We start from the raw sequence: 115,343 nt of genomic DNA, 5'->3' as shown, positions 1-115,343 counted from the left end.
TTCAATGCCGGAAACATGAACGATCAGAACTGGCGCGCGGACAGCAACTACGCGGTCTATGACATCTACAAGGAGCATCCGGAATATTTCGTGCCGGACACCGTCGGCAACTTGAAACGAAAGCTCGATAACAACAAGCGCATTTGGGAAGACATCAATGCCGCTTACGTCGAGGCCGAGACGCGCGTCGGCGATGCCCGATTCGACCTGGGCCTGCGCTATGAGCAGACCAAGACGGCGGCGCAGATCGCGAACGTTCGCCCGGTGAGCGAAGTGACTGCGGCTGGTCTCAGCACCTCCACTGTCGATGGCTTGCTCTACCAGTACAACAACGGCGTGTATTCCAAGCGTCATGGCGAATATGACGACTGGTTCCTGAGCGGCGGCGTGAAGTACGACTTCACCCAGAAGCTGCTCGGTCAGATCGCCTTCAGTCAGGCCATCCTGCGCCCGGACTATGGCAACCTCGGTGGCGTGGTCTCCGTGAACGACGACACGCAGATCGTCACCGTGCCGAATCCGGAGCTGAAGCCGGAACATGCCACGAAGTATTTCGCGGCCCTCCAGTACTTCCTCGAGCCGTCGGGTGTCGTCGGCGTGTCCTACTACAAGCTCGACATGAAGGACATGCAGGTGACCGGTCTCACGGTCAATCCTGAAGATGTGGGCTTCAGCCGCGACGAATACGCGGGCTATACCTTCCGTAGCGCGCAGAACGTGCCGGGCACCAGCACGAACGAAGGCTACACGTTCGAGTACAGCCAGCAGCTCACGTTCCTGCCGAACGCGTTCCGGGGCTTGAGCGTGTTCGGTTCGATCACCAAGATCGACCCGGACGGCGAGCGTGTGAACACGCCCGAGCGTGCGGCCAACTTCGGCGTCGGTTACAGCTACGGTCCGTTCGATTTCAAGATCAACGGCAACTATCAGGGCAAGTACCGTGTCAGCGCGTTGAGCAACACGCCGACGACCGCCAACAACGGCATCCTGTATCACACCTCGCGCGAGCTGTGGAACGTCAGCGCGAGCTACAAGCCGACGAAGAATATCGAGCTGCAACTCGCGGGTCGTAACATCTTCAACGAGCCCGACATCATCTATTCCAACATCGAGAGTCGCCGTCAGCAGTACACCGTGTACGGCTCGATGTGGAATCTCGGCGCCAAGGTCACTTTCTGATCCGCGCCGTGATGTTCGATCTACGTCTCGCCGCAGCGATCGTCTGCGGCCTGCTGGTGACGGCTCCGGCCGTCGCCATGGAACAATCCACCCGCCCGCCGCTTTCGCAGAATGGCGGCACCTGGGATTCAGGTCACGTGCAAGGCATCGCCGTGGACGTGAAGGGCGGCTACATCTATTACTCGTTCACCACGATGCTCGCGAAGTACGATTTCAGCGGCAAGCTGATCGGTACGCTGGAGGGCTGGACGGGTCACCTCGGCGATCTGGATTTCAATCCGGCCGACGGCAAGCTCTATGGCTCGCTCGAATACGGCAAGGAGCAGGCGTTTTATATCGCCGTGATCGATGTCAGCCGGCTCGACCGCGTCGGCGTCGAGGCGAGCAAGACGGAAATCTTTCGCACGGTCTATCTGCCGGAAGTGACCAAAGACTTCGCCGCCGACATGGATGGCGATGGCAAGGTGGATCATCGTTACGGCTGCTCGGGCATCGACGGCGTTGGCTTCGGTCCCGCGTTCGGTCGTGTCGATGGGGAGCGATATCTCACCGTTGCCTACGGTGTCTACGGCGACAACAGTCGCGACGACAACGACCATCAAGTGCTGCTTCAGTACGACGTGAGTGGCTGGAGCAAATTCGCGAGACCGCTCAACGAAGCGGAGCCGCATCACAGCGGCCCGAAGACGTTGCATGGAAAGCATTTCGTCCGCACCGGCAACACGACCTGGGGCGTGCAAAATCTTTCCTACGACGACTCGCTGCAGCGTTGGTTCATGGGCGTCTATCAAGGAAAAAAGCCGTCATTCCCCAACTATTTGTTGTTCGCCGTCGATGCGCAGGCGCAGCCGAAGAAGGGCGATCTGGTCGGCGTGCGGAGTGCGGACGGGAAGGGTTGGGAGCAGGCTCAGTTGCTCGCGCTGGCCGATGATGGCTTGAAAGATGCCGCCACGGGTGTGCGCGGTTGGAATCAGAAGGGCGATGTCGGATTCCAGCCTGTCGGCCGCGGATTGTTCTATCTCTCCGTGAACTCCGGCGGCAAAGGCGCGCAGACGTCCGATCTCACTTTGATGCGATGGACAGGGGATGCGAATCGGCCCTTCGTTCCCGCGACTTTGGAAGATCTTCGATGACCGTGAATCTCGAGCGCCGGCGCCTCGTCGTTGGAGGCGCGCTTGGTTTAGGCGCGTTAATGCTTCCCATCGGTCGCAGTCTCGCGGCCGAAGTGTTGAGCGCCAAAGGGTTTACTCACAACGTTGCGAGTGGTGAGCCGGGGCCGGATTCCATGCTGTTGTGGACGCGTTACGTGCCGTCCGCGGGCGTCGACGAAGTTCGCCTGGATGTGGAACTTGCGCTCGATCCGGATTTCACCCGCGTTGTTTCAGGCGGCAGCGTGCGCGCCGCCGCGCATCGTGATTGGACGGCCAAGGTGACCGTCGATGGTTTGCAGCCGCGCACGATCTATTGGTATCGCTTCATTGCGCCCGATGGTGCTAAGTCGCCGGTGGGGCGCACGAGGACTTTGCCGGTCGGCGACGTCGATCGTTTCGGGCTGGGCGTGTTTTCTTGTTCCAACATGCCGCTCGGCTGGTTCAATGCCTACGCCCACGCGGCCGCTCGCGACGATCTCGACTTGTGGCTGCACGTTGGCGATTACCTTTACGAATACGGCCTGACTGCCTACAAAGAAAAGGATCGCGTGTCGGATCGCGACGTCATGCCCGCGCACGATCACGAGATGATCAGCCTGGCGGACTATCGCTTGTGTCATGCCTGCTATCGCGCCGATCCTGATCTGCAGAAGCTGCATCAGATGGCGCCGATGGTCGCGCTTTGGGACGACCACGACAGCACCAACGATAGTTGGGAGGGCGGCGCGCAGAATCATCAGCCGAAGACCGAAGGCGATTGGAGCATTCGCCGCGCGGCTTCGATGCAGGCTTATCGCGAGTGGTTGCCTGTTTCCGAGGAACCTTGGAAGTCATATCGCATTGGTTCGCTCGCGACGTTGTATCGGACCGAGTCACGCCTCCTCGCGCGCACTCGACCGATCTACGCGGAGCTTGCCGAAGCTCACCAAGCGAGCAATCCCGATGCAGCCTTACGCGCACTTCGTGACGGCGTGTGGCGCGATCCAACGGCGACGATGCTCGGCTCAACGCAGGAATCCTGGCTGGCGCAGGAATTCAAACGCAACGCGTCCGCTTCGACTTGGCAGCTGCTCGGCATGGCGACCATCATCGGTCGCACTTTGATGCCGGAAGCAACGCAGGGCATGCTTCGCTCCGATGCGGGCGAGGGCGTCGTCGGCAAGTTCAAGAAGGACATCCGCGGTTCCAAACTCGGTGTGCCGATGTGGATGGATCGCTGGGACGGCTATCCGGCGGCTCGCTCGCGTTTGCTGAAGAGCGCTCAACAAGCGGATGCAGATCTGGTGATGCTCTCGGGCGATAGTCACAACGCCTGGGCCTATTCATTGGTGGAAGACGGCCAGCCAGCGGGCATCGAGTTCGCCGGCCACGCCGTGACCTCTCCCGGTATCGAAGGCTCGATGGGCGTCGATCCCAAAGAGGTCGCCCGTGCTTTTGTGACTACGAACCCCGAGCTGGTCTGGGCCGACACCAGCCAACGCGGCTACATGATGATCGATGTCACACCCCAGCGCGTGATCGGCGAATGGTTGTTCCTGCGAACGATCAAGTCGCGCTGCACGGCTGTCGCCGGCACTCATCGCATGTCGGCCGAGCGGGGGCGGCGCAAGTTCTCGGCTTAGTCGATCGCGTTCCGGATCGCCTGTTCGACCGGCGAATACCGGCCATCCTCGCGGTGCAGACAGATGGGCTCACGTGGGAGCAGTGGCGGTTGCGCCATGAACCGCGGGTTCTTGCCACGATGCGGTTGAGCTGCGTGCACAAGGAACGGGTGGCAGAGGTAAACGGTGCCGGCTTCGCCGACGGCCAGCACTTCCTGTCGGTGTGACGAGCCGGCGAAGCCATCTGCTGCCAGCTCACGCAGCGTGAGCCCAGCTTCTCCCGCCGGTGCAAGTTGTTTCGCGATGTCGATGTGAGATCCGGCGCGGATGCGGGTCGGCGCATCGTCCTGCTCCACGTCTGAAAATAGAAACAACATCAACAACGCACGCCCGCGGCTGCTCACATTCGCGCGCCACTCCATGAAGTCCGGCGTCTCGTGACCGAAGCTCATGTCGATGTGCCAGCCGTCGTCACCGGGCATGACCGGCGAAGGAAAGCGAACCGGAAATGTTCCGACACTATGGAGCGGAAGCCAGCGTCCTGCGCCGACGAGCTGATCGAACGCCCGATGCAACACCGGTGTGTTCGCGGCTTCGCGAAACGGAGGCTGACCGAATTGATTGAGGCGGATCACCGGCTGAGTCCAGGTCGAAGGATCGTCGGGCTCGCAGCCGGTCGCCCGCCAGAGAATGGCACGGGCCTGCTCGGCGGTTTGACTGGAAAAGGCGTTGTCCAGACGAACAAAGCCGTCGCGGACGAAGGCGGCGATGTCGGCGGCGTTCAGTGCCGGCTCGGGTCCGAAGTCCATCACTCTTACATACGCGATTTGCTTCGTACCGGCAACCCGCGCCATTTTCCAACACCGGCCATGCCTTCGGCGAAGACGCGGAATTGCGCAAAGCCACCCAAACCATTCACCATTCGGAACAGTACCCCTCGCACATCACCTTGCCGCTCATCCCATGAAGACAGTCCTCAGCCTGTTGCTGGTCATTTTCGTTACCCAGACCAGTGTTGCCTCGACGCCGGCCGATAACGCGCGGTGGGAGGAGCATGCCAAGCGAACCACAATCGTTCGCGACAATTGGGGCATCGCTCACGTGCGCGGCAAGACGGACGCGGACGCCGTGTTCGGCATGATCTACGCCCAGGCTGAAGATGACTTCAATCGCGTCGAGACCAACTATCTCAACTCGATGGGGCGGCTGGCGGAGGCGGAAGGCGAGGGCGCGATCTACAAAGATCTGCGCATGAAGCTGTTCATCGATCCGGCCGATATGCAAGCTCGCTACGCAGCCAGCCCGAAGTGGCTGCAGGTGTTGATGACCGCATGGGCCGACGGCCTGAACTACTACCTGCACACTCACAAAGACGTGAAGCCGCGGGTCATCTCCCACTTCGAGCCCTGGATGGCGCTCTCGTTCAGCGAAGGCAGTATCGGCGGCGATATCGAGCGCGTCTCGTTGAGTCAGCTCGAAACGTTCTACGGCAAGCGTCGGGTCGCAATGCTTGCTGACGAAAACCCGGCAGTATTCCGGGAGCCGAGTGGCTCGAACGGCTTTGCCATTGCGCCGGCAATCACCGCCGACCGGCACGCGATGCTGCTGATCAATCCGCACACGTCGTTCTTCTTCCGCTCCGAGCTGCAGATGACCAGCGACGAAGGGCTCAATGCTTACGGCGCGGCGACCTGGGGCCAGTTCTTCATCTATCAGGGATTCAACGATCGCTTGGGCTGGATGCACACGTCGAGCGGCGTAGATGTGGTCGATGAGTTCCTTGAGACCGTCGACGGCCAGGGCGGCTCGATGCGCTACAAATACGGCACCGAGTGGCGTCCGCTGAAGGCCGTGAAGATCGATGTGCCGTATCGGACTGGCGAGGGCAAGCTCGCGACCCGATCGTTCACGGTCTACAAGACTCATCGCGGCCCGATCGTGCGCGAGCTCGACGGCAAGTGGGTGAGCATCGCGCTGATGCATCGGCCGTCCGAAGCGCTCCAACAATCTTTCCTGCGCACCAAGGCGCGCGACTACCAGTCGTATCTGAAGGTCACCGAGCTGCAGGCCAACTCATCGAACAACACCATCTACGCGGACGTCGACGGCAACATCGCTTACCTGCATCCGCAGTTCGTGCCGAAGCGCGATGATCGCTTCGATTACACCAAGCCGGTCGATGGCAGCGATCCCGCCACCGATTGGAAAGGGTTGCACAAGCTCAATGAACTGCCGTACGTGTTCAATCCAGGCAATGGCTGGATCATGAATACCAACAACTGGCCCTATTCGGCGGCGGCCGAGTTCAGTCCAAAGCGCGAGAAGTTTCCGCGCTACATGGACAGCGTTGGAGAGAATCCGCGCGGTTTGCACGCGATCCGTGTGCTCGAGAACAAGAAGGACTTCACTTTATCGTCGCTGCTGTCGGCCGCGTACGATCCTTATCTCACCGCCTTCTCTCGGTTGATCCCGACGCTGGTGCAGGCTTACGACGGCTTGCCCGTCGATCAGGCCCTGCGCGGTCAGCTGAAAGAACAAATAGACCTCCTGCGTCAGTGGGACTATCGCTGGTCGGCGGATTCCGCGGCGACCTCGCTCGCGGTGTTCTGGGGCGAGACGTTGTGGAAAGACGTCTGGGACAAATCGCGTGAAGCCGGTGTTTCCATTTACGACTACATGGCCGAGCGCGCCACGCCCGAACAAAAGTTGCAGGCGCTGCTGACTGCCTCGAATCGGCTGGCCGGGGACTTCGGCAACTGGCGCACGCCGTGGGGCCAGATCAATCGCTTCCAACGGCTCACCGGCGACATCGTGCAACCGTTCAACGATGCAGCGCCGAGCATTGCCGTGCCTTTCACCTCGGCGCAGTGGGGCTCGCTCGCTTCATTTGGCGCAAAACCGTATCCCGGCACCAAGCGCTATTACGGAACCAGCGGCAACAGCTTCGTCGCCGTCGTCGAGTTCGGAGAGAAAGTGCGTGCCCGGGCCATTTCCGCGGGCGGTGAGAACGGCGATCCCAAGTCTCCGCACTTCTACGATCAGGCGGACCGCTACAGCCGCGGCGACTTGCGCGACGTTTATTTCTATCCGTCGGATCTCGAGCCGCACGCGAAGCGCACCTATCATCCTGGCAAGTAGAGCCATTTAATACCGGCCGGCCTGCGCGCCGGTCATTGCCCATCAAGATACTCACACACGAGTGAGTGAGTATTGACGACAGGCGCCGGCCGGGCGCATGATCCTCGGCACGCGCTGGCACCAAGACCGGCGTCCATTGCAGGGGGGATCTATGACGTCTGGTCTGCTGGCGTCCGCCTCGGCGGTCGCGTTGTTCGTGTTGCCAACTCTGGCTTCGGCACAGGCTTCGGGAGAGGGAGCCAATCAGCTCGAGGAGATCATCGTCACGGCCACGCGCCGTAGCGAACGATTGCAGGATGTTCCTCTCAGCATCACCGCGTTTTCACAGGACGATCTGACCAGCAAGGGCATCGTCGGTTACGAAGGTCTGGCGCGCGAAACGCCGGGCGTCGTGCTCAACAAGCCGACCGCCAACTTCAACAATTTCACCGCGCGCGGTATCGCCACTAACGGCTACGGCGCGAATCTGCAGAACACGGTGGCGATTTATATCGACGAGCTGCCGATCTCGACGATCGGCAACACCACCGTGCTCGATCCGAATCTGTTCGACGTGGAGCGCATCGAGTTCCTGCGCGGTCCGCAGGGCACGTTGTTCGGCTCGGGCTCGCTGTCGGGCGCGCTGCGCATTCTCACCAACAGCCCGGATCTGAATTCCTTCGACGCCGCTGGCATGGTCGATACCGGCGTGACCGACGGCGGCTCGCTACGACAACGCTACAACGCGATGCTCAACGTGCCGCTGGTCGACAAGCTCGGCTTGCGCGTGGTCGGCTTTTATCGGGATGAAGAGGGCTATGTCGACAACATCGGCACCGGCGTCAAGGACTCCAATACGCTGGTCGACTGGGGCGGTCGCGCCATCCTGTTATGGAAGCCCACCGATGCATTGTCGGTGCGCGTGCTTGCCTCGTATGAAGACAGCAATCCGAAGGACTCGGCGCTCATCAATCCGGCGCTGGGTAAGCGCAAGCGCAACTCGGATCGGCCGGACCTGTTCGTCGGCGAGCTCACCACGTTCAATGCGACCGTCGAATATCAGTTCGACGGCGCGCTACTCACCAGCTCGTCCACCTACTCGACGTTCGATCAAAAGTTCTTCGTCGATCTGGCGGGCACGTTCAATGGCGCGATTGCGTTCGGCCTGGACGCGTACGGTTATCAGGACACCTTCGTCGAGGAGCTGCGCGTCGCCTCCGATCCAGGCGGCAAGTTCGACTGGGTGATCGGTGGCTTCTTCCTCGACCGGCGCCACGACGTCGATTATTTCTATCGCTCGTCGCCCGAGTTCCTGGCGGCGCGCGGTATCACCGGGCTGCCGGATGAGTACTACCAGCGCCAGTACAACCATACGATCTCTCACGAGATCGCCGGCTTCGGCGAGCTGACCTATCACATCAACGACAAGATCTGGCTGACGTATGGCATGCGCTACGGCGGCGTGGACGCACGCTCGTATGTCGAGGGCGGTTATAACAGCGCCTATCTCACCTGGGCGTTGCTCGGAATTTCAGGGCAGATACCGATGGTGCCGATTGCGCCCGTCCAGGGCGTGAAGGCGGAAGGCCATCGCCCCTCCTATAAAGTGAGCGCTTCATTCCAGCCGATTCCTTCGGTGACGACTTACGCCACCGTTTCGACCGGCTTCCGTTCGCCAGTGGTCAATGGCTTTGCGGGTCGGGCGAGCGTGGTCGATCCCACCGACCTGGTCATTCCCAACGGGGCGGACACCGACAAGATTCAGAACTATGAGATCGGCGCCAAGAGCACCTGGTTCGACGGCCGGCTTACGAGCAACCTGGCCGCGTATCTGATCGATTGGAGTGACATTCAGGTGCAGGCCAATCGAGTGTCGGACTCGGTGCAGTTCGCCACCAACATCGGCGAGGCGCGCAGCAAGGGCTTTGAGTTCGAGATCACGGCGCTGCCGATTCGAGATGTGCAGGTCGGCTTGAGCGGGTCGTTCAATCAAGCGCATGTGACGAAGCTGACCCCGCAAGAGGCGGCCATCTCAGGGGCGGTGCCCGATGCGAGACTGGCCGCACCGAAATTCCAGGGCGGCGCGTATGTGAACTACGGCTTCGATGTCACAGCCGGCACGCGTGGCTTCTTCTCGGCGGCCTTCCAGCACGTCGATTCGTTCCCGAGCTCGTTCCCGCGCGTGCCGGGTGCGCCGACTCGAACGCTGGCTACCTATGGTTACACTGACAGCTACAACAACGTGAATCTCACATTGGGCGCGATCATGGGCGGACTGACCGTGACGACGTACGTCGAGAACCTGTTCAACGACGACTCCGTCACGTACATCCACCCCGAAGCGTTCCTCGCGAGTCGCTTCGGCACCATGCGGCCGCGCACGGTGGGCCTGCGCGTCAACTACGATCTCTAGGAGAGAAACGTTGTCGACGGCAACCGCGCGGCCCGACGCACGAGCCTGGTTCGTGCTCGGCATGTTGTGCTTCGTGTATGTCCTGAACTTCCTGGATCGGCAGTTGCTGTCGATCCTGGCCAAGCCGATCCAGGATGATCTGGGCGTGACCGATGGCCAGCTCGGGCGCATCAGCGGTTTGTATTTCGCGCTGTTCTATTGCTTGATCTCGATTCCCGTCGGCTGGCTGGCGGATCGGACCAATCGCGTGCGCGTGCTGTCGTTCGCGTGCGCGCTGTGGAGTGCGGCGACGGTGGCTTGCGGGTACTCCTCGACGTATCCGCAGCTCGTCGCCGCTCGCATGGCAGTGGGTGTGGGCGAGGCGGGCGGCGTGCCGCCGTCGTATGCAATCATTTCCGATTACTTCGGTCCCGGCACGCGGGGCACCGCGCTGGGGTTGTTCAATCTGGGGCCGCCGCTGGGGCAGGCGTTGGGCGTGGCGTTCGGCGCTTCGATTGCAGCTGCATACAGTTGGCGAAGCGCGTTCGTGGTGCTTGGAGCCGTCGGCGTCGTGACTGCGGTGGCGGTGTACTTGTTCGTTCGAGAGCCGGCGCGCGGGCGTCTGGATTTCAAACCGACCGCTGTGCCCGGAACGGCCGCCACCGAGAAGGCAGGCTTTCGCGAAACGATTGCGATGTTTTTCTCGCGGCCGGTGCTGGTGATCGTGTCGCTGGCGAGTGGCGCCACGCAGTTTGTTACGTATGCCTCGCTGAACTTCACCACGCTGTTTCTAATGCGTGAGAAGGGCATGACGCTGAATGAGGTCGCGATTTACTACGCTCTGCTCATCGGGATCGGCATCAGTGCCGGCATGTATGCGTCGGGTCGCCTCGTCGACAAGTTCGCGCCGCGCGGTAAACAGGCGTATGCCTTGGTGCCGGCGGTGGGGCTGACCCTGGCGATTCCGTTCTTCATCGGTTTCGTGTGGGCGCCGACCTGGCCGATGGCGCTGCTGTTTCTCATCGGGCCGACTTTCTTCAACTACTTCTATCTCTCGCCGGCCGTGGCGCTGGTGCAAGAGGAAGTGCGGCCGCAAGAGCGCGTGCTCGCGGGCGCTCTGTTGTTGCTCGTGATGAATCTCATCGGGTTGGGGCTCGGGCCGACGTATCTCGGCGCCATTAGCGATCTGCTACGAGAGAGCCATCCGAACAACTCACTGCAGATTGCCTTCTACACCCTCGTGCCGTTCTACGTACTGGCAGCGCTCATGTTTCTCGGCTTGGCCAAGAGGCTGAGCGATCCACAGCGCGCGGTCGCCGGAATCCCGCGGGAGGCTGGAGCTGAATCATGATGTCATTTCGGTTGTATGCCCTTGCGGCGAGCGTTTTGTTTGCTCTGCCCGCGATGGCTGATCAAGACCCGGTTGTTCGTGCGCCAACCGGCACAGTGCAAGGCGTGACTGAGGGTTCGGTCAACGTGTTCAAAGGGCTGCCGTACGCGCAGCCGCCTGTCGGTGACGCGCGTTGGAAGCCGCCCGTCGAGATGCCGGCATGGAGCGGTGTGCGAGACGCGACGAAGTTTGGGGCGGCGTGCATGCAGCCCAAGGCTCGTAACGGCAGCATCTATGCGTGGGACCTGGGCGCAATCAGCGAGGACTGCTTGTTCCTTAACGTCTGGGCGAAGCAGGGAGCTAGCAAAGCGCCCGTGATGGTGTGGATTCATGGCGGAGCGTTGACGACCGGTTCCGGTAGCGAACCCATGTACGACGGCACGAAGCTCGCGGAGCGCGGCGTGGTGGTCGTGTCGATCAACTATCGCCTCGGCGTCCTCGGTTATCTCGCTCATCCTCAACTGAGTGCCGAATCGAACGGGAATATCTCCGGTAACTATGGCTTGCTCGATCAGATTGAAGCGCTGCGCTGGGTGAAGCGGAACATCACCGCGTTCGGAGGCGATCCGTCGAATGTGACCATTGCGGGTGAATCGGCCGGCGGGCTCAGCGTCATGTACTTGATGACATCGCCGCCGGCCCGTGGGCTGTTTCACAAAGCCATCGCTCAAAGCGCATACATGATCTCGACGCCGGAGCTGAAGCAGGCGCGTTTCGGTGAGTTTCCGGCCGAGGCGATCGGAGCTCGCATCGTCGAGGCCGCTGGCGCGAAAGATATGACGGCCTTGCGCGCCATCGAGCCGGAGAAGTTGATGGAGGTCGCGGCGCGGGTCGGGTACTTCCCGCTGGGCACGATCGACGGTCGCGTTCTGCCCCGCCAGTTGGTTGATGTGTTCGATCGTGGCGAACAGGCGCCGGTCCCGATCATTGCAGGCTTCAACAGCGGTGAGATCCGCTCGCTGCGGTTCCTCGCGCCGCCGGTGCCGAAGAATGGCAAGGCTTATCAGCTCACGATCCGCGAGCGATATGCCGATCTGGCCGATGAGTTCCTGCGTCTGTATCCCAGCGCCAAGCTCGAAGAGACGTTGCTCGCGACGACGCGCGATGCTTTGTACGGCTGGACTGCCGAGCGGCTGGTGAGAAAGCAAACGGAGCTGGGTCAGTCGAGCTTTCTTTATCTCTTCGATCATGGCTATCCGGCGGCGGAGAAAGCGGGCCTGCATGCGTTTCATGCATCCGAGTTGCCGTATGTGTTTGGCACAGCGGCGCGAACGCCGCCGCTGTGGCCGAAGGTGCCGCCGACGCCCGAGGAGACAGAACTATCCGATGCGATGCTCGATTACTGGTCCAGCTTCATTCGTACGACTGAACCGAGTGCAACCGGGCAGCCGAGCTGGCCGGCCTATGGTTCAACTCGCACCTATATGACGTTTGACAGCGAGCCGAAAGCGGCGACCCGTCTCATGCCGGGCATGTATGAATTGAATGAGGCCGTCGTGTGCCGGCGTCGTGCGAGCGGGGCACAGTCGTGGAATTGGAATGTCGGGGTCCTCTCACCGCAACTGCCGCCGCCCGTGGAGCAGTGTCGATGATTGAAGGGTCCATGCAAGAGTTTCCGCTGACTCTCGATAAGTTTCTCGATCACGCAGCCAAGTGGCACCCGCGAGCGCAAGTGGTGACGGGGCGCGATGGTGGCAAAACCGATCGCACGAGCTATGCCGACTTGCGAGCGCGAAGCTTGCGTGTCTCGGCGATGCTCAGAGATTTCGGCATTGGTTTCGGCGATCGCGTGGCCACGCTGGCGTGGAACACCCAATCTCACGTTGAGAGTTGGTACGGGATCATGGGCATGGGCGCGGTCTGCCACACGCTCAATCCTCGGCTGACTGCTGCACAGCTGGCTTCGATGCTCGCGCAGTCGGCGTGTCGAGTGATGATTGTGAGCGCGGATCTCGCGCCGCTCGCACAGCAGATCATCGAGCGCACGTCGACGGTTGAGAACGTCGTCATCATCGACGGGGCGGTGTCTGCGTGGCGTGGTGAACGTTATGGCCCGGCGGTGATGTCGCTTGAAGAGGCGACCGGCGCGTATCGCGAGTCGGTGTCTCGCGGGATTTCCGCTGGGGCGCATAGCCTTCCGGTCGAGTGGGGCAATTTCGATGAGCGCTCTGCCTCCGGGCTGTGTTTCACCTCGGGAACGACAGGCGCCCCCAAAGGCGTTACTTACACCCATCGCTCCAGCTTCCTTCATACATTGCGTCTACTTCAGGCGGATGTGTTGGGCATCACCGCCGCCGACAGCGTGCTCACCGTCGTGCCAATGTTTCATGCCGGTGCTTGGGGCCTGCCGTTCGCGGTGCCCGCCGCCGGGGCGAAGTTGGTTTTGCCGGGCCGTCATGCCGACGGCGCGAGTCTGGCGCGCCTGATTGCAGCGGAGGGTGTAACGATTGCAGTGGGGGTGCCTACGGTCTGGCTGGGATTGGTGGAACATCTGGAAGCGACGGGCGCCGAGCTGCCGACGTTGAAACGTATCCTGGTTGGCGGCGCTCCGTTGCCACCTGCGTTGATGGAACGTATCGAGCGACGCCTCGGTGTTTCTTTGCAGACCAGTTGGGGCATGACCGAGCTGTCGCCCTCCGGCACGATGTCGGCGCCGAACGATCCGAAGCGCTCGGCCTCTGTTTCAGGCCGTCCCGCGATCGGCGTGGATCTGTTGCTGACCGATGCCGATGGGCGACCGCTTCCCGAGCAACGTGGCATCGAGGGACATTTGCGCGTGCGCGGAGCCAGCGTCATCGACCGCTATTTTGGAGATGAACGGTCCGCGACCGATGCCGATGGTTGGTTCAACACGGGCGACCTGGCCCGCATCGACGGGGACGGACAGCTGATCATCACCGGCCGCGCCAAGGACCTGATCAAGTCGGGCGGCGAGTGGATCAATCCCGCCGAGATCGAGGCCATCGTCGGTCGCCTGCCCGAAGTCGCGCTGGCCGCGGTGATCGGTCGGACCGATCCGAAATGGGGCGAGCGCCCGGTGTTGCTGGTGGAGCTGCGCGACTCTCGGTCAATTACCGATGAGGCCCTGCTCGCCGCGCTGCGCGGGCAGGTGGCGCCCTGGTGGATTCCCGACGCGGTGCTCCGCCTGTCGCGAATGCCGCTGGCATCGACCGGAAAGATCGACAAGATGCGCCTCAGATTAGAATACGGCGGTGGCTGAGGCGCGGCGCGCCCCGGCCGTGCCGTAGACGATGGAGGCCGACTGAAGTGTCTGTAAATGTGCCCGTGAAAAAAGCCAAGACCCGGCGTAAGCAGGCGAGCAAGACGAAAGCGTCCAGCGCCAAACCCGCCAAGGCTCGCGGCAAGCGCCCGACCAAGGCGGAGCAGCGCGCCGAGATGATGGAGCAGATCCTGGACGTGTCGGAGGACCTGTTCTCCAAACATGGTCTGTATGGCGTGACGTTGAAGGACGTGGCCAAACAGATCGGCGTGCATCACACGCTGATGAATTATTACTTCCGGGACAAGAAGAAACTGTTCGACGAGGTGTTCGGACGGCGCGCCGTAGTCACGAGCACGCGACGAATGGACGCCCTCGACGCGTACGAGGCGCAGACCGACGGCAAGCCGACGGTGGAAGGGGCGCTGCATGCGTTCCTGGACACCGACCTGGATCTTTATATCCAGGGCGGCAAGCGCTGGAAGAACTATGGCCGGCTCGGCGCGCAGGTCGCAAATACCCCGGAGTGGGGTGCGGAGTTGATGGACAAGCATTTCGATCCGGTGGTCTTGAAGCTGATCGGGCTGCTGAAGCGGGCGCTGCCCGATTGTCACGACGAGGATATCTTTTGGGGATATCACTTCGTGACTGGCGCGTTGTTGCTGACGTTGGCGCGCACCGGTCGTATCGACAAGCTGTCCGGCGGCCTGTGTCAGTCGGAAGATTTCGAGGCCGTGAAGAAACGCATGGCCAGGTTCATGGCCGGCGGTTTCCTGGCCGTGTGTGGTAAGTGAAGGGGAGTTGAAATGACATTGGAATCGCGCGTCGCAATCGTTACTGGAGCGGGCGGCGGACTGGGTCGCGCGCATGCGCTGTTGTTGGCCCGGTACGGTGCGAAAGTTGTCGTGAACGACATGGATGCGTCGGCTGCCACGCGGGTCGCCGATGAAATCGTCGCTGCGGGCGGCGAGGCGATTCCGGTGGCGGCTTCAGTGACTGACGAGGCGGCGGTTGCCACCATGATCGGCGGGGTGATGTCGAACTGGGGGCGCATCGATATTCTGATCAACAACGCCGGCATTCTGCGCGACAAGTCCTTTGCCAAGATGAGCCTCGCGGATTTCCGCCTGGTGATCGATGTTCATTTGATGGGCTCAGTGATCTGCACCAAGGCGGTGTGGGACATCATGCGTCAGCAACAGTATGGTCGCGTGGTGATGACTACTTCTTCCTCCGGGCTCTATGGAAATTTCGGTCAATCCAACTATGGCGCGGCGAAAATGGCGCTGGTCGGGCTGATGCAGACGCTCGGGCTCGAAGGCGAGAAACATAACGTTCGCGTGAACTGCCTGGCGCCCACGGCCGCCACGCAGATGACTCACGGTGTGCTGGCGGAAGAAGCTTTGCAGCGGCTCGAGCCTAGGCTGGTCAGCCCTGGGTTGCTTGCGTTGGTCGGCGAGCAAGCGCCGAATCGGGCGATCCTGTGTGCTGGCGCTGGGCATTTTGCTCAGGCACATGTCACGCTGACGAAAGGGGTTCAGGTCGGTGGGGATGCGGATGCCGGCGAGCGCGTGATCGCGCAGTGGGAACAGGTTGGCGATCGCACTGATGAACTCGTTCCTGCCTATGGGTTCAAACAAGCGGAGCGTGAATTGGCTGCCGCAGGTTACGTCGCGGGGGCGATGGCTGGGAAATAGACGTCTCCGCGTCAGAACGGTTTGACGACGACGAGGACTACGATACTGGCCGTCAGCCCGAACAATCCCGCCAACGTGACACTCAACAATGGCGGGTTATTCGCTACCCCCGATTCCAACCGTCTGCGCAGCCGTCCCGCGAGCAGGCCGTGCAACGCCGCCAGGCAGATCACGAACGTCAGTTTGATCATCAGCCAACCATTGCCGAACCAATCGCCCAGATTGGCGAGGAACAAGCCCGTGATCCAGGCGACGAGCATCGCGGGCGCGGTGACGCGCCGATCCCAGCGCCGCAGACTTTCTAACAAGCGCCGTTCTACAGAGAACTGCAATGTCGCGGCTTGGAGCACCATGCCCGCGATCCAGAGAATGATCGCGCAGATGTGCAGCGACTTGATCAGCAAATAACTCATGAGATCGATTCGGCCCGACGTCTGCGGATGAAGCGCAACGTGGAAACGAATCCAAACGGCACGAACGCGGCACCCAGCAGGCGCCCCAGGTCACGCGTACTCCACTCCGCACCGGCGGCGATGTTTATCGTCAGCCACAGGTAGACGAGGAAGGCGAGCCCATGCACCGGGCCCGCAATTGAGACGGCCAGCGGCAGGCCAGCGAGGTGCTTCAACGGAACGGCGACGGTGAGCAACGCCAGCAACGTCGCGCCCTCGAAGAGCGCGGCAAGACGTAGATGATCGAGATCGCGCAGACGCGCGAGGGAATGTGTCGTCATGTCGTGAGAAACCTTGTCGCAAGCCGCATCGTCGGGCCAAGCCGCGAGTCGAGCTGCCGAAGGCTGCATCATGAGGCCCGGCTGTGGATCGAACCATCGGCTAGAATGCCGACATTCGAAGGATTCTGGCCAACAGTGGGCGGGGCGGTCGATGGCGAAGGGCAGGGTTCACAAAGTGGCGGTGCTGGCGTTTCATGGGGTCGTGCCTTTCGACTTGACGACGCCGTGCGAGGTGTTCGGGCGCGCACGGGTGCGGGCGGGGCAGCGGCCTTATGAAGTGCTGGTGTGCGGGCAAAGTCGGCGCATTCGTACTGACGCGTTCGATATGCACGTCAAGCACGGCTTGCGCGATCTGGTGAAGGCAGACACAGTGATCGTGCCCGGAATGAGCGACGTAACGAAGCCAGTCCCGCGATCCATCATCGACGCGCTGATCGCCGCCAACGCCGCCGGCGCGAGGATCGCTTCAATTTGTTCCGGCGCATTCGTACTCGCGGCAACCGGTTTACTCGACGGCTTGAGCGCGACGACGCATTGGCTGGCCGCGCCGATGCTGGCGGCTCGTTACCCGCAGATCAACGTAAATCCAAATGTTCTGTTCGTGGACAACGGGCGCATTCTCACATCCGCGGGTGCCGCGGCTGGTCTCGATCTGTGTCTGCATCTGATCCGCACGGATCACGGCGCGGCGGTGGCAGCCGATGCGGCTCGTCTGTCGGTCATGCCGCTGGAGCGCGCCGGCGGACAGGCGCAATTCATCGTGTATCAGCCGCCGGAATCTTCCACCGGATTACAGCAGCTGCTCGAATGGATCGAACGCCGGCTCGATCGAGTGTTGACGCTCGAATCGATGGCGGAACAGGCGAAGGTGAGCATCCGCACGCTCACACGACGATTTCAGGAACAGCTCGGCGTCAGTCCGCTGCAGTGGGTACTGCAAACCCGCGTGAGGCGTGCTCAGCACGCATTAGAAACGACGGATCTCTCGATTGAACGCGTGGCCGCGACGGCGGGCTTCAGTTCATCGACATCTTTGAGAGAACACTTCGCCCGTGTGGTCGGGACGTCGCCGCGAGCGTACAGGAATACGTTTCGTAAACGCGCGTGATGGCCAAAAAGAAACCCCGCACGAGAGTGGACTCGTGCGGGGTTTCGCAATCACACGGTCTTCGTCAGGTCAGTCCCACCAGTTCCAGCGCTTATGATCCCACACCCATTCCCTGGGCCGATGACCGCGGCGAGCCGGTTTGACTTCGACTTCCATGATCGAGCCGTCGCGGCTCACCGATTTCACCTGGATCAAAGTTTCAGTGTTGGGATTCTTCACGCCGGCAGCCGGCGATTCCGCGCGCCAGTGCTGCACGCGATCGTCGAACACCGGCACGCCGCGCTGTGACGGATAATCATAGTCCACGCCCAGGCGGCGCAGCTTCAGCCGATCGGTGCGCTCGAGACCGAACGGCGAATCGAAGCTTTGATAACGCGAGCTCCAGACCACGCCGGCTTCGCGAGTCAGCGGGGTGGGATGCGCGTCGATGGGCAGAATCAATCCCAGGCCGGGATGGGCGCTGGTGTTGTTATCGCCGAGGCGCGTGTCCCAATAGGAAATGAGCAAGCCTTCCTGATAGGGGAAATGAGTCACCCAGTCCTGCAAGGCGGGCGAGTTGAGATCGCCGAACACGTACGGGCCGGTGCGCAGGCTCTTGTCGTAACCCTTGTACTGCCGGAACTCGGCGACATAGGCGTTGAAGAAGCTGCCCAGATCGCCCTGCACGGAACGGAAGCCGCTGCTCGGCGGGCTGTATACCCAGGGCACAGTCACTTCGGCACCGTCTGTTTGCTGACCGGTGATCTGAATGTCATCGACCATCAGGCCCAGGCCGTTGGTGAAGCCATCGGTCCAGTAGCGGAAGCCGATCTGCACCGTCTGGCCCGCGAACTCGGTCAGGTTGGCGCTGATCGGCACCCACTCGAACGCGGTGCTGCCGGTGATGCCATTGCCGAAGTTCTGCTCGTTCGGGTCGGTGGTCGTGGACAGACTGGTCGGTACGAAATGAGTGACGCCGCCGGCGACGACCACCAGATAGGCGTAGTCCCAATCCTGTTCGATGTCGAATTGAACCTGCGCGCTGAACGACGCTGTGCCGGTGGGCAGCGTGACGGTGCGTAACATCGTGGTATCGAGTAATGCGCCGCTGCCACTGTAATAGAAGGCGTTGCCCGCATACGCGCCTAAAACATTGTCCGGCAGGACGGTGATGAGTGCCTGCGCTTGTCGGGTGTTGTAAGTGGCAGGCCCGAGCTTGTGTTCAGACTTCTTGCCCGCGTGCGCCACTTCGTAGTTCAGCCAGCCGAGCTGCAACTTCTCCCAAGCGCCCATGTGCACCGGCTTGCTGCCGATGTCGGTCTTGCCGTCGTTGCCGTACGAGCCTGAAGACATCAAGGTCCAGAAGCCGGTCGAGTTGTCGCCGCCATTGGTGTCGTACAGGTCGGGCAAGTCGAGGTCGTGACCGAACTCGTGCGAGAACACGCCGACGCCGCCGTTCTCCGGCTCGACCGTGTAATCGCCGACCCAGTAATTGCTGTTGCCGATGCGCACGCCGCCGGCCTTGTTGTTGTCGGGGCCGAGCAGGCCGGCCATGTTGTAGTACGCGAACCAGCGATGACTCCAGATCGCCGCGCCGCCCTGGACGCCGCCGCCGACTTCTTCGCCCATGCCGGCATGCACCGCCTGGAAGTGATCGATGTAACCATCGGGCTCGTCGAAATTGCCATCGCCGTCATAGTCGTTTCGATCCCACACGTCGAACTTCGCCAGTTCCGCATTGATCTGCGCTTGAGTCTTGCCGGCTGCGATCTGCGCGTTGTACCAGCCGTTCAGCGCGTCGCGCAGAAACAACCAGACGCCGGCGCACGGATAGGCGCCGGGCAGACCCGGGAAGGTGCAGTTGTAAGTGACGTCGTCGTCGTAACGGTTGGCGTTATACGGCACGGGCACCCAATCGGTGACCTCGCCGTCGACCGTGTACCGGTTCGATGACAGCTCGATATAGAAATTGCGCATCGAGATCGCGCCGGGCTTTTCGGAAAACAGCAACTGCTCGAAATAGGTGCGCGAGAAATCCGGTGCCCAGATGGTGCTGTTGTCCACGGTGCGATCCGGTTCAGGAATCTGGTTGTGCACCGGGCCGGGCAGGCCGCCGAGCGCGGGATGAATCTGCGTGCCGAATTCGCCCAGCACGGTGAAGATCAGGTCCTCGCTCTCGCGTTCCAGCTCGATATATTTACCTTGGTACTTGCCGCGACCGATCCGGTGCACTTTGCGCCCGCCCTGGCCGAAGCTTTGACCGGTCAGCTGGCTCGACGCCTGGCCCGTCGCTTCGGCGCGGACCTTTTCTTCCAAGCCCTGCTTGCGCATTTCCCGGCGCCGTTCGCCGGCGGGATGCGGCACGTCGTCCGCACTGGCTCTGCCCTTGACTGCAAAGCCGGGCGGCGCCGTTTCGCCTGGCGCGCTCAGGATGCTCTCCTGCGCGAGGGCCGCCGTGGTCGTCAAGCCGATGCAAAGTGAAAAGAAAGGAATGAGCCAGCGACGCGGCTGGCGCGACGGTTCACACATAATTTCCCTGCCTCTCTTGTTGTTGGGCTCGTGGGCCCGTGCGGTGGCGCCACTGTGATCCGCCTGACGTTTGGAAGTCAACGACCGTTAGAAACATTTCTTCGACGCGTCTGTATACAACCAGGCGCACCGAAAAATTGCGGATGTTCCCTATGTTTTATTTCTTTTGGTGCACGCTGTGGGTCTGTATTTTCCAGGATGCATGTTGCAGGATGCGTCGCTATGAAATTCCCTGCGCTCCTGATCGCCGCGTTCCTTTGTCTGAATGCGACCGCTGCCGAATCGAACGAGACGGCCATTCTGCTTCGACCGGCGAGAGTGTTCGACGGGACTACCATGCACGAAGGGTGGCGCGTGCTCGTCAAGGGAGATCGCATCGTCGCGGCCGGCGCTGACATCACTTCTCCGGCGGGTGCGCGCGAGGTAGTTCTTGCAAACCAAACGCTGCTGCCCGGGTTGATCGAAGGTCACAGTCATCTATTCCTGCATCCGTACAACGAGCGCAGTTGGGACGATCAGGTGCTGCATGAATCGGTCGCGCTACGAACCGCTCGCGCGGTGACATTCGCGCGAGCCACGCTGTTGGCAGGATTTACCACTGCACGCGACTTGGGGACCGAAGGTGCCGGCTTCGCGGACGTGGGCTTGAAACAAGCGATCGATGAAGGAATCGTTCCCGGCCCACGCATGCTGGTGGCCACGCGTGCCATCGTGGCCACCGGCGCGTATGGACCGAAAGGTTTCGAGCCCGGCGTCGAAGTTCCTCAAGGCGCGGAGGAGGCGAGCGGCGAGGGCGTGGTCCTTTCGGTTCGTCGCCAGATCGCGGCCGGGGCGGATGTCATCAAGCTCTATGCCGATTACCGCTGGCGCCCCGGGGAAGAAGGTCGTCCCACATTGTCCGCCGCTGAGCTGCGAGCGGCGACCGAAGCCGCTCACGATGCCGGCCGCACCGTCGCTATTCATGCAAGCACTGCCGAAGGCATGCGTCGGGCAATCGCCGCCGGCGTCGAAACGATCGAGCACGGCTACGGCGGCACCAAGGAAGTGTTCGCTCTAATGAAGGAGCGCGGCGTCGCCTTGTGTCCCACGCTGGCTGCATCCGATGCGGTCGCTCGCTATCAAGGTTGGGACGGCCGCGATCCAGCGCCGAAGGCGGTCGAGACTGCACGCTCGAGTTTCAACGCCGCCCGGGCCGCGCGCGTCACCATTTGCGCCGGCGGCGATGTGGGGGTCTTCGCTCATGGCGACAACGTTCGCGAGCTGGAGCTGATGCAAGCCGCCGGCATGCCGGCCCGCGACGTTTTGATCGCGGCAACCTCGGGGAATGCAAAGATCTTCCGGATCGATACCAAGGTCGGCTCGGTCCGCCCCGGGCTGCTCGCCGATCTCGTGGCCGTCGAAGGCAACCCGACGGACGACGTGCGGGTGCTCCGGCAGATTCGGTTCGTCATGAAGGGCGGTGCAATCGTTGCTAATTGAGCCGGTGGGAATGAACGGAATGGCTAGACTGGCCGCCGTTTACGGTTCGGAGATCAAGACGTGAATTTCAAGTCGACCCTGGTGTTTACGGTCATGCTGGGGGCATTCGCCAGCGCCGGTGTTCGCGCCGATCAGCAGCCACCGACCGATGCCGAGAAGATCAAGTTTCAGTGGGGCGTGAAGATCCCACTCCGCGACGGCGTGAAGTTGAACGCGACCGTGTACACGCCCCGGGATCAGAAAGAGCCCGCGCCCTGTGTCTTCACGCTGACGCCGTACATCGCGCAGAGCTATCACGATCGCGGCGTGTACTTCGCCGCTCACGGATATCCGTTCCTGACCGTCGACGTTCGCGGTCGAGGCAACTCCGAAGGCGAATTCCGCCCGCTGATCCAGGAAGCGCACGACGGTCACGACGTCGTCGAATGGCTCGCGCAACAGCCTTATTGCAACGGCAAGGTCACGATGTGGGGCGGCTCGTATGCGGGCTACGACCAGTGGGTGACGGCCAAGGAATTTCCGCCGCACCTCGCGACCATCGTGCCAGTGGCCTCGCCGCATGCGGGCACTGACTTCCCGATGCGCGGGAACATCGCCGCTCCTTATTTGATGCAATGGCTCACCTTCACCAGCGGCAATGCCTCGCAGGCCAATATCTTCGCGGACGCCGCGTTTTGGGGCACGGTGAATCGTCAGTGGTACGAGTCGGGCACGCCCTTCAAGAATCTGGACACGATGCTCGGCAATCCGAACAAGACGTTCCAGGAATGGGTCGCGCATCCGCAGCTCGGCGAGTACTGGGATTCATACAACCCGACGTCCGAGCAGTACGCGAAGCTGTCGCTGCCGATCCTGACGATCACCGGCAGCTACGACGGCGATCAGCTGGGTGCGATCGAGCACTATCGCCAGCATATGAAACACGGCAACGCGGAGGCGAAGGCGCGGCACTATCTCGTGATCGGTCCCTGGGATCACGCCGGCACTCGCACCCCGCAGGCGGAGTTCGGCGGCATGAAATTCGGGCCGGCGAGCCTGGTCGATCTGCCGAAGCTGCACCTCGACTGGTTCAGCTGGACGATGCAAGGCGGGAAGAAGCCGGAGTTTCTGCAGAAGCGCGTGGCGTATTACGTGATGGATACGGACAAGTGGCGCTATGCCGATACGCTGGAAGCCGTCACATCCGAATCGCGCTCTTATTTCCTGGACTCGAATGGCAGTGCCGCCGACGTGCTGGCATCGGGCTCGCTCGGCACTTCGCCGGGGAAGGGCAAGCCCGATCAATATGTCTACGATCCGCGTGATCTGAGCATTGCCGAGGTCGAGCGTGGCCTGGATCCTTCGTCGCTCACGGATCAGCGCCCGATCTACGCGCAGCAGGGCAAGGTGCTCGTGTATCACACGGCGCCGTTCGAACGTGATACGGAGCTCAGCGGCTTCTTCAAGCTGTCGGCCTGGCTCGCCATCGACCAGCCCGATACCGACTTCGCGGTCTCGGTCTACGAGATCCGGCCGGACGCCAGCTCCATTCTGCTGAGCAACGATCAGCAGCGCGCCCGTTATCGGGAGAGCGGGCACCAGGCGAAGCTGGTCACCACTCGCGAGGCGCAGAAATATGAGTTCGACGGCTTCACGTTCACCTCCCGCATGGTCCGCAAGGGCAGCCGGCTGCGGCTGGTCGTCGGACCGGTCAACTCGACGTACAGCCAGAAGAATTACAATAGTGGCGGCGATGTTTCCTCCGAGACGCTGGCCGATGCGCGTCCGGTCACCGTGAAGCTGTATCACGACAAATCGCGCCCGAGCACGCTGTTCGTGCCGATTGGTCGGCCTTGATGACCGGGTGACCGCGATGGAGCATTATTCCGCCCGGAATGAAGATCATCGCGGTCACCAACATCAAGGGCGGGGTGGGCAAGACCACCACGGCCGTCAATCTGGCGTTCCTGAGCGCGGCGGCCGGCTTTGCCACGGTCTTGTGGGACCTCGACCCGCAAGGGGCGGCCACATACATCCTGCGGGCTGAAGGCGGCGAAGGCGCGTCGGCGAAGAAACTGGTTGCGGGCAAGCGTGAGCTGCCCGAGTTACTGGTGCCGACGGCCCACCCGCGGCTCGACGTCATTCCCGCCCACTTCTCGTATCGTAATTTCGACGTTCATCTCAGCACCAAGAAGCGGCCGACAGAACGGCTGCTGCGAATGAGCGGTCCGCTGAGCGAGAAGTACGACGTTTTGTTTCTGGATTGTCCGCCTGGCATTTCGCTGCTGTCCGAAAACGTGCTCCGGGCCGCGGATGCCGTGATCGTTCCGATGCTGCCGACGCCGCTCTCGGTGCGCATGTTGTCGCAGCTCAATGAGTTCATCGGCAGCCAGGGGTGGACCGATATTGTGGTGCTGCCGTTCTTTTCCATGGTGGATCGGCGCAAAGGCCTGCACGAGGCCGTGATCGCGAGCGTGCGCGAGCAACAGCCCTCGATGCTCGTGACCGAAATCAAATACGCCAGTGAGATCGAACGCATGACATTGCGTCGGGCGCCGCTGCCAGCCTATGCGCCCAAGAGCGCCGAGGGACAAGCGTATTCGGCGTTGTGGAACGAGATCGCGGCACGTATTGGAATGACGACGCGGCTGAGCGAGCCTGCCCGGGTCGACGAGTCAGCTGCGCCATTAGTGATTTCTTAGCGCGGCACTCGTGACGGGCACCGGCTTTACTGTCCCGCGCTTTTGGCGGAGTCTGCGACCCTCGTGACGTGGAGATCACCATGGCTACTTTGACTGCAGCCCGCTCGGGCACGTTTCGAATTGGCGGCGAGCTCGAAGTTCACCGCTTGGGCTTTGGCGCAATGCGCATCACCGGCGAAGGCATCTGGGGGCCCCCGAAGGACAAAGCCGAATCGCTGCGCGTGTTGAAGCGCCTGCCCGAGCTCGGAGTGAATTTCATCGACACCGCGGACTCGTATGGTCCCGATGTGTCCGAACAGTTATTGCGCGAGGGATTGCATCCCTACAAGGGCTTGGTCATTGCGACCAAAGGCGGCCTGACCCGACCCGGGCCCGATGAGTGGGTGCCGAATGGCCGGCCGGAGTATCTGATCAAACAAGCGCACGCGAGTTTGAAAAAGCTCGGGGTGGAGCGCATCGACCTGTGGCAGCTCCATCGCATCGATCCTAACGTGCCGCGCGCCGAACAGTTCGGTGCGGTCAAGCAGTTGCTCGACGAAGGCGTGATTCGGTTTGCCGGCTTGAGCGAAGTCAGCGTCGAAGACGTCAAAGCGGCGTCGAAGGTCTTCCCGGTCGCGACGGTGCAGAACATGTATAACCTGGCGAACCGCGGCGCCGAGGCTGTTCTGAATCATTGCGAGCAGCAGGGCATCGGCTTCATTCCCTGGTATCCGCTCGCCGCCGGCGAACTGGCGCGGTCCGGCTCGGTGCTGGACAAGATCGCGAAGGAGCACAAGGTCGCGCCGAGCCAGATTGCCCTGGCGTGGATTCTCAAGCGCAGCCCGGTGATGTTGCCGATCCCGGGCACATCGAAGGTGAAGCACCTCGAGGAAAACGTCGCGGCGGTCGAGATCGAGCTCTCGGACAGCGAGTTCGCCACGCTGAACAAGCTCAGGGCATAGCTTCGCCGCGCATCCGGGCGATCGCTTCTTCGCCGAGGGGCTGGTTGTTCCGGACGCGGAAGCTGTCGGCCCATTCGCGGGCGAAGTCGCGTTGGTAGGCGATGTTGATGCACGCAGTCACAGTCATGGTGATCAGCGCGCCGAGCGAGGCGAGCGCCATGTCTTTCTGGGCATCCCAGACATCGCCTTGCGAGCCAAGGAAGGCCGCACCGAGGTCGCCGCCGAAGCCGACCGCGGCGCCCCATTCGATCAGCTCATAGAGCATGGACGTGGACATTGTCAGGTCGAGCGGCAGGAAGTAGCCCCAGAACCCGCGCACCGCCACGACGCGCAGGAACACTTCGCGAATCGGGTAGGCGAGCAGCAGCCCGTAGCTGAAGTGCACGACCCGATCGAAGTTGTTGCGCTCCCAGCCGAACAGCTCATCGATCGAGAAGCCGAATAAGGCCCGGGCCGCCTGATCGTATGGGACTTCGGAGTAAGTGTAGTGCGCGCCGATCGTATGCAGGCAGAAGAACACGAACAGGGTCGTGTACGAGACGCGGGATAGGGGGAAGACGCGCGAGGTTGCCACGATGCCGGCGACGCCCAGCAGTAACAGCACGTTTTCGAGCAGCCAGTCCGACCGGTGCAAGGGCGCGATGGCGAGCGCGGCCCACAGCACGGCGAAAGCAGCAGCCAAAATCAGCAAATAAGTTCGACGCGTCACGCGCAGTCTCCGGTTCCAGATGCGCGCGAATGTACTCCGGCGACTGCCGCACAGCCAGCACACACTCGGCATCCCCGTAGCGGGACAAAGAATGTGAGCACCATCACTTCAATAATTGCCCCGTCGACATTATGTTCTGCCTCATCCAGCCGATGAACAAACAACGGGGGGCAACCCCGGGCCGCTGGGCGGTCGGGCTGAGACTTGGATCACTTTTTTCGGGAAAGAGCGATGAGTTTGCGTTTCGCCGGTGCGGTTCTGTTGGCCTTTGTCTGTGTCCAGTCGGCGAGCGCCAGCACGGGTTATTTATCGCGACCCGAGGTGCGTGAGTTCATCGAGGCGATGGAGGCCGAGCACGGCCTGGAAGCCGCCGAGCTCGAACGGGTCATCGGCGACGCCCGGTATCAACCGGTGGTGTCGCGCTTGATCGGCCCGGAGCGGCCGCAGACCGGCACGCCGCCCGTGCGCCGTTCCTATCCGAAGTATCGGGCCAAGTTTCTGACCAAGACGCGGATCGCGGCGGGCACCCGGTTCTGGGACATTCATGAAGCGGATCTGCGCCGTGCGCAGGCCGAGTATGGCGTTCCCCCTGAAGTGATCCTTGGCATTCTCGGCGTCGAGACCGCGTTCGGGCAGAACACCGGATCCTTCCGGGTCGTCGATTCGCTCACGACCATTGCGTTCGACGGGCCGCGCCGTCAGGAGTACTTCCGTGACGAGCTGAAGGAGCTGTTGCTGTTGGCGCGCGACTTCAACATCGATCCGCTGACCATCAAAGGTTCGTACGCCGGCGCAATGGGGCTGCCGCAATTCATGCCGTCGAGCATTCGCAAGTACGCGGTGGACTTCGATGGCGACGGTGTCATCGACCTGTCCGGCAGCACCTCCGACGCGATCGGCAGCATTGCCGCCTACCTCAAGTCGTTTGGCTGGGCGGATGGCGAGCCGGCATTGGTGCCGGTGCATTTGCCGCCGCATAGCGCGGCCGATCTGGTGAGCGGCCTCGAGCGCACGCACGAAGTGGCGGCGTTGAAGGAGAAGGGCGTCAGGTTTGCCGTCAAGCGTGTGCCCGAGGGCATGTGCTCGGTCGTCGAGCTGCCGACCCCGGGCAAGCCGTCGAGATACATGGCGGGCTTCGGCAACTTCGAAGCCGTCACCCGTTACAACCGTTCGACGTTCTACGCCACAGCCGTACTCGATCTCGCCCACGCGATCCGCGAGGCTCGCAATCAGGTGACCGCGAGCCGTTGATTCCACACACCCCGCTAGCAGGGTCGCACTTGCCGAGTGCGCGCTGCCGCTAGTCGGGAAGCGCTTTACCGAAGTGCACGCCGCCGTCGTGGACGGCCACGTTAGGTTGGGTGCGGAGTAGGGCGATCATCTCGGCGCCGGCCAGGAACACCGGCCCGTAGCCATGCGCGGCCAGCACGTGCACCGGGCGATACATATAAAACATCGGGTCCCAGCCCATGCCCGTGCCCACGCAGGTGCCTTCCACCTGACCTTTCTCGTTCACTTTCGTGGTGACGGCATTCCAGCCCAGTGACACGGCCGGACCGAACGCGCGCGGATCGAGCCAACCGCGATTGATCCCGCGAGCCAGCGCAAAGACGAACATCGCGCTCGCTGAAGTCTCCTCATACGACTCGCGCCGATCCAGGAGCTGATGCCACAGGCCCGCATGTCCCTGCGCCGCTGCGAGACTCGCGGCATGCAGTCGATAGAGCTCCAGAATCTTCGTGCGAGCGGGATGATTTTCCGGCAGGACGTCGAGTAGTTCGACCATGGCCATGATGGCCCAGCCATTGGCGCGTGCCCACGGAAACACGGGATGAGGCTGCATGCCTTGCACCCAGCCATGCATGAACAGACCGCGCTCCTTCACGAACATTCGCTCCGAGAACTGCAGGATCTGTTTGGCTGCATCGTCGAAGTAACGGCTGTCGCCAGTCAGCTTTCCCGCCTGAGCCAGACAGGGCACGCTCATGTAAAGATCGTCCAGCCACAGCGCTTCCGGCAGCGGACGGTTGCGAGCCAACGTGCCATCGGCGAGTCGAAACTGCGTTCCAGAAACAAACTGCACGTAGTTGTCGATCCACGGTCGCAGCTCTTTGCCGGCGCCAGCCCGATGCGCTTTGATCATGGCGGCACACATCGCGCCGGCATCATCCAGCGAGCGCGGCTTCACGATCGATCGCATGCTCATGCCGTGCGCGACTGTTGGGACCGAACCATCGGCGGCCAGATGTTGCTTAGCATGCGTGGCGAGCGTCGCGATTCCATCGAGCCGTTCTTGCGTGTACTTCCGATAGCGCATGTCGCCGGTGATGTCGGCTGCGAGCAGCATGCCTGAGTAGGTGACACCCCATTCGTACGTGAGGATCAACAGATCCGTTCGGTCCAGTGCCGCGAGCGCCGGCAATTTCTTGAGGTCGGGCACTGGAGTGCCGGTCGCTCCATCCACGATGCGCACGGGGCTCGCTTGCTCGAGATAGGCGTGAACCCGTTGCAGCGTGGTCTCGATACTCTGAACAGACGCGGGCTCATAGGGCGTGGGATAGTTCGGCGTCACTCGCCCGGAGTACACGCCGGGATCGGCTTGCGGCGAGGTGTGAATCTGATGAGCCTTGGACTGAGCGAATGCGGTCCCGGCCATCGCAAACATCGTCAGAGCGAGCATGGAACGGGTCGTCGCGAGCGAATGTGCCATTAAACTGATTCCCTCGATGCGTGTTTTAAATCGATCGATTCCGCTATGACATCGATCGAGCGTCGGGCGCGTTGATAATCTCAGGGCTGTTCAGGGGAAGACACGTGAAGCGTATAACAATCTTATTCGTCGCGCTCTTCTGCAATGTTTGCTTCGCGCAGGAGCGTGGCGACGCCGCTTCTCTGTGGCAACGATTTCAACAGCCGGCCGACGATGCGCGGCCGATGATGCGCTGGTGGTGGTTCGGCCCGGCGGTCACGCATGTCGAGCTGGATCGGGAAATTGCCGCGATGAAAGCGGGCGGCTTCGGCGGGTTCGAAGTGCAGCCGGTATATGCGCTGTCCACCGACGATCCCGCGTCCGGCATCGTCAATGCGCCTTATCTGTCAGATACATTTCTAGCAGCGTTGCGGCACACGAGCGAGACGGCCCGTGCCTCGGGCATGCGGATGGATGTGACACTCGGCAGTGGCTGGCCGTTCGGCGGGCCTCATGTTTCGATTACTCACGCCGCCTCCGAGATTAGAAGGGTCGAGATCTCCGTTCCTCCTGGCGCGGCGACGATCGGCCTGCCCTTGATGGAGCCGGGCGAACACGGCGTAGGTTTGTTTCTTGATGGGGTGCGGCTGCCGCTGTCTAATGAAGCCGCGGTCGATGTGCGTCCGACTTCGCAAGAGCGGAAGGCGTACTTGTTTATGGCCGGGCGAACGGGGCAGCAGGTCAAGCGGGCGGCGGTGGGGGCTGAAGGTTTTGTCATCGATCATTTGAGCTCCGGTGCCGTTGCCGATCATCTGGCGGCGGTCGGCGATCGGTTGATGAGTGCATTCGACGGCGGCACGAAGCCGTACGCGATGTTCTCCGACAGCCTGGAGTCTTACGGTGCGAGCTGGACCGACGATCTTCCCCAGGAGTTCGAACGACGCCGCGGTTACAACTTGCTCGAGCATTTGCCCGCGCTGTTCGCGGAAGGTTCGGACGGGGCGGCGGTTCGCTTCGACTGGTCGCGCACCTTGTCGGAGCTCGTCGACGAACGCTATCTAACGCCGATCAATGCCTGGGCGAGACAACACGGCACTCGCTTTCGTGCGCAGGTTTACGGGCTGCCGCCGCCGACGCTCTCCAGCAACGCACTTGTCGATCTGCCGGAGGGCGAGGGCGCTGACTGGCGACGCTTCAATTCGACCCGCTGGGCCACGTCGGCCGCTCATGTCTATGAGCGCGGTGTGGTCTCTTCCGAGACGTGGACGTGGTTGCACTCACCCTCCTGGGCCGCGACGCCGCTGGACATGAAAGTTGAAGCGGATCGTCATTTTCTGCAAGGCGTGAATCAGATTGTCGGTCACGGTTGGTCGTATTCGCCGCCGGGCGTCGCTGAGCCCGGCTGGGCTTTCTATGCCGCTGCCGCGCTCAACGATCACAACCCGTGGTATCCAGTCATGCCGACAGTGACGCGGTATCTGCAACGGGTCAGCGCGATGTTGCGCGAGGGCGAGTCGGAATCTTCCGTTGCGATCTATCTACCAACGGAGGATGCGTTCGCGGACATGCGCCCGTCGCGTGCATCGGTGAACGAGGGCATGCGTGAGCGTTTGGAGCCGAACATCGTCGGGCAGGTGCTCGATGCCGGACAAACATTCGATTTCATCGATGCGAGCGCGATTCGGGCCGGTAAGTTGACGCATCGACTGCTGATTCTTCCGAGTCTCACGCGGATCGATCCGGCCGCGTTCGAGCGCATCGCTGCGTGGGTGGACAACGGAGGTCAGGTTCTCGTCGCGGGTGCCCTGCCCAACCAAGGTGGCGGGCTGATGGATGCCGCTGCGAGTAGTCAGAAGGTTCAGCAGATTTCGCGGCGATTTATCGAAGGGGCTTCGAAGGAGCGCGTTCGTGTCGTCGCGCCCGATTCAGTGGGATCAACGTTGCGCACTGTGTTGGAGCCGACAGTGTCGCTTGCGCCGTTCGATTCGGCGTTCGGCTTCGTGCGTCGTCGTCTCGACCAAGGCGATCTCTATTTCATCGCCAACACGGGCCCGCGGCCGATTGCTACGCGAGCTCGCTTCGCGGGCGACAACGGACGCGGCGAATGGTGGGATGCGGTGACCGGAGAACGTAGCTCCGCCGGCACTGGAAACATTGCGGTTCACCTGGCGCCCTATGAATCGAAGCTGCTCGTGTTTGTTGCTGGGCTCGATCAGATCGAGCCAGCGTCGGAGCAGCAGCTTGCGCCGGTTCTGGATCTATCCACCGGATGGCGTGTGCAAGCGGCAGGCGTGACCGCGACACCTCCGCAGCCCGGCGCGTCCTGGGCCGACGATCCGAAACTGAAGTATTACTCGGGCAGTGTCACTTACCGTCGCAGTGTCGTTGTTCCGAAGGCGGCGCTGGCGAATCCAACGCGCCTCCTCCTTGATTTCGGCACCGATTCTCCGCTACCCGACATTCGACAAGACCGGCCCCGCGCACTACTGGACGCGCCCGTGCGTGATGCTGCTCTGGTTCGCGTGAATGGCCAGGAGGCCGGATCGGTGTGGCTGCCCCCGTGGCGCTTGGATGTGACGAAGCTGCTGAGACCCGGCAAGAACGAGATCGAAATCGTCGTCATGAACAGTGCGCTCAATGCGCTGTCCGCCCGGCCGCGAAGCAAACGTTTGCTGGAGCTACGTTATGGGCAGCGCTTCAAGGAGGAAGATCAGGACAAGATGCAACCGGCCCCGTCGGGGCTGTTGCGGCCGGTGACGCTGGTCCGAGCCGCCAGCGTGGCGGAGGTGACAGATTCAGTAAAATAGCCAAGCTCTGACCTTTCCAACATGCGCCACAATCCCCACAAAAACTTGCGGATTCCGGACACCTAAGACCTCCGTCGCACGCAGCGCTGGTAATTCTCACATTACTCTCGGTCTCAAACAGCGGGAGACCGACTTGAGAATTCTGGCGATCGCCGAGCATTTTCCCAGCCCTTACAAGGCGTATCACTATGTTCAATTCGATCGTTTCCTGAGGGACGGTCACGAACTGGACATCTATGCCTTCGGCTTGCATGAAGGCGGCGTGGGCACGGGCGGCGATGAGCCTGCCTTTGTGAGCAAGACGCGTTACCTGCCGGCTACGCTGCGCGATGCGCCGAAGTTCTTGTGGAAATTTCTAGGCGCGGTGTGTCGGCACCCCATTCGAGCGATGCGGGGTTTCGCTCATCGGGCGCCGTTCAAACATCGGTGGCTCAATCTGATTCGAGCGGTGCTGCTGCCGGCGCGGGCGCCGGATGTCTGCATCGTTCACAACCTGCGCGCGGCGATCAACGTGCAGTTTCTGAAGAGCATCTATCCGGACGCCGTGATCACGATGCACTACCACGGCGGCGAGCTGCCCGGCGTGCCGGTGCCGCGGGAAGATCTGGTGCGAAGTGCATTCAACAGCTTCGATATCGTATTCACCAATACCCAGAGCTCGCGTCAGCATGCGATCAGCCGCGGGCAGTTGCCGGAGCGGATCGTGATCTCGCAGGTGGGATTCGATATCGACACGTTTCCCGATCCGTGCCCTCGCGTCTATCGAAGACAGGGAAAGCTCAACGTGCTCATGGTCGGCCGGTTGAGTGAGGAAAAAGGGTTTCTGTTCGGGCTGCAGGCGTTGCGGGTGCTGGTCGCGGAAGGGCAGGACATCGTGCTTCGTATCGCCGGCGATGGTCCGGAGCGGGAGCGGCTGACGAGCTTTATCGCTCAGCATGGCTTGGAGGAACACGTCGAGATGCTCGGGCGCGCCGACCAGCATCAGTTGAAGCGCCACTACAGCGAGGCCGACGTGTTCTTGTTACCGAGCGTCCCTCGTAACACCTGGGAGGAGAACCAGGCGTGCGTGGTGCAGGAAGCTTTGTTCATGCGAGCCATCGCGGCGGTCAGCCGCACCGGCGGCGTTTGCGAGTCGACGGCGCCGATCATGTGGCCCTATAGCTTCGACCCCGGCTGCGTGGACGGCATCGTCGCGAGTCTTCGCGCGCTATCGAGAATGCCCGAGGAAGAGCTGCAATCGTTGGGAGCGCAGGGGCGTGCGTTCGTCGAAGCTCGATATGACATTCGCAGGCTCAATCGTGAACTGCTCGACACCGCATCGGCTTCAAGAAAAACAGTCGTCGGTGACATCGAGGGCTGTGCGATCGACGGGGTCGAGTAGCTGATCGTCCGCGAAACCAACAGCGCGTCGCCCGCGAACCTCCCGGAGATCGGCCTCTGGAAGGCGTGAGCGGGATGCGAACGATGATCGGACGGGTGGGATTGGCGCTGCTCGCGGCATTCGCCGTAGGTTCTGCAGCTCAGGCGGGTGAGCCTCGGGAAGCTCGCATCAACCTCGGTTCCAGCAGCGCACCGCTGATGGCTACGGTCGAAGTCGAAGACTATCGCTCGGCTCCGCTCGATCTGCTGACGCCGGTCGTGACCGGCGATTCACAGATGACGCGATTCTTGAAGGCGTACTACGAGATCGGCAGAGCGGGCGACATCAAGAAGGTGGCGTCGCTGTTCGAGCCGCACCTTCGAGCCGGCGTCAACGATTACTACCCGACGGCACAATCGCTGAGCGAACAGTTCGCGGGGTTGCGCAGTGTTCGCATGGTGGCGGTGTTGCATTGGGGCGAATATCAGTTTGGAGTCGTCAGGCACGAGACTGCGCTCGAGGAGGGCGGTACTCGCAACGCCTCCTGGTCGCATGCAGCTCGCTGTCTCGGCGACACCTGCCAGATCGGCGATCATTTTACGAACAGCCTGCTCGGTCGGATCGTGTCCGCGGCGTTTGCTGATAAAGGCGGTGTGCAGGTCGGAGCGCCGGCGCAAGTCGACACGTCACTATCGATGCTGCCTGCGGCGGTCGATGCGGCTCGCAAGGTCGTCGCGACCGACCCGATCGTTCTGCATCTGAATCGGGCTTCCGACCAGACCGCATCGACGGTGAGCAAGCTGGTCGCGACGTTGACCGAGAATTTGCGAGTCACGAGCTCGAAGCAGCCGGCGGTCGAAAAGCTCTCCGTGCTGTACTCCGCCGGCACGCCGAAGAGTGTCGCGGTGTTCCAGCGCGGCAGCGAAGTTCCTGCTTATAACTACAGCGCCTATCTCATTTGGTTCGCGAATCACGCCCCTTGGACCGTTGGCAGCGTGTACTCGCTCGGTCCGGATGTTTGCGTGGCGCTATTGAAGTCAGAGCACGATCGCGCCGTGCATCTGTTGCCGCTGCAGCGGGCGGGCACTGGCTGGACGATCGTTTCCGATCCCTCCAGCCTCGATGCATGGCCGGTGCTGTCGTCGATCAGCGCGTATCAGGCGTTACAGAAATCGTTGAGCGACGGTTAGCTCTGGAACGTGATTTCCTGAACTGGCCGCTGATGTGAGGCGCGGGTGCGCGGGCTCAGGGGAATCGGCCCGAATCGTGTTTGCAGTTCCGCTTCCGCCATCGCGCTGATGCGCACGCCCTCGCACTCGCGAGGAACTTCGAGCACGGCCCAGAAATGCCGCGTTCCCAGCAACTTCTTGTCGTTCGGCGTGATGTCCCAGTAGGGAGCGCGCTCGTCCTCTCCCGGCCAGCCCACCACGACGGGCGCGACCATGCCCAACCCGATGTCCGCTTCCGCCGTGCCCAACGAGGCCTCGACAGTGCCGATCTTGATGTTTGGACTGAGCGCGATCTTCGCTTGGCGAGGTTCGCCGTCGTACAGGTCCTTCGGATACAAGTCATAAATGACCGGTACCGGGTGACCTTCTTTCAGCGGCAGCAAATTGGCTTGACAGCGTGCGAATACAAACAGCGCGCCGCGACCCCGCTCTTGCGGAGGCACGTCGAACTGAAAGCCGAGACGTACCAATATGAAACGCGCGGTCCCATTCAATGGCAACGCGTCCGCCGGTGCTTCGAGCAAGCGCCAGCGCGGACGGTCTACGCGCACGATGGCGGTGACCTTGGCCGCTTCTCCGCGTTCGTCGATGGCTTTGGGAGGAAGACGATCGCCCGCGGTTCCCGCGACCAGCTCTTCCTCGAACCAGAAGGCGTCGGCGGCGGCATCGTGCTCGGTCATTGACAATCTCCCTGCAGAATAAACGCGCCCCAATGATGCACTTCCGGATGCCGCTCGCGCACGTGAAGCGTTGCTGTTTGAAAGGCTCGTGCGATGGCGAAACTCCGCGCACCCGAGGACGACAGCGCCTGCAGAGTTTCGTAGAACTTGACCATCCATTCGAGCGTGGAGTGCGCATTCACGCGCCACAAGGTGAGCAGCACGGAAGCGGCGCCGGAGTAGAGCAGCGCGCTGGTCATGCCGGCGATGTCGTCGCCCCTGCCGCTTCCGCTCAGCCCGGTTTCACAGGCGCTGAGGACGATCAGATCGCTGCGTACCTGCAGGCGCGCCCAGTCTCGTGCAGTGAACAGACCGCCGTGAAGCTTGATGGCGGAGCTCAGCGGATCTTCCGAATCGAACCGACCGTGACATGAGAGGTGAATGATGCTCGCGGTCCGCGCATGCTCACGTAGCACCGATTCCGTCGCAAATTCTCCATTCACGCAAAGCGCTCCAAGCACGTCAGCGACGACTTGCGCTTCGCGGTCGAACAGTTCTTTTTCGGCAGCGTCGCCGTCCGTGTACGACATCACGAGCGACTGGGCACCATGCATCGCGCGCTCGCGCTCGCCGCGTAGTATCCGTAACAGCACTCCGGCGGATGGAGCGTACGCAACCGCCCGACGGGTAATGAAGGGCTCGCCGCCGAGAGTGAGTGCGTGCAGCGGCAGATAGCGCAGGCCCAGCTGGGGAATGAAGTACACGAGCTCCACATCCTGGAGCGTCGCTTCCAGCGGAGCGATGAGCAGCGCTCCCAGCCCCAGCCATTCGTTTCTATTCAGGCTCGGATGCCGCTGCCCATGCAACTCGCGAAAGAAGCCACGCATGTAGCGGTTCAGGAGGGTGAGCTGGTGGATCGGAAGGCGGATGACTTCCGGGGCTTCCCATCCGGACCGAAGCACAAACGCCACCATCTCTCCGCTCAGAAGCATCGAGTATTCGACCACGGCACAACGTTCGCCGAGCAGACCGGCGAGCTCCGCAAGATCTTTCCATTCCGGCGTGCTGCCGCGGCGGATCGCAACGTAGGGCTGCGCTCCTGGATAGCGATCGATCGCTTGAAGAATGTCCTCGAGCCGGCGCCGCAACGATTGATAGCTCGCATCGGCCGCGTTGTCGGAGGCGGATGCAAGCCGGCGCAAACGCAGTCGCAGATCGCGTTCGCGAAACAGCAGGTCTTCCGGTACGCCGGCGGGCGCGAGCAGGTCCACTGTACTCATCTGATCGAGGAAGGCTCGCGCCTTGCCGGCCTCGGCGTACACCATCGCCTCACGTCTGCGCTCGGGGGAATCTTCCGACTTCAGGCAGGCCTCGGTCAGATTCGAGCACAGCAGCGTCAGATCGAGATCGGATTCGGAATCGGCCGCCCCCGCGAAGCCTCGCTGCCGGCGCACCTCCTGCAGGGCTTCCAGCGCCCGCTGACCGACTTCACGTGCGGCCGGCCAGTCCGGAATGTTTCTCAGCAGATCGGCCAGAATGTTGGCTGAGCGTGCGTAGTAAGTCGGCGTGCGCTCGACGGTGAACACGCTCAAGGCCTGGCGTCGCGCCTCGATACAGCGATTCAGATCGGTGGCAGATCCGCTGGCTTCATATTGCAGCTCGAGCAGGGTCGCGATCTCGGCCTGTTGAATCGCCCACTGCAGCGAGCCGGCCTGTTGCCTCTCAAGCAGCATGAGCGAGAGATCCACCGCTTGCTCGAGGACGGATGGGTTCCGATCCAGCTCATAGCGACGATGCAGCACGTGCATACAGGCGCGTACAATGTCCTCGTCGCCTCTCAACTCATCATCACCGGTTTGTACCACCATCAGCACGCGAATCGCCGCATCCAGGTCGCTTCGGTCCTCCGTTGCGTCGAAGCGCTTCAGCAGTGCGGTCGCCAGAACGCTGATCGCAAGCGGAGTTCGGGGTGACAACTCGAGCACATCGCGAGTGAGCGAGATGCAGGTCTCGAGGTCCGATGCAAGGTGCTGAGCGTTGTAACGAGTCAGCAGAATATCGGCGAGGTTGCTGGCCCGGTTGATCCACTCCCAGCTCTGCGGTGCCGCCAGCGCGACGGATTGACTCATGTTGCTCGCCGCCGCGTCGATGAGCGCGGGATCGGCGTTGAGATGAAACCGGTCCCGTTGCACGAGGCTGAGATTGTTCAGGACCAGTCCCGCATGGGGCGAGGCCGGAGGGACGCTGGCGGAAAGCTCCTCATAGATCGCCTCGGCTTCGATCAGATCGGACTCGCCGCGCACTGAAGCGCGCTTGCGCAGAGAGCTGCCCAGCGCACTCAGCATACCGATGCGCTCTGTCGGTTCCATTTTCTTTTCGCTGGCGGCCGCCTGCCTCAGGGCGGCTATGGCTGCGTCGATATCGGACATCGCTCCGGAGGATCCATAGCGGATCGCGAGCGCCGAGCCCAGGTTGGTCAACACAGCCGGCTCGTCGGGGAACAGTCGCGCCGCTTCCTGCATCGTCTCTATGGCTTCATTCAGCACCGTGCTCGCGCCACTGCGTTTAAATGCTTCGATCAGGATGGCGGTGAGGTTCGATGCCAACGTGTACGGCAGCGGCAGCGAGGCGGCCGAGAGCAGTTGGGCGGCTTCCCGGCCGAATGCCAGCGAGCGGTGCTGGAGTACTTCGACTCCGGGATGCAGGCGCACCACTTCCACGAGGTATCCGCACAGGGTGGTTTTTGCCTGGGCGCATTTATCAATCGAAAGCGCTGCGTGGGTCGCGCTTGCATCGAGAAGCTCGGCAACGGTCAGATGCACGTGCGGATCGCGAATACTGGCGAGGCAGACGCTGATAATGTCGCCAATGCCGGATTCGCGGATTACTTGCACGACGTTCGAACCCTGAATCTGCGTCATCGCATCGGGCATGCTGAGACGACCGTTCAGAACTTCGACTGCCGTGCTGGACAGCAGCGCGACCGCCGCTTCGAACGGCAGGGCACGGCGCGCATCGCTGACCGCTTCTTCGATCGCTTCTGCTATTCCAATCTGTCTCGCGCGCCGGAGGATGGTTGCATTCCGTAGCAGCAATGCGCGCTGCCGCGGGCTGAGCGCCTTGTCCGAGGCGAGGTCTTCGATACCGCCGTCGATGATCCGAATGAGGTCATCATTGGGATCGGAGTCGAATCTCACCTCCGGGTGGGAGCAATCGCCTCTGAGCTCCGGGTAGTCTTCGAGATGACGGCGCAAGTCTTCCATCGTGACCGGGCTCATCAGCCCGACTGTCGCCGTGGATACGCGTTTGAACAGGCGTGCCCGGCGTGCCTCGAAGTTCTCGGCAAATGCAGCGGCAATGCCAGTCGCTCGACAACTAGCGAGCAACGCACGCAGCGCGCTGAACGCTCGTCGGTATCCGTCCGGAACGTTGGTCCGCTCGAATACCGCGGCGATGTCTTCCGCGTCCGCATGCAAGAGCAAAGGGTGCTGCTCGATGAATTCCTGCTGATCGGGGCCGGAAGTGCAGCCACACAGGCCTTCGAGCGCCAGCAGGATATCTCTGGTCTGTGTCGTCAGCCGGTCGACGCCGAGCTCGTGAGCGAGCGTCATAAAATAGTGCGCGATGTGGTACTGCTGTTGCTGCTCGGGCGCGAGCCCGTCGCGCGATTCCAGTTTGCGCAGCGTCGCGCCGGTGAGCAGTTCGGGATGATGCGCGAGGTATTCGCGCTTCGCGTCGAAACCGTTGCAATCGACGAAGCCGGCGATCACGTCGTCCAGATAGTCGTGGACCTGGGCATCGCTCCGGCTGGCGACGATTTCAGCAAAGGCGGCGGCAATGCCGACTTCCTGACAACGTTTGATGAGAGCAAGTCGGTCGCGCAGAACCAGCGACAGTGGCGGAACGGATTCGCGCAGCAGCTTGCCGATCGACTCCAGGAATTCCGCGCTCAGCAACTCTGCATGCGCGACCAGGAGGGAGCGCTGCGTGCTCAGGGTATCCGCGCCGATCAGTTTCTCGATGGAGCTCATGCGCTGTTTCTTCTTCTTCCGGAGGAGGCCAGCGATTCCCTGCCCGCACTCGGTCGGTCAACGCATTCGCGCGAACTTGGCGGCGCGATCAGTATTTCATGTGCGTCGGTGCGCAGTCCATTGTGTGACCTCCTCGTTTTGACGCCACGCTGCCGCCAGCGCAGCAATCAGCATCAGCCCGGCCGCGACGAAGCTCGCGATCGGGAAACCGAATTCGGTGTGGAGCGGGCCGAAGCCGGCCGTTCCGGCAAAGCCCGCAAGATAAGTCACAGCGCTGTTCAATCCCATGAGGGTGCCGCGACGGGCCGGATCGATCGCGCTCAGGCGCATGATCAGAATGTTGAGGCCGAAGTGATTGGCCAGTCCCCAGAAAAACACCGCGACCAGAATCGCTGTGAAACTTCCGCCCAGCAACGCCATGCTCACATACACGATGCCCGTGGCCAGGAACGCGGCCGGCATGACTCGTTTGACGCCGAAACGATCGACGATGTGGTCCAGCAATGCCGCGGCACCGAAGCCGAGACCGTAAATGAGCGCCGCCAGGCCATTGGCGCTGACCGGCTCGCCGAGGCTGTTGTGAAGATAGTCGCCGAGATAACCATAGATGCCGTAGAACGCCGCCATGAAGGCGCCGCAGGCGATGAGCAAAGGTTTGATACCTTTGATCTGCAGCGCTTCCAGCGGCAGCGGCGCCGACTCGGTTGCCGGAATGTCACGATGTTTGCTGATCGCGAGCATCGCAATCGCCGCCAGAGCAAGGACTGCAATCGCCACGAACACCGCACGCCAGTGCACGAGATCCGCCAGCACGGCGGACAATGCGACGCCGACCACCATGCTGAGCGTCCAGCCCGTGAGCACGACGCCAATCGTTCTGGTCTCTCGCCCGGGTGGCGCGATGGCGGCGGCACTCGAATAGATCGCAGGCAAGGCAATGCCCGACGCGATGCCTGCAATCAGTTGGCCGACAACGAGCACTGTAACAATCGGTGCCGCCGCGCTGACGACGAGTGACGCCGCAAGCAGCGCGAGTGCGAATTGCAACATGCGACGCGCACCGATGCGATCGATATGACGAGCTAGAAACAAAGCGCTCGCCGCTGTGCCCAGACCGAACGCGGCGGCCGCTGTCATCACCGCCGGCACACTGGAGCCGAGCGAGTCGGCGACGGCCGGTGCGATCGGTCCCAGCCCGAGCGAATTCGAGCCGATCACAGCGACGCAGCCGGTGAGCACATACGCCATGCCGGGCAGCCGTGTCGGGGTTCCGCCGGCATCCGCCGAGGGTTGATCTGTGTTCGTCATAGTCGCATATTGGCCGAATCGTATTCGGTCACAAGCGGAATCGCCGGTATGGGCTTAGAAACAGATGACGTTCGGCAGAATGATGGACGGACGCGCGAGCTCGACGCCTTCGACCGAAAATTGTTAGGCCTGCTGGTCGAGGACGCGACCCGCAGCTATGCGGAGCTGGGTGAGCAGGTCGGGCTGTCGGCGCCGGCGGTCCACGAGCGGGTCAAGCGGCTGAAGCGCACTGGGGCAATTCGGCAAACTGCGGCGCTGATCAATCCCGCCGCTGTCCAAAAAACGCTACTGGCGTTCGTGCACGTCGACACCTCCGGCTGGGGCAAGACGCCGGAGTTGCTGGCGATCGGAAAATATCCCGAAGTGGAGGAGATGCACTCGGTCGCGGGCGACACCTGCATGCTGCTCAAAGTGCGCACGAAAGATTCTCGCGCACTCGAGGGATTGCTCGCGCGCATCTATGACGTACCGGGTGTGATCAGGACACGCAGCTACGTCGTGCTGTCCACTCACATGGAGCGACCCGTGCAGCCTGCGAACACCAGCGAATGGCCGGCGCCGCGCCAGCACGCTCCGCCGCCACAGCGATGATCAGAGCGATTATTTCTTAGGATGTTTGTCGAATTCATGCACGGAACGTGCGTTCGTTGGTTTAAAAAGCTTGTGACACGCAAGTTGTTGCCAGCCAGGGAATCGGTGTGTCAAATTCTTTTCGGTCAGCGCTGCCAGACCGCAGTCAGGCAGTGTCCCAGATCGTTTGGAACAAGAGAGATATATGCAACGACTGCGGAGTTTGGGGGTACTGGCGGGCGCGACCGTGTGCGCCTCGCTGGCAATGGCCGCGCAGGAGCAGACGGCGGATTTCTGGCAATCGTCCTCCAGCACGGATAAAGAAAACTATGTGCGCGTGCCGATGCCGCCGGGCATTCAGGTCATCGACAGCGAGCTCGATGGACCGGTGTTCGCGGATGCGAACGGCCGAACGCTGTACAGCTGGCCGCTGACCAAACTGCGCAACGGCGATATCGGCGATCGCAAGGACAGCGGTATTTCCAGCTGCACCGATGAGGTGCAGAAAGTGACATCGGGTCTGATGAGCCCGTATCCGGGTGGACTGTTGCTGCCCAATCCGGAGACGCGCAAAAGCTGCACGCAGGTGTGGCCGCCGTTGATCGCGCCCGCCGATGCGAAGCCTGTCGGTTCGGGGCACAACGAGTGGACCACGATCAAGCGCGCCGATGGCAAGTTGCAATGGAGCTATGGCGGCCAACCTCTGTACACCTCCGAGCTGGATAAGAAGCCGGGCGATGTGCTCGGCGGCACGAAGATCCAGCGACCTGGCGATGGCCCAGCGGTGCGCGTGCCGGTCGGGCCGCCGCCCAATGTTCCGCCAGAGTTCGCCGGCACCGATTCCGATCCCGGTCGCTACGGTCCCCTGCAAACAGCCACCGGCCGGTTGGTCACGGATCACAAGGGATTCTCTGTCTATACCTGGGACGGCGACGAGCCGAACAAGTCGAAGTGTGTGCGCGAATGTTTGAAAGATTGGGCGCCGGTGTCCGCGGCGGTCACGGCCGTGCCGAATGGCGAGTGGGGCATCATCGAGCGCTCGCCCGGCATCAAACAATGGACGTTCCGTAAGAAACCTCTGTACACCTATATTCTCGATCCGCACACGCGCAGTCTGCTGGGCAGCGATGTGCCCGGCTGGCACAACGTCTATACCCAGCGGGCCATCGCTCCGCCGAAAGATTTCACCGTGCAGGACTCGATCGCCGGGCAGGTGCTGGGCGATTCGAAAGGCATGACGGTCTACATATATAACTGCGGCGACGATGCGCGCGACCAGCTCGCTTGCGATCATCCCGATACCGAACAGGCGTATCGGCTGGCGATCTGTGGCAACAGCGATCCGCAGTTGTGCCAGGAGAGTTTTCCGTATGTGCAGGCCGCGCCGAATGCGAAGAGCGAGAGCAGACTTTGGAGCGTGATGCTGATCGACCCCAGCACGGGTCGTCGCGCCACCAAAGGACAGGCGGGTGCTTTGAGTGTGTGGGCTTATCGCGAGCGGCCGGTGTACACGTGCTCGCTCGATCGTCAGCCGGGCGATGCCAACTGCGATTCCTTCGGTGAATTCAATGGACGCCGGAACGGTTACCGCGCGTTCTGGCTCAGGGACGATTTCGGCAACAGCGCGTACAGTTTGTAGTCGGAGGCGACATGAGAAGCGATCGACGGATCTCGCTGACATGCGGAGTCGCAATGGGCCTCGCCCTCGCAGGGCTCGGCAGTAGCGCCGGCGCGGCACCGAAGGAAGAAAGCTTTGTATTGCGTGACGGCGTCATCGGTTATGTGCTGACCGAGCGAGTCTGGGCCGTGTACGAAACCAAGGATGGCAAGGAAGAATGTCCGCAGGGTTTCAACGACGGCAATCGCGAAGAGTTCAAGAAGCTGTTCCCCGACGACGGCAAGCAACGCACTGTGGTCGAGACGCAGCTCAAGCGCGAAGGCGAGCAGTGGCATCCGGACCGGGCCACGTACAAGATGCCGTACAAGGAAGTGCAGGGAAAAACTTCCTATGGCTTGAACCTCGACGGCAAGGTCGACGCCAACGATTTCAACAGCCCCGAAGGCGAGCCGGGCATCGACAATCAGCTGTATCGCGCCAACGGCTGTATCGCGGGCTATCGCGCCGGCGGCTCGTTCGCCCACTTCGAAAATCTGTTCATGAAACAGAGCGAAGACAGCCGCGTGCTGATCGAGATCACCGGCGTCGACGACCTGAGCAACGACGACGATGTGACCATCACGACGTATCGCGGTCTGGAAAATCTGCTGACCGACGCCACCGGCGATGCGTTCGTGCCCGGCGGCACGCAACGGATCGACATGCGCTGGGGCAAGCGTTACATCAGCCGCGCGAAGGGCAAGATCGTCGACGGCACCTTGCTTTCAGATCCCATGGACACCCTGCTCATTCCCTGGGGCCGCGGCGTTTCCTATCAGTACCAGGTGTTCCGCGGCGCTCGTTTCAAATTAAAACTCACACCGCAGACTGCTGAAGGACTGCTGGCCGGCTACGCCGACGTGGACAGTTACACGCTGCGCAAGAACGAAGGCTGGTCCACTCATCATCAAAGCTACGGGCAGTTTTCATCGATCACTCAGCGTCAGGCGATGGTGCGCCTCGCCGACGGTTATCCCGATCCAAAGACTGGCAAGAACACCGCGATCTCCTCGGCCATGCGCGTGAAATTCACGCAGGTCTTCATCCAGCGTCCCAATCAGGAGCTGGTGAGTAAGCGTTGACGGTGGGCGGCTCGACGAGCCGCTGGCGGCTTCACACACGATAGACCCAAGGTCGGTTCACGCACGTGCGTGGAGCCGCCGACGGTCGGGTGTGCGCAAACGATTCTGGTTGGATGGCAAGCAAGGTAACGACATGCGCAAAGTTCTCAAAGCAAGCCTGGCGGCTGCATTCCTCGCAACGGCAGCGCTGACACCGGTGATGTCCGGCGTGGCGATCGCGGCGTCGAAGTCACGGCCGGTTGAATTCGAACTGATGACGTGGCCCGAAGTGCGCGACGCGCTCGCTGCTGGCAAGACCACGGCTCTCATCTACACCGGCGGCGTTGAGCAGCGCGGTCCGCAGAACGCCAACGGCGGCCACAACCTGATGGCGCGCGGCATCGTCAAAGCCATCGCGCTAAAGCTCGGCAACGCCATCGCGATGCCCGTGCTGCCGATCACGCCGAACAATGCGAGCGCCGAGTTGCCGGGCACGATCGGTCTGACGCCCGAACTGTTGGAAGGCGTGCTCGAGCGCATGACCGAGCAGTCGATCGCGACCGGCTTCAAGAATGTCGTGCTCATGGGCGACCACGGCGGCGGGCAGGGCGAGGGCGATAAAAATATCTATCGTCGCGTGGCGACGAAGTTGAACGACAAGTACAGCGCGCAAGGCATTCACGTGTTCTATTGCGACCAGGTGTACATGCCGGCGAACGCCGCGTTCGATAAGGAAGTCGCGGCGGAAGGTTATCCGCAGAGTCTGCACGGCGGGCTGACGGATACATCCATCATGATGTACCTCGATAAAGACGGCACCTACGTGCGCAAGAACCTGCTATCGCAGGCAGTGGGTATTCCGGTCGGTCCGGATGGCAAGCCGCAAGCCAATCCCGATCCCAAGTTGAAGAACGGCATCGTCGGCGACGGTCGTCGCTCGAGCGCCAAGCTCGGCAAGCGCGCCTTCGATCTCAAGGTGGACTATGCGGTGAAGCAGATTCAAAGCTTCATTCCTTCGGCGAACTAACCCAACGCGCGGAGCACGCTCCGGGAGAACGAGATGATCGACGAGATAGATCGCAGGATTCTCGTGCTCTTACAGAGCGACGCCTCGATCCCGTGCAGCAAGATCGCGTCCGAAGTCGGCCTGTCCCAGCCGCAATGCTGGCGACGCATCCAGCAGTTCAGGAGAGACGGCTGGATCTCGAATGTGGTCGCGCTGCTCGATCGCGCCAAGCTGGGGGTCGGCACTCAGTTGTTCGTGCACATCCGGGTCGCCAAAAAGGATCCCACCAGTCTCGCCGAATTCTCGCGAGCAATCCGCGAGCTGCCGGAAGTGCTGGAGTGTCACGCGGTACTGGGTTCCTTCGACTTCATGTTGCGCGTGGTGGTGCCGAGCCTGGATGCCTACCAGCGATTTCATTTCGACAAGCTCGATCAAGTGCCGCACGTCTGCGAGGCGCGCTGTATGACGTCGGTGGCCGAGGTCAAGTACACGACCTCGCTGCCGCTCATGTAAATCACAAACAAAGGTTTCGATAACAGCAGGGGGATAGATTAGATGAGGATGGAAAAAATATCGGTGGCCGGCGGTACGCTGCTGGCACTCGCGTCGCTGGGCGTCGGCACAGCGCTCGCACAGGACACCCAGAGTCAGGACAGCAGTCCGGTGCTCGATGTAATCACCGTGACTGGCACACGTATCGTGCGCGATGGTTACGAAGCTCCCACGCCGGTCTCGGTGCTGGGTGTGGAGCAGCTCAGCGAAATGGCGACCACTAACCTCGCCGATTCGGTGAACCGACTGCCGGCACTGTCCGGCGGCCGTAGCTCGCACAACTATTCCGGCAACATCAGCTCGGGCACCGCCGGCATCAACACACTGAACTTGCGCGGCTTGGGTGCCAATCGCACGCTGGTGCTGTTGGATGGCAAGCGCATGGCGCCGGCTACGCTGGGCACGGGCGACAACGCGACCGGCGCACCCGATGCCAATGCCATTCCCACGGCGCTGATTCAGCGAGTGGAAATCGTGACGGGCGGTGCATCCGCTGTGTACGGCTCGGACGCGTTGGCCGGCGTCGTGAACTTCATCCTCGATAAAGAGTTCACCGGCATCAAAGGCACAGCCGAAGTTGGCCAGACCACGTATCACGACAACGACAGCCAGCTGTATTCGCTCGCTGTGGGCGCGCCGTTCGCCGAGTCTCGCGGCCACTTGTTATTCAGCGCAGAGTGGGCCGGCTCCGATGAAATCCGCGGCAACAATCGCCCTTGGAACCGACGGTCCTATCAGCTGATCAACAATCCGAACTCCTCGAACACCGGCACCACGCCGCGCTTGATCAAGGTGTTCGACGTCGGCATGAGCCAGGCAACCCAGGGCGGCTTGATCACCGGTTGTTACTTCGGGGCCGCGATTGCTCCGACGGCCGCGGGTTGCGGTCTGCGCGGTACCGACTTCGTCGGCAATGGCACGCCGATGCCGTTCAACTTCGGCAGCATCATCAGCAACCCGTACATGTCGGGCGGCGATTGGGAACGTTCGCGCAACGACAATCTGCAGTCGTTGACGATGCAGATGGAGCGCAGCACCGCGTTCGGTCGCGCCAGCTTCGATCTCACCGAAGACACCACGATCTACACCGAGCTGGGCTATTCCAAGACGCGGGCCATCAATCACCACGCGCTGCGCTCGTTCGATTTCAATCTGAAGATTCCGGTCAGCAATGCCTTCATCCCGGAGGAGATCCGGCAGACCATGCTCGCCAACAACATCACGTCGTTGCAGATGGGCACGACCAACGCCGACCTGCCAGCGGTGCAAGGTGACAACACGCGCACCTTCAAGCGCATGGTGCTCGGTAGCGAAGGCAACTTCCAGATCGGTGGCGATGACTGGTCGTGGGATGCCTACGTTCAACGTAGCAGCACGGATGCGTTGCAGACGGCGCCGGGCAATCGCATCAACGCCAACTACACCAAGGCGATCAACTCGGTTCGCGACGCATCGAATCGCATCGTGTGTTCGGTGAACGCGGACGCGCCCACGGCCAACGACGATCCGGCGTGCGTGCCGTACAACCCGTTCGGCGTGGGCGTGAACTCGCAGGCTGTGATCGACTACATCACTGAGACCGGCCGAGCCGATCAGGAACTGATTCAGGACGTGGCGGCGGTCAGCGCGAGCGGTCAGCCGTTCTCGTCGTGGGCCGGTCCGATTTCATTGGCGTTCGGTCTCGAACATCGGCGTGAGGAAGTCAAAGGCACGGCCAGCGCGCTGGACGAGGCCGGTGCTTTCTTCGCCGGTAACTGGCACGCCTCGCATGGTAAGTACAACGTGACGGAAGGTTTCGTCGAAACCGTCGTGCCGCTCGCGGCCGACGTGCCCGCCGCTCAAGCACTGGACCTCAACGCCGCTGCGCGCTGGACGGACTACAGCACTTCCGGCGATGTGGTCACATGGAAGCTGGGCACGACGTGGCAGCCCATCGATGACTTGCGCTTTCGTGTGACGCGTTCGCGCGATATCCGTGCTCCCAGCCTCGGCGATCTGTTCAATGCCGGCGCGAGCGGCGGCAGTAACTTCACCGATCCAAGAGACGGATCGCAGTCGGTGATCACGAGTGTCACCACCGGCAATCCGGAGCTGGTGCCGGAAGAGGCCGACACGACCGGCCTCGGTGTGGTGTTGTCACCGCGCTTCATGCCGGGTTTCACGATGTCGATCGACTACTATCGGATCGAGATCGATGGCGCGATTGCCTCGCTCGGCGCGCAGGAGAACGCCAATCGCTGCGAACAGGGCGTCACGGCGTTGTGCCGCTACGTGATTCGCGGCGCGGACGGCAAGATCGTCACGGTGTACAACCAGCCGCAGAACATCCTGTCGCAGGAAGCGACCGGGTTCGACGTCGAGATGAGCTATACCGTGACGGTGGGGCCTGGCGATATGACGTTGCGTGCGCTCGGCACGTACTTCGACAAGTTGCTGACCAAGGACACTCGCACCATCGATGGCTCGGGCTTGAATGCCGGCGGCGCCGGCATCGGACTGGGCAATGCGCTGGCGTCGCCGAAGTATCGCTACCTGGTCTCGCTCGGTTACAACTGGGAGCCGGTCAGTGCAACGCTCACGATGCGTGGCGTCAGCTCGGGCAAGTACAACAACGACTTCATCGTTTGTAATGACGACTGCCCGCCGACCACGACTTCGTCGCCGTACCAGACCATCGACAGCAACCACATCGCTGGCGCGCGGTACTTCGACCTGTCGCTCAACGGCAAGCTGTTGGACACGGGCGCCGAGGTGTTCTTCGTCGTCGATAACCTGCTGAACAAGGCACCGGCGCGGGTCGCCGGTACCCGCGGCGGCGGTTATTACAACGGCCAGGACAGCGCAGATTATTACGACCGTCTCGGTCGTTACTATCGCGCCGGCGTTCGCTTCCAGTTCTGAAGCAGCAGACGGGGCGGGCGATAACGTCCGCCCCGTTTGAATTACAGCCGCATGCCGCCGTCGACCGCCAGCACCGCGCCGTTGATATAACTGCCAGCATCCGAGCACAGCAGTAGCGCGGCGCCGGCGCAATCGGCGGGGACGCCGATACGCCCGGTGGGAATGTTTTCCAGAACGCGCGCTTCAAACGCTGGATCGGCCAGGCGAGCACGATTGCGATCGGTGAGAATCGCGCCGGGGCGCAACACGTTGAAGGTCACGCCGGGCGCACGTTCGTTGCGAGCGAGGTTGAGGATCATGCTGGTCTGCGCCGCCTTGGTGGCGGAATAAAACCAATGGCCTGCATTCGGGCGTTCTTCCTGGACCGAACCGATGGCCAGAATACGGCCCCAGTCGCGCGAACTCATCGCTGGCAGAAAAGCCTGGATGAGCCCGACCGTGGCGTGCAGGTTCACCTGGCTTTGACGAAGCATCGACTCCTCGGTCACATCGCGCCAGGGCTGGATGATTTCCACCGAAGCGTTCAAGACCAGAATGTCGGCGGTACCGAGCGAACTTTCGACCGAGCGATGCAGGTTTCGCACGCCGTCAGGAGCACCGAGGTCCGCGACGCATCCAGCAACGCGCCAACCGCGAGCGGACCAATCGGCGACTCGAGCGTCCACTTCGTCGCGATCCGTGCTATGCGCGACGATGGCGGCGCCGGCAGCGGCAAACGCTTCGCTGATCGCACAGCCGATGCCGCGAGTGGAGCCGGTGACGACGGCGACTTTGCCGTGGAGATCGAAACTCGACAGTGCCGTGCTCAGGGTCATGACGCTTCCGCCGCCAGCGAGGGCGATCGTGATGTATTGAGCACGATGCCCAGGAAAATCAGTCCGCTCACCAGAGAGACCGCAGCCAACGCCTGCAGGCCGATGGTCACGCCGTAGTGATCTTTGAGCGCGCCCATCATCAGCGGCGCGATGGCCCCGACGGTATAGGCGCAGGCCACCACCAATCCTGTCACCGTTGAGCGCAGGCGATTCTCGACGCAATCGAAGATGGCCGCGAACAGATTGGCGTCGTAGATGCCCCGGAAAAAGCCGAACGTGGCCAACGCGCAATACACGGCGAACGCCGAATCGAGCGTGGCAGAAAGATAAATCCACGGCGCACACAGCGCCAACGCAAAGCCCATGCTGAGCAGACGGAAGCGCGGATACTTCACCGACCATCGGTCGCTGAGCACACCCGCCAGCAGCAAACCCAGATAACCGAAGATGTGATGCCAGGCGACGGATTGAAAGCCGGCGGACGCCAGCGACAGGCCGAATTTCTCCGCGAGGATGGAGGGCATCCAGGTGAGATAACCCACCAGCACGAACACCAGTCCGCTGAAGCCGATGGCCTGTGCGATCAGCGGCGGGCTGCGCAGAATTTCACGGAACGATTCACCCATGAGCGCGAGATCTTCGCCCAGCGGTCGGCGAGGTGCGCTCTGTGTGGCGGAGCCTCGTGTGCGTAACGCGATGATGACTGCCCAGGCCAGGCCGCAAATACCGAACAGATAGAACGTGGCGCGCCAGCCGTAATGATCCGCCACCCAGCCGGCGAACAAACTGCCGACCACCACGCCGGTGTAATTCGCCGTCTGATGAACGGCCAGTGCTCGTGAGCGACTGGCAACGTGATGTTCGGCGATCAATGAATTGGCCGCGGGTGCGTACAACGCTTCACCCATGCCGGTCGCGATGCCTCGATAGAGCAGCAACATCAGAAATCCGCCCGCGCTGCCGGTGAGCAGCGTGCCGATGCTGAAGGTGAGCAGGCTGAACACCACGATGTGCGAGCGACGAAAGATATCTCCGGCGAGCCCGGCGATGGGCACCAGCAGGCCGAACACCACAGTGAACGTGGTGGCGATCCAGCCCATCTGCGTCGAGGTGAGACCGAACTCGGACTGGATCAGCGGCAAGGTGACGCCGAAGATCTGTCGGTCCGCTTGATTGAAGAAGTACGCGACCCACAGCAGTCCGACCAGTTCCCAGCGATGTAACGACGAGCGAGCCGCGGTCATGATGCCGCCGGCTTGGTGACCGCCGGTGACGGCGGATATGCAGGCCGTGCATTGAGCGATGGCTTGCCGAAGAACGGCGCGTCACCCGGGCCCAGCTCCGGAAACGACAACACAGTGCCTTTCGCTGCTTCCGTCACGAGCAATCCATAGCGCCCGCGTGGATCGAAGGCACAATTCGTGGGCCGGCCGCCAGGCACGGGCACGCTTCGCTGGACATTGCCGTCTGTGTCAGCGATCAACACGACGCCTGCGCTATATAAGCACGCGTGCACTCGACCTTCCCGGTCGACAGCCAGACCATCGGGTCCGATCGGGCCCGGCGTTTCGAAGCACGGTTGCAGCGACAAAGAATGAGGTGACGACGCGTTCCAATCCGCCGATCTCACGCGCGTTCCATAAGTCTCAGCAAGATACAAGCGAGCGCCGTCGGCCGTGAACGCCAGGCCGTTAGGAAACAACAGCTCCGCGGCGATCACTTGAACGCTGCCGCTCGCGGACAGGCAGCAAACATAGCCGGTAGGTTGCTGACGCGAGTTGCCCGGGCAGGTGAACAGCAGATTGCCGGCGCTATCGAAGGCGAGATCGTTCGGCGCGTGCAGATCGTGGCCATCGACTGAGCCCACGACGCTGTGCACCCGCGCCGTCGCCGTCTCGAATCGACGAATCTCGTTGCGCTCGGCATCGCAGTACCAGATATCGCCCTGGCTATCGAGCGCGAGGCCATTGGGAGCGCCGCCGACCACATGGCGTTCGGTCTGTCCTTCGGGCGAGATGCGACAGAGCGCGCCACCGCGCAGTTCGACGCACCAGACATCGCCGCCACGGTCCACCAGCGGGCCTTCGGGAAACAACAAATCGTCCGCGAGTACGATGTGACGCAGCGGCGGTTGATCGATTGGCGGGCTCATTTGAGATGCAGCGTCACGAGGACCACGCACTCCGAAGCGGTCGGCAATACGCTGCGCAGTCGTAACCAATTACCGAAGTGCGCGACGCGTACCGCTGCAACTTCATTCTCTCGCGTGGGCATCGCTACGTTGGAGCCTTCACGCACCCAATGCATGCCATCGGGAGAGATCTCGACGAACACCTCCGGCATGGCGCCCACGGGCGTCCGCAAAGCGCGCACGAAGAAAACCGCTTCGCTGGCCCAGCCGGCTTCGACCGGCTCGGTGGCACTGTCGCCGCGCCAGGTCTCGTTACGGGCGAGCACGATGGTGGAGCTTTCGCGCAGCACTTAGAAATCCCCCGACAGACACACGGAGTCCACGTACAGAAAGGCGCGCTTATCCACGTCCGTCTGCGCGAACATCGCGATGTTGAACATGCACCAGAGATTTTTCATCGCCGGCATGCGCAGCGATTCGAACCCCGCGAGATCGAACTCTCGATCGTTGCACTGAAAGGACAGCGCCGACATGCTGGCGATGTCGAAATCGAAGCGCAGGTAATGCCAGTTCACCTTGGTGGCGATCTCGTTGTAACACAGCCGCTGGCCGCCCCCGGGCAGGTCCTGCCAGTCGTTGTCGCCGAGATGAAAATGGCTGACGGTCTCGGCGGCGCTGCCGATGTCCTGAATCGTCGGCGCGCCCGGCTTGAACTGCCACTTCTGTTGCAGCTCGCCGCCTCGCGAGTTCAGGTAGCGTAGATGAGGCATCACGCGCTGACCGGCACGACTGGCGCGATCGCCGACTTGCAGATCGAACAGAAAGCCCACCGATCTCACGTCCCGATCCGAGAGCATTAACTCAGTGGCCTCGGGCTTGAAGGTGAAATACATCTCCAGTCGAACCGGGCCGGGCTTGCGGAACGTGAGCCGTTTGATGCCGACGCTCAACGCGTCACGTTGCGCCCGCGTGGCGAGCTTGAGGGCGTAGCTGCCGTCGTGCGAGCCATGCGAGCCGCTGTCCCAATGGCTGAGGGTCGACAGCATCGGCCCGGTCATGCCGCGATAGCCAGGCAGCAGCGTGTCCAGCGATCCTTCGTAATTGCCCAGCAACGAGGTCCAGCCGCAATGACCGCGATCGAAATCGTCGAACGTGATGATCCGGGGCAAGGGATCGAACCGACTGAGCCGGGGATCGGCTTGCAGGAGCGCTCGACGAAAGTCTGCTGTATCTATCGACACGGGAGTCCTTGAGTGAAGGCGGCGAAGTCAGGCGACGGAGTCGTCGCGAAAACCGATCGCGGCGGAAAGCTTGGCCGCCGCGGCAGCAACCATGTCGCGTACGCCATCGGGCGGCGCGTAGTTGTTGCGTTGGGGCAGATAGGGAACGGTGAGGGCAGCAATCACATGGCCATGCCGGTCTCGTACGGCAAAGCTGTAATTGACGATGCCCGGAATCCGCAGGCTGGGTCGTTCTTCATAACCGTGCGAGGTCACTTCACCGAGCTTGCTCTGGAAGGCTTGCAGCGCGCTCTCGTCCATCACTTGCGCGAGTTGCGAGAACAGAGTGCGCCGCGCAGTGTCGGTGAGGAAGGCGCACAACAGAATGCCGGAGCTGGTCTCGGTCGCAGGAAATTGCGCGCCGAGCCGAACCGAGTAACGAATGGGCAGGGGCGAATCGATCTGCGCGACGATAGTGATATTGGTGCGGCTCAAGACCGCGAGATGACAGCTCTGGCCAGACATACTTGCCAGCTCTTCCATCACGGGAACCGCGGCAGCGACGAGAGTGCGCAACGGCGGATGTTCATGCGACAGATGAAACAAACGCATCGATAGCGAGTAACTGTCGCTGTTTCGATTGCGGACGATGTAATCGCGAGCTTCCAGAAATTGCAGGATCCGATAAATCTCGCCGGTGGAGCGCCCGAGGCCGCTCGCGATGGCGGTGAGATTCAAGCCGGTGGGTGAGCTTGCCAGCAGCTCGAGAATATCCAGGCCTTTTTCCAGCGCCGGCACCGCATAGCGCGCCGGCCGGGCGGATTCATCGGCAGTGACAGGTACTGCTTCCATCTCATCGACCCCCTCGTCATCGGTCTCGTTGGTGCGAACGATTTGCGCAGCGTCCGCGAGCCTGTCGTCGGTGATTTTCATGGATGAGAAGTTCTCATCGGAAAATTTCATCAGTGACGACAATAAGCTCGTTGGAGCCTATTTATAAGCCATTTCACGGTCCTGAGTGTAGCTGTATTGCTTTTAGGTGAGAAACATTTTTATATGCGCCAACAGTGATGCCGGAGACGGCGTCGAACAACGATCGACAAGTTGCGGGGGACTTCAGGCATGAGCATCAAAGCGAATGCGTCGCTGTTGCGGGTGGGCACGTCACTGATCGCGTTGCTGGCGGGGAACAGCGCGTTGTCACAAGAACAAACCAGCAACACGCCACCGACGGCGGGCAATCTCGAGAGTGTCGAGGAAGTGGTGGTCACGGGCCTGCGGCAATCCATCGCCGCGGCGATCGAAGCGAAACGCGAAGCCTCCAGTATCGTCGACGTGGTCAACGCCGAAGACATCGGCAAGCTGCCGGACCAGAACGTCGCTGAAACCCTGGGCCGCGTGTCGGGCATCAATATCACTCGCAAAGACGGCGAGGGCAGCGGCTTCACCGTGCGAGGCCTGTCGTTGAATCGTATCGAGATCAACGGACGCACGTTCGTCGGTCCGACTCAGGATGCCACTCCCGCGCTCGAAACGGTGAATCCGGAAATTCTGTCCGGCATCGAGGTGACCAAGTCGCCGACCGCGGATCTGGTCGAAGGCGCGATCGGCGCCACGGTGAACTTGAAGACGCGTCGGCCGCTCGATGGCGAAGACATTCTGTCGGCGCGAGCGCAGGTGGTTTACGCAGACATCGCGGACAAGACGGGCTATCGCACGTCGGGCTTGATCTCCAAGTCGTTCGGTGACGGCACCTTCGGCGCGTTGCTCGGGCTGGCGTATGCGCGCGTGCATGCACAAGGCGAAGGGCTCACCACCAATGGCTGGGTGCGGACCGATGCCGTGGATGCCAATGGCGACGGCGTCGACGATCCCGGTTTGTTTCGTCCCAACCGGATCAGCTCGCAGATCGAACAGCGCTCGGACAATCGCAGCACCGCCACCGGCGCCTTGCAATGGCGCCCGGATGACGCGACGGAAGTGATCCTGGAAGGCACGTACTCTCGTTTCAAGCGCGACCGCGATCTTGCCTACTACCAGCTGTTGCTGAATGACAATGACGTCGCTGGCAGCACCGCGGTGTTGCCGGATGGCACGGTTTCCAGAGCAACATTGACGGGCATCACGCTGCGACCGTTGGCGTACGACGCGCCGTCCGATCTGGAAAGTTATAACTTCGGTTTGTCGGCCAGCCGCGAAGTGGGGCGCTTCAAGTTCTCCGCCGACACCTCCTACAGCCACGGCGAAGGGACGGAGAACCAGGCGGGCCTGTCGACCGGCGCGCCGTTCACCTATGTGATCGTGCCCAAGACCGGCAACACGGTGGATGTGAGTTACGATTTCGGTGCCAACCGCGATTTCCCGAACTACTCGTTGAGCTCGAACTTCAATCGGGACGATCCGTCGCAGTACCGGCTGTTCTCGGTGTTCGACGGCGTAGCGCGCTCGGAGAATCGCGGCTATGACGGCCGCTTCGACGTGACCTTCGATGCGGATTGGGGCGTGCTCAGCAGCCTGCAAGCCGGCGCTCGCTACGAGGACATCCGTTTGCAATCGGAGGATCCGCAGTCGACGCCCGGCGTGGCGAGCTTGCTGGCGGTGGCCGATCGCAACGGCGACGGCATCGTTTCGTTGGATGAGTTGCCCGCTGTCAGTTACAACAATCAGCTCAGCGGCGGGTTCTTCTCCGAGGCCAGCGGTAATTTCCCCCGGAATTTCCTGACCGGCGATGTCTTGTCCGTCGCGCAGGCGCGGGCCGATGTGGGCTTGGGCGCACCGGCGCGTGTGCCGGCGTCCGAGCGCAGCGTCGATCAGCGAACGCCAGCGGGCTATGTGCGCGCGAACTTCGCAGGCGACTTGTTCTCTGTGCCCTACGTTGCCAACCTCGGCGTGCGCTTCGTTTCGACGAAACGTACCGCTCGCGGTAACTCTGTGGCGACCGGTCCGACGGGCACGACGGTTACACCGACCGAATTGACCAAGACGTTCTCGCACTGGCTGCCGAGCGGCAATATCTCATTCAGCCTGACCGACGATGTGTTGCTGCGTTTCGCCGCCTCCAAGGTCGTTGCTCGACCGGCGCTGCGCGATGTGGCGCCGGGCATCACGGTGTCGCTGACGAACTTCACCGCGTCCGCGGGCTCGCCCGATCTGAAACCGATCGAGGCCGATCAGTACGATGCCACTATCGAATGGTATATGGCCGATGCCAGCCTGTTGTCGCTGGCGTTGTATCGCAAGGACATCAGCACCTTCATCATCTCCACCACCAGCAGCGAGACCATCGACGGCTATCCGCCGACGGCCGTGAACCCGAGCGGACTGTTCCAAGTGAACCGGCCTCGCAACGGCACGGGCGGCACGGTGGAAGGATTCGAAATCGGCTATCAGCACGCCTTCAAGTTCCTGCCGGCGCCGTTCGATGGCTTCGGTGTGCTGGCGAACTACACTTACGCCGACAGCGAGACGCCGATTCTGAACCCGCTGGGTGGCGGCACGCTGCCGCTGCAAAACCTGTCCCGCGACAGTTACAACGCGGTGGGCTACTACGAGAACGACTTGTTCACCGTGCGCATCGCCTACACCTATCGCAGTAAGTTCCTCGCTAATTTAGACAGCGCGGCGTTGGGTGGCGCGCGTTATGAGGATGAGTACGGGCAGCTCGACGCGACGGCATCGGTGTCCGTGTCCGAGAAGGTCAAGCTGACGTTCGATGCCGTCAACTTGAACAAGGCCATCACTCGCCAATACAACGGCACCTGGAATCGATTGGCGGCCTCGTCGGTGAACGACACTCGCTATACGTTGGGCTTCACTGCAAACTTCTGAGCATGACCTCTTTGCTGATCCCGCCTCGCGACGGCGTCGATATTGGTGACTACACGCTGCGTGACTTCGCGGCGAAGTGGATGATGCAGCAGTGTGATCTGGCGGAAGTCGCGGTGTATCGCGAGGCCAATCGGGCGCTGCTCGCTGGCTCGGATCGGCGCAAGCGAGTCGTCTTCATCGGCGACTCGATCACAGAGTTCTGGACGGGCCTCGCGGAACGGCAGTCTGAGTCGGTGGCCGTCATCAATCGAGGTATCCGCGGGCAGAACAGCTCGCAGATGCTGCTGCGTTTCGAAGACGATGCCATTGCCTTGCAGCCTGCCTGCATCGTGCTCTTGTGCGGTTCGAACGATCTGCGCAGCTATGTCGGCGCGGCCAGCAGCGTTGCGGAGAGTGCGAGAGAGCGAATCGTGCGGAACGTGACCGCGATGGCCGATATCGCTCAAGCGCGGGGGATTGCGATGTGTCTCGGCGCGCTTCCGCCCGTCAATCCCGCGCATCCTGTGCATCGAGATTCATCCGCCATTATCGCGATCAACGGGTGGTTGGCCGAGTTCGCAGCGGCGCGACGGCTCGATTTCATCGACTACCATCGCGTGCTGGTCGATGCCGAAGGGCATCTGGATGCGGCGTTCTCAGAGGACGGCTTGCATCCCAACACCGCCGGCTATGCGCGAATGGCGCAGGCCTTGCAGACCTGCGCCACCGTGTCAGCGCTTATTTGATCAGTTGGTCCCGGCAGGCGCGCCGATGTCGGCTTCGCGAAACTTGCGAATGATCCGGTCCTGGATCCACTGCTTGCTCCACCAGTCCACCGGCGTGACCGCGTTGCCATTGAGCAGCATGGTGAAGTGCAGGTGATCGCCGCCGGCCATGCCAGTTGAGCCGGTGCGGCCCAGTTCCTGATTGGCCGCGACTTTATCGCCGACTTTGACGGCGATCGAGGAGAGGTGGCCGTACAGCGACTGCAGCCCCATGCCGTGATCGATGATCACGCAGTTACCGTAGATGCCCAGCCAGCCCGCGAGCACGATGGTGCCGCTGTTCGACGCATGCACCGGCGCGTTGGACGTCGATGCCAGATCGAAGCCGAGGTGAGTCTGCTGGTCGATCGACTGGTCGCGATAGATATAGCTGCGCTGATCGGCGAAGCCCGCCTCGACCGCCGTGTTGGCGAGCTGCTTGAACGTGTCCTGCCAGAGAATGCGCGGCGAGGAGTGCTGAGCGAGCTCGGTGATGGTCGCGTTGTTCTGCTGGCGCAGGTCCCGGTTGATCGCGAGGAACGAGGCGACCAGATCGGCGGGATCCTGCACCTTGAAGTCGGGCGTGCTGGCGAGGATCGCGGGCACGACCTTGCCGAGGAAGCGGTCATCCAGCGGGATGCGGCTCTGACGAAACTTCTTCGGGATCACTTTGTAGTCGAAGCTGGCGCGGCTTTCGTTACCATAGTCGTCGCGCGCGAACAGGCTGATCTGTGTCGACGGATCCTGATTCCAAAGCAGCGCGAAGAAAGCCACGTGCAGTTCGGGGCTGGCACCTGCGATGCCGGCGCCAGCGGCCGGGAAGCCCGGATACTCCTTGTCGCCGACCCGCACGCCGGACTTCGCCCCGGCAGCGGTCCGATACACGACCACTTCCGAGCCGCCCTGGTTGATGAAGTGATGGATAGACTGCACCGACACCGGCGGCGGCGTCAGGTGAACCTCGAACTCATGGTCGGCCGATGCGGAGACGGTTCGGAATCCGAACAGCACCGGGCTGACGACGGAAGCAACGATGCGAGCCTTACCCGACTGCAGATCGGGTAGATCTTGCTTGCCCACCGTGCGAGCGATGCGGACCTTATCGGCCTGCGGCGTCAGCATCGAGGCCTGCGCGGCGTCGCTCAGGCTGAACAAGGTCGCCTTACGCTCGCCGTTCTGCTCGAGGTACACATCCAGCTGCTGCAGACGATCGCGGGGCGCGCCCACCTCGATCACCATCTGGCCGGTCTGGCCGACCCCTTTGGTGGGCTCGAGGATTTCGATCTTCGGACCGGGCTGAGTGCCCGCCCAATACCAGGCGCCTCCGGCACCAGCCACCAGCAGGACGATCAGGACTAGAAACGTTCGCATCGATCAAAACTCCAATTCAGCAGACGGGCTCGCTCAAGTCGCCGTCTGAGTGACGACGAAGCCTTGCTCGAGCACGATTGTAAGTTGCGAGCCTGCCTGGAGTTGCAGTTCTGCGCCAGTGTTCTTTGCCACGAGGGCACCGGCTGCGCCGCCGAGGATGCCGCCGATCACTTTGCCTTTCGTGCCGTGCTTGATCTGGTGGCCGATCACTGCGCCGGCCGCGGCACCGCCGATGATCTTGGCGGCGTCAGTGCCTTTCTCGCTTTCGCCGAGCTGCTGCAGCTCGCCGCGAATGGCGACCTGTTGGCCGTTGGCCAGTTCGAGCTGATCGAAGCGCAGGCCGAGCGCCGGCACCGCGCCGATCTGGCTGCTGCCCGAGACGACTTCAGTGATCGTGCCGGTGATTCGCGCGCCCTCGGGGGCGACCAGACGATCGTCGCTGCGTAATGCGGTCGCGAGGCGCGCTTCGAAGCGGTCACCGACCTTGGCGGTTTTGGTAGAAACGTCGGACGCGAGCGCCACGACCAGCTGCGTACCGGCGCGAACTTCCACAGGTACTTGTACTGGGGCGGCCGGCGGGGGCGTCGTGTTGTGAGCGACGGAGGTCGCAGCGGGCGCCTTGGGCGGGACCTTCTTGGCGGCCGCGCGCTTGGCAGCCGCTTCATCGGCAGCTTGCTTGGCGGCTGCGACCTTCGCGGCTTCTCGTTCAGCCGCTTCAGCTTCAGCAAGTCGCAGCGCTTCCTGCTCCGCTTCCTTGGCCTTGACCTCAGCCTCGCGCTCGGCGAGTTGCTGCTCGCGTTTTTCCAGCTCGGCTGCCTTCTGCTCGGCGACACTCGGAGATGAATGGCCGGCGTCCTCGCGAGCGCAACCCGTCAGGGCCACCGCGATCACGCAACTGGCCAGATACATACCCAAGCGCTGAGATTTCATCGTAAAAACCCTTCAACGGCAGTTAGCCGCCTTATGACGTGGAGGGCGCACAAGCTACGCCATCGAGGCGCGGCGTCCCGGCACGTATTTCACAAATTCCAGGACCGTGCCGGTAGCCGTTGCCGTCTCGAAATCATCTCAGGCGATTGACGATGTCGCTCAGCGCCGACGTCAGTGCAGGTGATCGGCGTCGACCACCGCCTTGACGAACTCGCCCGGCGCTTCCTGCGGCGGGTTGTGTCCGATGCCGCCGCTGAACGAGCGGTGCTGGTACGGGCCAGTGAACTTGCTCGCGTAAGTTTCCGGCAGCGGATGCGGCGCTCCATTGGCGTCGCCTTCGATGGTGATCGTCGGCACGCCGATCGTCGGGCCCTGCGCCAGTCGCTGCTCGAGTGCCGCGTACTTCGGCTCGCCCTGCGACAGGCCCAGTCGCCAACGATAGTTATGAATCACGATGTCGACATGGTCGGGGTTGTCCAGCGCCGCGGCGCTGCGCTCGAACGTGGCGTCGTCGAACTGCCATTGCGGTGAGGCCAGCTGCCAGATTTGTTTGGCGAAGTCATGGGTGTACTTCGCATAGCCCGCGCGGCCGCGGTCGGTGGCGAAATAAAACTGATACCACCACTGCAGCTCGGCTTTGGGCGGCAGCGGTTGCTGACCGGCCGCCTGGCTGCCGATCAAATAGCCGCTCACCGAGACCAGCGCCTTGACCCGCTCCGGCCACAGCGCCGCGACGATGTCAGCCGAACGCGCGCCCCAGTCAAAGCCGGCCAGCACGGCACGATCGATCTTCAACGCGTCCATCAAGCCGATCACATCCGCTGCCAGCGCCGCTGGTTCGCCATTGCGAAGCGTATCTTTCGAGAGGAAGCGTGTGCTGCCGTAGCCGCGCAGATGAGGAACGATCACGCGATAGCCCTTCGCTGCCAGCTGCGGCGCCACTTCAGCATAGCTGTTGATGTCGTAAGGCCATCCATGCAGCAGGATGACGGCCTGACCGTTGGCCGGGCCCAATTCGGCATAGCCGATGTTGAGGTCGTTGGCCTGGACCTGTTTGTTCGCGACTAAAGATGAGGAAGCCATTGCAGGGGTACTCCCGGCGGCGAGCAGCGCCGCCAAGCTGAAGATGATGCGTGCGAGGTTCGTATTCATGAGTTCGTCTCAGAGGGTCCAACCGCCATCGATCGTCAGGCTGGCGCCCGTCATGTAGCCCGATTCAGCGCCGCTCAGATAGGAGACCAGTGCGGCAATTTCTTCCGGCTGTCCCACCCGACCTAACGGATTGCGCTTGGCCAGCATCTCGAGGACATCGGCCGTGATGTCGGTTTCGATTGGACCGGGCTGGATGTTGTTGATCGTGATCCCGCGTGGCGCCAGATCGAGCGCAAGCTCGCGCGCCAGCGCGGCAACCGCCGCCTTGGTCATTGCGTAGACGCTGCTGCCGACCACGCCGCTGCGAACGGCCGTGTTGCTGCCGATGGTGATGATGCGACCGCCGTCGCTCAGGTGGGCAGCCACTGCTTGAATCGCCAGGAACACGCCGCGGACATTGACGCTCAACATTTGATCCAACGTTTCCAGCCGGAATTGCTCCAACGGCGCGCCCTGATAGAGACCGGCATTGACCACTGCCACTTGCAACCGGCCGAAGCGCTCGACGGCGGTTGCCACCGCATCGGTGATTTGAGTTGCATCGGCGCTGTCGGCCTTGATTGCGATTGCGCGTCCGCCCGCGGCCTCGATGCTTGCCACCACCTCGGCCGCTTTGTCCGGGCGCGAGACGTAGGTCAGCGCGACGGCGAAGCCGTCGCGAGCCAGACGCTTGGCGACAGCGGCGCCGATACCGCGGGAGCCGCCAAAGACCAGCGCGGCCTTCTGGGATGTTTTCGAGTCGGTTTGCATGAGAATGACCTTCTGTTGTCGGGCCAACGGCAACTCCGTCGGCGATGGGGCCATTCCAAGCCAGGGACGTATCGGCAACGTGTCCGGGGCCGGCGGATTTGTCAGCGAATCCACCAGATCGCCGGCCCGGATACATACGGATACAAAGCCTCCCGGCAGGCGCCTGCCCGGGGCGGTACGATTCGGGCCGAAGTCAACGTTGCCGGTGTGCGCCTGGAGGTTCGCGATGTCCCATATCGACCATATTCTGGTTGTCGACGACGATCTCGACATTCGCCAGATGGTCGGCGATTACCTGCGCAAGAACGGGCTGCGCACCAGCCTGGCGGCGAATGGCCGCGAGATGCGCGCCGTGCTGGAGACCAGCGACGTGGATCTGATCGTCCTGGACGTCATGTTGCCGGGCGAGGATGGCCTGTCGCTGTGCCGAAACTTGCGCGCCGGGAAGTTTCGTAGCATTCCGGTGGTGATGCTGACGGCGCGCGACGACGAAACAGATCGCATCGTCGGCCTGGAGATGGGCGCCGACGATTACGTGGTCAAGCCGTTCTCCTCGCGAGAGCTGCTGGCGCGCATCGCCGCTGTGATCCGCCGCACTCGCATGTTGCCGCCCAATCTGCAAGTCAGCGAGGCCGCTCGCTTGATCGGGTTCGGCGAGTGGCGCCTGGATACCACGGCGCGTCATCTGCTGGATAAAGAAGGCACGGCCTACGCGCTGAGCGGTGCGGAATTTCGACTGCTGCGCGTGTTCATCGATCACCCGCAACGGGTGCTGAGCCGCGACCAGTTGCTCAACCTGACTCAAGGACGGGATGCGGAAATGTTCGATCGCTCCATCGATCTGTTGGTGAGTCGCTTGCGGCAACGTCTCGGCGATGGCGCACGCGAGCAGACCTACATCAAGACCGTTCGCAACGAGGGCTACGTCTTCAGCCAGCCCGTGGTGCTCATTGGTGAGAACGAATGAGCAGCGCCCCTTCGCGACGTGAATTCCGCCTGCTGCCAGGGACCCTGGGCGGACGGCTTCTCTTGATTCTCGCGGCGGGGCTGCTCTTGGCGCATGCGCTTTCTTTCGCAGCGTTGTTCTACGAACGTGCCAGCGCGACGCGCTCGATGATGCTCACTGGCTTGGAGCAAGACATTCCGGTGAGTGTCGCGCTCCTCGAACATTTGCCTCCATCGGAGCGAGCTGCGTGGCTGCCGACGTTGGAGCGTCGCACCTATCGATATCTGCTACGTCCCGCCGCGCCGGGCGGTCCGTTGGCGAGCGATCGAGCACGACAGGTGACGGGGCTGATCGACAGTTCGCTGAATCGTCGTTATGAACTGCGCCCGCGAGCGGTCTCCGCATCGCCCGAGCGCTACGAGGTGGAATTGACTCTGGCGGACGGGCAGCCGCTGACCATCGAGGTCACGCCTTCTTTGATGCCGCTCGCACGATGGTTGCCCTGGGTGCTGGTAGCGCAGGTGATCTTGCTGGTGGGATGCGCGTGGTTTGCGGTACGACTGGCGACGAAGCCTCTGGTGCAGTTGGCCGATGCCGCCGAGCGAATGGATCCATCGGGGGCGGGTGAGCAATTGTCACAAGTGGGCCCGTCTGAAGTCGCGAAGGCCGCGCGTGCGCTCAACACCTTGCGCTCGCGTGTCGCCGCTCACGTGGCTGAGCGCATGCAGATCCTGGCGGCGATTTCACACGATCTGCAAACGCCGATCACTCGAATGCGGCTGCGTCTCGAGGCCATGGACGAAAGCCCTGCGCAAGAGCGTCTATTGAAGGACGTAAACCACGTCAGCCAGCTGGTCCGCGAAGGCGTGAATTATGCTCGCGGCGCGAATGTGGCCATGGGCCCTTCGGTGCGACTCGACCTGCAATCGTTCCTCGATAGCGTGGTGGGCGACTATCAGGACACGGGCAAGGCCGTGGTGCGCGGAGCAGGCGACAACACCTCGTTGCAAACTCACCCGCAGGTTCTGCGACGAGTCGTGCAGAACCTGATCGACAATGCGCTGGCTTATGCGGGCAACGCCGAAGCGGTGTTGCGTGTGGAACCGGGAAGCGTATGTATCGACATCATGGATCGCGGTCCCGGCATTCCCGAGGATCAACTCGAAGCGGTCCTCCAGCCCTTCCATCGGCTCGAAACATCGCGCTGTCGCTCCAGCGGCGGCACCGGTCTCGGCCTCGCGATTGCTCAACAACTCGCGCAGGCGCTGGGCGGGAATCTGGTGTTGAGCAATCGCGATGGTGGTGGGTTGCGGGCGAGGGTGACGCTCAAGTCACATGTTTGATCAGCTAGCGGCCGGTTCCCGCAGTCTTCTTTACCGAACGTGCAATAGTTCCGTCGGCGCAGCGCGACGCTAGTTGGACTCCGAGAGAATCTGCGAGACAATCGAGCACGGGCCGAAACCGGTTTACGGTTGCATCAATGCCAAATCGAGGAACGGCAGTTTTTCCGTCTTCGTCGGCCAGGAGCCGCTCGAACACTCGCAGCTGCTCTGGAGTCAGAGGATTGCTGGTCGCGAGAAGTCGCGGAAACGAAGCGCAGATTCCAGCTTCTTCCCGCCACTTGAACGCGACATTCAGAAAGAAGGCTCGTACGTCTGCATCGCGCGTCAGCCTGGCGCGAATAGCATTCAGCCCATCCGAAGCAAAATCCCAGCCGCTCAGCCTGTCCCGTGTAACGAAGGTGATCACATGAACCGTGAACTGTCTAGTGTCAAAGTGCTGGCCGGCAATCCATAAGGAGCCACCGAGAGCACTGCTCAGGGAACGTAGCGAACCTGATGCTAGTGCTTCGGCTCTCTGCTTTACCAACGGGTGATCTGGCCAGGTGGCGGCGAGACCAATAAAAGGAATATCGAGATAGGAATGCCCCCACTTGCGGCAAAGGGCGACGGCCCGTTCCAGCGCAGTAAGTGCGCGTTCATCTGCAGCGAATGTTGATGCGAGCAAACCCGCGGCTGTCGCGAGTGCTTCCGCGTGGTTGGCAGCTCCGATATGACGCTGATAAGGGGCGGACCAGGAAGGACGCGGCGCCGTGAGTGTCCGGCAGCACCCATCCAATAGGAGGTCTCGTTCCGAAGGCAACTGGGCCAACGCTGTGATTTCCGCCGTTCCCAGCCACGGCTGTTCTTCGCAATGACGAAGAAAGTGCGCCTTGAGAGCGGGCGAACGTGCCACATGCGGGGCAAACCGAACCCAGAACAAAGAGTCATCCGGGCGACTGCCGCAGAGCAATTTGTTTACATTCTTGCCCAATGCCGATTCCACGGCTTCCCAGTGCTCTGCCAACAGACCGGTGGCCGTCGCGGAGGTATCGTGCATATAGACCACGCGAAGTTTGTCATCGATCGGACCCCTTGCACGTTGTTTGATTGTTTCCAGAACCGCGTCCAGATGTCCGAGTGCGATGAGCCCTGAAATAGAGGCGACCTGATCGCGCCGTCTGGAAGAATTGGAGTTGAGATCGTCCAGTAAGCTCATGCGCAGAGCGGTGGTGTCCGCAGCCTCCAGAGTCAGGGCGTTGCAGAGACCGACGGTCGCGATGGATTGAGTTTCACGATCGTCTTCACCCTCGCTGAGCGCAAGCAGACTGCGGCGCAATCTCGGATCGCTCACTCGCTGCGCGGCGCGATCGGCAATGATCCGTCGCAGGTAAGGAGGCAACGGAGCGGCGCGACTCAATGCCTTCGTACTTATCTCCGGATCCGCTTCGTATACCCTGAGAATCGTGGCGAGAGGACAGGGCGCTCGATCAAGTAGCGTAAGAGCGAGTTCTCTCACGCGTGGCGCTCGATGCAGGCAGCGAATGATTTTCGCCGCGGTTTGTTCCTCAGGGTGTGCCCCCGTATGCGCCATCAGCGCCGCCGCGACCTCTGAGTCGTCGGCTCGAATACCGTTGTTTGTGAAGCCTTCGATCAGATGGTTCAGATCCCGCACCTCGGGAAGTCTTGCAATGTCGAGCAGCCTGGCTCTGCAAGCCTTGCGGTCGGGCAGAACGTCCGACAGATGTTGAGCATGGTGTTGTATCTCGTGTGCCGGGGCGCGAGAGAGGCTGGCGAGTGCCCCCCTGACCGCACGATCCTTCGAGCCCCACCCTTTCAGCAGCGCGCCCAGCGACTCGGCCTGGGCTCTCGCACCTCGCGCGAGATCTGCCAGCAATATTTCCTTGCTCTGGCGCGAACGGAATAGCGGAATCAACGCGTTCAGTAAAGCGACAGTACGAGGATCGTGTGGGTGGCTGCGGATCCAGCGCTCAATGGCGATTCGCGCCGAGGAATCGGTTCGCAGCAAGGGAAGCAGTACCTCTGCGCATTCAAAGAGCTCAGGCTGCGGCGCAGCTCGATCGGCGAACTGAGTCTCCAGCCACTGGCCCACGCGCCTCTTGTCCTTGCGGCTGCCAGCCAGCTGGGAAAGAGCATGCCGGAATTGGTAGACACGGACGCGTCGCGTACGGGGTTCGAGTGAGTGCCAGTATCTGGTGCGAAGCAGATCCTCGTCTGGCCACGCGGCCCAGAGTGCTTCAGCCGCATCTTGGTCAAGGCCGACGCAGCTGTCGATCGTATCGATCAGCGCCGTGCGCACGGCCTTACTGCGACTGCCACGACGATACGCAATCAGAGCGCCAACCGCCCTGATCTCCTTCTCATCCGATGCAAGCGCGGCCTGCATCATCTGTCGCGTGGTTTTGAGCTTTGGCCAGCCCAACAACAGTGCATACAGCGACGATGCCGCGGTGTCTGCATCTTGAGCGCTGCTCATCTGGATCTTCAATTGCGATGGCAGGCGTCGATCATGCGCGAATACCTGGGCCAGCGCTGCGGCCGCCAGATACTTCCTGTCATAGCGATGATCACGGAGGCCGATCCAAAGCGTGCGCCGCAGATCGGGTCGGGGTGACCATTCGGCGAGTGCCTCGAACACCCCATCTTGCAATCCGGATACGCAAGGGCACCAGCGTTGCAGACGGTCCGTAATCATCCCGCCGATGCGACCGTCCTGCGGACCGTCCATGGCAAGTTGCAAGGTTTGAGCACGTTCGATTTCGATCAAGCCATCTTCGACTCGATCCAGTGCTTCAGCGGCGAGGGCGGTGCCTGTAGAGCCCGCGGTCGTGCCTACTGTGAACGCGGCTTCAGCTAGCAACAGTCGTCGCTCGAGCATATCCGGAGGGCATGCCTCTCGGCCGCGAATGGCCTTGAGGATGGCCTCCGTCGACGATTGCGAACGGGCCGATTGAACCAACGCTATGATCGACGCACGCCAGCGCGGATCGTCAGCGTTCTCGGCCGCGAACTGGCACTGGTCTTCCAGGCGCCGGCGAGACAACTCGATTCCGGCCAAGTGCTCACGAAGCGCGGCATGACGAAAAGCGATCTCGTCGCCAACCCTCTCGAGCAATGCGCCAGCGATATTGGAATCGCCGTCGATCAGCTCGAAGGCGCCTTGTCGCGCCCGTTCCCGATCCCAGCCGGGCTCCCGTGGCTGGCTCAAGAAGCGCTCGATAATCTTTCTGGCATCCAGGCGGCCAGTTCCATTACCGGTGCCAGTCTGTTGCATCTGGAATGCGAGTCGCGCCAGCGCGCTCTTGCGAAGGTGGGCATCCCGCGTGAATACGGAGTCTCCTTGTCTCACCTCGGCTGCGGCAGTTGCCCGGCGTGTCGGGTGCGTTTCGAGGAGCAATTCGATAAAGGTTTCGAATAGCTGATAACGAGTCTGTGGCAGGCGGCCTGCCGCCCGCCACACGGCGAACAACCAGCTCAGGAGCAGTGGGGTGCCCGCTAGAGAGCGCAGCGCGCTGATCTGTTCCAGATCGTGACGGAAGCGGTCGACCGTGGTCAGCGTGTCACTCGTCGAATCGGCGGCCGCGAGCCGCCCGACAAATTCTTTCTGCTGCGGCATCGTGAGCTCGTGAAGGCGTGCAACACTCCAGTCCGAGCCAATCAGACCGAGCGTCCGCACCGCTGCGGTTCGGGCGCTGCAGATTGCGATCGCGCCACGGGTCTGCACGACAATGCTCAAGGTTGCCAGTGTTGCCCGGCCTGCCTGCTCGTCCGCGTATTCGTCCAATCCATCGATCAGCAGGACCAACCGTCCGTTGCGCAGGCTGTCTTCGATGAGCGCGTCCAGCTCGCCTCCGACCAGCCTCGCATAACGGTGATTGGCGATCTCTTCAATGGATACATCACGTCCCAGCGTGGTGGTGAGTCTGGTCCATTGGGCAAAGGGAATGAACAGCGGCAGGCAGTCACCAAATCGTTCGGTGAGCTGAGGGAAGGATCTTGGAGAGCTCAGCAGATCCAGAGCCAGGCAGCGCAGGATGGTGCTCTTACCCAGTCCTGCACTGCCGATCAGTAGCTGTTTCGGCTCTGTGGTCAGCCAGTCTGCAAGCGGCTTGCGCTCGGAGTCTTCGCGTGCGGACTCGGGAGTCGCGGCTTGAATCAAGCCATCGAGCTCGTTATCGCTATTGTTCGCCGTCGCGAATTGTGACGCCGCGTTGAACTCGGAGTAGTGGCGGTAAGCGGGAACCGAGAACGGTGATTTCGCATCCACGTCGGGCTGTACGAAGCGATTGCGCGGGTCGCGGGATTCGGCCGCGGGCTGCCACGTGAAACCAGCGTCGGTCTGACGAAACTGAGCCTCATACACCTTGTGCAGTCTTTGTCTGAGCGACTGCAATTGAGCGGCACCGGGCGGGATGCGTACTGTTTGGGCGACTTCCTCGCCCAGAAATGCCTTCAGCCAGTCAGTGCCAAAGAATTCGGCGACCAGATGCGGCTGCTGCCGCAGGTCGTGAGTGAGATGCGTGTCGTCTATCGCTTTGAACTGAATCCCTCGCGCTTCAAGGGACGTGGTGTGCTGCTCGACCAGCTCCTGCAGGGTTGTGTCGTTGAGTCCTGCGCGAAAACAAAGAGTGAACTTCTCAGTCCGCCCGGCCCAGGTTCCCCGCAGGAATTCATTGATTGCATCGTTGATGACGGCACCGGTTGCTTCCCGGTTCTTCACCTGCCAGCAGTGATATTTGTTGGCTGAGCGTCGGCAGAAAATGTCGATGCCATGCTGGTCCTGGCCTTCGCGGCCGAGACGCTCGTAACGTTCATTCGGGGTCTGTTCCTGAAGCAACCTGAGAACCAGACGCTCGAATTGAACCCAGCTCAAGCCATGGAATGGCAGCGTGTCGTGGCGGGGCTTCACCGGCGGCGGAAGCGATGGGTTGACTGGTCCGACAGTCTCGAGCGGACGCTTCGGCATAGGGCTCGTATCTCACTCCGACCGCGGAAATCCGTTCCGATCCGCCGCGATCCACGGGACTACTCTCGATACTGACCGACTCACCCGGGGGACCGAGCCCTCACTTCTCAAGTCACATGTTTGATCAGCAGCTCGCTCAGCCGGCGCTTGCGCTCATTGTAGGGAGGAAAGAGCAGTTCCAGGGCCGACAGCGGGCCGGCGGACATGACGGCGCGTTCGTGAGAGAACGCTTTGAAGCCGAAGAAGCCGTGGGCGTTGCCGATGCCGGAGGTGTTGACGCCGCCGAAGGGTAGGTTGTGTTGAGCGAACTGTTGCAAGCACAGATTCACGCACAGGCTGCCCGAGCTCGTGTTCGTCTGCAGCGCTTGAACGGTGCGCTCGCTCTTGCTCCACACGTAGAGGGCTAATGGCTTCGGTGCCGCATTGATCTCGGCGATGACGGTGTCGAGAGTATCGAAGGTCAGGATGGGTAATACCGGACCGAAGATTTCCTCGCTGCGAATCCGTGCAGTGACAGGAACATCGCGCAGCAGGGTCGGTGCGACGTAGCGCGACTCAGCGTCGGAGGTGCCGCCACACGCGACTTTACTGCCGGCCTGTACCGCCTCATCCATGAGTCGAGCGACGCGCTCTGCATGGCGACGGTGAATCATGCGTGGAAAATCGGGGCTGCTCTTGATCGCGGCGTCGGTCTCGCCGTAGCGCTGGGCGATGGTGCTGCGACAGAGATCGACGAAGCGGTCGGCGACGTCACGATGCACGTACACATAGTCCGGGGCGATGCAGGTCTGGCCGGCGTTCACCATCTTTCCCCAGATGATATGTTCCGCCGCGCCGCGCAGGTCGGCGCTCGCGTCTATGATGACCGGCGATTTGCCGCCGAGCTCCAGCGTCACTGAGGTGAGATTGCGAGCGGCCGCGGCCATGACGATCTTGCCGACCGCGGGTGAGCCGGTGAAAAAGATGTGATCGAACGGCAGCGCGAGCAGGGCGGTGGCAGTCTCCGCCGCGCCTTCCACGACCGCGACTTCGTCGGCCGGGAACACGGCGTTGACGATTTCTTTAACGACGCGATTGGTGTGAGGCGTGAACTCCGAGGGCTTGAGAATTGCCGTATTGCCGGCGGCGACCGCGGAGACCAGCGGTCCAAGGGCCAGGCTCAATGGATAGTTCCAGGGACTGATGAGCAGGCACCGACCCTTCGGCTGATACATCACGCGCGATTTCGTGCCGAGCGTTGCCATCGTCGGGCCAATTCGCTGCGGTTTCATCCAGCGCTTCAACTTCGAGATCGTATGCTTCAACTCACCGACCAACGGCAGCACCTCCGTGAGATTGGTTTCGGTGGGATGTTTGCTCAAGTCGCGATGAGCCGCGTCCAGGAGCGCATCCTTGCGCTCCAGAATCGCGGCGAGCAGCTTCGTCAGCTTGAGGCGCCGCTCGGCAGTAGTGGATTGTCTCAACCGCAGCGCTGTTGCTGCGTGAGACTCGAACAGTCTGTGGATGGACGCATCCGCGCCCTCACGCTCGCGCGTGGCATTCATCAGCAACTCCAAATTCGCATCGAGCGGAGCGCGCCCGCAAAGGTGCGGGGCGCGCCCTATGGGGGACGTTTAGAACGAAACCGTCGCTTCCACGCCCCACTGGCGTGGCTCGGAGATCGACGCGAACGGCGTGCCGAACGTATCGGCCGTGATTCTATTGATGCCAGTCACGTACTGATCGTCCAGCACGTTCGTCACGAATGCCGCGAGGCCGAACGTGTCGTTCGCGCTGGTCCAGGCGAGTCGCAGATCGACACGATTCGTGGCCTCGTTGACTTGGAACACTGACTGTAGCGCGCACGTGCCCTGTCGCTCGGAGTCTTGGTTACAACGCGACTTGCCGCGATAGGCGTAGCGACCGGACAGCTCCACATCGCCCGAGGCGCCCAGTGCCCAACCATAGCTCGCACCGAGCGAGGCGCTGAGGTACGGCTCACCGGTCGGCTCGCCAGAGAGATCGAGCGGATCCTCGCCTCGCGTCGTTTTGTCCTTGAAGGTTGCATCGATGAAGGCAAGGTTGGCGAACAGCCTGAGCTGATCGACCGGTCGCCACTGCGCGTCAACGTCGACACCCCACGCTTTCTCGTCGCTGGTATCGATCACGTACTGTGGGATGTCGGAGCCTTCAACGTCGGCGGCCAACGCGATCGCTTGTTTGTTGTTGTAGATGTAGTAGTACGCGGAGGCATTCAAAGTCACGCCCACATCCGGGAACACGCTCTTGATGCCGGTCTCGAAGTTCCACACGTCTTCGTTCTCGAACTCGGAGCCGACTTCGGTGCTGTTGTAACCGCCGGCCTTGTAGCCCTTCGCCAGCGAGCCGAACACCATCACGTTCGGTGTGACCTTGTAGTCGAGCACCAGACGCGGGCTCACGTCATCCCAGGAGTCTGTCTTGGTCAGGCCGCCGGGCGGTGTGTCCACCGCAAAGACGATGTCCGCGAAGCGAAGCCCCGCGGCCGTCTCGGGATCGAGGACTCCCGCCTGTTGAAGCCCCGCGACGATCTGGTCGAGCTCCGGCGTTTCATGCGGGCCGTTGATCCAGGTGAATTTTTTCTTGTCGTGCGTGTAACGCAGACCGAAGGTGAGATTGGTCTTGTCATTCATGTGCCAGATCACGTCGCCGAACGCCGCGTACGCTTCGAAGTCGCCGCGGTTGTACATGGCTTCTCGCCACGGCATGCCGAGCAGGGTGACGGGGACGCCGAACTGCTCGAGCACACTGCTCGTGTAGCCGTACAGCGAGGGGATGCCGAGCGGCTCGAAGATGCCGAGGTTCGCGCCCAACGTATCGATGCCGTCAGTGTAAGTGTGCGTGTCGCTGGTCTGTTTGGCCTTCTCCTTGTAGTAACTCACGCCGCCGACCCAGTCGATGGCCGAGGTTTTGCCGGAGAACTTGAACTCCTGATAGAAGCTTTCGTTGTCTTCTATGTTCGCCGTGTCGAAGTACGTGGCAATCATGTTCGTGCCGTCTTCGTCTTCGCGATTGACGGTGTCGAACTGGCGCCACGAGGTGCTGGAGCGGAAGTCGGCTGAGCCGAAGGAGTGATCGACGAACAGATTCACTTGATCGAGCTGGCGCGACTCCTCATTGCCGACCACGTCGTTGTAGATCGGCGCCTTGCGCGGATCGAGATAAGTGGCAGGATTGGCCGGGTAGGGGACGCCCGTCTGACCGGCCGTCACGGGGATGAGACCGATCGCGGGCCGCGCGAGTTGATCCAGATCGTCATGGTCCCAGGAGAGTGTCGCGCTGGTCGCGTCTGAAATCTTCCAACGTAGCGCCACTCGACCGGCCCAGTTTTCCTCGGGATTGAGGTCCTGGCCGGTGGCCGCATCTTTCAGCCAGCCATCGCTCTTGTTGTAAACGCCGTTCATGCGTAGCGCGAGGCTGTCGCCGATCGGTGTGTTCAACATGCCTTCGTAGTATTGCTTGCCATGCTCGCCGACGCGCACGCGCAGTCGCGAGTGGAACTCGTCTTGAGGCTGAGTCGTGACGATAGAGATCGCGCCGGCCGCACTATTGCGTCCGAACAGAGTGCCTTGTGGTCCCTTCAAGACTTCGATGTGATCGATGTCGTTGAACGCGAGCAACGATGCGCCGGAGCGCGCTGCATAGATGCCGTCGACATACACACCCACTGCTGGATCGGTACCGACGCCGAAATCGCTGGTCTGAATGCCGCGAATCTGATACTTCGGCTGCGTCGGGCTGCCATCCGAAACAACCAAGCCGGGCACAAAGCCATTCAGATCGCCCAGATTTTCCGCGGCGACGTCATCGATCAACGCGCTGTCCACAACCTGCATTGCTATGGGCACGTCTTGCAGCGACTGTGTGCGTCGCTGCGCGGTCACCAGAACTTCTTCGATGCCGCTGTCGGCGGTGTTCTGCGCCAGTGCGACTCCAGGAGTCGCGGCTGCGAATCCCGTCCCCGTCAGCACTGTGGCTACTGCATACGCGAGTCTTTTCTTGCTATTGCTCATGAGCCTTCTTCCTCTGGCCAGTCATGGATCAGGTCATTCTTAGTTCGTCACTTGCAGCATGTACTTCGCCACCGCCAGACGGGTCTCGGGATCGAGATAGTCCTGCGGCGGCATTTCAGGATAGTCGTCGCGTTTCTTGGTGGGCTTCGCGATGAAGTCGGCGAGACCCTGCGGGTTCTCCATGTAGAGCGCCTGGATCACTTGCACCGGCGGGCCGATCATGCGGCCGTTGTATGTATGGCAGCCGGTGCAGATGCCGAGATACACCACCTTGCCGCGTTCGCCCGGCTTGATCTCGCGCGGTGGCACGGGCGGCAGCAGATAATTCACTGTAGTCGCCGTGTTGGTGAAGTCACATTCGGCGAAGTCGCCCACGCCCGCCGTGACATATTGATGGCGGTTGATGATGCAGCTGCCCGGGCTGGGGCCGACGCGCACGATGTCGAGGTTCTTCGCGCCTACCTTGCCGTCGGCCAGCAGGAGTGCTTTCGCTTCCGTGATGGTGTCGTAGCCATTCCTGAGCATCACGTTGTCGAGGATCTTCACGCGATCCGAGTTCGGATCCGATTCCGGATCGGTGGTGATGTTTTGCGCGTGGGCGTGATCCGTGATGATGATGCCGGACACTTTGTTGTCGGAGATGACGTTGCCCTCGATGACCACATCGTCGGCCGCCATGATCAGAATGCCGGTGCCCGCGGGGATGCCGGACACCGTGGAGCCGGGCGCGCCGAAGTTCGCGTGGTTGTTTCCTACGACGAAGTTGTTACGGAAGATCACATCGACCGTGTCCTTGATCGGCAGACCCGGCGTGACGAACGCGAGCAGACCGCCCGAGTTGTTGTGCACGTAGTTGTGCTCGACGATGGCATGGCGGCTGTTCTCGATCTCGATGCCGGCGACGCTGTCGAACACGTCGTTGTTGGCGACCAGGATGTTGTCGCTCATGCCGATATAAATCGCCGCGTCGGCAATGCCCGAAACGACGTTGTGCTCGACGATGCCGTTCTTGCCGAGCTGAGGAAAGATGCCGTAGACGCCGGACTCCGCAATCACGTTGTTGCGGATCTCGAAGTTGTTGCCGGCCTGCCCCATGATGCCGTTGCCCTTGTAGTTGCGGATCTCGAGGTTCTCGGCGACGAAGTTGTTGCCCGAGTAGAGGATGGCGTCGTTGAGTTTTTTCTCGCCGTCGAGCACCGCGCGGCGGCCGGCGTCGATCACGCCAATGATGCGGATGTCGTCTTTATCGATGTACACCGTTTCGTGGTACGTGCCCGGCATCACGCGAATGATCGTTCCTTTCGGCGCGGCCTTGACCGCCGCCTGGATCGACTCGCCATCCTTGACGACCACGACGTTGGTCGGTGCCGGACCCGCGACCGATCTGATCGCGGCCGCCGGATTCGCGGCGCCTTCGCCCTCGGCCTTGAAACCGCCGCTATAGCTGGCGCCTTGCGTGGACGAACTGATCGTCAGGTCCTGCTTGCCGCTGCGGCCGAAAAACATACCGGCGCCGAAGGCCAGTGCGGCCACCAGCACGCCTACGAAGAGCCCCTTCTTCATCTTTTATTCCCCTTGCTTGGTGGGTGTCAGACCGGAGGGGACCCGCGCCGGTGGTTGCGGCAGGAAGGTCTCATCCGTCAGAGCGCCCAGAAAATCCACGATGCGATCGACTTCAGTATCTGTGAGCTTTGGATCCGAGATATGCCAGTGCAAATACAGGTGCATGTCCTTGGGCACCGCGTTGCCTCGGCCTTTGTTATAGAACTCCACGACGCCGCGGAGGTCGGCGAACGCGCCGGAATGTGAGTAAGGCGCGGTGCGCGCGATGTTACGAAGCGTGGGCACCTTGAATCCGCCCTTCAACTTCGGGGCGTGCAGGATGGCTTCTGCGCCCACATCGAACGAGCGACCGGCGGGTTCGGGCATGCCGATGACTGCGATCTGCTCGTTGGTGAATAGCGGCGGCGTGTGGCACTCGGAACAGCGCGCGACGAACGAGCGGAACACGTTCAAACCTTCGATCTCACGATCGGAGAGCGCGGCGTCGTAGCCGTGAACATAGCGATCGTAGCGACTGTTGAGAGACACCAGCGAGGTCTCGAACGCGGCGAGCGCTGTGAATATCTGCTGATCGGTGATCGGGCCGCGCTGACTCGGGAAGGCTTCCTGGAACAGACGACGATAAGTCGCGTTGTCGTTCAGGCTCTTGAGTAATCGGGTCGGCGTGTTGCCCATCTCATGGGGCGAGTAGAGGGGGCCGGTGGCCTGCGCTTCGAGAGAGTTGGCACGCGCATCCCAGAAGAAACGTTTCAGGAATGCAACGTTCCAGAGCGTCGGCGCTGCGCGGCCTGCGTCTTCGCCGTGGATGCCGATGGATCGTGGGCGTCCGTCGGACAGGCCGCGCGCGGGATCGTGGCAGCTTGCGCAGGACAGGGTGCCGTCGCCCGACAGCACCGGATCGAAAAAAAGATAACGGCCGAGGTCGATCTGATACGGCGTGAAGCCGTCGCGATGGGGCGGCAGCGAGGTGCGTGTGCCGCCGAGGCCGCGATTTTCGAGCGAGTCGTAGAACTGATAGAGCGTGCGCAGCTCGCACACGCCCGCCGTTGTTTTCTCGAAGCCCGGCGGGCACGTCGTCTTGAGCGTGAAATCGGTCGGTGCCGGCCCGGTTGCGCCAGCGGTCCCTATGGCCGCGATGAGCAACACGAGCGCGCGGATCATTTCGGGCGGCCCTGCCGATGAATGAACGCGATGATGTCGTCGAGATCCCGCTCATTCGGCAGTGTCTTGGCCATCATGGCCATTTGCCGACCGGGTGTGTCTTGCGGGTCCGTGCCTCGCACTCCGTCGCGGAAGTGCGCGAACTGCCGCTTCATATAAGAAGCATCTAGGCCGGTGAGCCGCGGTGCCTTCAGCGTCGGATTGCCTTCGGCCGTGACGCCATGGCAAGCGCCGCACTTACCTTGGTATTGATTGTTGCCGTTACGTAAGTCGCCGGCTGCGGATTTTGCATTGATAGTTTTCGGAAGGCTCGCGACATAGCTCGCGATCTTCGTCACCGCCGCGTCGTCGGCGATCATCGCTGTCGCCGAGGCCTGCATCTGCGCTCCGATCGCATCGGATTTGTCGACGCCGCGTCGGCGATTGCGAAAGTTGCGCAACTGTCGCTCAACATACGCCGCGTCCTGGCCGGCAATGGCGGGCGCATTGAGCGTCGCGTTGCCTTCGCCCTTGCTGCCGTGACAGGCAACACACGGTGCAAACAGTTTGTCGCCTTCATTCGAGGCAAAAGAACAAGCGCCGTACGTCAGCAACAACGTGCCGAACGTGAATGCGATTGCTCGCATGCGGCGGCCTGGCGATCCCGCCCGCTTGTTTGATGACCGCATCACCGTCGCCTCCCCGGAAACGACAGCTGCCGATCGTGCTTGGCTGGTGAGCATCGAGAGAAAGATGCTTTGTATTGCTATTGCGATGCGTTGATACCCGACCTAAGAAAGGAATGCAATCGGGGTACAGATGAGAGCTCGAAGTGCGCAGAGTGGAACTGTCGGACAGTCCGGCTGTATCGAACATCAGCACGCATCATCGTATACAGGGGCGATTTCGACCGAGCATTCGCTGTATCGGTCAGGACGGAGAAAGAATCCCTATCGTAGAAATATTGTCTATTCAGGACAAATCGCCCTAAACTGTCCCGCCGTTCCGGCTGACGGGGGATATCGGTGCTTTCAGTAACGAGAACACGAGGCGGCCTCGCGCGCCTCTGGGTGCTGGCCTTTGCCGCTTTTTTTGCCAGCGCGCCGCTGGTCTGTAACGCCGAAGGCAGCAGTGCGATGGCTTTGCCGGCCGATGCGCGAATCGGCGACTACATCGGGCGCGACGTGATGATTCCGATGCGCGACGGGATTCGGCTGCATGCGCAGATCTGGCGGCCGGCCAGCGCGAGCGCCAATCAGAAGCTCCCGATGCTCATGCAACGCTCGCCCTACGGCTTCACGCTCGAGCGACTTCAGCAATCGTTCGAGAATGAATACAAGGAGCTGGCGGCCGAAGGATTCATCTTCGTGCTCCAGGACATTCGCGGCCGCTTCGGCTCCGAAGGCGAGTTCGTGATGTTGCGCCCGAAGGCGACCTCGTCGAAGCAGATTGACGAGTCCACCGATACCTACGACAGCATCGAGTGGCTGACCAAATCGCTACCGGATAACAACGGCAATGTCGGCGTGTTCGGCATTTCCTACGGCGGCTGGACCGCCGCGATGGCCACGATCAATCCGCATCCCGCACTCAAAGCGGTTTCTGTACAAGCCTCGCCGGAGGACATGTTCCTCGGCGATGATTTTCACCACAACGGTGCGTTCCGTTTGCAATATGGGTGGGAGTACAGCGCCGCGCTGGAAACGGACGGTCGCACGTTGAATCCCTTCGACTTCGGCGGCAAGGATGTTTATGACTGGTACCTGCAGCAGCAGAGCGAGCTGGCGAAGCAGGATCAGCTTCATCTGAAGCGCCCGCTGCCGACCTGGCAGAACTTCGCCACGCATCCGAATTACGACGGCTTCTGGAAAGAGCAAGTCACGACGACGCGCTTGTCCGCCAAAGTCAGCGTGCCCAACCTCATCGTGGCGGGTTGGTGGGATCAAGAAGACTTCTACGGTCCGCTGAAGATTTATGAGCATCAGGAGAAGGGCGATGCTCAAGGTCGTAACTTCATCGTGATCGGCCCCTGGAATCACGGCGGCTGGGCGCGGGGCGATGGAAAAACCTATGGCCCCATCGAGCTCGGCAGCGCCACCTCGGTGTTCTTCCGGAGCGAAGTCGAGACGCGCTGGTTTCGTCATTGGCTGAAGAACGAGGGCACGCTTGATCAAGCGGAGGCGCTGGTATTCCAGACGGGCAGCAATCAATGGCAGCGTTATAAAGCGTGGCCGCCGCGCGAGGGTGTGAGTCGTCGCAACTTGTATCTTCGCGAAGGCGGCAAACTGTCGTTCACGCCGGCGAAGAGTGGCGAGCCCGCGAGCTTCGTTTCGGATCCCGCCTCGCCCGTTCCTTATCGCGAGCGACCGATCGCGCCGTTGTTCTCGAAGGAATCGACCTGGCCGGAATGGCTGGCCGACGATCAAGCGCCGTTCTCGCGCCGCTCGGATGTGCTGTCCTGGAGCACCGAGCCGCTGACAGAAGATGTGACCATCGTCGGTGACGTGGCGGCCAAGCTCTTCGCCAGCACCACCGGCAGCGACGCGGATTGGGTGGTGAAGCTGATCGATATCTATCCAGCCGATGAAGCGTTGCCGCCGGCGATGCGCGGTCGCCAGCTCATGATCGCGAACGACGTCTACCGGGCGCGCTTCCGTTCCAGCTACGAGAAGCCTCAGGCGGTTCCGGCCAATCAGGTGGTCGGCTACGAGATCGACCTGCACTCGGCATCGCATGTGTTCAAGAAAGGACATCGGATTGCCGTGCAGGTGCAGAGCAGCTGGTTCCCGCTGATCGATCGCAATCCACAGCAGTTCGTCGCCAACATCTTCGAGGCGAAGCCGGCGGATTACGTGGCCCAGACTCACAAGGTGTATCAGGCCGGGAAGTATCCTTCCGCGATTTCGTTGGGGGTGGAGCGTCCGGGCAAGCTTCCGTAGCGATCGCTCAGGCGCGACTGGAGGGAAGGAAGCGAATCGCGAGCAACAACACTGCGATCGACGCCGGTAGCCAATAGAGATCGGTCGGTGTCGGCTGGCGTCGCGCGTAGCGCCGATCGCGGACGGAATCGCTCAACGACGCGGGTCCAGTCAAGTGTGCGTAGCTGAAGCCGAGCTGGTTCGCGAGCGCTTGCAGATGCGGCTCGCGGACTGCGGACAGATGTTCGATGGGAGGGGCGGTGGTGTTGCCGAAGGCGCTCGGCTGCACGACTTCGTCGGCGTTCCAGTAGCCCTGGCGATGTCCTTCCTCGTCGATTCTCGGAATCGGGCTGGGCGCGTAAGCGCCTATGCCGATGAGCCAGCCGTGAATCAGTTGCTTCGGCAGGTCTTCGAGAAGTCGCGGCGGATAGGCGGGATCGAGCGGCGGCGCTTCCTGGCCATCGGTGATGAAAACGACGTCGGGACGCGGACTCGTTTCCTGGGCCGACAGCACCGACCAATACACACCCTTGGTGATCTCGCTCGCATTGGACCAGCGCATGCGGCCGTCGATCTGATCGAGCGAGGCGATCAAGTCGTTGTAGTACGCGCATACCTCGACGGGCGAGAGCAGCGGTATCGTCCGATATCCTGTGAACGCGGCCCAGCCGACGCGTGAGCCGCAAGGCAGGTCTCGCAACATCTGACGAGCCGCTTCGTGTGCAAAGACAAGGCGACTGACTGGATTGCCGTCGAGCCGGTAATCCTCGACGTTCATGCTCTGACTGATGTCGAAGACCAGCAGGTAATCGTAGGTATCGCGCGGCAGCTCAACGCGTGGCATGACGAGTGCGACCAACAACAGCACCAACGCGAGCACGATGGAGCGCGAGTCCTTATCTATCGCCAGGCGCAGGGATCTCATGGCAGGTCGATCCTCGCGCCTTGCAGAGTGCTCGTGCTCTGTTCTTTCTTCGGCGGCTCTTCCTTCTCTTCGATCTCCTGCTCGAATTCCGGCGCCAGCAGCAACGCACGCGAAAGATTGTAGCGGGCATCCCAATCGGCCGGCTCGTTACGCAATACGTCTCGATACCGCTGTTTCGCCAGCTCGATGAGCGGCAACGATCTGAACGCTTGTTCCGCGCCGTTTTCGAGCGCGTCACGCATATATAAGTTGCCCAGGTTGTAGCGCGCGGCCTGACTCAGATCGCGGCGGTCGCCTTCGATCAGCAACTTGTACTCTTTAACGGCCACTTCTGATTCACCGGCGCGGGCAAGCGCCTGCGCGCGTGCAAAGCGGGCTTCCGGCACGGTTGCGTCGAACGCCGAGACGCGCGCACTCGTGATCGCCGCGTTGGTGCGTTTGATCTGATCGAGGTGCACAGCGTGATAGACGATCAGGCCTGCACACACGAGTGCGGCTAGAGCAAACATGCAATGAACGAAGGATCGCTTCACGGCAAGCTCCGCAACAGCATGGACCGATACATCAACAGCATCGCGCACGAAAACGCAGCGATGGCGAGAAAAACGCGGCTGTAGTCCTGACGTGGAATCTGTTCCATGAAGTCGAGCGGCAGGTTCTGTTGTCGTTCGACATCGGCGACGGCTCTGGACAGGCTCTCGGGATCTTCCGCCTGATACACCCGATAGGGCGTTTTCAACGTCTGGAAGAAACGGTGCAGGGCCATCTCGGGGGCATTCTCCCAACGCGGATCGTTGGTATCGAGCGTCGGGCTGTTATAGGAGCGCAGATAGATCCAGTAGAGCGCGATCCGATTGCGCGCCAGGCCGATGCGGATACGCTTCATCATTTCGTCATCCATGTTCGCGCCGCCGTCCGACACCAACAGCATGATTCGACTGCCCGAGTAAGCACGTTGATCGAACTGGGCAATGGCCGCGATGAGTGCGCGACCGACGTCGGTGTCGGCGAGGCCGCGGCCGATGCCGCCTGCCGCGATGCCTGCTTGCATGACCGGATCGTGCTGAGTGAAAGGCACGACACTCAGCGGCCGATTGCTGAAATACATCAGCGAGAAGCGATCGTCGGGACGCCGCGCGACGAACTGTGACAACAGCTCGCGCGCGACCTTGGCTTTTTGCTGGCCGCGCCCGAGGTGATACAGCAGCAGGCTCGGATCGATCTCTCGCCAGTTCGCGGGCAGCATCCGATCGTCCATGCTCCGACTCCGATCGAGAAGCACCAGGATTTCGGCCCCTTTGCCGGTCCGCTGAACCTGTGTTTGCGGACGCCCCGGCTGCGCCAGCGCGACGATGCTGCTCCCCAGGGCGAGCACCGCAAACAGAGGCCAGAGCCACCCGATGATTCGGCCGATCCGATCCGGCGGCAGCCAGGCGATGGAGGGAAAGGTGAGCGTGTCGCGTCGCCTGCGTAACAGTGGCAGCAGCGCGAGCGGCAGGAGAATCAGCAGCCACGGGTGCTCGAAGGCGAGTGTGCTGCTCATGGCGCCTGCCGCCGTTCGATTCGTCGCAGCTCCTGACAGAGCGCACGCACGGACACGAGATTGCTCGGCGGTCCGGCGCCGAAGAATCGTTCGTTGGATTGAGCGAAGAAACGTTCGATTTCCGCGCGCTGCGGTTGTAGATGCGGGGCATGCTCGAACAACGTGGGCAATGTTTCTATTTGCAGCACGCGGCCGGCGGTCTGGTCGAAGGCGCGATGAACGGCTTGCCAGGCCTCCGGCGCCGTCTCGTCGAGATGACGCAAATCGTGCAGGGCTCGAGCGAACGGTCGGTTGTGACTGTCCCGCCAGTTGCGCCACTGAAACCAGGCCAGCCACACGACCAATGTAATGCCCAACGCGATCGACCAGAGAACGACGCTGGCGCGTGAAGGCGCGGTGTCGATGGTCGATACGTTGCGATCCGGTCGGAGCTCGGCGCCGGAGGCATTCGAAATCAGGGGAGCGATGCTGATCGGCGTGGCGGGAATCTTGAGCTGCGCGCCGTGCGTCTTGTCTTTGATCTCCCAAGCCGGCAACTGGACAGTGGCCAGCTCCGGCGGCGCGTTGATCAGCTGATAATCGATGACGAGCCAGCGATGCCCGTCCGAAGTCTTTTCGATTCGTGGCGGTCGGCGCTCGAACCAGATGCTCACTCGCTGTCCCGGCGGGAGCGCGGCCGGTTCGAAATTCAACAACACGCGCTGAGTCACCAGATCCCCAACGACGTACCCGAACGGCCGCGGCTGGTCGACGACCGCCGGCGACGAACGCGCACCTGCGCGGACCGGCGAGGGCTCTTGCGCGGCAACTGCATCTGTCGCGCAGGCTGTGCATGCCATCAACAACGCGATCCGAAACATGTCGGTGCCGCGGCTCATGCCGTGGCCTCGAAGAAATAATGCGACAGCGCCTCGTTGTCGAACTCGCCGCTGACATAGAAAGGACGAATGCCACGAGCACTAAATAGCGAATTCAACTCAGTGCGTCGTCGCTCCACGGCCTCATGCCAGCGCGTGCGCATGCTCGGTCGCAACCATACGGTGCTTCGACGACCGGACTCCACATCTCGCAACGGCATCAGCCCGTCGCGTTTCGGCGGCTGTATTTCGGCAGGATCCCAGATGACGAGCGGCACGATGTAGGAGTGTGCGAGCAGATCGAGCACGCCATCCAATCGATCCAGCGGCCAATGAAAATCGGAAGCGAGGAAGATCAAGCCGTGACGTCCGGCGAGATACAACGCGGCTTCCTCCAAGCCCTCGCCACTTCCCGCCGTACCTTCGCAATCAGTCAACATCGAAGCCATCACTTCGCCGACGCCTCGACTCAATAGCGCTGGCACGAACAGATCGCGGCGCTCATGAGCATCGAATGCGAGCATGCCGAGCGCATCGCCGACACGGAACGCGCTTTGTCCGAGCGCGGTCACGAAATCCGCCACGACCTGCAGCTTCGATTTGGGCGCACCGAAGCTCATCGAGGTGGAAACATCGGCGATGAGATGGACCGGCACGCTGACCCGCTGACGATTGACTCGAACCAGCCAGTCGCCGCGAACTTCGCGCAGGCTGGCGCGAAGATCCAGCCGGCGTGGATCCGGTCGGTCGTACAGGCTCACGTGCGAGACGAATTCCTGGCCGGCACCGAGGCTCGAGCCGGGATGCGAGCCAGGTCGCCAGCCCCCGGATCGGCGCGGCAATCTGTAGTGAAACTCGCGTGAAGTGCTCATCGTCAGCGCGGCGTCGGGACGTGTTCCAGAATTTGTTCGATGAGCGCCGGCGCAAGCTGCGTACGACGCAACTCATAGACCGGTGTAAAGAACACTCGATGGCCGAGCGTCCATGGGGCCACGGCATGAATATCTGCGGGCGTAATGTGAGTTCGGCCTGCGAGCCATGCGACGACTCGTGCGGCGCGCGTCAGAGACATCATGCCGCGCGGGCTGACACCGGCCAGAATCAGCTTCGACAGATCCACGCCGTCCAGGCGCACGCCAAAGCGCTCCGGATTCTGGCTCGCATCCCACAAATCCAGTACGTAACGTTCCAGCACTTCGCTTGCATGGATACTGCGCTGGATGCCTGCGCCGATCTCATTCAATTCTTGCCACGGCAGAATGGCGGGGGCGACTCGTTCGATCAGTCGATCGACATCGTGAAATTCAGGATCGAACACCAGTGCGCGGCGTATGTCCGGCTCGACGGGCGTCGGCATCCGCAGCTCGAACATGAAACGATCGCGAGCCGCGGACGCGAGCTCGAAGGTTTCTTCCTTCTCGACCCGGTTGCGGTCGGCGAACACGATCATGTGAGGAAACCGATACTCGCGATTGAAGGCCGACACGGTGCGCTCGGCCATCGCCCGGAGCAGCAACGATTGCACCTGCGGGCGGGCGCGGTTGATCTCGTTGAAAAAGAAGGTCGCCAGCCGCTCGCCGTGCCGGAGCAGGGGGCCGGGCTCGATTCTCGGCTTGCCTTCGGCGTCGACGTACGTGTGATAGATGAGGTCGCCGGGCATCAGATCGACGGTGCCTTCGACGCGCTCGAAGTCTCCGCCGATGGCGCGAGAGAACGCGCGCAGAATGGTCGTCTTGCCGACGCCGACATCGCCTTCGAGCAGCACGTGCCCGCGAGCGAACAGCGCCACGTTGATCAGCCGGATGGTGTCGCGCTGGCCGATGATGGCCTTGCCGACTTCCTGCTCGACCTGTAACGCTCGATCCCGCCAGTCCTGCAGCTGTTCGTCGGAAGCCATCGGACCCTCGCTAACGAGACTCTACCGACCTGCGACACTGTGCCGGATCGTAGCACGCCGCTTCGTGAGCGGCGTGCCCGGGAATCTTGTTAGAAGTTGCGCGACACGCCGATGAGAATCGAGGCGCTGCCGTTGCTGTCCGGCTCCAGGAACGGGCTGTCCTTGATCTCGTCGGGCAGCACGCTGTATTTGAGAAAGGCGAACGCCGACCAGTTCCTGCCGAAGGAACGCATGACATTGACGCCGACGTGAGGAATGGTCGCCGCGTCGGGCTTGTAGTCGATAGCGCCACGCGCGACTTCTTTATCCAGCGTTCCATAGTAGTAGTTGGCCGTGTCGTCGGACAGCCAGGTCACGCCGACGTTGGGCGTGACCATCGTCTGGCCCCAATGCAGCGGGTAACCATATTGCAGCGAGAATTGCTGGCCGCCGCTTTTGTCGGTGACGTCCGTTAGCAGCTCGAGTTCGATCTCGCCCGCCATGCCGCTCCATTTGGCGGTGACGCCGGCATCGAGACTGTCATCGCGATCTTCGAGCAGACGATAGTCGAGGCCATTCGCGGCGAGCTGCTGCCGGCTGAGATCCTTGATGTCGAAGCCATCGAATTTGAATTGGGCGATGGCCGCGAATTCGAAAGCATCGGTACGAACGAATTGCCAGCCCGCGCGGATACCCTGGAAGAAGAATTTCTCTCCCTGGTAGCTGATGAGCGGCACCGGCATGACCCGCGTGCCTTCGCCGGCATAAGGGCTGTCCGATGCAACGGCGCCCACGCCCAATCCCCAACGCGAGGGCGGACCCGGCGGCCCGTCGGAAGGAGCCTCCTCCGCGGCAGCGGTTTGCGCCAGCAGGGCGAGCAACAGGAGTTTTTTCATGGCGACCGATCCTCATTCTGTGGGGGAGGCCACAGAATGAAGAGGCGATGTCGCGGAAATGTCGGGCGTCAGCGCGCGTCGGTTTCGATCAACAAGCTCGCGCTCACGTTCAGCCGGGCGCGCGTGCCGCTTGACGCAGGCGTTTCTATCGACAGGTGCCAACCGAATCGATCGCAGATCCGACTGATCAGGAACATGCCGAGGCCTTGTCCCGGGATGGGCATGGCCGCCCGCAGACTGTCGCGGTAACGCCGCGCGGCTTCGACGGGATCGAACCCTTTGCCGGAGTCGGCGATACAAATGACGCCCTCCCGGATCGACACCTCGATACAACCTTCAGACGTGTTCTCGACGGCGTTACGCAGCAGATTGCCGACCGCAATTCGAACCATGACTTCGGGCGCCTCGATGACGGTGGGCTCGAGATCGGTCACTTTCAGGCGCACGGGCTTGTCCGCCAATAGATATTCATGATCCGTGACTAACTTCGGCAGCAGGATGTGGACCGCAGTCAGTTCCTGTGGACCGGCAAAGGGCGTTGTCTCCCGAGCGAGATACAAGAGAGCGACCATGATCTCGGAAAGTGCCTCGACTGTTGTTCGAATGCGCTCCAGTGCGGGCCGCGCGGTGGCCGGCAGCCCCTGCATTCGTAGCACATCGACCGCGCCGGCGATCACCGCGATCGGCGTTCTGAACTCGTGGCTGGCTTGATTGAGCAGGCTGCGCTCACGCTCGATGAATTTCTCCACGCGCTCCAGGTGCGCGTTGCTGGCACGCGCGATGATCTGGATCTCTTCTTGGGCGTATGCGGTCGGCAGGCGCTGACCTTTGATCGCGGGATCGATGGCCTGCATACGAAACGCCAGATCCCTGACGGGCCGCACCAGGTTGGCATGCAGCCAGCCGATCAACGCCGCGATCATTGCAATGAAGGTAACGCCCCAGAGCGCGGTTATCCTCGCATCCCAATTCTGCTGCGTCTCGAGGGCGTCGATATCGATGTAGGTAACGAGCCTTCCCGCGTCCAGCGGTGTAATCAGCGCGTGGAACGTTTCATCGAAATCGTCCAGATCCGTCCATCCCTCCGAGGAGTAATAGCCGGGAGGCAGCGGCTCCAGAAACTCCGGCATGCCAGGCGTGGGCGCATCGTCGTGTATCAACCAGGCGTGCAGAATGCCGGCATTCGGCAACGGCGCGCTCGGATTCAATGCGCGCTGCTCGGTATAGGTCTGGGTTATCGACTCGAGCAGGTCGCGCCAGATGCGATGTTCGATGAGCGCCTGGCTGCGATACGTTTGCAGGGCCAGCGCGGCGGCGGCCAGCAAGCCGAAGGCGATCAAGCCGACGCTGATCCACCAGTGCAGGCTTCGGTTGTTGCTGTTCTTCATTGATCGGCGTCCAGGTCGCACAGGCGATAGCCGACGCCGGAGATGGTGTGCAACAGCTTGGGCTCGGAGCCTTGATCGATCGCCCGACGCAGCACATACATATGCGACCGTAACAGGTCGATCTCCGGCGTCTCATCTCCCCAGGCCACCTGTTGCAGGCGTTCGCGGGTGACGACCTTGGGGCTCTCCCGCATCAATAGTTCCAGCAGCGCTCGACTGGTTTTTGACAGCTGCGCCTGTCGACTACCGCGCGTGACTTCCAGCGTCTTGAGATTGAACGACAGGTCGGCGACGGTGAGGGCATGATCCGGCGCGACGGATTGTCGAAGGCGCGCCACGAGCGAGCGCAACCGAACTTCGAGCTCCGGTAACGCCACCGGCTTCACCAGGTAGTCATCCACGCCCGATTCGAAGCCATCGAGCTTGTCGGCCAGTTGATCGCGCGCGGTCAGCATGATGACCGGCACTTTCTTCTTCTCATCGACCCGCAATCGGCGCAGCACCGTCAAGCCGTCCATTCGCGGCAGGTTCCAATCGAGCACGATGGCGTCGTAGTCCTGGGTCGCCGCCAGGTTCAGTCCGGACACGCCGTCGGGCGCGGCGTCGAGCGAATGGCCGCAGGCTTCCAGATAGTCGTAGATGTTGGCGGCCAGTTGCGCGTTGTCTTCGATGATGAGGATCGACAGGGAGGTCTTGTTCACTCTGCCTCCAGGGCAGACGGCACGGCCAATAGGATCAGCATGCGATGTCGTGCAAATGTCGGCAAGAGTGGTCTGCCGGCGGCGACATTTCCACGACACGCGCCGGCCAGCATGGCCCGCATGAGTCGAAGCGCTTCCAAGCAAAGATCCGTGACCGGGCTGGCGTTCGCACTGTTGATCGCCGGATGCGCATCGACCTCGCAGCGACCTGCACGCGATCTTGGTCATAACGTGCCGGATGAATGGCACGCGCAGCTGCCCCATCACGGCGAACTATCCGATCTGAGCGTCTGGTGGTCGCAGTTCAACGATCCGTTGCTGTTGCGGTTGATCGAGGCCGGGCAACGAGTCAGTCCCACACTCGCGGAAGCAACGGCTCGTGTCGGCGACGCGCGGGCAAATCGAACTGCGCAACGCGCTCAGCTCCTGCCCTTGCTGGATGCCGGTAGCAATGGAAGCAGGGCGAGATCCGACCTGGTTCAGCCCGTAGCCACGACCTCGTCGGCCACGGTGAATGTGAGTTGGGAGCTCGATCTGTTCGGTGCGAATCGTGCGGGCGCCGGCGCGGCGCAAGCGAGCCTGGAGTCCAGTCAGGCCCGGTGGCATGAGGCGCGAATCCTGGTCGCCGCGGAGATCGCGAAGACGTACACCGAGCTGCGACTCTGTGAAGCGCTCATCGACCAGGCCGAGCGTGAGGTCGACTCGTATGAGCAGACCGCACACGTCGTCAGTCTGCTGGCGAGAGCGGGCTTCGAGACGAATGCCGCTGCGGATCAGGCTGGGGCCGGTGCGGCTCAAAGTCGATCCGGGCTGATTGAGCAGCGAGCTAGTTGCGATCTGTTGGTGAAATCATTGGTCTCGCTGACGAGTGAAGACGAGACGCTGCTACGTCGGGATCTTCAGGTAGGCGAAGCGACCTTGCCGACGCCGGTCGAGCTCACTGTGGCTGCAGTTCCGGCAGATGCTCTCGCGCAGCGTCCGGATATATTCGCGGCAGCCCGCGATGTGGAGATGGCCAGCGCCGAGGCGGATCGAGCCGAAGCGCAGCGCTGGCCACGAATTACTTTGCAGGGAAGCATCGGTAACTTGCGGATGGAGAGCGGCGGTGTCACGACGGACGGCCGCGTTTGGAGCGTGGGTCCCGTGGCAGTGACGATGCCGTTGTTCGATGGTGGAGCGCGCAAGGCGAATGCTACCGCTGCTCACACGCGTTACGAGGCCAGCACCGTTGTCTACGCAGCCAGGCTGCGTGAAGCGATACGTGAAGTTGAGAGCGCCCTCGTGCTGTTGGAGAGCGCGGCGAGCCGTGACAATAACGTGGCTATCGCCGCCAAAGGGTTTGCAAGCTCGTACGCCGCCGTCGACCAAAGATACAAGAACGGCGGCGCCAGTCTCTTCGAACTGGAAGAGGCCCGCCGCAACTTGATTGCCGCGGAACGTGCCGTCGTTTCGCTCCACCGGGATCGCATCGTTGCCTGGATCGATTTGTATCGGGCCGTGGGCGGCGGTTGGTCGCCGGATGCGATTCAAACGTCTCTGAAGGTTGATCGACCATGAAGCTACTGTCCAGGCCCGTGCTCATCGTCAGCGTCGTTGCCGCGATGGCCTTGAGTATCTTGCTGGCAAGTGCGAGTGGCGACGGGATAGAGCAGGCCGCCGTGACCAATCCAGCACTCACGGTGACAGCGATCAGTCCTCAGCAGTCATCGCTGCCGATTCGCATCTCGGCCACAGGAAACATTGCCGCCTGGGAAGAGGCGAGTATCGGCGCCGAAGCGGAGGGGCTGCGGCTCACCGAAGTGAAGGTGAACGTTGGCGACCGGGTGAAGCGTGGCGAAGTGTTGGCGACGTTCGCAGCCGAGACTGTGATCGCCGAGCTCGCGGAGGCCCGGGCCGTGGCGGAAGAGGCGGCGGCGACACTGACCGAGGCGCAGGCAAATGCTCAGCGCGCCCGTGTGTTGGATGCCACCGGCGCAATGTCGGTGCAACAGATCAATCAATACGTCACTGCCGAGCGCGCCGCACGCGCGAAGCTGGAGGCGGCCAAAGCCATCGAGCAGCGGCATCGGTTGAGATTGGCCCAGACTCAGGTCCTGGCGCCGGACGATGGTCTCGTGTCATCGCGGACTGCGACGGTCGGTGCCGTGCTGCCCGCGGGACAGGAGTTGTTTCGCCTGATCCGCAAAGGACGATTGGAATGGCGTGCGGAAGTCGCGAGCGCCGACCTGATGAAGCTGTCGCCGGGACAGAAAGTCTATGTCACAACCGCGGGCGATCGGGTGATCGAAGGCCGGCTGAGAGTCGTTGCGCCAGCCATCGACACGCAGACTCGCAACGGGTTGGTTTATGTAGACCTGCCTGTGACGAGTGCAGAGCAGGTGCGCGCAGGCATGTTTGTTCGCGGCTACTTTGAAACGGGCGCCGACACCGCGTTGACCTTGCCACAGAGTGCGGTGCTGCTGCGTGATGGTTTTAGCTATGTCTTGCGGATCAGCCCGGAATCCAAGGTTATCCAGACCAAAGTGTCCGTGGGTCGGCGAGCCGGCGATCGGATCGAGATCACGGGCGGGCTCGATCCTTCCGAGCGGGTCGTCGAATCCGGCGGCAGCTTTCTGAGCGACGGCGATCTGGTCCGTGAAGAACCGTCCGGCGTCGCCATCTGAGCAGGACCGACCCATGAGTTTCAATGTTTCTTCGTGGGCGATCCGGAATCCGACCGCCACCGTCCTGTTGTTCGTCCTGATGACCTTCGTGGGCCTGCTGGGATTTCAGGCCATGAAGGTGCAGAACTTCCCGGACATCGAGCTGCCTCAGGTCACGGTGACGGCGCAGCTGCCGGGCGCGTCGCCATCGCAGCTCGAGAATGACGTCGTGCGCAAGATCGAGAATGCCTTGGCCACCACACAAGGCATCAAGCACATCGAGAGCTCGCTCACCGACGGCTCCGCCAGTATCACCGTCGATTTCCGCATCGAGAAGCCGCTGCAAGAGGCGTTGGACGATGTGCGCGATGCCGTGTCCCGCATTCGCGCCGATCTTCCGGCCGCTCTGCGCGATCCTGTCATCAAGAAAATCGAGTTGGCCGGCGCTCCGATTCTGACCTACACCGTGGCCTCATCGAGAATGGATGAGGAGGCGCTGTCCTGGTTTGTCGATAATCAGATCAGTAAACGTTTGCTTGCAGTCCCAGGCGTGGGCGCGGTGTCGCGAGTCGGCGGCGTGATGCGGGAGGTGCGCGTCGATTTGGATCCCGTGCGCCTGCTGGCGCTCAACGCGACGGCGGCCGACATTTCCCGGCAGCTGAGAGAGTCGCAGCAGGAAGCGTCGGGTGGGCGTGTCGACTTCGGCGGTACCGAGCAATCGGTGCGGACGATTGCAACGGTTGCCACGGCGCAAGAGATCGCGCAGATGGAGCTTTCGCTCAGCGACGGCCGCCGGTTGCGACTGGATCAGGTGGCAACTGTTTCCGACACAATTGCGGAGCCGAGGTCTCGCGCGCTGTTGAATGGCGAACCGGTCGTCGGATTCGAGATCACGCGCTCACGAGGCGCCGGTGAGATCGAAGTGGCTGGCGGCGTACGTGCGGCGCTCGAAGAAATAAAACAGAGCAATGCGGAAATAGCGATCACGGAGAGCTTCAACTCCGTCGATCCTGTCGTGGAGAACTACGAAGGCTCGATGATGTTGCTCTACGAAGGCGCGGCGTTGGCTATCGTCGTCGTGTTCCTTTTCCTGCGGGACTGGCGCGCCACGGTCATCGCGGCGGTTGCTTTGCCGCTCTCGGCCATTCCGACGTTCGCCGTCATGCATCTCATGGGCTTTACGGCCAACACCGTATCGCTGCTGGCGCTGTCGTTGGTGATCGGCGTGCTGGTCGACGATGCCATCGTCGAGATCGAGAACATCGAGCGTCATCTGCTGATGGGCAAGTCTCCCTATCAGGCTTCGATGGAAGCGGCGGATGAGATCGGCCTCGCGGTCGTCGCGACGACGTTCACATTGATCGCGGTGTTCCTGCCCACCTCACTCATGGGCGGCATCGTCGGCAAATACTTCGTCCAGTTCGGCTGGACTGCGGCCATTGCGGTGTTCTTCTCGCTTGTTGTTGCCCGAATGCTTACGCCCATGATGGCGGCGTATCTGCTCAAGGCGACAACGTCGCACGCCAGCGCAGAGCCGCGATGGATCGCTCAGTATCTCTCCCTGGTGCAACTCTGCCTGCGACATCGGTTCGTGACGATGCTCATCGTTGCTTTGTTCTTCGGCGGCGGGTTGGTGCTGGCGACGCAGCTGCCGGAGGAGTTCATTCCGCAGGACGATGGCCCGCAGACACAGGTCACGCTGTCGCTTCCGCCGGGTAGCAGGCTCGCGGACACGACGGCGATGGCGGAGCGGGCGAGGGCCATTTTGCAGCGGAACGAACATGTGAAGATGGTGTACACGGCCATCGGCGGAGGCAGCGCGGGCAGCGATCCAACGGACTCGGAAAGTGCGCCGGCCGCCAGTGTCACGACGGCGGTGCTGACGATCAATCTCACTCATCGCAATGAACGCCGCGGCTTGCAAAGACAAGCGATAGAGTCCGAGTTCCGTCGATTGCTCGCGGTACTGCCTGGCGTGCGCATCAAGGTGGGAATGGGCGAATCGGGCGAGAACTTCATGTTGGTCATGGCGGCAGAAGACAGTCAGCGCCTGGCACAGTACGCGGCGCAAGTGGAGCGCGAGCTACGAACGATTCCCGGCGTTGGCGCGGTGATCTCATCGGCCAGTCTGGTTCGACCGGAACTGGTGATTCGTCCCGATTTCGCTCGCGCTGCCGACCTTGGTGTAACGTCAGCGGCAATCGCCGAGACTCTGCGAGTGGCTACGTTGGGGGATTACGACCAGGACCTTGCGAAGCTCAACCTGAGTGAGCGACAAGTTCCCGTGGTCGTGAGGCTCACAGATGCGGCACGCGAGGACTTGGAAACATTGCGACGGCTGCCTGTGCCGGGCGCGCGTGGACCGGTTCCGCTCGAGAGCGTGGCTTCGCTACAGATGGAAAGCGGGCCGTCGCAGATCACGCGATATGACCGCATGCGCAATGTCACTTTCGAAGTCGAGCTCAACGGCCGCGCTTTAGGTGACGTCGAGGACGCGGCGCTCGCGCTTCCAAGCCTGAAAAATCCGCCACGAGGAATCGTCCTCACATCGGCGGGAGATGCCGAGGCAATGGCAGAGCTGGCGGTCGGCTTCGCATTGGCCATGCTGACGGGCGTGCTGTGCATTTATATGGTGCTGGTGCTCCTGCTGAAGGACTTCGCGCAACCGGTCACCGTGCTGGCCGCGCTGGTGCTGTCTGTTCCCGGCGCATTCCTCGCCCTGTTCCTGACCGGATCGGGACTGTCGATGCCGGCGATGATCGGGTTGCTGATGCTGATGGGCATCGTCACCAAGAATTCCATTCTGCTGCTCGACTACATCGTCATCGCGCGCCGGGATCACCAGCTGGACCGTTGGGAGGCGATCGTCGACGCCTGCCGCAAGCGCGCCCGCCCCATCGTCATGACGACGATCGCGATGGGCGCGGGCATGTTGCCCATCGCATTGGGGTTGGGCGCCGATCCAAGCTTTCGCTCGCCCATGGCCGTCGTCGTGATCGGCGGATTGATCACGTCGACGGCCCTGAGCCTGCTGGCGATCCCGGTGGTCTACAGTTATCTCGACGATGCAGTCACCTGGGGCATGTCGATGGTCGCGACGGCGCGTGCGACCGCGCCTTCACGACATTCCCTGAACGCAAGCTCGACGCGAGCTGGCATCAGGTCATAAGCCACGTGACGTCGCGGGTCGCCGCCGCACACGCGGTAAGCCGCGTCTTTGATCCGGACGAGCAGGATCTGGGCGTCCTGCTCTCGAGTGAGGTCGAGATCGGCGAACGTGACGTTCTCGCTCAGCAGCTGCCGGGTCGTTCCCGGTCGCGGTTCGGCCTGTGCGGGCTGGAAAGCGAGGCATGCGAGCGCGATTCCTGCCGGAATCGCGGCTCGGAGGGTTTCGAAAGTGAATTTCATGATCGGGGCTCCTTGAGGACACGGGTTCGGTTCGGACCCAGTGTCGGAAACCCTCGTTAGAAAAGAGTGAGCCTCGCCGTGAAAGAAGCGTGAGGATCGGCGCGGCGCTTTCAGAGGAAGGGATTGGAGAACTTCGGATCGGTCAGAAAATGATTGTCGGTGAAACTGCGCAGCAAGGCTTCGAGCGCATCTTTGTCTTGCTCGCTCAGGTTCATACGGCGAGGGGCAAAGGTCACATCGCGCAGGATGCCATCCAGATTCCTGCTGTCCTTGACGCCGTGATCGTAGTGCTCGATGACCTCGCGCAATGTCGCGAATCGTCCGTCGTGCATGTACGGGGCGCTGACCGCGACGTTCTTGAGCGAGGCTGCCCGGAATACGCCGATAGAACCGTCGCGCCGGAGCGCCAGATCCATGGTGCCCGGGTCGAGCGGCACCTCGTCGATGCCGTTGTTGGCCCACCAATTGTTGATCTGCCGATTGATCTCGTGACAGAGCGTGCAATTGCCGACGTTCTGAAAGATCTCCAGCCCGCGTAGCTCCTGGGCGGTCATGACCGCCGACGGGTCGGGTGTATCGCCGTACTCCATGGGATTGACCGCGGCATCGATCGTTGCTTGATAGGAAATCAACGATTGCAGGAACTGGGCGAGCGCCCTGGCAATCCGCTCACTGGTGATGTCCGCCGAGCCAAACGCCGCTGTGAACAGCGGTGGATAGAACGACGTCGTCCGTAACTTCGCTTCCACGACTTGCAGCGGGCTGCCGAGCTCCTCGGGATTTTGCAGCGCTGTGAGCACGACCTCTTGCAGCGTGTGAGCCCGCATGTCGCTGAACCAGTTCCGGCTGTTATTAAAACGTACATTGGTCAGTGCCATGCTGCTGCGCCTGAGCGGTATACCCAGCGCACCGGTATCGAATCGCTGGGTACCGGCAAAGCCGCGGGCCTGGGAATGGCACGAACCGCAGGCGTGCGTGTTGGTGATCGAGAGTCGCTTGTCGTAGAAGAGCACGCGACCCAGCGTGGCGCCCGCATCGGATGTGATGTTATCGGGCGGTGACGTATCGTGAAGGGCCAGCGTCGGCGACTGCGGATACGGCTTGAACATCGAAGGCAAGGGCAGCGCCTCGTCTCGATACACGTAACCGGGATCGGGCATCGTCGGCACACCGGGCTCCGGCGCGGGAGCGGCGATCAGGAATACGTCGCGCGCTTCGCCATCGTACGCATCTCTTGCGATCACTGTGACTTCCACCAGCCCGACCGCGTCGAGTCCGCCAAACACGCGTGTACCCGCGATGCTCAGCGCGCTCGAAGCGCCGCGCAGCTGTATTTCATACGTCAGCGGGTCGCCGTCCGGATCTCTGAAGGCGGAGCCGCCGCGAGTGCCCTCGAGATCGACTTGACCGCCGACCGCAATCAAGCGGTCTTCATTGGCGTTGGTCACCGTCGGAGCGCTGTTCGGCAGGACGCGAATAACGAACTGATGGCTGGTGCTCAAGCCGTGCCTGTCGGTCGCCGTAATCGTTACATACACCCCTTCCAACTCTTCGGGCGCGCCGAAGATGCGTGTGCCCTGGATGCTCAGTCCTCGAGGCGGATTCGGATCGTTATAAGGGTTGTAGACGTGACCCAGCTTGATGTCATAGGTGAGCGCGTCTCCATCCGGATCGCTGAAGGTGCGGCCCCCTTGTGAGGCGTCGTAGCTGAACGCATGTCGATGGATGGCGATTTGCGTGGGATTCTCCAACGCGACCACCGGCGCGCGGTTCGATGTTCCAGTGGGAGGATTCGACGGCGGGTTAGAGGCCTGCGTATTGGAATTGCCCGAGCCGCCACCGCCGCCGCAGGCTGCAAGCAACAGCAACGACGCCAATCCAACATAACGCGCCAGCATGTGAGTTCCGTTTCCCCGCCGTCATTTTTACAACCAGATTAATGACAAAGCGGCCGCGACTCAACGACGGCTGTTCCTGGACTGCGACAGTTTGTGCCGGCGTGCTGGCGCCTTTAAATCTGGTTCAGGCACAGCGCCGAATACTGTCCAGATGATCGAGCACATTCGGCACAAACTCCGGCAGCTCTACCTGTTCCTGAAGGAAGCCAACCAGCTGCGGTTTCCTCCAGTGCGGCATGTGAGCCAGCATCCACGGGCGATTCGGTTGGCCGATGCGCCGGATCACCCGTGCGTGCAAATCAATCGTCCCGGCACCAGCAATGGCACGCAGGTCGAAGACGACTGTCTGCTACGCATCGCGCGTCCTGTATCGACGCCGTGTCCTGCGCCGCCATTCAATGTGACGAACTGGCTACTGCCGGACTGGGACGATCCCACCAAGGCGGCGTATTTCTCTGCGACTCGCAACGTCGCGGCCGCGGACAGCGCGCCGCTCAACATTCGTTTCGACGATGACGAGCAGCGTCTGACCGATTTCGAAACGTGGGTTGCTCAGCGCGAGGAGTGGGTCGTTTCGGAGCTCGCCGCACGCAAGGCGCTGGGCTTTTTCGAATTGTTTTACGAGATCCATTCGGCCATCGAGCGCGATGGCGAATTGCTCGAGCTGGTGGCCGCCGACGGCCGGCTCAATTGGCGCGCGGTCTCGTCGATTGAAGGCAGTGTTCCCATCGATCATCCAGTGATGCTCAAGCGCGTGGAACTGCGCTTCGATGCCAGTGCCGCGGAATTCAGCATTCATGAGACGGACCGCCCAACTGAGCTGTACAGCGCGCTCTTCGTGGACTTGCAGAACGCAGCGGCCGCCTCACTCCGCAATCGGACAGCGGAGCTGGAAAACGCCGGCCTGCATCCGTGGGGCGCCGACGAGACCGAGATTTATTTGAAGACGCTGGTGCAGACGTTGTCGCCCACCAGCGGACGTTTGTTCAAGGAGCGCATTGCCGACGAACCTTCCGACGCGCCGCGTATGTGGCGCGATCCGATGTTGATTCTGCGTAAGCGCGTCGGTGGCATTGCGAATGCGGTCGACGCCATCATCGACGATATCGATCAGCGCAAAACGTTCGCGCCGGCGATGGTGCAGATTTCAGGCACGTCGGTCGAAGAGACGCCGGCACCGAAGACTTCGCCGGATCAGCCCGACGCGCCAATCGACGACGACGACGTGCTGCTCGGTAAGGAAGCGAATCAGGAGCAGATCCAGATCATCAAACGTTTGAGCCACAGCGGCTCGGTGTTGGTGCAAGGTCCGCCGGGCACCGGCAAGACGCATACGATCGCGAACCTGATCGGTCATCAGCTCGCGCAGGGCAAGTCCATCCTCGTCACGGCGCAAACGGCGAAAGCATTGCGCGTACTACGCGACAAGGTGCCGGAGGTGCTGCGTCCGTTATGTGTCGCGGTGTTGGGCAGCGATCAGGATGCGCGACGGCAGCTGGAAACATCCATCGGCTCCATCACCGAACGCTTGACGACCGAGACCAGCGCGTCGCTGGTGTCGCGCGCGACCCGGCTCGGACAACGACGCAAAGAGTTGCTGACCGAATTGAAGGTGCTGCAACGTGATTTGCGCGAGGCGCTCGAAAACGAGTATCGCGAGATCACGGTCGATGAGCGGCGGTTCTCGCCGGCCGATGCGGCCAAGTATGTGAAGGCGAACGGTACCCAGCACGCGTGGATTCCGGGGTCGGTCAAGCTGGCGGTGTCGTTGCCGCTCAATTCCAACGAGTTGGGCCGCCTGTATGCGTTGGGCGCCGCATTCACGGCGGATGAGGAGCAGGATGCGCGTCGTCCGCTGCCGAATCTCGATGAGCTGCCGTCCGAGCGTGAGTTCGAAACGCTGGCGTCAGAACATCAGCGGCTCGCAGCGGCGGATTTGTCCGCAGGCACGCATCGATGGATGAAGACCGGCAGCAGCGCTGCGATCCAGGCATTGGCCGCGACCTTGGCGGAAGAATTTTCGGAGCTGCGACGTCGGCAGGCATGGCGACCGTACGCCATCGTCGCCGGCATCAACGGCGGCACGCAGCGCGAAGTGTGGGAACAACTGATTCACGGCATCGAAGAAGCGGCTGAAGCGAACGCGCAATGCGCGCTCTTGCGGCACCATCGGCCGCAGTTGTCGAAATCGATGTCGGCGGAAACTCAACGGCGCATCGCTCAGGAGATCGTGCAGCACCTGGAAGCGGGGCGGGGCTTGGGCTTCGTGACGATGGCGACGCGCTCAGAGTGGCGACAGTTTGTGAAATCGGCGGCGGTCGCGGCGGGAGAGCCGTCACGCATCGATCACTTCCATGTGCTGGAAATGGTGGCCGACCTGGAAGTGCGCCGGCTCGAGATCGAAGACTCCTGGAACGCGCTCATCGGCGGACACATCAATTCGTTGTTTCGTTCCATGGGGCCGGAGCCGGAGCTGGCTTGCCGTGCGCTCACGGACGAGATTCGTCACTGTCTCGATTGGCATGAACACACGTGGGGCACGCTTGCCGAGCATCTGCGTAGCGAAGGTCTGCGACTGGACGAGCTGGTTGCACAGATTCCGCGCGAACCGAGTCCGCTGGCGGAGTATCAGACGGTGGAGCGACTGTCGTCCGATGTGTTGCCGCCGCTGCTGGCCACCGAATCGGATCGACGCAAGCAACGTGAGATCAACGAGTGGTTCGATCAGCTCGCCGTTCGTGTCGGGGACATCGATCCGAAGTCCGTCAGCGCGAGTTGTATTTCCCGGCTGATCGCAGCGGTCGAAGCCCGCGATGCGAATGCATATAAAGCGGCTCGTGAGTACGCACAGCGCTTGCTCACGGTAAAGCCGCTGACGGCGGAACGCGACGAGTTGCTGACGCGGCTTCGCGAGGTCGCGCCTCGATGGGCGGATCGCTTGCAGGATCGCAAGGCGCCGCATGACAAAGGCCATCCGCCGGGCGACCTGGAGCTGGCGTGGATCTATCGTCAGTTGCACGACTCGCTGGTGCAGTTGGATCGACTGGATGCGCAGACGCTGCAATACGAAGCGGATCGCACCCGCGATCGCTTGCGGCCGGTGACTCAAGAGCTGATCGACGCGACTGCGTGGGGTCAGCAGCTGGCGCGCCTGCAAGGAAACAATGCCATCCGCCAGGCGCTGGTCGGCTGGCTGGATACGGCGAAGCGTTTGATGTCGACGCGTCATCCGGAGCGCCGGCAGACGCTGCTCACCGAAGCGCGCAAGCTCATGAAGCATTCCGTCGAAGCGGTGCCGGTGTGGATCATGCCGATCTCCATGGTCGCCGAGACGTTCGATCCGCGCGCGACGCGCTTCGATCTGGTGATTGTCGACGAGGCCAGCCAGGCGGACCTCAATGCGCTCATTCCTTTATATATGGCGCGGCAAGTCGTCATCGTGGGCGACCACGAGCAGGTGACGCCGTTGGGCGTCGGCAAGGAGCAGACGGCGCTCGAGAACCTCCGAAAATCGATGCTTCATGATTTTCCGAACGCGCATCTGTTCGATGCCATGTCTTCCATCTATGACATCGGGCGGCAGGCGTTTGGAGACGCGGTGCGCTTGATCGAGCATTTCCGTTCGGTGCCGGAGATCATCGCGTTCAGTAACCGGCTGTCCTACGACGGCAAGATTCTGCCGCTGCGGGCGGCGAATTCGACGCATATCAAGCCGGCTTGCGTTCCTTATCCGGTGGAAGGCGTGCGCCAGGGTGACGTGAACCCGCGTGAGGCCGAGGCCATTGTGTCGCTGATCAAGGCGATGACGCGTCATCCTGCTTACGAAGGCAAGACCATCGGCGTGATTTCGATGGTGAAGGAAGAGCAGGCGTTACTGATCCAGTCGCTGCTTCACAAGCGGATCGACACCGTGGAACTGGAGAAGCGGCGCATCCTCGCTGGCATCTCTGCAGAGTTCCAGGGCGACGAACGCGACATCATTTTGTTGTCGCTCGTGGACAGCGCGCCAGAGGACGCGACACTGCGCACGGTGCGAGAGGGTGCGTACGAGCTGGTCAAGAAACGTTACAACGTCGCCGCGAGCCGCGCACGCGATCAGTTGTGGGTGGTGTATTCATTCGATGCGGATCACGACTTGAAGACCGATGATTTGCGCTTCCAGCTACTTCAGCACGCGCAACAGCCGAACCTGGCGCCGCCCGGTGCCGAGCGAGATCGTTTGGAGCCGGAGTCGCCGCTCGAGCGTGAAGTGGCGAAGCGTCTGAGCGCTGCGGGCTTTCGAGTGAAGCAGCAGATGAGCATCGGTCACTTCCGCATCGACATGGTGATCGAGAACGATGGCAAGCGCTTGGCGGTCGAGTGCGACGGCGATCGTTATCGCACTCCCGAGAGTCTTGGTGAGGACGTAGCGCGTCAAGCCGTTCTCGAGCGTCTCGGCTGGGAGTTCGTGCGCATCCGAGGCAGTGCGTTCTATCGGGATCCGGATTCGGCGCTGCGTCGTGTGTTCGATCGTCTGGAAGAGCTCGGCATCAAGCCGGTCGACCTGGAGCAAGTAACTATTGCTCCGGTTGAAGAAACACCCGCGAAGTCGCTGGTCGAAGAACTTCGGGAAATGACTGGCCGGCCGGTCGTGCCCGCGACGACAGCAGCGCCGGCGGCGGTAGAAAATGGGCCCGTGGATGCTGAGCCCAAGAAGGCAGCGAAGCCGCGCAGAAGGTTCGGGCGACAACCCTAGCTCCAAGCTCCGGGAACGGGGCGTCGACTCGTGACATCCAATGTCATGTGAGACCCCTCAATCAGGAGCGATGAAATGAACACCTGGCTTACTGCGTTCGGCGCGACGCTTGCGCTCGTGGCCGTAAACGCTGGCGCGGCGAATGCCGGCCCTACAGACCCGCAGATTGCCGACATCGTGGTCGTTGCGAACAAGGTCGATATCGACGCCGGCAAGTTGGCCCAATCCCGCACTCAGTCCAAGGAAGTCAAAGAGTTTGCTCAGCGCATGGTCGCGGAGCACACTGGCGTGAACAAAGCGGCGACGGATCTGGTCACGAAACTTCATGTGACGCCGGAGCCGAGCGACACCAGCAAGAGTCTGCAGAAGGGCGGCGACGAGAATCTGGCCGCATTGAAGAAGCTGAGCGGCGCAGCGTTCGATAAAGCCTATATCGATCACGAAGTGACCTATCATCAGGCGGTGCTGGATGCGGTGGACAAGACGCTCATTCCGAGCGCGCAGAATGCTGAGTTGAAGGCGCTGCTGGTGCAAGTGCGTCCGGCGTTCGTCGCGCATCTGGAACATGCAAAGCACTTGCAGACTTCCTTGGGCAAGGCCGGGGAATGATCGTCCAATGACAACCGACGTTGCAGTCTCGCTAGCTACGCAAGAAGACGACCTCTCGATCGCGCGTCGGATCGCGGCGGGAGACCGCGTCGCCTTCGAGCGGCTGATGCGTCTCAACAACCGTCGCCTCTATCGACTCGCGAGGGCGGTGCTCAAAGATCCGACCGAAGCGGACGACGCGCTACAGGACGCCTATCTGTCAGCGTATCGGTCGTTGCAACAGTTTCGAGGGGAGGCGGCGCTGTCCACCTGGCTGTCGCGTCTGGTCTTGAATGAGTGCACGGGTCGCCTGCGTCGTCATCACCGCCGCGAGAACGTGATTCCCATGGTCAGCTCCACCAATCGCCCCGACGTCGATACCGTGCCTGACAACGATTCGGACCTGCCCGACCAAGCTATCGGTCGGGCGCAGCTCCGGGATCTTCTGGAACACAAGCTCGATGAACTGCCCGAGCCGTTCCGCCTCGTGTTCGTGATGCGCTCTGTCGAAGAGTTCAGCGTTCAGGACACGGCACAAATTCTCGATATCCCCGAAGACACCGTGCGCAGCCGTCATTTCCGCGCACGGAGTCTGTTACGTGAAGCCCTGGCCCAGGAAATCGATCTGGCGGAGCGCGATGTGTTCGAGTTCGGCGGCCGTCATTGTGACGGCGTGATCGCTCGAGTTCTCGCTCGTTTGCAAAAATAACGTGGAGGCTCGCTTCACACGGGTGCGGGCCAACGCCGCTAGTCCTGTGGTAAAAGCGCTCATCGGCGTCTCGACGCCAGTCCTTCATCGGGGGCGCAAATGTATCGATCAGGACTCTTGGCATTGCTCGCGAGCTCGTTGACCGCGGTCGCGCACGCGGCAAATGCGCCTGCCGGCGACCCGAAGGCCACCGAAGTGTGGTCGCCGGTGCCGGTGAAAGTGACGCCGGGGGCGACTGCCGGAGCGCCGCCGTCGGACGCGATCGTGCTCTTCGACGGCAAGAATCTGAATGCCTGGAAGAGCGAAAAGGATGGCGGGCCGGCGAAGTGGCGGGTGGAGCAGGGCGAGCTGGTGGTCGCGCCGGGCACGGGCGACATTCAAACCCGCGCCAGCTTCGGCGACGTGCAGCTGCATGTGGAGTGGTATGCGCCACAGCTGCCCGCGGACAAAGTCGGTCAGGATCGCGCCAACAGCGGCGTGTTTCTGCAGGACGTGTACGAGCTGCAGGTGCTCGATACGTTCGAGAACAAAACCTATGTCAACGGCCAGGCCGGTGCCATTTACAAGCAGTATCCGCCGCTCGTGAACGCGAATCTGCCGGCCGGCAAGTGGCAGACCTATGACATTATTTTCACGGCGCCACGGTTTGCTTCGGATGGGTCGGTGCAGTCACCGGCGCGGATGACGGTGCTTCACAACGGCGTGCTGATACAGAACAACGTATCGTTGAAAGGCGCGACCGCTTACATCGGCGCGCCCGTCTACAAAGCTCACGGCGACCTGCCCATCCGTCTGCAGGATCATTCGCACGAGGTCCGCTTCCGTAACATCTGGCTACGGAAGCTCTGATCGAACCCGAGTCAGGTGGCGGCAACCATCTCCGCCCCATCGTCCGCCGGCGGGCGCTTCGCAGGCGCTTCGGCGGCGGACGACTCTTGCTTGCGCGCCGAACCGAGCGGCTGGACCAGGGTCGGCTCGATGTGGCGCGAATCGACGATTTCCCAACCGCCGCCGACCAGCAGGCGCAGGGCGCGATCGTGGAAGCGCAGAATGGTTTCGCGATGGCCGACGCTGATGAAGGTCGCGCCGGTCTCGATCAGCGCCGAGTAAAGTTTCGCCTCGGTCGGAATGTCGACCGCGCTGGTCGATTCGTCCAGGAACACGAACTTCGGGCGGGAAATCATGATGCGCGCGAACGACACGCGTTGCTGCTCGCCGAGCGACAGCACTTTGCTCCAGTCGCGATCGGCGTCCAGGCCGCCGTGCTTTTCGATCAGATGCGGCAGGCACACCTTCTCGAGCACGGCTTGAATCTCGGCATCGGTCATGTCCGACCGGCCGCTGGGATAGAGCAGCTGTGCACGCAGGTTGCCGAGCATCATGTAGGGCTTCTGCGGAACGAACATCACGTCGTCATCGGGCGGCATGGTCAGCGTGCCGGTGCCGCGCATCCACAAGCCCGCCATCGATCTGAGCATCGAGCTCTTACCGACGCCGGTCTGGCCGATGATGATGAGGCTGTCGCCGGGATGAATGCTCAACGAAACATCCTGCGCCAGTTGCTGCTCGCCGCCCGGGGTCTGGAAGCTCACGTTGTCCAGCTCGATCAGATTGTCGCGCTTGATGGTGATCTTGTCGGCGCCGCGCATGCTCTCTTCCATGGCGTCGAAGCGCTCCACGATCTGCGCCAGTCGCACGACTTTGGGTGCGAGGCCGGCAAACAACGGAATGTAGTCATCGAGCGTCGTCAGCGCCTGTCGTAGGCCCGCCGCGGCCGTGGTGGCCAGTGCAATGGTGCCGAACTCGATCTGCCCCGAGAAATACAGCGGATACACCAGCCACAGCGGCATGAGGGTCCAGATGTACTGGAAGGCGGTGGTGATCACGCCGGTCTTGATGCCGTAGTAGAAGATGTCCATTTGATTGGCGATCACGCGCCGCAAGCGACTGGACACCTGTTTCTGTTCCATCGCTTCGCCGCGAAAGAAGGCGATCGTTTCGGCGTTGTCGCGCACCCGGAGCAGGCCGAAACGAAAATCGGCGGCGGCCGCCACGGAATCGAATTGCTTGCGGATCAGCGGCCAGTAGATCGCGGTCTGCAACACCATCGAGACCGCCGAATAGATCACCACGAAGCCCGTCATGTTCGAGCTGACCTGGGTCAGCAGGATGGTGCTGGTGGTGATGCCGGTGATGGTGCCGAGGATCTGATTGGGCAGGCCGATCACCGTGCTGATGAACGGGCTGACATTCTCCTGGATACGCTCGTCGGGATTGTCGACGTCGTCGCGCATCGCGATGTCGTAATAGGTCTTGTTCGACATGTAGCGCGTGACCATCCATTCGGTCATCCAGCGATACCACTGCATGTGCATCAGCTTGCTCAGCACGCTCATGATCTGGCCGTACACCCACTGGCCGATGCCGATATAGAACAGCAGCCAGAAAATCGCATGCCACTGCTCGCTGTCCTTGCCCACCAGCGCGTTGGCCTGCTCGGCCGTGACGTGCGCGAGCCGGTAGGAGACATACGCCCACAGCGGGTTCACCAGGATGGTGAAAATCATCAGCGCCCAGGATTTCCAGTGAGCGCGATCGGCCCAGTAGGGCTTCGCCAGACGCCAGATGCGTCTCATCAGGCGGCCGTCCATCCGATAGTCGGCGGGATCGATTTGTATGGTTCGGGAATCGCTCATCAGCTGTGGGGCTCGCTTGGAAATGAAGGACGAACGTCAGCGCACCAGCATGCGGGCTTTGAACTCGAAGCCCGGCCGGTCCTCGGCGGCGAGCTTCTCTGCCTCGCTCCAGATCTTGATGCCCGTCGCTTCGTCGCCGCGTGCGGCCGTCATCATTCCGACGACCGCCATGCCGCTGGAGGCGAAGCGCCGGAGGGTGTGCGCCCGTTGACCCGTGGCCTCGTCCACCGACTTTTGCGCGGCGATGGCTTGGTCACGGCAGGCTTGCAGCTGCTCGACGAGCCCGGTCGCGGCTGACGGCAGCGCGGGCGCTTGAACGGTCTCGTCGGTTTGAAAAGCGAGCACTGCGTCGAAGGTCGGGCGGCAGCTCGCCATCAGTTCCTCGGCGCCGGCGATCTTTTCTTCGGCATCGAGCTTCTTGAGCGACGATTCGTACACGGGGCGAAACCCCAGCGCTTCCTGACGTGCGTAGGCGGGGCGTTGCGCGGGCTCGGGCTTGTAGTAGCGCGCCAGCCGCTGTTGCAGGTTGCCGAGCGCGGCATAGCGGTCGGTGCTGGTGGTGCTCGACCGCTCGCGCATCTCCTGCTCGAAATTGGTGTTCAGCTTGTTCTCGCACCCTGCGAGCATCACGAGAGCCGCGCACATCGAGAAAACCAACGAGCTGCGTGGTGGGCGTTCCATCCGACGATCCTCCTGCTAACCAGAATCGTGTTAAGAACGAATGACAATGAGCTGAGCCGCACGCCGGGCCGGTGCAGGGATATCGAATTGCGGTTTCGCTCGGCGCCGCGCGTTTTCGCGATACAGCCCAACTACCGCGATGACCCATGAACGGGGCGACCCCTGCCGGCTGAAGAATCTCGCGGCCGCCGAGGATGTGGAGCAGGAGGCGTATTTGCGGCTGGCGGCCGCGGCGGGGTAGAAGCGCGCTGAGAGTCGACTTCAGCAATAACTTACGCCGCGTCGAGGTGCTCGAAGGGCGCGGGAGCTGGCGGCACGGTGGTTCTGTCCGCCGGCGAGATGACGCACTGGAGCGTCGTTACTCGGCGGCTTCGCGTTCGCGACGTGCCATTTCCTGGTAGCGCGCGTCCTCGATGGCGAACACGACCTCATCGAGATCGGCCGGGGTTTCATCTTTGACATGGATACCGGTCAACGCGCTGTCCGGCTGCAACTCGCCTTGCTCGAAGAGCTGCCACATTTCGGCTGCGAATCGGGATTCCAACAACTCCGGCGCGAACCGGCCCAGCGTTTCCGTGATGTTTCTCACATCGCGTTCGAGCATCGCAAAGCTGTTGTTGTTGCCCGCTGCGTCGACGGCCTGCGGCAAATCGATGATCACGGGGCCCTGGCCACCGACCAGCACGTTGAACTGCGATAGATCACCGTGAATGAGACCTGCGCTGAGCATGCGCACGATCTGGCCGATCAGAAACCCGTGGTAGTTGCGCGCCACGTCGGCTGACAGCTCCACTTCACCCAGGCGCGGCGCGCAATTGCCGTCCGCGTCTGTCACCATCTCCATGATCAGTACGCCGTTGAAGAACCCAAACGGTTGCGGCACGCGCACTCCCGCGCCGACCAGCCGGTAGAGCGCGTCGACTTCGGCGTTTTTCCAGGCGCTTTCCTGTTCCTTGCGTCCATACCGGGTGCTCTTGGCCATCGCGCGAGACTCACGACTGCCGCGCACCTTCCGGCCTTCCTGATATTGGGCGCGACGCTGGAAACTGCGCTGAGCCATGTCCTTGTAGACCTTCGCACAGCGGTTTTCGGAACCGCAGCGAACGACATAAACAGAGGCTTCCTTGCCGCTTTTCAATTGTCGAATGACATCGTCGACGATGCCCTCGTCCAGCAGTTCCTGGAGGCCGGCGGGAAGTTTCATATCAGTCGATCCACAGCCGACGCCAGCCTTCGTGACCCAGGCGACGCAGGGTTTCCATATTCTTGGGGCCGATCTCGTCGATGCCTGGAAAGGTGGCCACTGCGCGAGCGATGCTGGCCTCGCGCAGTAGATGCAGCATCGGGAACGGCGAGCGGTTGGTGAAGTTGGTGATGTCCTGCTTGGTGGTGCCGGCGAAGCGATAGTTGGGATGAAAGCTGGCGACCTGCAGTTCGCCTTCCAATCCAAGCTCCGCCACCGCGGCGTCGCAGTCGTCGAGGAAATCGTTGTAGTCGAGGAAATTGGTCAACGCCTGGGGATGAATGAGCAGCGTGGTCTCGCACTGGAGCGGATCTGTATCACGCAACAGCTGCAGTTCACGAACCAGGTCCTCGAGCAGCCCGTCAGCGGAGCGTTGCGCGCTGACACAAAAACGCACGCGATCGCGCAGATAGGGAGCCGACGCGAAAGGGCACAGTTGCAGGCCGATCACCGCTCGCTCGAGCCAGGTGCGAGTCGTGGCAATGACCTGCTCGTCGGACGGGACGCCGTTCGGAGAGTTCAAGAGGGCTTCGGTTCAGGAGGTGAGGGTCTAGTGTAATACGTGCGATCATGGCGGGATGACTGAATTCTCTAAATTGACCTTGAGCGAGCCGCTGCAGCGGGCATTGTCGGAAGCGGGCTACGCGGCCATGACCCCGGTCCAGGAGGCGAGTTTGCCGGCCATTCTCGCCGGGCGTGACGTGGTGGCGCAGGCGCGGACCGGCAGCGGCAAGACAGCGGCATTCGCGCTGGGCTTGTTGTCAGCGCTCGATTCGTCGGTGGTCCGACTGCAAGGACTGGTGTTGTGTCCGACGCGGGAGCTTGCGGACCAGGTCAGTCGCGAGATCCGGCGGCTCGCGCGATTTATCCCCAATGTGAAGGTGCTCACTCTCTGTGGCGGCGTGCCCTTGCGTCCGCATCTGGCGTCTCTCGCGCATGAACCTCACATCGTGGTCGGCACGCCGGGCCGTATTCTCGAGCTGATCGAGAAGCAGGCGCTGCCGTTGCAAGCGGTCAAAGTGCTGGTGCTCGACGAGGCGGATCGCATGCTCGACATGGGGTTCGCGGACGCGATCGACGCCATCGTTGGAGCCACGCCGGAGCAGCGACAGACGCTGTTGTTCTCGGCAACCATCCCGAAATCGGTTCGTGAGATCAGCGGTGAGTTTCAGCGCGACGCCGTGGATGTGACGGTTACCAGCGACTCGGACGAAATACTGATCGAGCAGACGTTCTTCGAAGTCGCTGCCGAATCGAAACTGCACGCCCTCGAAACACTGTTGTTGAAGTATCGGCCGGAGTCGGCCGTGGTGTTCTGTAACACGCGCCAGGAGGTGCGCGCCGTTACCGACGATCTAAACAAATGCGGCTTCTCGGTGCTGGCCTTGCACGGCGACCTGGATCAACGCGAACGTGAAGAAATGCTGGTGCGGTTCGCAAATCGGAGCTGCACGGTGCTGGTGGCGTCCGATGTCGCGGCCCGCGGCTTGGACATCGCCGATCTGGCCATGGTGATCAACTTCGATATTGCCAGCGATGCCGACACTCACCTGCACCGGATCGGCCGGACCGGGCGTGCCGGTCGCCGGGGCATCGCGCTGAGCCTTTGCTCGCCGCGTGAGGCGACGCGAGCCAGAGTGATTGAAGATCGGCTCGGCGAGCCGCTAACCTGGGGCACCGTGCCGCCACTCTCCGATGCTGAGCCCTGGGCGGCGCCGTTTGTCACATTGGCGATCGATGCCGGGCGCCAGGACAAATTGCGGCCCGGCGATCTGCTGGGCGCATTGACCGGCGACGCCGGGCTGCCCGGCAGCGCCGTCGGCAAGATCGATGTGTTTCCTACTCGCACCTATGTGGCGATCGAGCGGGCCTCTCATGCCCTCGCCATACAACGGTTGCGTGCCGGCAAGATCAAGGGGCGCACCTTCAGGATCCGGAAGATCGGCTGAGCCTGTTTTGTTTGTTTTCCTTGTTGATCCCGCCGCCGCCGTGGTGGAATACCGGCGCAACGGGTGCATAACAAGGAGTACGGATATGACAAGACGGTTTACCGCCGCGGCAGTCGCGGCGTGGCTCGCGTTTTCGTTTGTTACGATTCACGCCGAGGAGGCCGCGCCAGCGCAGGCTGAGGCGCAGCCCGCGGAAGATCCGGTCTGGGCCGCCGTCAATGCCGCCAAACAGGCGGGCCCCACGACGGTTCAGTTTCGCGACCAGGCGAGTCTGCAGCTGCCGGCAGGTTATGTCTTCATCCCCGCCAAAGAAGGCAAGGCCGTCATGGATCGGATGGGCAACCAGACCGATGACCGTTTCCTGGGGTTGATCCTGCCCGACTCGGACGCGGAATGGTTCGTGACGCTCGACTACGAGCCCGCCGGTTACATCAAGGATGACGATGCCAAGCATTGGGATGCCGACGAGCTGCTGCAGAGCCTGAAGGACGGCACCGAAGCGGCCAACGAGCATCGTCAGCAGATGGGCATCGCGCCCATCGAAGTCAGCCGCTGGATCGAAGTGCCTGCCTACGAGGCGCCGACGCATCGTCTGATCTGGGCCGCCGAGGTTCGTGACAAAGGCGGCGCCGACCAGGATCCCAGCGTCAACTACAACACTTACGTGCTCGGTCGCGAAGGTTATGTGTCGCTGAACCTGATCACCGCGGCGTCTGCGATTGAAACTCACAAAGCGGCAGCCCGCGAGCTGCTGGGTGCCATCGACTTCAACTCGGGCAAGCGCTACGCCGACTTCAACGCTTCCACGGATAAAGTGGCCGCTTACGGTCTCGCCGCACTGGTTGGCGGCGTGGCGGCGAAGAAGCTGGGCCTGCTCGCCGTGGTCGGCGCGTTCCTGCTCAAATTCGCCAAGCTCATCTTCATTGCGGTGGTCGCCGCGGGCGGCGCGATTGTGAAGTTCTTCAAAGGTAAGAGAGAAGAGGCCGAAAGCGCCTCGTGATCGAGCTCGCGATGACCGGGGGAGGCTCCCGGTCATCGCGTTTCAGACGGAATGCGAAAACCCGATAGTGCCTCGCGATGCACTCGGGGCAAGCTGCGATGATGGGGCACCTCAATGGCGGTGCAGTAGCGAGCAGTTTCCCGTGAGCGCGCCAATGCTCGGGTCGCAACCCGATTTCTCACTGGTCCTCGGCGGTCCGTTGTTTCAGATGTACCGGCGGGCGCATCTGTCCGGCGATGCGTTGGAGCTGTTGCAGCGGCGGATGCTGGTATTTTCGATCGTCGCGTGGCTGCCGTTGCTGGTGTTGTCCGCGCTGCAGGGAACTGCGCTCGGCAACACGGTGCCGATTCCCTTCATCGAAGACATCGAGACCCATGTCCGGTTTCTGATTGCGCTGCCGCTGCTCATCGCGGCCGAGATCGTCGTGCACCGGCGCATCCGCTTCGTCGTCAATCAATTCGTAGAGCGCGACATCATCGCGCCCGAAGACATGCCGGCGTTTCGCGACGCCATCGATTCGACCTTGCGCTTGCGCAATTCGCCCGCCATCGAGTTGGCGCTGCTGGCCCTGGTCTATACGCTGGGCTTGTGGCTGTGGCGCAATGAGATCGCGCTCAATGTGACGAGCTGGTACGCAAGCGCGGAGGGAGCGCAGACCCGGCTCACTCCGGCGGGCTACTGGAACACTTTCGTCAGCGTGCCGATCTTCCAGTTCGTGCTGCTGCGTTGGTACTTTCGCTTTTTCCTGTGGTTCTGGTTCTTGTTTCGGGTGGCACGGCTGCCGCTTCGCCTGCTCGCGAGCCACGCGGACCGTGCCGCCGGTCTCGGCTTTCTGGGAATCAGCATTAACGCATTCGCGCTCGTGCTGCTGGCGCAGGGCGCATTGCTCGCAGGGTTGATTGCAAGCCAGATCTTCTTCGCGGGCCGGGATCTGATGAGCTTCAAGGTGCAGATTCTGGGCTTTCTCGCTTTCTTTATCGGTGCCACGCTCGCTCCGCTCACCGTGTTCACGCCCCACCTGGTGCAAGCGAAGCGCAATACCGCGCGCGAATTCGGCGTGCTGGTCAGTCGGTACACGAATGAGTTTCATCGCAAATGGGTGGAGGGCGGCGCGCCGGCGGACGAGCCTCTGCTGGGCAGCGGCGATATCCAGTCGCTCGCCGATCTGGGCAATAGTTTCACCGTCGTGCGGGAAACCCGCCTGGTGCCATTCAGCCTCAAAGACGTGTCGAGGCTGGCCGCGGTCTCGGCCGTACCCTTCGTGCCGCTGTTGTTGACGACGTTCTCGCTCAACGACTTCGCGACTTATTTGCTCAAAGCGATCTTCTGATCGGCGCGGCTGCGTGCGATCATGACGGCATGACCGTCGATACGCCTCCGACCTTTGTTTCCCTCGCGCTGTGTCCGCAAATCGTTCGCGCCGTCGAAGAGAGAAATTACGCCGCGCCCACTCCCATTCAGAGCGCGGTGATCCCGGGCGTGCTGAGCGGGCGGGATGTTTGGGCCTGTGCTCATACGGGCTCGGGCAAAACGGCTGCATTCGCTCTGCCGATACTGCAGCGGCATTCGCAAGCCGGTCGCGAAACGCCGCGGCGAGTTCGTTCGCTGATTCTCGTGCCCACGCGCGAGCTCGCCGCGCAGATCGGCGCATCGTTCGAAAGCTACGCTCGCTATCTGCCCGATCCGGTCAAAGTGGCGGTGGTGTTCGGCGGCGTGTCCATCAATCCGCAAATGATGGCGTTGCGCGGCGGTGCCGACATCGTCGTTGCGACGCCGGGCCGGCTGTTGGATTTGATGGAGCACAACGCATTGAGTCTGCGGTCCGTTGCAACAGTGGTCCTCGACGAGGCCGATCGGTTGCTGGATCTGGGCTTTGCGGACGAGCTGTCTCAGGTGCTGAGCTCATTGCCCGAGCGTCGCCAGAATCTGTTGTTTTCCGCTACGTTCCCGCCCGAGGTCAACGCGCTCGCGGCGATTCTGCTGAATGACCCGCTGCGAGTCGATGTTCCCTCGACGCCGGAGACCGTGCCGGACATTACCCAGCGCGCCATTCACGTCGACGCGCCTCGCCGCACGCAGTTGTTACTTCGTTTGATTCGGGAGCATGGCTGGTCTCGCGTGCTGGTGTTCGTCGCCACCAAATATTCGACGGAGCACGTCGCGGACAAGTTGCATCGCGCGGGCCTCAACGCTGAGGCGTTTCATGGCGAACTCAGTCAGGGCGCGCGAACGCAGACGTTGGCGGACTTCAAGGCGGAGCGGTTGCAGGTTCTGGTTGCGACCGACGTTGCCGCTCGCGGCATCGACATCACCCATTTACCCGCCGTCGTGAACTACGATCTGCCGCGTTCCACGGACGATTACATTCACCGGATCGGTCGCACGGGGCGAGCCGGCCAATCGGGCGTGGCGGTGAGCTTCGTGAGCGCGAGCACGGAGTCGCACTTCAGATTGATCGAGAAGCGGCACCGAATGACACTGGTGCGCGAGATCGTTCCTGGATTCGAGCCGGTCGAAACCGCCGCGCCGGTCGCGCCTTTGCCGGGTGCGTCGACCGGTGGGATCAAGGGGAAGCGCAAGAGCAAGAAAGACAAACTGCGGGAGCGCGGTTTGAAATGAGGCGTCAGTTGGACGGGCGCTCGCGACGAAACACCTTGCCTTCGCGCAGGCGCACGGCCTGCATGTCGATACCGAGCTCTTCCTCGTAGCGGCGAACCAGTCGCGCTTCGATCTCAGTCATCAAGGTGACCGCGACGCCCTTGGAGCCGGCACGGCCGGTGCGGCCCACGCGATGCAGATACGCCTGGCTCAAGGTCGGCACGTCGAAGTTGAAAACATGCGTGACGCCTTTGATGTCCAGGCCGCGTGCCGCGATGTCCGAGGCGATCAGCACCCGGATCGTTCCTTTGCGAAAACCATCCAGCGCCTGCTTGCGATCTTCTTTATAGAGCGCGGCATTCAGATCGGCGGCGGGAATCTTATGGTGCGCCAGTTTGAGTGCGACCCGCTCGGCGAGCTCATTGCGGTGGACGAATACAATGGCGCGCTCCGGCGTGAGCGCGTGCCAGAGTTTACGCAGCTCATCCGGCTTGTCGCGCTCGTCGCAGATCAAATAGAGATGCTCGATGTTTTCGTTGACCGGCGCGGCGCCCGCTTGAAGCATTTGCAACTCTGGCGCCCACTCTTTGGCGACCGCTGTGCTTCGGTGTTCCAGCGTCGCTGACGCAAATATCAGCTGTCGAGTGCGCGGCGCGGCCTGGACGATGGCGCGAACGGAAAGCAGGCTTTCTTCGTTGAGCAGCCGATCCGCCTCGTCGATGACGACGTTGCGAATATCCTTGGCTTTGAGCTTGCCCTTGCTGAGCAGCTCCGCGATCCGACCTGGCGAACCGACCACCACGTGCGGCTTCTTTTTCAACTTGTCGATCTGCCGCTCGGTGGAAGTGCCACCGATCAGCAGCAGCGAACGAATCGGCCAGCCGGCATTTTGCGCCAGCTCGCCGCATTGACGATGGATCTGAATCGCCAGCTCGTGGGTGGGCGCGACGATCACCGTTTGAGTGGCGACCAGGGCGGTGTCGATGCGAGCGAAAATCGGCAGCAAATAAGCGAGCGTCTTGCCCGTGCCCGTTTCGGCATGGAGATACGCATCGCGACCGGCCAACAGCACCGGCAGCGCGGCGCTCTGGATCGGCGTGGGTTGGCTGATCTGCTGCTTCTCCAGCGCGGCGATCAGCTCAGGCGCCAGTTGCAGCTCAGCGAACGTCATTGAGGTTTGCCACCATCGAAATAGTCGACCACGGTGCGGGCGACGCGGCCCATGCCGTCTTCGGTTTCGGCGCGAGGGCCGGCCAGCTCGACGTTGTAAAACGCAATGACGATGGTGCCGGAGTGGGCGTAGATCATGCCGACGTCGTTGGTCACGGTGCCGGTCTCGCCGGTTTTGTGAGCGATGGGGACGGTCAGGTAGTGAGGCAGCTTGATGACGCCGGACTGCTGCGCGAGCAGGATGCGTTTCATTTCGTCGCAGCTCTGCCTGGACGCCGCGGTACCGAGCTCGATGCTTTCGAGCAGCCGTCCCATTTCGCGAGGCGTCGCCCAGCCGAACCAGTTCGCCTTGGCGCTCCACGCCGCGCTCATGCGCTGAGCAACCTCCTTGTCAGCGGTGCGCTTTTGGAATTCTTCGATCAGCGCGCGTCGCGGCTCGACGAACAAGGGCAGGTCGGTATTCAGGGCGAAGATGTCTTCGGGCTTCAGCGCTTTGTATTTGGGGTCGGCCGCCTCGTAACCGAGCCGGAAGAACTCGAGCGTCGTGTTGTTCTGGCGCAGGACCTGATAGCCGGCGTCACGCAGAAAGCGGTTGACCGCGTCCTTGCCGCCGACCTTGGCGATCATGATGTCGGTGGCGGTGTTGTCGCTGGTGATGATCATCTGGGTGATGACATCGCGGAGCGTTGGATTCAGGCCCGGATCGTTGAACCTGAAGATGCCGGAGCCGCCGCGATAGTCCGCTTGCTTGATGACGTAGCGCTGGTTCAAGTCCAGCTTGCGCTCGTCGGCCAGGCGGTAAGCAAGCACCATGGTCGCGACCTTGATGGTGCTGGCGCTTTCGAATTCATCGTTGGCGCGAACGCTGGCCTCTTCGCCGGTGCCCAGATGCTTGACGTAGATGCCCGAGCGCGTGGGCAGCCGCGACAGCTCGGCCTCCAGCAGGCGGGACAGATTCGAGCTCGCCGACTGCGCGGTCGCATCGACCGGGATCAGCTGCAACAGCAGCGCTAACGCAAAGGCCCAGGTCGATCGCATTTCGTCTCCTCGAGGTCCGGCACGGATCAGGCTTTTTTCACGAACTCCGACTTCAATTGCATCGCGCCGATGCCGTCGATCTTGCAGTCGATGTCGTGATCGCCTTCGACCAGCCGGATGTTCTTCACCTTGGTGCCCATTTTCACGACCAGCGAGGACCCTTTCACCTTCAGGTCCTTGATCACGGTCACGGCGTCGCCATCGCGCAGCTCGTTACCGACAGCATCGCGAATGACCTTGGGTCGGTCGGCGGATTCGGTCTGTTGGGCCGCCAGCGCGGACCATTCATGGCCGCATTCCGGGCAGATGTAGAGGGAGCCGTCCTCGTAAGTGAGGCTCGAGCTGCATTGAGGACAGGGGGGAAGGGTGCTCATGGGCGCGATTATAAGGAAGTGCCGCGCCGATATCAGCGCCGCTAATCCTTCGTATTAAATCTATTAGTACCGCTACAGCGGCCCGTTGACTACGCTCGGGCCTTTTGGGGGAAGGGCAAAAGAATGCGCATGTCGAAGGCCTTGTTCATTGGCGCGTGGCTGCTCGCGTGGACGGTGGCGCCAGCGGAGCAGATCAACGCGTGGCTCGATGCGAAATATGAAGAACAGCTCGACCTGAGCCCGATGGCCCGCGGCTACGCGGGGGAAAAGAAGGACTACGACAAGATCGACGACATGTCCGAAGCAGCGGCGGATCGCGCGCTGGAATGGCAGCGCAAGTCGGTCGAAGAGCTGAAGGCGAAGTTCGATCGCGCGAAGCTGCCGCCCGATGCGCAGCTCTCTTACGATCTGTGGATCTACCAGTATGAGGACGCCGCGTCGCTCGCCAAATTCAGGCGCAACGTCTATGTCTTCGACCAGCTGTACGGGCCGCACACGCGAATCCCGCAATTCCTGATGCAGATCCACAGCGTCGACGCGCCAGCGGACATGGACGCTTATATCGCGCGCATTGGCGGCGTCGCACGCGCTGAGCTTCAGCTACTCGAGATTGCCAAGAAGAATGCGGCCGCCGGCTCGCGCGTGCCGCGCTTCTCCTATGTGGCAATGATTCCCCAAGCCCGCGCGCTGATTACCGGCGCGCCGTTTGGCGGCCAGGGCAACAGCGCGGTGTGGAACGATGTCCAGACCAAGGTCGATGGCTTGGCCAAGGCGGGCAAGATCGATGCCGTCAAAGCCGATGCCTACAAGGCCGCGGCCCGCAAGGTGCTACTCGAGCAGTGGAAGCCAGCCTACGAGCAACTGATCGCGTGGTTCGAGTCCGAAGTGCCGAAGGCCGATGCGGTCGCGACCGGCGTCGGCAAGAATCCGAACGGCAAGGCCTATTATGAAGCGATGCTCGCCAGCTCGACGACGACGCAGCTGACGCCGGAACAGGTCCATCGGATCGGCCTCAATGAAGTGGCGCGCATCAAGGGCGAGATGGAGCAGATCAAGCAACAGGTCGGCTTCCAGGGCACGCTGCAGGAATTTTTCAAATTCGTGCGTGAGGACGACCGATTTTACTATCCGAACACGGACCAGGGACGGCAGGCGTATATCGACAGTGCCACGGCTCACATCGCTTTCATGAAGCAGCAGTTGCCCAAATATTTCGGGGTCCTGCCCAAGGCCGATGTGGTCGTTAAGCGCGTGGAGTCGTATCGCGAGGTCGCCGGCGCGCCTCAGCACTACTACATGTCAACAGCGGATGGATCGCGCCCCGGCGTGTTCTACGCGCATTTGTTGGATATGCGCGCAATGCCCATCCCACAGCTGGAGGTGATCGCCTATCACGAGGCGCTGCCCGGTCATCACATGAACTTCGCGATCGCGCGCGAGCTGACCGATATTCCGAACTTCCGCAAATATCTGTACATCAACGCGTATCAAGAAGGCTGGGGCCTCTACACCGAGAAGCTGGCGAAGGAGATGGGAGCTTATAAGGATCCGTATTCCGACTTCGGTCGTCTCACGACCGAGATCTGGCGCGCGATTCGTCTGGTGATCGACACCGGGCTGCATTCGAAGGGCTGGACCGAGGAGCAGTCCGTCAAATATTTCCTCGAGAATTCGCCGGCCGCCGAAAGCCAGATCCGCGCCGAGGTGCAACGTTACATCATCATGCCGGGCCAGGCGACCGGCTATAAGATCGGCATGATGAAGATGGAGGAATTGCGCAAGCGGGCGGAGACTCAGCTGGGAAGCAAGTTCGACATTCGCGGCTTCCACGACACGATCCTCGGCCGCGCGCAGATGCCGCTCGATCTGCTCGATCAGCGTGTCGACCGGTGGATCGAAGAGCAGAGGGCTCGCTGAGCGGAGTCAACAGCCAACCGTCGTCGCTGCTTTTTTTCTAAAAAGTCCTAAACCGCCTGCTGGAATCGTGGATGTATCTGCAAACCCGTACGACAACTGAACGTCGTGGGTACCAGAACACACGATTCGAGAAGGGTGCGACATGGTTGCAGTGGTCAGCGGGTCGGGCTTGGGGCTGTTCGGCTCTTCGGTCGCGGCGTTGGGCGGCGTAGGCGCGACGGGCAACTCGGGGCTCGGCCGCGGCACCGACCGGGTGTTCGTCAACAGCACCAACGGCAATCTGATCATTCGAAGTCAGGACGAGCGCTTGAGCGCGCTCGGGCTGGATGTGTCGCTGATTCGTACCTACAACTCGCAAGGGTTGATGGACGACGACAACGGCGACAACTGGCGGCTCGGTCTGCACCAGCGCTGGTACAACCTTACCGGCACGGTCAATACCGCGGGCAGCACCATCAGAAAGGTGTTCGGCGATGGGCGTGACGTGCTGTACACCTACGATGTGGCGCAGAGCCGTTACATCAGCACCGACGGCGACGGTGCGCACGACACGCTGACCAACAGCGGCGGCACCTGGACCTGGACCGATGGTTCCGGCCGCAACACCGAGACGTACAACAGCTCCGGCCAGCTCACGCATTCGCGCGACACCGATGGCAACACGGTGTCCTATACCTACACTGGGAATCTGCTCACGTCGATCACCGACGCTTCCGGCCAGACGACCTTTCTCGACTACACCGGCAATAACCTCACCAGCATTCGCGTGGTGAGCGACGGCCAGACTCAGACGCTGACCCGCTACTACTACGACAGCTCCAATCGCCTGCGACAGGTCGTGCTCGACCTGAGCCCGGCCGACAACACCGTCTCGCTGGTCGATGCGAACAGCGACGGTCTGTACGAGTCGGTCAACGATCAGATGTATGTA

The 115,343-nt window shown here is 61.9% G+C and carries 86 protein-coding genes (1 of these 86 cut by a window edge); 43 read left to right on the top strand and 43 right to left on the bottom strand.

The features are described from left to right. The 3 genes in view from ACFPN2_RS35185 to ACFPN2_RS35175 are tightly spaced (each overlapping or abutting the next) and all read left to right on the top strand, a layout consistent with a single transcriptional unit that may run on beyond the window. On the top strand, nt 1-1,179 hold the 3' portion of the coding sequence (locus tag ACFPN2_RS35185) for a carboxypeptidase regulatory-like domain-containing protein (RefSeq protein ID WP_380605481.1). The gene continues 2,076 nt to the left of window position 1, outside the view; only the last 1,179 of its 3,255 coding nucleotides appear in the window; the start codon falls outside the window, past its left edge; its stop codon occupies nt 1,177-1,179. Beyond that, on the top strand, nt 1,149-2,312 hold the full coding sequence (locus tag ACFPN2_RS35180) for a hypothetical protein (protein ID WP_380605479.1): 1,164 nt from the start codon (nt 1,149-1,151) through the stop codon (nt 2,310-2,312). Before ACFPN2_RS35185 ends, ACFPN2_RS35180 begins: the two co-directional genes overlap by 31 nt. Next, complete coding sequence (locus tag ACFPN2_RS35175; protein WP_380605477.1) at nt 2,309-3,952, top strand: alkaline phosphatase D family protein; 1,644 nt, start codon at nt 2,309-2,311, stop codon at nt 3,950-3,952. Before ACFPN2_RS35180 ends, ACFPN2_RS35175 begins: the two co-directional genes overlap by 4 nt. Here ACFPN2_RS35175 and ACFPN2_RS35170 read toward each other — a convergent pair. Further along, on the bottom strand, nt 3,949-4,740 hold the full coding sequence (locus ACFPN2_RS35170; protein WP_380606743.1) for a phytanoyl-CoA dioxygenase family protein: 792 nt from the start codon (nt 4,738-4,740) through the stop codon (nt 3,949-3,951). The genes ACFPN2_RS35175 and ACFPN2_RS35170 overlap by 4 nt on opposite strands. 154 nt (nt 4,741-4,894) lie before the next feature. On the opposite strand from ACFPN2_RS35170, the gene ACFPN2_RS35165 reads away from it, so the two are divergent. From ACFPN2_RS35165 to ACFPN2_RS35135, 7 genes are all read left to right on the top strand, one after another. Then, nucleotides 4,895-7,069, top strand: a complete 2,175-nt coding sequence (locus tag ACFPN2_RS35165) for a penicillin acylase family protein (protein ID WP_380605475.1) — start codon at nt 4,895-4,897, stop codon at nt 7,067-7,069. A 151-nt stretch (nt 7,070-7,220) separates the two neighbouring features. Next, complete coding sequence (locus ACFPN2_RS35160; RefSeq protein ID WP_380605473.1) at nt 7,221-9,461, top strand: TonB-dependent receptor; 2,241 nt, start codon at nt 7,221-7,223, stop codon at nt 9,459-9,461. A gap of 61 nt (nt 9,462-9,522) precedes the next feature. Continuing rightward, nucleotides 9,523-10,791, top strand: a complete 1,269-nt coding sequence (locus ACFPN2_RS35155) for a spinster family MFS transporter (RefSeq protein ID WP_380606741.1) — start codon at nt 9,523-9,525, stop codon at nt 10,789-10,791. Next, nucleotides 10,788-12,422 carry a carboxylesterase/lipase family protein gene (locus ACFPN2_RS35150; protein WP_380605471.1) on the top strand — a complete coding sequence of 545 codons (1,635 nt, stop codon included), beginning with the start codon at nt 10,788-10,790 and terminating at the stop codon, nt 12,420-12,422. The genes ACFPN2_RS35155 and ACFPN2_RS35150 overlap by 4 nt, the downstream gene beginning before the upstream one ends. 11 nt (nt 12,423-12,433) lie before the next feature. Next, on the top strand, nt 12,434-14,050 hold the full coding sequence (locus ACFPN2_RS35145; RefSeq protein WP_380605469.1) for an AMP-binding protein: 1,617 nt from the start codon (nt 12,434-12,436) through the stop codon (nt 14,048-14,050). A gap of 179 nt (nt 14,051-14,229) precedes the next feature. After that, nucleotides 14,230-14,844 carry a TetR/AcrR family transcriptional regulator gene (locus tag ACFPN2_RS35140; RefSeq protein WP_380606739.1) on the top strand — a complete coding sequence of 205 codons (615 nt, stop codon included), beginning with the start codon at nt 14,230-14,232 and terminating at the stop codon, nt 14,842-14,844. A gap of 12 nt (nt 14,845-14,856) precedes the next feature. Further along, the gene (locus ACFPN2_RS35135) at nt 14,857-15,747 is read left to right on the top strand and encodes an SDR family NAD(P)-dependent oxidoreductase (RefSeq protein WP_380605467.1); all 891 of its coding nucleotides are present in this window, start codon (nt 14,857-14,859) and stop codon (nt 15,745-15,747) included. 11 nt (nt 15,748-15,758) lie between these two features. Here ACFPN2_RS35135 and ACFPN2_RS35130 read toward each other — a convergent pair whose 3' ends face one another. Both ACFPN2_RS35130 and ACFPN2_RS35125 read right to left on the bottom strand, forming a co-directional pair. Beyond that, a complete protein-coding gene (locus ACFPN2_RS35130) occupies nt 15,759-16,160 on the bottom strand; it encodes a CopD family protein (protein WP_380605465.1) in 402 nt (133 codons plus the stop codon). Next, nucleotides 16,157-16,480: a DUF3817 domain-containing protein gene (locus ACFPN2_RS35125; RefSeq protein ID WP_380605463.1), complete on the bottom strand. Its 324-nt coding sequence runs from the start codon at nt 16,478-16,480 to the stop codon at nt 16,157-16,159. The genes ACFPN2_RS35130 and ACFPN2_RS35125 overlap by 4 nt, the downstream gene beginning before the upstream one ends. Before the next feature lie 151 nt (nt 16,481-16,631). Between ACFPN2_RS35125 and ACFPN2_RS35120 the strand changes: the two genes are divergently transcribed. Further along, on the top strand, nt 16,632-17,588 hold the full coding sequence (locus tag ACFPN2_RS35120) for a GlxA family transcriptional regulator (RefSeq protein WP_380605461.1): 957 nt from the start codon (nt 16,632-16,634) through the stop codon (nt 17,586-17,588). Between the two features lie 69 nt (nt 17,589-17,657). Here ACFPN2_RS35120 and ACFPN2_RS35115 read toward each other — a convergent pair whose 3' ends face one another. After that, complete coding sequence (locus ACFPN2_RS35115) at nt 17,658-20,096, bottom strand: immune inhibitor A domain-containing protein (RefSeq protein ID WP_380605459.1); 2,439 nt, start codon at nt 20,094-20,096, stop codon at nt 17,658-17,660. Nucleotides 20,097-20,318: 222 nt separating this feature from the next. Between ACFPN2_RS35115 and ACFPN2_RS35110 the strand changes: the two genes are divergently transcribed. From ACFPN2_RS35110 to ACFPN2_RS35095, 4 genes are all read left to right on the top strand, one after another. Further along, nucleotides 20,319-21,575 carry a metal-dependent hydrolase family protein gene (locus ACFPN2_RS35110; protein WP_380605457.1) on the top strand — a complete coding sequence of 419 codons (1,257 nt, stop codon included), beginning with the start codon at nt 20,319-20,321 and terminating at the stop codon, nt 21,573-21,575. 60 nt (nt 21,576-21,635) lie between these two features. Continuing rightward, the gene (locus tag ACFPN2_RS35105; protein ID WP_380605455.1) at nt 21,636-23,411 is read left to right on the top strand and encodes a CocE/NonD family hydrolase; all 1,776 of its coding nucleotides are present in this window, start codon (nt 21,636-21,638) and stop codon (nt 23,409-23,411) included. A gap of 38 nt (nt 23,412-23,449) precedes the next feature. Then, nucleotides 23,450-24,256: a ParA family protein gene (locus ACFPN2_RS35100; protein WP_380605453.1), complete on the top strand. Its 807-nt coding sequence runs from the start codon at nt 23,450-23,452 to the stop codon at nt 24,254-24,256. An 80-nt stretch (nt 24,257-24,336) separates the two neighbouring features. Beyond that, nucleotides 24,337-25,197, top strand: coding sequence for an aldo/keto reductase (locus ACFPN2_RS35095; protein WP_380605451.1), 861 nt, complete (start codon nt 24,337-24,339; stop codon nt 25,195-25,197). Here ACFPN2_RS35095 and ACFPN2_RS35090 read toward each other — a convergent pair. Further along, complete coding sequence (locus ACFPN2_RS35090; protein ID WP_380606737.1) at nt 25,187-25,912, bottom strand: DUF2238 domain-containing protein; 726 nt, start codon at nt 25,910-25,912, stop codon at nt 25,187-25,189. The genes ACFPN2_RS35095 and ACFPN2_RS35090 overlap by 11 nt on opposite strands. Nucleotides 25,913-26,137: 225 nt before the next feature. Between ACFPN2_RS35090 and mltB the strand changes: the two genes are divergently transcribed. Then, nucleotides 26,138-27,157: a lytic murein transglycosylase B gene (gene mltB, locus ACFPN2_RS35085; protein ID WP_380605449.1), complete on the top strand. Its 1,020-nt coding sequence runs from the start codon at nt 26,138-26,140 to the stop codon at nt 27,155-27,157. A gap of 49 nt (nt 27,158-27,206) precedes the next feature. Here the strand turns inward: mltB and ACFPN2_RS35080 are convergent, their stop codons facing one another. Beyond that, complete coding sequence (locus ACFPN2_RS35080) at nt 27,207-28,616, bottom strand: glycoside hydrolase family 88/105 protein (RefSeq protein ID WP_380605447.1); 1,410 nt, start codon at nt 28,614-28,616, stop codon at nt 27,207-27,209. Between the two features lie 104 nt (nt 28,617-28,720). Between ACFPN2_RS35080 and ACFPN2_RS35075 the strand changes: the two genes are divergently transcribed. From ACFPN2_RS35075 to ACFPN2_RS35065, 3 genes are all read left to right on the top strand, one after another. Then, the gene (locus tag ACFPN2_RS35075; protein ID WP_380605445.1) at nt 28,721-31,402 is read left to right on the top strand and encodes a glycosyl hydrolase; all 2,682 of its coding nucleotides are present in this window, start codon (nt 28,721-28,723) and stop codon (nt 31,400-31,402) included. A gap of 133 nt (nt 31,403-31,535) precedes the next feature. After that, nucleotides 31,536-32,783 (top strand): glycosyltransferase family 4 protein, encoded by a 1,248-nt coding sequence (locus ACFPN2_RS35070; protein WP_380605443.1) that lies wholly within the window; start codon nt 31,536-31,538, stop codon nt 32,781-32,783. Between the two features lie 74 nt (nt 32,784-32,857). Further along, entirely contained in the window at nt 32,858-33,952 is a 1,095-nt protein-coding gene (locus tag ACFPN2_RS35065) for a hypothetical protein (RefSeq protein ID WP_380605441.1), read from the top strand. Here the strand turns inward: ACFPN2_RS35065 and ACFPN2_RS35060 are convergent. The 3 genes from ACFPN2_RS35060 to ACFPN2_RS35050 all read right to left on the bottom strand — a co-directional run bounded on the left by ACFPN2_RS35060 (nt 33,949) and on the right by ACFPN2_RS35050 (nt 39,989). After that, nucleotides 33,949-34,671, bottom strand: a complete 723-nt coding sequence (locus ACFPN2_RS35060) for a hypothetical protein (RefSeq protein WP_380605439.1) — start codon at nt 34,669-34,671, stop codon at nt 33,949-33,951. The genes ACFPN2_RS35065 and ACFPN2_RS35060 overlap by 4 nt on opposite strands. Then, nucleotides 34,668-38,681 (bottom strand): CHAT domain-containing protein, encoded by a 4,014-nt coding sequence (locus ACFPN2_RS35055; RefSeq protein ID WP_380605438.1) that lies wholly within the window; start codon nt 38,679-38,681, stop codon nt 34,668-34,670. The genes ACFPN2_RS35060 and ACFPN2_RS35055 overlap by 4 nt, the downstream gene beginning before the upstream one ends. 96 nt (nt 38,682-38,777) lie before the next feature. Beyond that, complete coding sequence (locus ACFPN2_RS35050; protein ID WP_380605436.1) at nt 38,778-39,989, bottom strand: MFS transporter; 1,212 nt, start codon at nt 39,987-39,989, stop codon at nt 38,778-38,780. 48 nt (nt 39,990-40,037) lie between these two features. Between ACFPN2_RS35050 and ACFPN2_RS35045 the strand changes: the two genes are divergently transcribed. From ACFPN2_RS35045 to ACFPN2_RS35020, 6 genes are all read left to right on the top strand, one after another. Next, nucleotides 40,038-40,580 carry an Lrp/AsnC family transcriptional regulator gene (locus tag ACFPN2_RS35045; protein ID WP_380605434.1) on the top strand — a complete coding sequence of 181 codons (543 nt, stop codon included), beginning with the start codon at nt 40,038-40,040 and terminating at the stop codon, nt 40,578-40,580. A 184-nt stretch (nt 40,581-40,764) separates the two neighbouring features. Then, complete coding sequence (locus ACFPN2_RS35040; RefSeq protein WP_380605432.1) at nt 40,765-42,198, top strand: COG4315 family predicted lipoprotein; 1,434 nt, start codon at nt 40,765-40,767, stop codon at nt 42,196-42,198. A 53-nt stretch (nt 42,199-42,251) separates the two neighbouring features. Beyond that, the gene (locus ACFPN2_RS35035) at nt 42,252-43,298 is read left to right on the top strand and encodes a hypothetical protein (RefSeq protein ID WP_380605430.1); all 1,047 of its coding nucleotides are present in this window, start codon (nt 42,252-42,254) and stop codon (nt 43,296-43,298) included. Between the two features lie 133 nt (nt 43,299-43,431). Beyond that, the gene (locus tag ACFPN2_RS35030; RefSeq protein ID WP_380605428.1) at nt 43,432-44,304 is read left to right on the top strand and encodes a creatininase family protein; all 873 of its coding nucleotides are present in this window, start codon (nt 43,432-43,434) and stop codon (nt 44,302-44,304) included. Nucleotides 44,305-44,337: 33 nt separating this feature from the next. Beyond that, nucleotides 44,338-44,796 carry an Lrp/AsnC family transcriptional regulator gene (locus ACFPN2_RS35025; protein ID WP_380605426.1) on the top strand — a complete coding sequence of 153 codons (459 nt, stop codon included), beginning with the start codon at nt 44,338-44,340 and terminating at the stop codon, nt 44,794-44,796. Nucleotides 44,797-44,838: 42 nt separating this feature from the next. Then, entirely contained in the window at nt 44,839-47,736 is a 2,898-nt protein-coding gene (locus ACFPN2_RS35020) for a TonB-dependent receptor domain-containing protein (protein WP_380605424.1), read from the top strand. A gap of 41 nt (nt 47,737-47,777) precedes the next feature. Here the strand turns inward: ACFPN2_RS35020 and ACFPN2_RS35015 are convergent, their stop codons facing one another. From ACFPN2_RS35015 to ACFPN2_RS34990, 6 genes are read right to left on the bottom strand one after another with little or no spacing between them, the layout of a single operon-like run. Further along, nucleotides 47,778-48,551, bottom strand: coding sequence for an SDR family NAD(P)-dependent oxidoreductase (locus tag ACFPN2_RS35015; RefSeq protein ID WP_380605422.1), 774 nt, complete (start codon nt 48,549-48,551; stop codon nt 47,778-47,780). Beyond that, on the bottom strand, nt 48,548-49,795 hold the full coding sequence (locus ACFPN2_RS35010; protein ID WP_380605420.1) for an MFS transporter: 1,248 nt from the start codon (nt 49,793-49,795) through the stop codon (nt 48,548-48,550). The genes ACFPN2_RS35015 and ACFPN2_RS35010 overlap by 4 nt, the downstream gene beginning before the upstream one ends. Beyond that, entirely contained in the window at nt 49,792-50,703 is a 912-nt protein-coding gene (locus tag ACFPN2_RS35005) for an SMP-30/gluconolactonase/LRE family protein (RefSeq protein WP_380605418.1), read from the bottom strand. Before ACFPN2_RS35005 ends, ACFPN2_RS35010 begins: the two co-directional genes overlap by 4 nt. Further along, entirely contained in the window at nt 50,700-51,032 is a 333-nt protein-coding gene (locus ACFPN2_RS35000) for a hypothetical protein (RefSeq protein WP_380605416.1), read from the bottom strand. Before ACFPN2_RS35000 ends, ACFPN2_RS35005 begins: the two co-directional genes overlap by 4 nt. After that, nucleotides 51,033-51,923 (bottom strand): DUF6772 family protein, encoded by an 891-nt coding sequence (locus ACFPN2_RS34995; RefSeq protein ID WP_380605415.1) that lies wholly within the window; start codon nt 51,921-51,923, stop codon nt 51,033-51,035. Between the two features lie 27 nt (nt 51,924-51,950). After that, nucleotides 51,951-52,865: an IclR family transcriptional regulator gene (locus ACFPN2_RS34990; protein WP_380605413.1), complete on the bottom strand. Its 915-nt coding sequence runs from the start codon at nt 52,863-52,865 to the stop codon at nt 51,951-51,953. 159 nt (nt 52,866-53,024) lie between these two features. Here ACFPN2_RS34990 and ACFPN2_RS34985 point away from each other — a divergent pair, with 159 nt between their 5' ends. Next, nucleotides 53,025-55,730: a TonB-dependent receptor gene (locus tag ACFPN2_RS34985; protein ID WP_380605411.1), complete on the top strand. Its 2,706-nt coding sequence runs from the start codon at nt 53,025-53,027 to the stop codon at nt 55,728-55,730. A gap of 2 nt (nt 55,731-55,732) precedes the next feature. Then, on the top strand, nt 55,733-56,455 hold the full coding sequence (locus ACFPN2_RS34980) for a GDSL-type esterase/lipase family protein (protein ID WP_380605409.1): 723 nt from the start codon (nt 55,733-55,735) through the stop codon (nt 56,453-56,455). On the opposite strand, the gene ACFPN2_RS34975 is transcribed toward ACFPN2_RS34980, so the two are convergent. The 4 genes from ACFPN2_RS34975 to ACFPN2_RS34960 form a co-directional block, all read right to left on the bottom strand. Continuing rightward, entirely contained in the window at nt 56,456-57,844 is a 1,389-nt protein-coding gene (locus ACFPN2_RS34975) for a M23 family metallopeptidase (protein WP_380605407.1), read from the bottom strand. Between the two features lie 33 nt (nt 57,845-57,877). Then, the gene (locus ACFPN2_RS34970) at nt 57,878-58,774 is read right to left on the bottom strand and encodes a glycine zipper 2TM domain-containing protein (RefSeq protein WP_380605406.1); all 897 of its coding nucleotides are present in this window, start codon (nt 58,772-58,774) and stop codon (nt 57,878-57,880) included. Nucleotides 58,775-58,945: 171 nt separating this feature from the next. Beyond that, nucleotides 58,946-59,926 (bottom strand): alpha/beta fold hydrolase, encoded by a 981-nt coding sequence (locus ACFPN2_RS34965; RefSeq protein WP_380605404.1) that lies wholly within the window; start codon nt 59,924-59,926, stop codon nt 58,946-58,948. Between the two features lie 9 nt (nt 59,927-59,935). Beyond that, nucleotides 59,936-60,676 carry an SDR family oxidoreductase gene (locus ACFPN2_RS34960; RefSeq protein WP_380606735.1) on the bottom strand — a complete coding sequence of 247 codons (741 nt, stop codon included), beginning with the start codon at nt 60,674-60,676 and terminating at the stop codon, nt 59,936-59,938. Nucleotides 60,677-60,902: 226 nt separating this feature from the next. Here ACFPN2_RS34960 and ACFPN2_RS34955 point away from each other — a divergent pair, with 226 nt between their 5' ends. Both ACFPN2_RS34955 and ACFPN2_RS34950 read left to right on the top strand, forming a co-directional pair. Then, a complete protein-coding gene (locus ACFPN2_RS34955) occupies nt 60,903-61,643 on the top strand; it encodes a response regulator (RefSeq protein WP_380605402.1) in 741 nt (246 codons plus the stop codon). Further along, nucleotides 61,640-62,965, top strand: coding sequence for a sensor histidine kinase (locus ACFPN2_RS34950; RefSeq protein ID WP_380605401.1), 1,326 nt, complete (start codon nt 61,640-61,642; stop codon nt 62,963-62,965). The genes ACFPN2_RS34955 and ACFPN2_RS34950 overlap by 4 nt, the downstream gene beginning before the upstream one ends. A gap of 4 nt (nt 62,966-62,969) precedes the next feature. Here ACFPN2_RS34950 and ACFPN2_RS34945 read toward each other — a convergent pair whose 3' ends face one another. From ACFPN2_RS34945 to ACFPN2_RS34920, 6 genes are all read right to left on the bottom strand, one after another. After that, complete coding sequence (locus ACFPN2_RS34945) at nt 62,970-67,928, bottom strand: NACHT domain-containing protein (protein WP_380605399.1); 4,959 nt, start codon at nt 67,926-67,928, stop codon at nt 62,970-62,972. A 107-nt stretch (nt 67,929-68,035) separates the two neighbouring features. Then, the gene (locus ACFPN2_RS34940) at nt 68,036-69,472 is read right to left on the bottom strand and encodes an aldehyde dehydrogenase family protein (RefSeq protein ID WP_380605397.1); all 1,437 of its coding nucleotides are present in this window, start codon (nt 69,470-69,472) and stop codon (nt 68,036-68,038) included. A gap of 69 nt (nt 69,473-69,541) precedes the next feature. After that, entirely contained in the window at nt 69,542-71,959 is a 2,418-nt protein-coding gene (locus tag ACFPN2_RS34935) for a TonB-dependent receptor (protein ID WP_380605395.1), read from the bottom strand. A gap of 39 nt (nt 71,960-71,998) precedes the next feature. Further along, a complete protein-coding gene (locus ACFPN2_RS34930) occupies nt 71,999-73,522 on the bottom strand; it encodes a parallel beta-helix domain-containing protein (RefSeq protein ID WP_380605393.1) in 1,524 nt (507 codons plus the stop codon). Between the two features lie 3 nt (nt 73,523-73,525). Next, nucleotides 73,526-74,683 (bottom strand): cytochrome-c peroxidase, encoded by a 1,158-nt coding sequence (locus ACFPN2_RS34925; RefSeq protein WP_380605391.1) that lies wholly within the window; start codon nt 74,681-74,683, stop codon nt 73,526-73,528. Continuing rightward, nucleotides 74,680-75,309 (bottom strand): c-type cytochrome, encoded by a 630-nt coding sequence (locus ACFPN2_RS34920; protein WP_380605389.1) that lies wholly within the window; start codon nt 75,307-75,309, stop codon nt 74,680-74,682. The genes ACFPN2_RS34925 and ACFPN2_RS34920 overlap by 4 nt, the downstream gene beginning before the upstream one ends. A gap of 378 nt (nt 75,310-75,687) precedes the next feature. Between ACFPN2_RS34920 and ACFPN2_RS34915 the strand changes: the two genes are divergently transcribed. Continuing rightward, nucleotides 75,688-77,601 (top strand): CocE/NonD family hydrolase, encoded by a 1,914-nt coding sequence (locus ACFPN2_RS34915; RefSeq protein WP_380605387.1) that lies wholly within the window; start codon nt 75,688-75,690, stop codon nt 77,599-77,601. A 7-nt stretch (nt 77,602-77,608) separates the two neighbouring features. Here the strand turns inward: ACFPN2_RS34915 and ACFPN2_RS34910 are convergent, their stop codons facing one another. The 9 genes from ACFPN2_RS34910 to ACFPN2_RS34870 form a co-directional block, all read right to left on the bottom strand. Beyond that, the gene (locus tag ACFPN2_RS34910) at nt 77,609-78,505 is read right to left on the bottom strand and encodes a vWA domain-containing protein (RefSeq protein WP_380605385.1); all 897 of its coding nucleotides are present in this window, start codon (nt 78,503-78,505) and stop codon (nt 77,609-77,611) included. Beyond that, nucleotides 78,502-79,038, bottom strand: coding sequence for an MxaK protein (locus tag ACFPN2_RS34905; protein ID WP_380605383.1), 537 nt, complete (start codon nt 79,036-79,038; stop codon nt 78,502-78,504). The genes ACFPN2_RS34910 and ACFPN2_RS34905 overlap by 4 nt, the downstream gene beginning before the upstream one ends. After that, on the bottom strand, nt 79,035-80,048 hold the full coding sequence (locus ACFPN2_RS34900) for a vWA domain-containing protein (RefSeq protein WP_380605382.1): 1,014 nt from the start codon (nt 80,046-80,048) through the stop codon (nt 79,035-79,037). The genes ACFPN2_RS34905 and ACFPN2_RS34900 overlap by 4 nt, the downstream gene beginning before the upstream one ends. After that, complete coding sequence (locus ACFPN2_RS34895; RefSeq protein ID WP_380605381.1) at nt 80,045-80,926, bottom strand: hypothetical protein; 882 nt, start codon at nt 80,924-80,926, stop codon at nt 80,045-80,047. The genes ACFPN2_RS34900 and ACFPN2_RS34895 overlap by 4 nt, the downstream gene beginning before the upstream one ends. Further along, nucleotides 80,923-81,777 (bottom strand): DUF58 domain-containing protein, encoded by an 855-nt coding sequence (locus tag ACFPN2_RS34890; protein WP_380605380.1) that lies wholly within the window; start codon nt 81,775-81,777, stop codon nt 80,923-80,925. Before ACFPN2_RS34890 ends, ACFPN2_RS34895 begins: the two co-directional genes overlap by 4 nt. A 2-nt stretch (nt 81,778-81,779) precedes the next feature. Continuing rightward, nucleotides 81,780-82,802 (bottom strand): AAA family ATPase, encoded by a 1,023-nt coding sequence (locus ACFPN2_RS34885; protein ID WP_380605379.1) that lies wholly within the window; start codon nt 82,800-82,802, stop codon nt 81,780-81,782. An 89-nt stretch (nt 82,803-82,891) separates the two neighbouring features. After that, nucleotides 82,892-83,677 carry a MipA/OmpV family protein gene (locus tag ACFPN2_RS34880; RefSeq protein WP_380605377.1) on the bottom strand — a complete coding sequence of 262 codons (786 nt, stop codon included), beginning with the start codon at nt 83,675-83,677 and terminating at the stop codon, nt 82,892-82,894. 68 nt (nt 83,678-83,745) lie between these two features. Further along, nucleotides 83,746-85,065, bottom strand: a complete 1,320-nt coding sequence (locus ACFPN2_RS34875; protein WP_380605375.1) for a sensor histidine kinase — start codon at nt 85,063-85,065, stop codon at nt 83,746-83,748. Then, nucleotides 85,062-85,766 (bottom strand): response regulator transcription factor, encoded by a 705-nt coding sequence (locus ACFPN2_RS34870; protein ID WP_380605373.1) that lies wholly within the window; start codon nt 85,764-85,766, stop codon nt 85,062-85,064. Before ACFPN2_RS34870 ends, ACFPN2_RS34875 begins: the two co-directional genes overlap by 4 nt. 120 nt (nt 85,767-85,886) lie before the next feature. Here ACFPN2_RS34870 and ACFPN2_RS34865 point away from each other — a divergent pair, with 120 nt between their 5' ends. From ACFPN2_RS34865 to ACFPN2_RS34855, 3 genes are read left to right on the top strand one after another with little or no spacing between them, the layout of a single operon-like run. Continuing rightward, entirely contained in the window at nt 85,887-87,323 is a 1,437-nt protein-coding gene (locus ACFPN2_RS34865) for an efflux transporter outer membrane subunit (protein WP_380605371.1), read from the top strand. Further along, entirely contained in the window at nt 87,320-88,429 is a 1,110-nt protein-coding gene (locus ACFPN2_RS34860) for an efflux RND transporter periplasmic adaptor subunit (protein WP_380605369.1), read from the top strand. Before ACFPN2_RS34865 ends, ACFPN2_RS34860 begins: the two co-directional genes overlap by 4 nt. A 13-nt stretch (nt 88,430-88,442) precedes the next feature. Further along, nucleotides 88,443-91,577, top strand: a complete 3,135-nt coding sequence (locus ACFPN2_RS34855) for an efflux RND transporter permease subunit (RefSeq protein ID WP_380605367.1) — start codon at nt 88,443-88,445, stop codon at nt 91,575-91,577. On the opposite strand, the gene ACFPN2_RS34850 is transcribed toward ACFPN2_RS34855, so the two are convergent. Both ACFPN2_RS34850 and ACFPN2_RS34845 read right to left on the bottom strand, forming a co-directional pair. Further along, entirely contained in the window at nt 91,463-91,816 is a 354-nt protein-coding gene (locus tag ACFPN2_RS34850; protein WP_380605365.1) for a UrcA family protein, read from the bottom strand. The genes ACFPN2_RS34855 and ACFPN2_RS34850 overlap by 115 nt on opposite strands. Before the next feature lie 110 nt (nt 91,817-91,926). After that, entirely contained in the window at nt 91,927-93,714 is a 1,788-nt protein-coding gene (locus ACFPN2_RS34845) for a cytochrome c peroxidase (protein WP_380605363.1), read from the bottom strand. 151 nt (nt 93,715-93,865) lie between these two features. Between ACFPN2_RS34845 and ACFPN2_RS34840 the strand changes: the two genes are divergently transcribed. From ACFPN2_RS34840 to ACFPN2_RS34825, 4 genes are all read left to right on the top strand, one after another. After that, a complete protein-coding gene (locus tag ACFPN2_RS34840) occupies nt 93,866-98,449 on the top strand; it encodes an AAA domain-containing protein (protein WP_380605361.1) in 4,584 nt (1,527 codons plus the stop codon). Between the two features lie 75 nt (nt 98,450-98,524). Next, on the top strand, nt 98,525-99,058 hold the full coding sequence (locus tag ACFPN2_RS34835) for a DUF4142 domain-containing protein (protein WP_380605359.1): 534 nt from the start codon (nt 98,525-98,527) through the stop codon (nt 99,056-99,058). Between the two features lie 7 nt (nt 99,059-99,065). After that, nucleotides 99,066-99,746, top strand: a complete 681-nt coding sequence (locus ACFPN2_RS34830; RefSeq protein WP_380605357.1) for an RNA polymerase sigma factor — start codon at nt 99,066-99,068, stop codon at nt 99,744-99,746. A gap of 99 nt (nt 99,747-99,845) precedes the next feature. Beyond that, on the top strand, nt 99,846-100,595 hold the full coding sequence (locus ACFPN2_RS34825; RefSeq protein WP_380605355.1) for a 3-keto-disaccharide hydrolase: 750 nt from the start codon (nt 99,846-99,848) through the stop codon (nt 100,593-100,595). Nucleotides 100,596-100,606: 11 nt separating this feature from the next. Here the strand turns inward: ACFPN2_RS34825 and ACFPN2_RS34820 are convergent, their stop codons facing one another. The 4 genes from ACFPN2_RS34820 to ACFPN2_RS34805 all read right to left on the bottom strand — a co-directional run bounded on the left by ACFPN2_RS34820 (nt 100,607) and on the right by ACFPN2_RS34805 (nt 104,889). Next, entirely contained in the window at nt 100,607-102,442 is a 1,836-nt protein-coding gene (locus ACFPN2_RS34820) for an ABC transporter ATP-binding protein/permease (protein WP_380605353.1), read from the bottom strand. Between the two features lie 36 nt (nt 102,443-102,478). Next, nucleotides 102,479-103,123 (bottom strand): hypothetical protein, encoded by a 645-nt coding sequence (locus ACFPN2_RS34815; protein ID WP_380605351.1) that lies wholly within the window; start codon nt 103,121-103,123, stop codon nt 102,479-102,481. Nucleotides 103,124-103,481: 358 nt separating this feature from the next. Then, the gene (locus tag ACFPN2_RS34810) at nt 103,482-104,327 is read right to left on the bottom strand and encodes a PA4780 family RIO1-like protein kinase (protein WP_380605349.1); all 846 of its coding nucleotides are present in this window, start codon (nt 104,325-104,327) and stop codon (nt 103,482-103,484) included. A gap of 1 nt (nt 104,328) precedes the next feature. Then, the gene (locus ACFPN2_RS34805) at nt 104,329-104,889 is read right to left on the bottom strand and encodes a DUF1415 domain-containing protein (RefSeq protein WP_380605348.1); all 561 of its coding nucleotides are present in this window, start codon (nt 104,887-104,889) and stop codon (nt 104,329-104,331) included. A gap of 55 nt (nt 104,890-104,944) precedes the next feature. On the opposite strand from ACFPN2_RS34805, the gene dbpA reads away from it, so the two are divergent. The 4 genes from dbpA (at nt 104,945) to ACFPN2_RS34785 (ending at nt 109,934) form a co-directional block, all read left to right on the top strand. Continuing rightward, on the top strand, nt 104,945-106,315 hold the full coding sequence (gene dbpA / locus ACFPN2_RS34800) for an ATP-dependent RNA helicase DbpA (RefSeq protein WP_380605347.1): 1,371 nt from the start codon (nt 104,945-104,947) through the stop codon (nt 106,313-106,315). A gap of 85 nt (nt 106,316-106,400) precedes the next feature. Continuing rightward, complete coding sequence (locus ACFPN2_RS34795) at nt 106,401-107,315, top strand: DUF2167 domain-containing protein (protein ID WP_380605345.1); 915 nt, start codon at nt 106,401-106,403, stop codon at nt 107,313-107,315. Nucleotides 107,316-107,457: 142 nt separating this feature from the next. Beyond that, the gene (locus ACFPN2_RS34790) at nt 107,458-108,645 is read left to right on the top strand and encodes a hypothetical protein (protein WP_380605344.1); all 1,188 of its coding nucleotides are present in this window, start codon (nt 107,458-107,460) and stop codon (nt 108,643-108,645) included. A gap of 29 nt (nt 108,646-108,674) precedes the next feature. Further along, on the top strand, nt 108,675-109,934 hold the full coding sequence (locus ACFPN2_RS34785) for a DEAD/DEAH box helicase (RefSeq protein ID WP_380605343.1): 1,260 nt from the start codon (nt 108,675-108,677) through the stop codon (nt 109,932-109,934). A 4-nt stretch (nt 109,935-109,938) separates the two neighbouring features. Here the strand turns inward: ACFPN2_RS34785 and ACFPN2_RS34780 are convergent, their stop codons facing one another. The 3 genes from ACFPN2_RS34780 to ACFPN2_RS34770 are packed head-to-tail and all read right to left on the bottom strand — an operon-like array spanning nt 109,939 to nt 112,495. After that, complete coding sequence (locus tag ACFPN2_RS34780; protein WP_380605341.1) at nt 109,939-111,084, bottom strand: DEAD/DEAH box helicase; 1,146 nt, start codon at nt 111,082-111,084, stop codon at nt 109,939-109,941. Next, a complete protein-coding gene (locus ACFPN2_RS34775; protein WP_380605339.1) occupies nt 111,081-112,121 on the bottom strand; it encodes a serine hydrolase in 1,041 nt (346 codons plus the stop codon). Before ACFPN2_RS34775 ends, ACFPN2_RS34780 begins: the two co-directional genes overlap by 4 nt. A 26-nt stretch (nt 112,122-112,147) precedes the next feature. After that, nucleotides 112,148-112,495 (bottom strand): zinc ribbon domain-containing protein YjdM, encoded by a 348-nt coding sequence (locus ACFPN2_RS34770; RefSeq protein ID WP_380605337.1) that lies wholly within the window; start codon nt 112,493-112,495, stop codon nt 112,148-112,150. Nucleotides 112,496-112,624: 129 nt separating this feature from the next. On the opposite strand from ACFPN2_RS34770, the gene ACFPN2_RS34765 reads away from it, so the two are divergent. Together ACFPN2_RS34765 and ACFPN2_RS34760 are read left to right on the top strand one after the other, a co-directional pair. Further along, nucleotides 112,625-114,412, top strand: a complete 1,788-nt coding sequence (locus tag ACFPN2_RS34765; protein WP_380605335.1) for a DUF885 domain-containing protein — start codon at nt 112,625-112,627, stop codon at nt 114,410-114,412. 142 nt (nt 114,413-114,554) lie between these two features. Continuing rightward, the coding region (locus tag ACFPN2_RS34760; protein ID WP_380605334.1) for an RHS repeat domain-containing protein at nt 114,555-115,343 on the top strand (789 nt) is incomplete at its 3' end.

The sequence above is a fragment of the Steroidobacter flavus genome (assembly GCF_042651805.1).
GTDB classification, from domain to species: Bacteria; Pseudomonadota; Gammaproteobacteria; order Steroidobacterales; family Steroidobacteraceae; genus Steroidobacter; species Steroidobacter flavus.
The sequence above is the reverse complement of the archived record's forward strand: the minus strand, read 5'-3'. Positions and strand labels throughout refer to the sequence as shown.

What these genes read in the sequence shown, in the direction of transcription:
- ACFPN2_RS35175 (WP_380605477.1), top strand. Translation starts at nt 2,309, where the DNA reads ATGACCGTGAATCTCGAGCGCCGGCGCCTCGTCGTTGGAGGCGCGCTT.
- ACFPN2_RS35170 (WP_380606743.1), bottom strand. Translation starts at nt 4,740, where the DNA reads ATGGACTTCGGACCCGAGCCGGCACTGAACGCCGCCGACATCGCCGCC.
- ACFPN2_RS35165 (WP_380605475.1), top strand. Translation starts at nt 4,895, where the DNA reads ATGAAGACAGTCCTCAGCCTGTTGCTGGTCATTTTCGTTACCCAGACC.
- ACFPN2_RS35160 (WP_380605473.1), top strand. Translation starts at nt 7,221, where the DNA reads ATGACGTCTGGTCTGCTGGCGTCCGCCTCGGCGGTCGCGTTGTTCGTG.
- ACFPN2_RS35155 (WP_380606741.1), top strand. Translation starts at nt 9,523, where the DNA reads ATGTTGTGCTTCGTGTATGTCCTGAACTTCCTGGATCGGCAGTTGCTG.
- ACFPN2_RS35150 (WP_380605471.1), top strand. Translation starts at nt 10,788, where the DNA reads ATGATGTCATTTCGGTTGTATGCCCTTGCGGCGAGCGTTTTGTTTGCT.
- ACFPN2_RS35145 (WP_380605469.1), top strand. Translation starts at nt 12,434, where the DNA reads ATGCAAGAGTTTCCGCTGACTCTCGATAAGTTTCTCGATCACGCAGCC.
- ACFPN2_RS35140 (WP_380606739.1), top strand. Translation starts at nt 14,230, where the DNA reads ATGGAGCAGATCCTGGACGTGTCGGAGGACCTGTTCTCCAAACATGGT.
- ACFPN2_RS35135 (WP_380605467.1), top strand. Translation starts at nt 14,857, where the DNA reads ATGACATTGGAATCGCGCGTCGCAATCGTTACTGGAGCGGGCGGCGGA.
- ACFPN2_RS35130 (WP_380605465.1), bottom strand. Translation starts at nt 16,160, where the DNA reads ATGAGTTATTTGCTGATCAAGTCGCTGCACATCTGCGCGATCATTCTC.
- ACFPN2_RS35125 (WP_380605463.1), bottom strand. Translation starts at nt 16,480, where the DNA reads ATGACGACACATTCCCTCGCGCGTCTGCGCGATCTCGATCATCTACGT.
- ACFPN2_RS35120 (WP_380605461.1), top strand. Translation starts at nt 16,632, where the DNA reads ATGGCGAAGGGCAGGGTTCACAAAGTGGCGGTGCTGGCGTTTCATGGG.
- ACFPN2_RS35115 (WP_380605459.1), bottom strand. Translation starts at nt 20,096, where the DNA reads ATGTGTGAACCGTCGCGCCAGCCGCGTCGCTGGCTCATTCCTTTCTTT.
- ACFPN2_RS35110 (WP_380605457.1), top strand. Translation starts at nt 20,319, where the DNA reads ATGAAATTCCCTGCGCTCCTGATCGCCGCGTTCCTTTGTCTGAATGCG.
- ACFPN2_RS35100 (WP_380605453.1), top strand. Translation starts at nt 23,450, where the DNA reads ATGAAGATCATCGCGGTCACCAACATCAAGGGCGGGGTGGGCAAGACC.
- ACFPN2_RS35095 (WP_380605451.1), top strand. Translation starts at nt 24,337, where the DNA reads ATGGCTACTTTGACTGCAGCCCGCTCGGGCACGTTTCGAATTGGCGGC.
- mltB (WP_380605449.1), top strand. Translation starts at nt 26,138, where the DNA reads ATGAGTTTGCGTTTCGCCGGTGCGGTTCTGTTGGCCTTTGTCTGTGTC.
- ACFPN2_RS35080 (WP_380605447.1), bottom strand. Translation starts at nt 28,616, where the DNA reads ATGGCACATTCGCTCGCGACGACCCGTTCCATGCTCGCTCTGACGATG.
- ACFPN2_RS35065 (WP_380605441.1), top strand. Translation starts at nt 32,858, where the DNA reads ATGCGAACGATGATCGGACGGGTGGGATTGGCGCTGCTCGCGGCATTC.
- ACFPN2_RS35060 (WP_380605439.1), bottom strand. Translation starts at nt 34,671, where the DNA reads ATGACCGAGCACGATGCCGCCGCCGACGCCTTCTGGTTCGAGGAAGAG.
- ACFPN2_RS35055 (WP_380605438.1), bottom strand. Translation starts at nt 38,681, where the DNA reads ATGAGCTCCATCGAGAAACTGATCGGCGCGGATACCCTGAGCACGCAG.
- ACFPN2_RS35050 (WP_380605436.1), bottom strand. Translation starts at nt 39,989, where the DNA reads ATGACGAACACAGATCAACCCTCGGCGGATGCCGGCGGAACCCCGACA.
- ACFPN2_RS35045 (WP_380605434.1), top strand. Translation starts at nt 40,038, where the DNA reads ATGGGCTTAGAAACAGATGACGTTCGGCAGAATGATGGACGGACGCGC.
- ACFPN2_RS35040 (WP_380605432.1), top strand. Translation starts at nt 40,765, where the DNA reads ATGCAACGACTGCGGAGTTTGGGGGTACTGGCGGGCGCGACCGTGTGC.
- ACFPN2_RS35035 (WP_380605430.1), top strand. Translation starts at nt 42,252, where the DNA reads ATGGGCCTCGCCCTCGCAGGGCTCGGCAGTAGCGCCGGCGCGGCACCG.
- ACFPN2_RS35030 (WP_380605428.1), top strand. Translation starts at nt 43,432, where the DNA reads ATGCGCAAAGTTCTCAAAGCAAGCCTGGCGGCTGCATTCCTCGCAACG.
- ACFPN2_RS35025 (WP_380605426.1), top strand. Translation starts at nt 44,338, where the DNA reads ATGATCGACGAGATAGATCGCAGGATTCTCGTGCTCTTACAGAGCGAC.
- ACFPN2_RS35020 (WP_380605424.1), top strand. Translation starts at nt 44,839, where the DNA reads ATGAGGATGGAAAAAATATCGGTGGCCGGCGGTACGCTGCTGGCACTC.
- ACFPN2_RS35015 (WP_380605422.1), bottom strand. Translation starts at nt 48,551, where the DNA reads ATGACCCTGAGCACGGCACTGTCGAGTTTCGATCTCCACGGCAAAGTC.
- ACFPN2_RS35010 (WP_380605420.1), bottom strand. Translation starts at nt 49,795, where the DNA reads ATGACCGCGGCTCGCTCGTCGTTACATCGCTGGGAACTGGTCGGACTG.
- ACFPN2_RS35005 (WP_380605418.1), bottom strand. Translation starts at nt 50,703, where the DNA reads ATGAGCCCGCCAATCGATCAACCGCCGCTGCGTCACATCGTACTCGCG.
- ACFPN2_RS34990 (WP_380605413.1), bottom strand. Translation starts at nt 52,865, where the DNA reads ATGAAATTTTCCGATGAGAACTTCTCATCCATGAAAATCACCGACGAC.
- ACFPN2_RS34985 (WP_380605411.1), top strand. Translation starts at nt 53,025, where the DNA reads ATGAGCATCAAAGCGAATGCGTCGCTGTTGCGGGTGGGCACGTCACTG.
- ACFPN2_RS34980 (WP_380605409.1), top strand. Translation starts at nt 55,733, where the DNA reads ATGACCTCTTTGCTGATCCCGCCTCGCGACGGCGTCGATATTGGTGAC.
- ACFPN2_RS34975 (WP_380605407.1), bottom strand. Translation starts at nt 57,844, where the DNA reads ATGCGAACGTTTCTAGTCCTGATCGTCCTGCTGGTGGCTGGTGCCGGA.
- ACFPN2_RS34970 (WP_380605406.1), bottom strand. Translation starts at nt 58,774, where the DNA reads ATGAAATCTCAGCGCTTGGGTATGTATCTGGCCAGTTGCGTGATCGCG.
- ACFPN2_RS34965 (WP_380605404.1), bottom strand. Translation starts at nt 59,926, where the DNA reads ATGAATACGAACCTCGCACGCATCATCTTCAGCTTGGCGGCGCTGCTC.
- ACFPN2_RS34960 (WP_380606735.1), bottom strand. Translation starts at nt 60,676, where the DNA reads ATGCAAACCGACTCGAAAACATCCCAGAAGGCCGCGCTGGTCTTTGGC.
- ACFPN2_RS34955 (WP_380605402.1), top strand. Translation starts at nt 60,903, where the DNA reads ATGTCCCATATCGACCATATTCTGGTTGTCGACGACGATCTCGACATT.
- ACFPN2_RS34950 (WP_380605401.1), top strand. Translation starts at nt 61,640, where the DNA reads ATGAGCAGCGCCCCTTCGCGACGTGAATTCCGCCTGCTGCCAGGGACC.
- ACFPN2_RS34945 (WP_380605399.1), bottom strand. Translation starts at nt 67,928, where the DNA reads ATGCCGAAGCGTCCGCTCGAGACTGTCGGACCAGTCAACCCATCGCTT.
- ACFPN2_RS34940 (WP_380605397.1), bottom strand. Translation starts at nt 69,472, where the DNA reads ATGAATGCCACGCGCGAGCGTGAGGGCGCGGATGCGTCCATCCACAGA.
- ACFPN2_RS34935 (WP_380605395.1), bottom strand. Translation starts at nt 71,959, where the DNA reads ATGAGCAATAGCAAGAAAAGACTCGCGTATGCAGTAGCCACAGTGCTG.
- ACFPN2_RS34930 (WP_380605393.1), bottom strand. Translation starts at nt 73,522, where the DNA reads ATGAAGAAGGGGCTCTTCGTAGGCGTGCTGGTGGCCGCACTGGCCTTC.
- ACFPN2_RS34925 (WP_380605391.1), bottom strand. Translation starts at nt 74,683, where the DNA reads ATGATCCGCGCGCTCGTGTTGCTCATCGCGGCCATAGGGACCGCTGGC.
- ACFPN2_RS34920 (WP_380605389.1), bottom strand. Translation starts at nt 75,309, where the DNA reads ATGCGAGCAATCGCATTCACGTTCGGCACGTTGTTGCTGACGTACGGC.
- ACFPN2_RS34910 (WP_380605385.1), bottom strand. Translation starts at nt 78,505, where the DNA reads ATGAGATCCCTGCGCCTGGCGATAGATAAGGACTCGCGCTCCATCGTG.
- ACFPN2_RS34900 (WP_380605382.1), bottom strand. Translation starts at nt 80,048, where the DNA reads ATGAGCAGCACACTCGCCTTCGAGCACCCGTGGCTGCTGATTCTCCTG.
- ACFPN2_RS34895 (WP_380605381.1), bottom strand. Translation starts at nt 80,926, where the DNA reads ATGAGCCGCGGCACCGACATGTTTCGGATCGCGTTGTTGATGGCATGC.
- ACFPN2_RS34890 (WP_380605380.1), bottom strand. Translation starts at nt 81,777, where the DNA reads ATGAGCACTTCACGCGAGTTTCACTACAGATTGCCGCGCCGATCCGGG.
- ACFPN2_RS34885 (WP_380605379.1), bottom strand. Translation starts at nt 82,802, where the DNA reads ATGGCTTCCGACGAACAGCTGCAGGACTGGCGGGATCGAGCGTTACAG.
- ACFPN2_RS34880 (WP_380605377.1), bottom strand. Translation starts at nt 83,677, where the DNA reads ATGAAAAAACTCCTGTTGCTCGCCCTGCTGGCGCAAACCGCTGCCGCG.
- ACFPN2_RS34875 (WP_380605375.1), bottom strand. Translation starts at nt 85,065, where the DNA reads ATGAAGAACAGCAACAACCGAAGCCTGCACTGGTGGATCAGCGTCGGC.
- ACFPN2_RS34865 (WP_380605371.1), top strand. Translation starts at nt 85,887, where the DNA reads ATGAGTCGAAGCGCTTCCAAGCAAAGATCCGTGACCGGGCTGGCGTTC.
- ACFPN2_RS34860 (WP_380605369.1), top strand. Translation starts at nt 87,320, where the DNA reads ATGAAGCTACTGTCCAGGCCCGTGCTCATCGTCAGCGTCGTTGCCGCG.
- ACFPN2_RS34855 (WP_380605367.1), top strand. Translation starts at nt 88,443, where the DNA reads ATGAGTTTCAATGTTTCTTCGTGGGCGATCCGGAATCCGACCGCCACC.
- ACFPN2_RS34850 (WP_380605365.1), bottom strand. Translation starts at nt 91,816, where the DNA reads ATGAAATTCACTTTCGAAACCCTCCGAGCCGCGATTCCGGCAGGAATC.
- ACFPN2_RS34845 (WP_380605363.1), bottom strand. Translation starts at nt 93,714, where the DNA reads ATGCTGGCGCGTTATGTTGGATTGGCGTCGTTGCTGTTGCTTGCAGCC.
- ACFPN2_RS34840 (WP_380605361.1), top strand. Translation starts at nt 93,866, where the DNA reads ATGATCGAGCACATTCGGCACAAACTCCGGCAGCTCTACCTGTTCCTG.
- ACFPN2_RS34835 (WP_380605359.1), top strand. Translation starts at nt 98,525, where the DNA reads ATGAACACCTGGCTTACTGCGTTCGGCGCGACGCTTGCGCTCGTGGCC.
- ACFPN2_RS34830 (WP_380605357.1), top strand. Translation starts at nt 99,066, where the DNA reads ATGACAACCGACGTTGCAGTCTCGCTAGCTACGCAAGAAGACGACCTC.
- ACFPN2_RS34825 (WP_380605355.1), top strand. Translation starts at nt 99,846, where the DNA reads ATGTATCGATCAGGACTCTTGGCATTGCTCGCGAGCTCGTTGACCGCG.
- ACFPN2_RS34820 (WP_380605353.1), bottom strand. Translation starts at nt 102,442, where the DNA reads ATGAGCGATTCCCGAACCATACAAATCGATCCCGCCGACTATCGGATG.
- ACFPN2_RS34815 (WP_380605351.1), bottom strand. Translation starts at nt 103,123, where the DNA reads ATGGAACGCCCACCACGCAGCTCGTTGGTTTTCTCGATGTGCGCGGCT.
- ACFPN2_RS34810 (WP_380605349.1), bottom strand. Translation starts at nt 104,327, where the DNA reads ATGAAACTTCCCGCCGGCCTCCAGGAACTGCTGGACGAGGGCATCGTC.
- dbpA (WP_380605347.1), top strand. Translation starts at nt 104,945, where the DNA reads ATGACTGAATTCTCTAAATTGACCTTGAGCGAGCCGCTGCAGCGGGCA.
- ACFPN2_RS34795 (WP_380605345.1), top strand. Translation starts at nt 106,401, where the DNA reads ATGACAAGACGGTTTACCGCCGCGGCAGTCGCGGCGTGGCTCGCGTTT.
- ACFPN2_RS34785 (WP_380605343.1), top strand. Translation starts at nt 108,675, where the DNA reads ATGACCGTCGATACGCCTCCGACCTTTGTTTCCCTCGCGCTGTGTCCG.
- ACFPN2_RS34780 (WP_380605341.1), bottom strand. Translation starts at nt 111,084, where the DNA reads ATGACGTTCGCTGAGCTGCAACTGGCGCCTGAGCTGATCGCCGCGCTG.
- ACFPN2_RS34775 (WP_380605339.1), bottom strand. Translation starts at nt 112,121, where the DNA reads ATGCGATCGACCTGGGCCTTTGCGTTAGCGCTGCTGTTGCAGCTGATC.
- ACFPN2_RS34770 (WP_380605337.1), bottom strand. Translation starts at nt 112,495, where the DNA reads ATGAGCACCCTTCCCCCCTGTCCTCAATGCAGCTCGAGCCTCACTTAC.
- ACFPN2_RS34765 (WP_380605335.1), top strand. Translation starts at nt 112,625, where the DNA reads ATGTCGAAGGCCTTGTTCATTGGCGCGTGGCTGCTCGCGTGGACGGTG.